Raw genomic sequence first — 109,607 nt, forward strand, 5'->3', positions numbered from 1 at the left:
CGGGGCATCGCTCTAGACTTCGGGGTCAACGTTTCGTAAAGCGCCCCGCAGGCGCGGGGGGACCCGTACACAACGATGGGATGCCAGTGGTTCTGAAAACCTTCGGCTGGTCGTTCGCCGTGACGGCGGCCGGCCTTGCCTTCGCCGCGTGGCAGTGGGGGTGGGAGGCCTTCGGGATCGTCCTGATCCTGTCGATCCTCGAAATCTCGCTGTCCTTCGACAACGCGGTCGTCAACGCCGGAATCCTGAAGAAGATGAACGCCTTCTGGCAGAAGATCTTCCTCACCATCGGCATCCTCATCGCCGTGTTCGGCATGAGGCTGGTCTTCCCGGTCGCGATCGTCGCCATCAGCGCCAAGGTCGGCCCCATCGAGGCGGTCCAGCTGGCCATGGACAACCCCGAGCGCTACGAGGCGCTGGTCACGGACGCCCACCCGGCGATCGCGGCCTTCGGCGGCATGTTCCTCCTGATGATCTTCCTCGACTTCATCTTCGAGGACCGGGACATCAAGTGGCTCGGCTGGCTGGAGCGCCCGCTGGCCAAGCTCGGCAAGGTCGACATGCTGTCGGTCTGCATCGCCCTGATCATCCTGCTCGTCACGGCGATGACCTTCGCGACCAACGCCCACACCAGCACCGGGTACGCGGACAAGTCCGCGACCGTCCTGCTCTCCGGGGTCGCCGGCCTGATCACGTACCTGATCGTCGGCGGCCTCTCCTCCTTCTTCGAGAACAAGCTCGAGGAAGAGGAGGAGCGCGAGCACGAGGCCGAGGAGAAGGCCAAGGCCGAGGGCAAGGAGGTCTCCGCGCTGGGCCTCGCCGGCAAGGCGGCCTTCTTCCTCTTCCTCTACCTGGAGGTCCTGGACGCCTCGTTCTCCTTCGACGGGGTCATCGGCGCCTTCGCGATCACCAACCACATCTTCTGGATGGCGCTCGGCCTCGGCATCGGCGCCATGTACGTCCGGTCGCTCACGGTCTACCTGGTCCGCCAGGGCACCCTGGACGACTACGTCTACCTGGAGCACGGCGCGCACTACGCCATCGGCGCCCTCGCCGTCATCCTGCTCATCACCATCGAGCACGAGATCAGCGAGATCATCACCGGCCTCATCGGCGTGGTCCTGATCGCCGCGTCCTTCCTCTCCTCGGTGCAGCGCAACCGGCGGCTGGAGGCCGCCGGGGAGAGCGCCGACGAGGGGGCCAAGGCCGGGGTGTGACCCGGCCGCGAATGCGGAACGCTTCCTCCGGGGGGCGGCCGGGCGGGTCCACGGACCCGGCGGCCGCCCCCCGGCCTTTATGCATCCATACGATCCTGGGGGGCAGGGATGGGGTTCTTCGACGGCCTGCGCGGCGCCCGCGCGGCACAGTTCCAGTCGGGCAGCGCATCGTCCAACGCGATCGAGCTGACCAAGAGGCAGCCCGCGGTCTCGCTGACCAAACAGGGGGCGGTGACCGGCAACCTCCGCGTGAACCTCTCCTGGCGGATGCGCACCTCCGACTTCGGGGGCCGCTCGGGCCAGAGCGGGCAGCTCCTCCGCCATCCGTTCAAACTCTTCAAACCCGAGATCGTGCAGGCCCACACCCAGGGCATGGTCAACGTGGACCTGGACATCGGGTGCCTGTACGAGCTCATGGACGGCAGCCGGGGCGTGGTCCAGCCGCTGGGCAACTTCCTGGGCGACCTCAACGCCCCGCCGTACGTGAAGCTCAGCGGGGACGACCGCTTCGGCGCCCCCTCCGGCGAGACCCTGTTCGTCAACCTGGACCACGCCGACAAGATCAAGCGCCTGCTGGTCTTCGTCTACATCTACGACCAGACCCCGGCCTTCGACCGCACCCACGCCCTGGTGACCCTCTACCCCAGCACGGGCCCGCGGATCGAGATCGCCCTCGACGAGCGCCAGCCGCAGGCCCGCTCCTGCGCGGTGGTCATGCTGGAGAACGTGCGGGACGAGCTGGTCGTCCGGCGCGAGGTCCGCTTCGTGTACGGCTTCCAGGCCGAGCTGGACCGGCTCTACGGGTGGGGCCTGCAGTGGGGGCGGGGCTACAAGACCACCAAGGCGTGAGCCGGCGCCCCGGCGGGCGGCTCAGTGCCGGATGAACTGCGGGCCCTGCGGCGGCAGCCGGAAGACGCCGCCCGGGGCCGGCGCCGGGGCCGGGAAGCGGACGGGCGGGCCGGCCGGCGCGGGCGGGTTCTGCGGGCCCGGGGGCAGCTGCGGGCCGCGCTGGGCGATGGCCTGGGTCGGCTGCATGGACTGGGTGTGCACCGGGGCCCCGGCGGCGCCCGCGTCCCCGGCGCCCGCCGCCGCGTCGCTTCCGCCGCCGTTCTCGTCCACCGAGATGCCGTGGTCGGTGGCGAGCCCCACCAGCCCGTCGGAGTAGCCCTCGCCGAGGGCGCGGAACTTCCACCCCTCGCCCCGGCGGTACAGCTCCCCGCAGATCAGCGCGGTCTCCGCCCCGGTCTCGGGCCGTACGTCGAAGTAGGCCAGCGGCTCCGAGCCGCCCGTACCCGTGGCGTCGTACAGCAGTACCCGCAGGTCGCGGACGTGCTCGAAGGGCACGTCCTCCGCCGAGGCCACCACGAGCACCCGGTCGACCACGGGCGGTACGGAGGCCAGGTCGGCCTGGATGGCGTCCGTGACCTCCTCGCCCAGCAGCTTCTTGCCGAGCCGCCAGACCGCGCCCGACGGGTGCCGGGGCTGGTTGTAGAAGACGAAGTCCTCGTCGGAGCGCACGCGCCCGTCCCGGCCCAGGACCAGGGCCGAGGCGTCCACGTCGGGCACCCCCGGGCCGTTGGTCCAGCGCAGCACCGCCCGGACCGCCGTGGGCGTCACGGGGATGTTGGAACCCTTCTGCATCGCGTGCGTCATGCCGGTCATCCTGCCCTCCCGGAGCGGGGCGGGACAATGCGACCCCCCTGTCCGGCCCCTTGTCCTCGGAGCGGGTCCTGGGCATGGTGCAAGAGGGTTACCCGAATTTCATTAACTTGAGGAACTCTTGACACTCATTCGTACGTACTATTACCGGCCATGCCAGTCGGGCCGCCACAGCAGTACGGGGGAAGCACATGCGTCATTTCGGGCACGTGGCGCCTGCCATCCGCAGGGAGCTCTTCCACCAGGAGCCCTGTGAGTTCACCGCCGCCTCCCCGGCCCGCATCCTGGCCGCCGCCCTCGGCGCCACGCTGTACAGCCCCGCCACCCGCCCGCAGCTCGCGGACGACGTGCGCAAGCAGGCCGCCCGCGGAGTGGTCTCGATGGTCCTCTGCCTGGAGGATTCCATCGGCGACGCCGAGGTGGCCGGGGCCGAGGAGAACCTCGTCCGGCAGTTCGCCGAGCTCGACCGGGAGGGCGGGGAACTCCCGCTGCTCTTCGTCCGGGTCCGCCGTCCCGAGCAGATCGGCGACCTCGCCGCCCGCCTGGGCCCCTCTGTCCGTCTTTTGGCCGGATTCGTACTTCCGAAGTTCACGAAGGACCGCGGCGGGCCCTTCCTGGACGCCGTGGCCGCAGCGGAGGCCGCCTGCCGGCGCCGCTTCTTCGCCATGCCCGTACTCGAGTCCCCCGAGCTGCTCCACCTGGAGACCCGGGCCGAGGCCCTCGCCGGGATCTTCCGGCTCGTGGACCGGCACCGGGACCGGGTCCTCGCCCTGCGCCTCGGCGTCACCGACTTCTGCTCCGCGTACGGGCTGCGCCGCACCCCCGACATGACCGCCTACGACGTCCGGATCGTCGCCGGGGTCATCGCCGACGTGGTGAACGTGCTCAGCAGGGCCGACGGCACCGGCTTCACCGTCACCGGACCGGTCTGGGAGTACTTCCGCAGCCAGCAGCGGATCTTCAAGCCCCAGCTGCGCCGCAGCCCCTTCCTGGACGGCCAGGCCGAGGAACTGCGCACCGCCCTCATCGAGCACGACCTCGACGGGCTCCTGCGCGAGATCGAACTCGACCGGGCGAACGGGCTGCTCGGCAAGACCTGCATCCACCCCGCACACGTCACGCCCGTGCACGCCCTGTCCGTGGTCTCCCACGAGGAGTTCAGCGACGCCCAGGACATCCTGCGGCCGGAGCGGGGCGGCGGCGGAGTGCTGAGATCGGCTTATACGAACAAGATGAACGAGGTGAAGCCGCACCGGGCCTGGGCCGAGCGCACCATGCTGCGCGCCGAGGTCTTCGGGGTGGCGAAGGAGCAGGTCGGGTTCGTGGACCTGCTCACGGCCGGGCTCTCGGTCTGAGCCCGGGGACGACGAGGGAAGAGACAGTCATCAACGACGACACGGTGTGGTCGGGCACGTGGGTCGCCCAGCGGCTCGGCGTCCGCCTGGAGCAAGCCGAACGGGACCGGGAGGGTCCGCGGCTCGCGGACCTGCTCGGGCTGGCCCTGCGCCGCAACCCCAAGCGGGCCCATCTGCTGGTCTCCCGGGTGCTCGGCAAGCACGTGCCGCAGTCCCCGGAGACGGTCTACCGGGCCGGGCACGGGCTCGGCGTCCGCGTCGCGCGGCTGCTCGGCCCCGCCGAGGCCGCGCGCGCCGTCGTCCTCGGGTACGCGGAGACGGCGACCGGGCTGGGCCACTGCGTGGCCGACGGCCTGGGCGGCCCGGCGGTCTACCTGCACTCGACCCGGCGCCCGGTCGCCGGAGTGGACCCGGCCGGCGGTTTCGAGGAGTCCCACTCCCACGCGACCTCCCACCTGCTGCTCCCCGAGGACCCGGCCCTGCTGGCCGGAGACGGCCCGCTGGTCCTCGTGGACGACGAGTTCTCCACCGGCAACACGGTCCTCAACACCGTCCGCGACCTGCACGCCCGCTACCCGCGCGAGCGGTACGTGATCGTGGCCCTGGTCGACGTCCGGGCCCCGGCCGACCGGGCCCGCCTGGACGCCTTCGCGGCGGAGCTGGGCGCCCGCATCGACCTGGTCGCCCTGGCGACGGGCACGGTCCGGCTCCCGGAGGGGGTGCTCGCGAAGGGCACGGCCCTGGTCGAGGAGTACGACGGGCACGAGGAGGCCGCGCCCGCGCCCGCGCCCGTACCCGCGCCGCAGGTCGAGCGGGTGGACCTGGGCTGGCCCGCCGGGCTGCCCGACGGCGGGCGGCACGGGTTCACCGCCGCGCACCGCGAGGCCCTGGACCGGGCCCTGCCGCAGTTGGCCGGGCGGCTCGCCGCCGCCCTCGGGCCCCGGCCCGGCCGGGTGCTCGTCCTCGGCAACGAAGAGCTCATGTACGCCCCGCTGCGCCTCGCGCAGGAGCTGGAGCGCTCCGGGGCCGCCGCCGAGGTCCGCTTCTCCACCACCACGCGCTCGCCCGTGCTGGCCGTGGACGACCCCGGCTACGCCATCCGCACCCGGCTGGTCTTCCCCGCCCACGACGACCCGGCCGACGGCCCCGGCGAGCGGTACGCCTACAACGTGGCCGGCGCCGGCTTCGACGCGGTCGTCGCCGTCGTGGACTCGGCGGGGGACACCCCGGCCCTGCACGCCCCCGACGGACTGGCCGCCCGGCTCGCCCCGCACACCGGCCGCGTGCTGCTGGCCGTCGTACCCGCGTACGCCCCGACCGGCGCCCGCGCGGGAGCGCAGCCCGCACCCGGTGCCACCGCCGGCGCCCCCTCCCACCGGCAGGAGCCGAAGATGCTGCCCGAGCCGCTCCGCGGACCCGACTTCTCCTCCTACCCCGCCGAGGACGTCGGCTGGCTGCTCCAGGACCTCTCGGCCGTCGCGCTGGAGGCCCCCACCGAGGAGCGGGAGGAGGCCATTCAGGCGGGCGGCGCCCACTACGCCGAGTCCCTGCCCGTCGAGTACCAGCCCAGCCCCCAGTACCAGGAGCTCTACCGGGCCGCCCTCGACTCCTCCGCCCGCCGCATCGCGCAGGCCGTCGGCACCGTCACCGAGACCGTCCTCGCCGAGCGCACCCCCTCCCCGGTGCTGGTCTCGCTGGCCCGCGCCGGCACCCCCGTCGGCGTGCTGATGCGCCGCTGGGCGGCGTACCGGCACGGGCTCGACCTGCCGCACTACGCCGTGTCCATCGTGCGCGGCCGCGGCATCGACGCCAACGCCCTGCGCTGGCTGGCCGCCCACCACGACCCGGCCGACGTGGTCTTCGTCGACGGCTGGACCGGCAAGGGCGCCATCACCCGCGAACTGGCCGCCGCCCTCGGGGAGTCGGAGGAGTTCGCCGCCTTCGACCCCGCGATCGTGGTCCTGGCCGACCCCGGCGGCTGCGTGGACACGTACGGCACCCGCGAGGACTTCCTCATCCCCTCCGCCTGCCTCAACTCCACCGTCTCCGGGCTCATATCGAGGACCGTGCTGCGCGCCGACCTGGTCGGCCCGCAGGACTTCCACGGGGCGAAGTTCTACCGCGAGCTCGCGGACGCCGACGTCTCCGTCGCGTTCGTGGACACCGTCGCCGCACTCTTCCCCGAGGTCGCCGACCCCGTGGCCGCCGAGGTCAAGGAGCTGCTGGCCGCGGACCGTTCGCCGACCTGGGAGGGCTGGGCGGCCGTGGAGCGCATCAGCGAGGAGTACGGCATCCACGACGTGAACCTCGTCAAGCCGGGGGTCGGCGAGACCACGCGGGTGCTGCTGCGCCGCGTCCCCTGGAAGATCCTCGCCCGCCGCGGAGCGGGCGCCGACCTGGGGCACGTACGGCTGCTCGCCGAGCAGCGCGGGGTGCCCGTCGAGGAGGTGGACGGCCTCCCCTACACCTGCGTGGGACTCATCCACCCCCGGTACACACGGGGCGCCACGGGCGCCGACGGAAAGGCGGTGGTCACGAAGTGACCGTCCTGATCGCGAGCGATCTCGACCGTACGCTCATCTACTCGACCGCGGCGCTGGCGCTCGGCATGCCCGACGCCGCCGCACCCCGGCTGCTGTGCGTGGAGGTCCACGAGAGCAAGCCGCTCTCCTACATGACCGAGACGGCCGCCGGACTGCTCGCGGAACTCGGCGCGGCGCCGGGCGTGGTGTTCGTCCCGACCACCACCCGCACCCGCAAGCAGTACCAGCGCATCCGCATCCCCGGCCCCGTCCCGCAGTACGCGATCTGCGCCAACGGCGGGCAGCTCCTCGTCGACGGGGAGCCCGACCGCGACTGGCGGCGGGCGGTCAGCGGCCGGCTCGCCAGCGAGTGCGCCCCGCTGGAGGAGGTGCGCGCCCACCTGCGCGCCACCGCCGACCCGGCCTGGCTGCGCAAGGAGCGGGTGGCCGACGACCTGTTCGCGTACCTCGTCGTCGAGCGGCCGCTGCTGCCGCCGGACTGGGTCAAGCAGCTCGCCGAATGGGCCGGGGCCCGCGGCTGGACGGTCTCCCTCCAGGGCCGCAAGATCTACGCCGTACCGCGCCCGCTCACCAAGAGCGCGGCCATGGCCGAGGTGGCCCGGCGCACCGGCGCCGCCCTCACCCTCGCCGCGGGCGACTCCCTCCTCGACGCCGACCTGCTGCTGGCCGCGGACCGGGCCTGGCGGCCGGGCCACGGGGAGCTCGCAGACGCCCACTGGAGCGCGCCGCGGGTCACGGCGCTCGCGGAGCGGGGCGTGCTCGCGGGCGAGCAAATCGTGCGCGAGTTCGCCCGTGCCGCGTACGCGGACGGGGTGTGCTCGGCAGACTGAGCCCATGACCAAGGGCAACTCTACGAAGATCACCGATGAGCTGTACGCCTACATGCTCGACCACAACCCCCCGCTGGACGAGGTCCAGCGGGGGCTCGTGGCGAAGACCTACGAGAAGTTCCCCGACGTGGCCGGGATGCAGTCCGCGGAGGAGCAGGGCCCGCTGCTGGCCTTCCTCGTCCGGCTGACGGGGGCCCGGCTGATCGTCGAGATCGGCACCTTCACCGGCTTCTCCACCCTCTCCATGGCCCAGGCCCTGCCCGCCGACGGCAGGCTGATCGCCTGCGACATCTCCGAGGAGTGGACGGCGTACGGCAGGGAGGCCTGGGAGGCCGCGGGGGTGGCCGACCGGATCGACCTGCGGATCGCCCCGGCCCTGGACACCGTCCGCGCCCTGCCGGCCGAACCGCACGTGGACATGGTCTACCTGGACGCGGACAAGGAGAACCTGACCGCGTACTGGGAGGAGCTCGTCCCGCGCCTGCGCCCCGGCGGCCTGATCGTCACCGACAACACGCTCTTCCACGGCCGCGTCCTCGACAAGGACCCGGCCCCCTCGGCGGCCGGTGTCCAGGCCTTCAACGACCACGTCCGGGCGGACCCCCGCATGGACAGCGTCCTGACCGTCATCTCGGACGGCCTGACCCTCTCCCGCAAGCGCTAGCCGCCGCTCCCGGACCCCGGCGGGGTCTCAGCAGCACCCGCCCCCGCCGCAGCAGCCCCCGCCGCCACCGGCGGGGGCCGCTGCCGCGGCGGTCCCGCCCACGGCCACGGCGGACAGCAGCTTCACGGTGTCGCCGTGCCCCTGCGGGCAGTCGGCAGGAGCCCCGGACTCGGCCATCGGCCGGCTCAGCTCAAAGGTGTCGTCACAGGTCCGGCAGCGGTACTCGTATCGAGGCATGCCCCCAGGCTACGCAGTCCCGCCCACCCCGGGATACGCCCCTGCCGGCCGGGACGCGAAAGGCCCCCCGCCATGATCGGCGAGGGGCCTTTTGCACTGGTGGGCGCGGACGGTTTCGAACCGCCGACATCTGCTTTGTAAGAGCAGCGCTCTACCCCTGAGCTACGCACCCGTGGATGAGTGGACAGCCTACATGGAGGGGCAGGTGCCGACGCAAACTCGTTCAGTTGGGGGAGAATGGAGCGGGGCATGGCGGATGCGGCGTGGCACGGGAGAGGGATTGTGACGGCTACTTCCCGGCGGTGGTTCGGTGGGCGGGACGAGAGCCGGCGGGCGGAAGCGCAGGCCGCCAAGGACGCTGCCGCCGCCGCCTTCTACGAGCTCGACACGGCCCAGCGGGACCTGCGGATCTCCATCGAGACGATCACGGCCGTGGACGGCGGCGCGGGGGCGCGGCAGGCGGTGGACGGGTTCGCGGCGCTGGGGCGGCGGATCGACGAGGTCAGCCGCGCGTACATCGAGTCGGTGGACCGCTACGACCTGGACCGCGCGGAGTTGGAGGCGTCGGTCGCGGCGCGGGCGAGGGAGGAGCTGAACCGGGCCAAGGAGGAGCTCGTACGGGTCAAGGGGGAGCTGGAGCGCTTCGAGGCCGGGCTGCGGCCGCTGCTCGACCGGGCCGAGACGGAGCTGGCGCGGCTGGCGCCGGCCCGGGAGCGGGCGAAGGCCGCGCTGCTGGCGGCGAGCGACGCGCTGGACGCGGTGCGCGCCTCGGGGATGCGGGCGGACGAGCTGGCGGCCCGGCTGGCCGCGCTGGCCCCGGAGTTGACCATGCTCAACCAGGGCGCCGGGCAGCACGGGGTGCAGGAGACGATCCAGCGGGCCGACCGGATGCTGCGCGAGGCGGAGGCGATACGCGCCGAGGCCGAGCGGCTGCCCGAGCGGGCCGCCGAGCTGGACCGCCGGCTGGTGAGCCTGCGGACCCGGACCCAGGCGCTGGAGACGCGGGCCGGGCAGGTGGAGCCGGTGCTGAGCGAGTTGCGGCGCCGGTTCAGTGCGGCCTGCTGGCAGGACCTCCAGCGGGTGCCGGACCAGGCTGCCGGCTCCGTCCGGCAGGCGGAGGACCGGCTGCGCGAGGCCGCGAAGGCCCGGGACGAGCAGCGGTGGGCGGATGCGACGGCGCTGCTGGGGACCGTACGAGCGCTGCTGGACGGGATGGACGAGGCGGTGTCGGCGGCGGGGGACCGGCTGCGGGCGCTGGAGGCGGTGGCGCGGGACCCGCAGCAGGAGGTCGAGCGCACGCGCTTCGCGATCCGGGACGCGCAGCGGCTGGCGATGGAGGGCCGCAGCGTGCCCGACCCGCGGCACGCGGGCCCGCTGGACGCGGCGGTGGCGCGGGTGGACCGGGCGGTGGCGGCCCTGGACGGCCGGCACCCGGACTACTGGAGCTTCCTCCAGGAGATGCGGGGGATCCGCGAAGCGGTGGGCCGGGTCGTGGCGGACCTGCGGGGGCGGCGCGCGGGGTCGTGACGGACCTGCGGGAGCGGCGCGCGGGTCCTGCGCCCCGTACCCCGTGCGCCCCGTACCCCGTGGGCCCCGTACCCGTGCGCCTCACCCCCCTGGCATGCGACCCGTCCGTCTCCCCGCCGGGCTTGTCCGGGGGGCGGGGCGGGCGGATGCTGGGAGGGAGCAGAGGAGGCTGGTCATGGCCGCCCATGTATCCCACCGGCCCGGGCTCTCGCGGCTCCCGCACCCCTCGCGGTTCTCCCGCTTCGCCCGGCAGGCACCGCCCGCGCCCCAGACGCCCCCGGCGACCGGTCCCCCCGCCCCGCACGCGGCCTACGGCTGCCACGAGGCCCACGACCACTACGCGCCCTACGTCCCCCACGAGCCCTACGGCCCGCCCCGGGACCCCGAGCCCTCCGTGGTCTCGCGCCTCGCCCACCGGGTCGCGAACCCCGTCCGGGCCGGTCTCGACGAGCACCTGCCCGCGGACCACCGCCTGAGCCGGGTCTACCGGATCGGCGCCGGGCTGACGGGACTCCTCCTCCTGGTCTTCGGCATCCTGGGCCTCACCGACAACATCGGCTTCTTCGACACCGGCGGCGACCAGGTCCTCGGCCTGAACACCAACGGCGCCCTGAGCGTGCTCTCCCTCTGCGTCGGCCTGCTGCTGCTCGCCTGCATGGCCGTCGGCGGCAACTTCGCCTCCACCCTCAACATCGTCCTGGGCCTGGCCTTCATCGCCAGCGGCTTCCTGAACCTCGCCCTCCTGGACACCGGCCTGAACTTCCTCGCCTTCGAGATCCAGAACGTCCTGTTCAGCTTCGTCGTCGGCGTGATGCTGATGTGGTTCGGCATGTACGGCCGCGTCGGCAGCGCCCTGCCCCACGACAACCCGTACTGGCAGGCCCGCCACCCCGACGAGGCGGCCCGCGAACACCGCACCAGAACCCGCACCCCCTCCGGCCCCCGACCCTCCACCCGCCCACGGCTCCCGTAGCGAGCGCTGCTCTTACAAAGCAGATGTCGGCGGTTCGAAGCCGTCCGCGCCGACGTCCCGCAGCGCCCGCGAAGCCGAGGTGATGAACTCCACCTGCCGCCGCCGCAGATCGCCCTCGGCCGCCTCCAGCGCCCGGCCGGCTCCTGCCGCCCCCTCCACCTGCCCGATCATCGCCCTGAACGTGGCCTCGCTCCCCTCGGCCAGGCCCATCGCGGCCGCCGCCACGTCCTGCGGGCCCCAGAACAGCAGCAGCCGGGCCTCGTAGAACAACTCGTTGACGGCCCCGCCGACCCGGACCAGGGCCTCCTCCGCACCCCCGGCCCCCGACCGGACCGCGGCCACCCCGTCCGTCACCTCGGCCATCCGCTGCAGGACCAGCGCACACACCTGGTGCCGCTGCTCGCGCACCCAGTGCCGGTGCTCGGCCGCCTCCTGCCCCCGCACCTGCGCCTGCACGCCCTGGAACGCCTTCTCGGCCCCGATCCGGGCCCCGCGCACCGCCGCGAACCCCCCGGCGGCGGCCCCGCCGAGCGCCCCCACCATCCCCGCGACCCCGGTCACCACGGCCACCACACCCGCATCCATGCGCACCTCCGCCAGCAACCCCCACCGCCGGACAAACCCCCCGCCCTGCGCACCGTACCCCCGGGCACGCCGAAGGCCCCGGACCTCGATCGGCCCGGGGCTGCCGGGGGGAGTTGGGTGAGTAGGGGAGGGGGTGGGGGGAATTCGGGGGGTGGTGGGGCGCGGGGAGGGATACTCGGGGTATGTGCCGGAGTATCAAGACCCTGAGGCCCCCGCTGCTGCCGGAGAAGGCCACCGAAGAGGAGATGAGGGCCGCCGCCCTCCAGTACGTGCGGAAGGTGTCGGGGTTCCGGGCGCCCGCCGCGCACAACCGGGAGGTGTTCGACGCCGCCGTGGAGGCGGTCACCGAGGCCACCCGGATGCTCCTGGAGGGGATCGAGGTGCGCGGCGGCGGGGCGGCCCGGAAGCCGGTTCCGGCGGAGGGCTGAGTCCTACGCCGTGGGGCCCGGGGAGCGGCGGCGGAGGGTGTAGAGGCCCGCGGCCACGGCTGTGGCCACCAGGCCGCCGCCCACCAGGATCTCCGTCGGGCTCATACCGCCGAAGCTGCCGCCCAGGCCGCCGCGGGCCGCGCCCGGGGTGACGTACAGGGAGACCGCGACCTGCCGGCCGCCGCAGTCGAAGGTGACGCGGTGGGTGCCGGGGGAGGTGTTGCGGAAGACCGTTGCGCCGCCGAAGAGGTTGCTGGCCTCCAGGTTGCCCGGGGTCAGCTGGACCTCGCCGAAGGCGTTGGACGAGGCGCGGCCCGTACGGGTGCCGCAGCCCGCGATGTTGAGGGCGACCCGGCCGCCCGGGGCCACCGTGCTCGGGGACACGCTGGCGAGGGGGGCCGGCGAGGTCTCCGGGGCGGATGCGGTGGCGAAGGCCGGGGTGGCGGCGGGCAGGAAGGCTGCGGCGGTGAGTGCGGTGGCGGCCGCGGCGCTGCTCAGGCGCATGGCGGAACTCCTCGGGCTGCTCGGGCTCGGCTCGTGCTCGACAACGGCGCGCGGACGGATCCCGGGCGGATCCGGCGGTGCGCCGTGTTCTGGACGCTAGGAGTCCGGGCTGCTTCCGGCGATCGGGGCCGGGTGAACGGGTGAGGGGTTCGTTCCTTCGGGGGAGGGGCCGCCCCTCCCCCGAAGCCGCAGGGGGCGGTTTACGTCGCCGGGGCCGGAGCCGGGCGGCGGCGGACCAGGTAGGCGGCGAGGGCGCCGGCCCCGAAGAGGGCCAGTACCGAGACGGCCGTACCGAGCCAGGGGGCGCCGAGCCACTGGGTGCCGAAGTACCCGAGCCCCACGCTGTACGCCGCCCAGGCCAGCCCCGCCAGGGCCGACCAGGGCAGGAACTCCTTGATGCGGCGCTGTGCGGCTCCCGCGCCGAGGGAGACCACCGAGCGGCCGGCCGGGGCGAAGCGGGCGATGACGACCAGGGCCCCGCCGCCGCGGCCCAGGGCCTGGCCGAGGCGCTGGTGGGCGCGGGTCAGCCGCCGGGAGCGGGCCAGGGCGCGCTGGATGCGGGTGCCGCCGCGCCGGCCCAGCCGGTACGCGGCCAGGTCCCCGAGGACGGAGGCGGTTGCCGCGCACAGGAGCAGGGCCAGGATGTCGGGGCCCGGTTCGGGCACGGTGGCGGCGGTGCCGGCGGCGGCGGTGGCCGCGGCCGCCGTGATCACCAGGACCCCGCTGGGCAGGACGGGCAGGAAGACGTCGAGCACCACGGAGAGCGCCACGACGGCGTAGATCCACGGGCTCGTGGTCAGCGAGCCCAGCGCATCCAGAGGATCGAGCAAGACGGAACCCCCCGGTCCGGTTGACGGGTGACGTGCATCGGCGGAACTCGCCGCGACGTCGCGGGGGAGCGGCAGGGGCGGCCTTGACTGCCGTACAGCGTACGCCGGGGGTTCGGGCACCCGGCCGCCGGGTCCCGCCGGTGTGTCAGGTAGTGGACAGGTAGCGGTTGGTTTGTCGTCGTCTTCCCGTGGGGGCGGGTCCCGGGAGGGCGGCGCACCGCCGTGGCCCCAGCCCGGTTCGAGCCCGATTCGAGCGGGCTTCGAGGGTGCACCGGGGGAGGGGCCGGGGGCTCAGGACAGGTCGCGTTCCTCCGCCGTGAGCAGGCGGGCGCGCTTCCGGTCGCCGCGCGGGCCGCGGTGGGCCTGGTCCAGGCGCAGCCGGGCCGTGCGGCCGTCCAGCATCAGGGTCATCAGCTGGTTGGCGAACCAGGGGCCGCCGGTGCGCCGCCAGGACAGCGGCGGCCGGCCCGTGCGGCCGTGCCCGCTGAGCACCCGGCCCAGCCACCGGCCCGCCCGGCTCCAGCCGAAGCGGAAGCCGAGCTTCACGGCCGGGTGGATGGAGTTGTGGACCGGGGAGCAGGTCAGCTGGTAGATCCGCGAGCTGGTCGCGGTCCGCGGTTCGGCCACGTACGCGTGGTGCACGTCCCCGGAGAGCACGCAGACCGTCGCCGGGGCCTTCGGGCCCGTGCCCACCTCCTCGATGAGGTCGGTGAGGGCGGCGAAGGAGGGCGGGAAGGCCGCCCAGTGCTCCAGGTCGCTGCGGCGCCGCAGGTCCTCCGCGAACCTCGCCCAGCGCTCCCCGCGCTCGCCGCGGCACAGCGCGGCGTTCCACCCCTCCGCGTCGTGGACCAGCGGCGGGAGCAGCCAGGGCAGCGAGGCGCCGATCAGGAGGTGGTCGTACGTGCCGTGGCCCGCCAGGGCGTTGTCCCGGACCCACTGCTGCTCCTCGGGGTCGAGCATGGCCCGGCTGCCCTCGTCCAGGACCCGGGCGCAGCGGGTGTCGACCACGAGCAGCCGGGTGGTGCCGAAGTCGCGCCGGTAGCTCCAGCGCACCGCGGCCGGGTCGGCGTCGGCCTCGACGGCGAAGCGGCGCAGGGCGTCGGTGCCGTCCGCGTCCCGGCTGACCAGGGCGTAGAGGGGGTCGGCGGCCAGGGCGGCGGGGGAGAGGTTGCCCAGGTGCTGGTAGACCCAGTACGACATGAGCCCGCCGAGGACCCGCTCCTGCCACCAGGGCAGGGCGCGGCGCTCCGCGACCCAGGAGGCGCTGGTGTTCCAGTCGTCGGACAGGTCGTGGTCGTCGAAGATCATGCAGCTGGGTACGGTCGACAGCAGCCAGCGGATCTCGGGGTCGAGCCAGGACTCGTCGTACAGCCGCGTGAACTCCTCGTAGTCCGCGACCTGCGCGCCCGGGGCCTCGCGCAGGTCGCGGCGGGCGGCCAGCCAGGCCTTGGTCTCCCGGGAGAGCTGGTCGGCGTACACCTGGTCCCCGAGGAGCAGCAGCAGGTCCGGGCGGTCGGCCCCCGGGTCCTCGGCCAGCCGGGCGGCGAGGGTGTCCAGGGCGTCGGGCCCGTGCGGGCCGCGGCCGTCGGCGGGCGGGGCGGCCTGGCGGCAGGAGCCGAACGAGACCCGGAGCGGGGGCGCGGCGCGCCCGGGGCCCAGGGGGACCGGGGTGCTGATGGTGCTCGCGGGGAACCGGCTGTCGGGCAGGGGCCAGACCCGCCGGCCGTCGAGCAGCACCTCGTACTCCGTGGTGCCTCCCGGGGTCAGCCCGGTGACCGGGATGACGGCGTAGTGGTGGCCGGCGATCTGGAAGGTGCGCACCGATCCGCCGGCGCCGTCGGCGCAGCGGACCTCGGCCGTGCAGGGCCGGTCGGCCTCGACCCACACGGTGGCGGTGCCGCCGGTGTCCCAGTCCACGTACCTCAGCAGTGGTCCCAGGCGCAGACCGCCCATCCGACTCCCCCTTCTCCGTGTCCCCTTCGCATCAAGGTACGACGGGGAAGGGGGAGTTGGTTCCGGAACGGCGGGGGAGATCAGCAGCCGTTCAGCACGCTGGTCAGGGCCGACTTCTCGGCGGAGTCGATGGTCAGGCCGTAGTACTGCTTCACGTTGACCCACGCGCGGGCGTACGTACAGCGGTACGAGGTGCGGGAGGGCAGCCACTCGGCGGGGTCGAGGTCGCCCTTGGCCTGGTTCACGTTGTCGGTGACGGCGATGAGCTGCGGGCGGGTGAGGTCGTTGGCGAGCTGCTGGCGCTTGGCGGTGGTCCAGGAGCTCGCGCCGGAGCGCCAGGCCTCGGAGAGGGCGACGACGTGGTCGATGTCCAGGTCGGAGGCGACGGTCCAGGTGGCGCCGTCGTACTCGGAGAACCAGCTGCCGCTCACGGAGGCGCACGCGGAGTCGGTGACGACGTTCACGCCGTCGCGCTTGAGGACGGTCTCGCGGGTGTTGCAGGTGCCGGAGACGGTGCTCCAGTGCGGGAAGAGGTCGCGGCTGTAGCCCGCGGAGGAACCTTCCGCCTGGGGGGTGACGGTCGCCAGGTAGGAGCGGGCGGCGGCCGCGCTCATGGGGGTGGGCATGGCGGCGTGGGCGGCGGGGGCGGTGGCGAGCGCGGTGGCCGCGAGGCCGGCGGATGCCGCGAGCATGCCAAATCGACGCGCGTAGACAGCAGACATGTGAACTCCTGGGTGCGGGGGGTCCGGCCTGTGCGGCCCCGGCGGGGCGCGGCCATCGTCACGGCGCCGGATGTCCCGGGGATGGGCGCCGGGTAACAGGGTGGCGACGTGGGCACGTCAGATCAACCCGTCCAACCCCTCGGCTTTAAGCGGAAGTTGAGATTCCGGGCGCGGGGCGCGGCCGCGGCTGCTGCGGCGACTGCTGCTGCGGCACGGTCGCCGCGGTGCGGTTCGGGAGGATCCGGGACCAAGGGCCCGTTCCGGCCGCGGCGGGGTGTGGCGTAACCTGTACGGAGCAGAAGGGGAGTAGCTCTTCGCCGGACCGTCGACATACTGCTGGGTCACCCAGCCGGCGCCCGGAGGCAGGCCGCGCAAGCGGTCGGCCAGCGAGACCTTCGGCCGCAGCGTCCTCGTACCCGTGTACCCACAGGGCGCCGCCGTGCCGAAGCGACCCCTGGAACAGCCCGGTCTCTCGGTTCGACGGCTCCTGCCCGACCGATTGAGGTTTCACCCCGTGATCAGCTTCACCATCATGGCCATCGCCTTCGGCGTCGTCTTCCTCGCCGAACTGCCCGACAAGACGGCGCTCGCCGGGCTCATGCTCGGCACCCGCTACCGCGCCTCGTACGTCTTCGCCGGCGTGGCCGCCGCCTTCGCCGTGCACGTCGCGCTGGCCATCGCGGCGGGCAGCGTGCTGACGCTGCTGCCGCACCGGCTGGTGCAGGCGGTCGTCGGCGTCCTCTTCCTGGTCGGGGCGGCGGTGCTGCTGCTGCGCAAGGGGGAGGACGAGGAGGAGGTCAAGGCTCCGGCGGACCAGTCCTTCTGGAAGGTCTCGGGCGCGGGCTTCATGCTGATCCTGGTCGCCGAGTTCGGCGACCTGACCCAGATCATGACCGCGAACCTGGCCGCCCGCTACGACGACCCCGTCTCGGTCGGCCTGGGCGCGGTACTGGCCCTGTGGGCCGTGGCGGGCATCGGCATCCTGGGCGGGCGGACGCTCATGAAGTACGTACCGCTGAAGCTGATCACGAAGATCGCGGCGGGCGTGATGGCGGCGCTGGCCGTCTTCAGCCTGTACGAGGCCGTCGCGGGCTGACGCCGGTGCGCGGCCGCCGGGGGCCGCGCACGCCGGAAGCCGGGCCGCCGCCGTCGGCGGGGCCCGGCTTCCGGCGTGTCCGCAGCCGCCGTCAGGCCGCGGCCGGGGTCACCGTCAGGCGGATGGCGCCCTCGGCCGTGGCCTCCACGCGGACCGAGCGCAGGTCGGGTACGTGCACCGTCGGCCCGTGCGCGCCCGCGCGCGGGCCGATGCCGACCACGCGCATCCCGGCCGCCCGGCCCGCGGCGATGCCCGCGCCGGAGTCCTCGAAGACGATGCAGTCCGCCGGGTCCACGCCCAGCTCGGCCGCGCCCTTGAGGAAGCCCTCGGGGTGCGGCTTGCTGGACTCGACGCTCTCGGCGGTCACCCGGATGCCGGGCATGGGGAGTTCGGAGGCCGTCATGCGGGCCGTGGCCAGGGCCTCGTCGGCGGAGGTCACCAGCGCGTGGGGCAGGGCGTCGAGCGCCGCCAGGAACTCGGGCGCGCCCTCGACGGGGACGACCCCCTCGACGTCCGCGGTCTCGCGGGCCAGCATCACGGCGTTGTCGGCGTGGTTGAGCTCCATGGGGCGGTCCGGGAGCAGGATGGCCATGGTCGCGTAGCCCTGGCGGCCGTGGACCACCTTGAGGGCCTCCTGCGGGTCCAGCCCGTGCTCCACGGCCCACTGCTGCCAGCAGCGCTCGACCACCGCGTCGGAGTTCACGAGGGTCCCGTCCATGTCGAGCAGGAGGGCCTTGGCGGTCAGGACGACGGGGGTGGCGGTGCTGGCCGGCATCGGCGGGGCTCCAGACGGGCGCGAGAAAGAGAACAAGTGGTTCCGTCCACCGGTCAGGGAGTGCGGACGGAACCACTTTGTTCCTTCACGATACAAAACCCGGGGCGGTCTGCGCCAGTACCGCCGTGTCCCCGAAGAGGGCGGGGTCGGTGCCCAGTGCCGGGCGCAACTCGTCGAACCAGGTCGCCGTGGGGGACCAGGCGGCGAAGAACGGGCGCCCGGAGTGCTCGGGTTCACGGGACTGGAGGAAGCTGCACACGAAGACCTTCTCGCCCGCGACCTCCGCCTCGCCGTGGACCAGGACCTTGCCCGGGGTGGCGGACATCACAGGCCCGCGGGCCGTGCGTGCCAGCCCGGAGACCTGCCGCAGGGCCTCCTGGTACACGGCCAGGGCGCGGGTCAGCGGCAGGGCGAAGTACTCGCGCGCACCCGTGTCCCGCTCCACGAAGGTGTAGTACGGCTGCACGCCCAGCCGCACCATCTCCCGCCACATCGAGGCCCAGACCTCCGGGTCGTCGTTGACGTGCCGGACCATCGGGGCCTGGGCGCGCAGGACCGCGCCGGTCCCGCGCAGCCGCCCGATCGCGCGGCGCACGGCCGGGGTGGACAGCTCCCGCCCGTGCGAGAAGTGGGCCATCACCGCCACCGAGCGCCCCGCGGCCACGCACTCGGAGAGCAGTCGCAGCAGGTCGTCGGCGTCGGGGTCGGTGAGGAAGCGGTACGGCCAGTAGCTGAGGGCCTTCGTGCCCAGGCGGATATTGCGCACGTGCCCCAGGGCGGGGGACAGCAGGGGCTCCAGGTAGGCCCGCAGGTGCTCCGCGGACATGATCATCGGGTCTCCGCCGGTGACCAGGACGTCCGTCACCTCCGGATGTGCCGCCAGGTACTCCACGGCCGGGCCCGGCCCCGCCACGTGCTGCTTGAGCTCGGGCATCCCCACGAACTGGGCCCAGCGGAAGCAGTAGCCGCAGTACGTGTGGCAGGTCTGGCCGTGCGAGGGGAACAGCAGCACCGTCTCCCGGTACTTGTGCTGGAGACCGGGCACGGACGCGCCGCCCATCCGCGGCACGTTCAGCTCCAGCTGGCCGCCCGGGTGCGGGTGCAGCAGCCGGCGCTGCCGGTCCGCCTCGGCGCGCACCACCTGCCGCGGGGCCCCGGCCGCGACCAGGTCGCTCATGACCGCGAACATCTTCTCCGGCAGCATCGCCCGGTGCGGGAACGTGAGCCGGAAGATCGGGTCCTCGGGCGCCGCACCCCAGTCGATCAGCTCGTCCAGCACGTAGTTGTTGACCTTGAACGGCAGGACGGAGGCCACCACGCGCATCTCGTGGCGGGTCGCCTCGTCCAGCCGGTCGACCTGCGGGAGGAGGGCGAGCCGCTCCCCGGGCACGGCGCGCATCACTGGCCTGTCCATGGGGTCCAGCCTGCGCCGCCCGGCCGGGCACCCTCACCCGAACGCGGCCGTTCGGGTGAACGCCGGGCCGCCTGCCTGCGGTTCCGCACCGCGGCACCGGCCGGACCCGTGAGGCCTACGGCTCGTGGGTCAGGGTCTCCAGGGCCTCGCGGGTGGCGGGGCCGTAGACCCCCTCGGGATCGTCGGTGATATTCGCCCAGCGCTGGAAGTCGGCCACCGCGCTCTCCAGGTAGCGGCCGTACCTGCCGTTGGACGGGCCCCAGTAGAACTGCATCTGGCCCAGGCGCTCCTGGAGCTCCCTGACCTCGGAACCGCTGTCCCCGCGCCGCAGGACCCCGCCCTCGGGCTCGGCCGGGCGGGTGCTCGGGGCGCGGGTGGGGACGGCGGCCGAGGGCGAGGAGACGGGATCCGTGCCGGCCGGCCGGGTCGCCCCCGCCGAAGGGGAAGCGGAACCGGAAGCGGACGCAGATGCCGAGGCCGACGGGGAGGCGGAGGGCGAGGCCGGAGCGGAGGAGGCGGGGGCGTCGGCGGAGGCGCTGGGCTCGCCGGCCTCCCCGGAGGGCGGGAGGGTGTCCGGGGCCAGGCTCACGGCGGCTGACGACAGGCGCGGATCCGGCAGGGCCCGGTCCCCGTCCCCGTCGCCGCCCGAGAGCAGCCCGGCCACCAGGGCGCCCGCGCCGATCACGGCCACCGCCGCACCCGCGGCCAGCGGCAGCCCGCGCCGCCGCGGACGCCCCGGCCCACCGCCCGCGCCCCGTCCGGAGCCGTAACCGGAACGCGGTCCGGGACCAGCCCCCGGACCCGGCCCGGCCGGTACGGCCCGCAGCTGCACCGTCTCGTCGACGATCAGCCCGCCGGGCCCGTACGCCCCCTCGTCCCAGCCCTCCGGCCCGGATATGCCCGCCGCCGCGGCCGCCGGCACCGGCGGAAGCGGCTGTGTCAGGAACCCGCCCTCCGGGCCGCCCGGTCCGGGCTGTCCCCCCGGGCCCCACATCCCGGACGCCCCGGCCGACGGCGCGACCGCACCGGGCGGCTGGACCACCCCCAGCAGCCCGTGTACCCCCGCGCCGGACGCACCGCCCCCACCCGGCCACTGCTCCCCACTCGGCCACTGCTCCCCACCCGGGTACGGGTCCGCCGCCGGGTACGGGTCCGCAGTCGGGTACGGACCCCCGCCCGGGTCCCGATTCCCAGCCGCGTGCGGATCCCCGCCCGGGTGCGGGCCGGTCGACGGGGCGGCGGTGCCGGTCGGGCGGCCCAGGTAGGGGCGGACCCGCAGGTGGTCGAAGCCGGGTGCGGACACACACCCGCAGCCGCCCGCGGCAGCACTGCATTCCGGACAGCGCTGTGCGCTCACTGATGGATCCCCTCCCTGGGCAACTGCCAGCGATTATGCAGACCTCAGCAGGTCCGCCCAACCCTCCCGAGAGGCCATATCCGGACACACCACTCAGGATGGAACCGTGAACCGGCCCCGAGGAGGAGTTCATGGCCCAGGAAGTGACCGCCACGGCCGCGGACCCGGGTCCCGGGCCCGGCGCGGAGCACACCCGGCGCAGCGTGCTGATCGCGATCGGCGCCCTGCTGCTCGGCCTGCTCCTCGCCGCCCTCGACCAGACGATCGTCTCCACCGCGCTGCCCACGATCGTCAGCGACCTCGGAGGCATGGACCACCTCTCCTGGGTGGTGACCGCCTACATGCTCGCCTCCACCGCGGCCACCCCCCTGTGGGGCAAGCTCGGTGACCAGTACGGCCGCAAGAAGCTCTTCCAGACCGCCATCGTCATCTTCCTCATCGGCTCGGCCCTCTGCGGCATCGCCCAGGACATGTCCCAGCTCATCGGCTTCCGCGCCCTCCAGGGACTGGGCGGCGGCGGCCTGATGGTGCTGTCCATGGCCATCGTCGGCGATATCGTCCCGCCCCGTGAGCGGGGCAAGTACCAGGGCCTCTTCGGCGCCGTCTTCGGGGCCACGAGCGTCCTGGGCCCGCTGCTCGGCGGCCTGTTCGTGGACCACCTCAGCTGGCGCTGGGTCTTCTACATCAACATCCCCATCGGCATCGTCGCCCTCCTGGTCATCGCCGCGGTGCTGCACATCCCGGCGCGCTCCTCGCAGCACACCATCGACTACCTCGGCACCTTCCTCATCGCGTCCGTGGCCACCTGCCTCGTCCTCGTCGCCTCCCTCGGCGGTACCTGGGGCTGGAGCTCGCCCGAGATCATCGGCCTGGCCGTCCTGGGCGCCGTCCTGCTGGTCGCCTTCGTCTTCGCCGAGAAGCGCGCCGCCGAACCCGTCCTGCCCCTCAAGCTGTTCGCGATCCGCACCTTCACCCTGTGCTCGGCCATCAGCTTCATCGTCGGCTTCGCCATGTTCGGCGCGATGGTCTACCTGCCCACCTTCCTCCAGGTCGTCCAGGGCGTGACGCCCACGATGTCCGGGGTCCACATGCTGCCGATGGTGCTCGGCATGCTGATCTCCTCCACCGGCTCGGGACAGATCGTCAGCCGCACCGGGCGGTGGAAGGTCTTCCCCATCGCCGGCACCGCCGTCACCGCCCTCGGCCTGCTCCTCCTCCACCAGCTCCACCGCACCAGCTCCACCTGGGAGATGAGCGTCTACTTCTTCGTCTTCGGCGCCGGGCTCGGCCTGGTGATGCAGGTGCTCGTCCTCGTCGTGCAGAACGCCGTCCCCTACGCCGACCTCGGCGTCGCCACCTCCGGAGCCACCTTCTTCCGGTCCATCGGCGCCTCCTTCGGCGTGGCCATCTTCGGCACCGTCTTCACCAACCGCCTGGACGACAAGCTGAACGAGACCCTCGCCGGCCGGCTGCTGCCGCCGGGCGCCGCACCGGCCCAGCTCGAAGCCGACCCGCGGGCCATCGAACTCCTGCCGCCCGCCCTGCGCCCCCGGGTGCTGGACGCCTACTCCACCGCCATCACCGACGTCTTCCTCTACGCCGTCCCCCTCGTGCTCCTCGCCTTCGTCGTCGCCTGGTTCCTCAAGGAGGACAAGCTGCGGGCCTCGGTGACCGCACCGGACGTCAGCGAGACCCTCGCCTCCAACCCCGTGCAGCGCAGCTCCCGGGAGGAGGCCGCACGGGCCCTGTCCGTCCTCGGCTCCCGCGAAGGCCGCAAGCACATCTACGAGAAGATCACCGCGAAGGCCGGGTACGACCTGCTCCCGGCCGCCAGCTGGCTGCTGCTGCGCATCAACCGGTACGGGTCCGCGGACCCCGCCGTGCTCGCCGAGCGCACGTCCGTCCCCCTCAAGGTGATCACCGACGCCGCCCGCCAGGTGGAGGGGCGCGGCCTCGCCGTGCGCGACGGGCTGCCGCTGGTGCTCACCGACACGGGCCGCGAGGCCGCCGGGCGGCTGTCCGAGGCCCGCCGGGAGTCCCTGGCGGAACTGCTCGGGGACTGGTGGGGCCCGGACCGGCCGACCGACCTCGTGGAACTGGTCGAGGAGCTGAACGCCGAACTGTGCGGATCGGACGCCGAGGAGCCGTACGACACCCTGCCCCGCCGGGACCACGCGGCCCACTGACACCGGCGGCCCCCCGCGGCCCCCGCGGTCAGGAGGCGGGCAGGCGCTTCTCGAACCAGTGCTGCGCGTACGGCCCGGCGTTGTACGCCGGTATCTCCTCGAACCCGTGCTTCGCGTAGAGCCCGCGGGCCTCCACCAGGTCCGTGCGCGTGTCCAGCCGTATCCGCTCGGCGCCCAGCTCCCTGGCCGCCGACTCCAGGGCCGCCAGCAGGGCCCCGCCGCCGCCCGTGCCCCGCCGCGCGGGGCGGACGAAGACGCGGGTCAGCTCCGCCGTGACCGGATCGAGCATCCGCAGCCCGGCGCAGGCCGCGGGCCGCCCCTCGAAGCGGCCGACGACGAAGGCCCCCGTCGGAGCGGCCAGGCCGTCCGCGGGATCGTCCGCGAGGCCCTGGTCCACTTCCGCCTCGGTCGCCGTCCGCCCCCAGTACCGGCCCGCGACCTCCGCGTAGTACTCCCTGCGCAGCGCCGTGGCCTCCGGTGTGCCGAAATGCTCCGGGACCACGCTCCAGCTGCCGGTTTCTGCTCTCGTGCTGCCGGTTTCCGTCCTCATGACGGCACCCTCCCTCCCCCTTGCCCCGCCGGTCGGGACCACTTGCGGCCATTGTGGACGGAACCGTCCGGGCCCCGCGTGGAATATCCACACTCACGGGCGGATGATGAGAAAAGGTGTAAATCCTATGAGCGAAGGGTGTGGCCGCCATGTCGCAGCATCCGGACGCAGTCCTCGTGCGCAAGGGCTACGAGGCATTCGGCAACGGGGACATGGGCGCGCTCGGCGCCATGATGACCGCCGACGTCATCCACCACGTGCCGGGCACCCATCCGCTCTCCGGGCACCACAAGGGCCGCGAGAACGTGCTCGGACTGTACGGCCGGCTGGCTGCCGAGACCCACGGGTCCCTCACGGTCGAGCTGCACTCGGTGCTCGCGGACGGCCGCGGCCACGTCATGAGCTTCCACACCTTCCGCGCCGACCGCGGTGACCGGGGCCTGGAGATCCACCAGGGCCTCTTCTTCACCATCGTCGGCGGGAAGATCACGGACATCGACGAGTGCACCGAGGACATCGACGAGGAGGACACGTTCTGGAGCGGGGCCGGGGAGGCCTGAGGGCCGGGCGTACCGGGGCAGCCCCACCGGCTGCGGGGCTACCCGTGAGCAGTGCGGGGCTGCCCGTGGGCGCGCACCGGAGCCGGGTCAGCCCTGCTTCGGCGACGCCTGCTGCACGACCTCGAAGGACCACAGCGTGGAGCCCGAGGCGGCCGGCTTCGGCCGCTCGCCGCCCCCCTCCGCCCCCGCACCGCTGCCGCCTCCGCTGCCGCCCTGGTGGGCCGCCTTCATGGGGCCCTCCATCCACGCCTGGAAGGCCGCCTCGTCACGCCAGCGGGTGTACACCAGGTAGGTGTCCGTGCCCTCGATCGGGCGCAGCAGCTCGAACCACTCGAACCCGTCCGAGTTCTCCACGGAGCCCGCGCGCGCCGCGAAGCGCTTCTCCAGCACCTCGCGCTGTTCGGCCGGGACGGTCAATGCGTTGATCTTCACGATGCTCATGCCGCCATCCTGCCAAAGCCCGGATCAAGGCCGCGTGTGAACCGGGGGTGTGATCCGCCGCACTAGGGTCGTCCGGGTCGCAACGGCGACGAATCGGTGGCAACGGGGTGAATGCGGCGGGAGGCCGGCGGCGCGTGGCGAATGCGGCGGAGCGACCTGGCGGGTTCGGCGTACCGGTCCCGGTCCCGGTCCTGGCGGTGGTGGTGTGCGGGCTGGCGGCGTGGGCCGTGTTCCGGTACGGGGACGGGGGTGCCGCGGTCGGCTCCGGTTCGTCCCTGTACGGACTGCTGCTCCGGCTCGGGCTGTCCGGTCCCGGTGGGGTGCTGCTGTACGCCGTACTCGCCGCCGTCGTCGGCGTGTTGGGGTTCCGGCGGGCCGTGGGGCGCCTGCGGGACGGGCAGGTGGTGCTGGCCTCGGGCATCGCCGGGTGCACTGTCGGCGCGGTGGCCCCGGTCGGGGGGCTGTGGCAACTGCTCTGGCTGCTCCCCACCTTGGCGGGCCGGGTCGGGGTCCGGGCCGCCGACCGGCGCGTATGGCTCTGCACCGTGGTGCTGGTGACGGCCCTGCCGGGTGAGGTGCTGCTGCCGAACCTGGCCGTGCTGGCGCCCGTACGGGAGAGCCTGCCGCTGGTCGCGGGGCTCGCTGCCGCCACCGCCGTGCCGTTCCTGCCGCGCAGTTCGCCGCACTGGGGCCGGTGCGGGTCCGGGGCCGGGTCGGGGGCCGTGCCTGCGGCCGTCCCACACCGGCCTCTGCTGCGGCGGGTGTTCAGCCGGCCGAACCTCCTGATGGAACTGCTGCTGATCCGCGTGGGCTACTCGCTCTACTCGCACATCCGGGCCGCCGCGCCGGGGGGCCGGGGGCGGGCGGAGGGGAACGCGCACCGGATCCTCTCCGTCGAGCGGACCCTCGGCATCGATATCGAGTACGCCGTCAACCAGGCGGTCGTGGGCCACCCTTGGGTGGAGGGGTTCTTCAACTTCTACTACACGTCCTTCCACTTCACCGTCCCGCTGGCGGTGCTCGGGCTGCTGTACTGGCGCCGGCCGGCGGACTACCGGTGGGCGCGGGCCGCCCTCGCCCTGGCCACCGTGCTTGCGCTGGGCGGGTTCTGGCTGTGCCCGCTCGCGCCGCCGCGGCTCATGCCGGGGCTCGGGTTCGTCGACACCGTGCACGGTCCGCAGGACCTCGCGGATCCGCAGTACGGGGCGCTGACCGCGATCTCGAACCAGTACGCGGCCATGCCCTCGCTGCACTTCGGGTGGTCGCTGTGGTGCGGGGTCGTGGTGGCCGTCCTCGCGCCGCGGGGCTGGCAGAAGCTGCTGGGGGCCCTGCATCCGCTGATCACGCTCTGCACGATCGTCGCCACCGCGAACCACTGGGTGCTGGATGCCGTCGGCGGGGCAGTTGTGGTGGGGGCCGGGTTCGGGCTGGTGCGGGTGGGGTGGGGGGCGCGGAGGGATCCGGTGGGGGTGGCGGTGGCGGTGGGTGTGGCTGGTGTGGCCGGGGTGGGGGTTCCGGAGCCTCGGGGGGTGGGTGCGGGGGCTGCCGCGATGCGGGCCGGGCGTTCGGGTGCCGGCGTCGGATCATGAGTGCGAAGCGGGCGGGGTGGGCAGCGGGGGCGGTGCGGGGGTGACCGGGGGGTGTACGGCCGGAGGGGCGCCCGGGCCTTGGCGGCTCGTGGCGCCCCTCCGGGGGATCGTCGCTGTCTGACAGGATCGCCCGGTTTGGGGGTGGGCGCCACTCGGGGGGCGGGTTGGTCCGCTGCGCGGGGCTTTTCCCCTACCCCCTCCTTCCCGAACTGGGGCTCCGCCCCAGACCCCGCGCCTCACACGCCGGCGGGGCTGGATTTGGTCGGTGTGGGTGGGTGGGGTGGGGGCGGGGATTGGGGCCGGTCAGGTGTGGGTTACCTGGAGTTCCTTGATGCCGTTGAGCCAGGCGGCGCGGAGGCGGCGGGGGGAGGGGCCGGTGAGGCGGAGGTTCGGGAGGGTGTCCGCCAGGGCGTTGAAGATGAGGTCGATCTCCATCACGGCCAGGGATTTGCCGAGGCAGAAGTGCGGGCCGCCGCCGCCGAAGCCGAGGTGGGGGTTCGGGTCGCGGGTGATGTCGAAGGTGCCCGGGTCCTCGAAGACCTCGGGGTCGTGGTTGGCGGAGGAGTAGAACATCCCGACCCGGTCGCCGGCCCGGATCTTCTGACCGCCGAGTTCGGTGTCGCGGGTCGCGGTCCGCTGGAAGGAGACCACGGGGGTGGCCCAGCGGACGATCTCCTCGGCGGCGGTGGCCGGGCGCTCGGCCTTGTACAGCTCCCACTGCTCGGGGTGGGTGAGGAAGGCGTGCATGCCGTGGCTGATGGCGTTGCGCGTGGTCTCGTTGCCCGCGACCGCGAGGACGAGTACGAAGAAGCCGAACTCGTCGGAGCTGAGGTTGCCCTGCCCCTCGGCGGCGACGAGCTGCGTGACGATGTCCTTGGCCGGGCACTGCTTGCGGTCGGCCGACATGTTCATCGCGTACGCGATCAGGTCCATGGCCGACTGGGCGCCGACCTCCTCCGTGATGGCGTACTCGGGGTCGTCGTACGCGATCATCCTGTTCGACCAGTCGAAGATCTTGGACCGGTCCTCCTGGGGGATGCCGATCAGCTCCGCGATGGCCTGGAGCGGCAGTTCGCAGGCGACCTTGGTGACGAAGTCGAAACTCCCGCCGTCCGCCCCGGCCTTGGCCTCCGCCACGATCCGCGCCGCGCGCTCGCGCAGGGCCTCCTCCAGGCTGCGGATGGCCCGCGGGGTGAAGCCGCGCTGCACGATCTGCCGTACGCGGGTGTGCTCCGGCGGATCCATGTTCAGCATGATCAGGCGCTGGGCATCTATGGCATCGCGCTCGATGTGCTCGTTGAAGCGGATGATCGCGGTGTTGGTGGTGGAGGAGAAGAGTTCGGGGTGCGTGGAGACGTACTTGACGTCCGCGTGCCGGGTGACGGCCCAGTAGCCCTCGTCGTCGAAGCCGGTGATCCCGCGCGGCTGGGGGCACCACCACACCGGGGCCGTCTGCCGCAGCTGTGCGAACTCCGGGAGCGGGACGCGGTCTTGGAGGAGGTCGGGGTCGGTGGCGTCGAACCCTTCGGGCAGCGCGGGGCAGGACATCGGCAACTCCAAGTCTGACGGCCCATCAGAAGGTGGCTTGAAGGTAGTAACGAGTTCTACAAGTGGCAAGGGTTCGCGCACCGGCTGTTGCGTGCAGGAATCGTGCAGGGCGGATGCAAGGCCCTTGCGTAGCGGGGGTTGCGGTCATAAGACTGCGGGGAGAACTAGAACGCGTACTAGTTCGGGGCGCCGCGCATCCACCCCCGGACCTGACACACCCCGCCGCGGGCCGCCGGGACGGCCCGCCGCTGTGGAGGAGAGGACGAGCTCATGGCCGCGGAACCCGTCATCGTCGAAGCCGTACGCACCCCCATCGGCAAGCGCGGGGGGGCGCTCGCCAACCTCCACCCCGCCTACCTCCTGGGCGAGACCTACCGCGAGCTGCTCGCGCGCACGGGCATGCAGCCCGACTGCGTCGAGCAGATCGTCGGCGGTACGGTCACCCACGCCGGCGAGCAGTCCATGAACCCGGCGCGCAACGCCTGGCTGGCCATGGGCCTCCCGTACGAGACCGCCGCGACCACGGTCGACTGCCAGTGCGGCTCCTCGCAGCAGGCCAACCACATGGTCGCCAACATGATCTCCGGCGGGGTGATCGACATCGGCATCGCCTGCGGGGTCGAGGCCATGAGCCGGGTGCCCCTGGGCTCGGGGTCCAAGCACGGGCCGGGCAAGCCCTTCCCGGACGAGTGGAACGTCGACCTGCCCAACCAGTTCGAGGCCGCCGAGCGCATCGCCCGCAACCGCGCACTGACCCGCGAGGACGTCGACCGGCTCGGCCTGCTCTCGCAGCAGCGGGCGGCCGCGGCCTGGGCGGAGGAGCGGTTCAAGCGGGAGACCTTCGCCGTGCAGGTGCCGACGACGGAGGAGGAGCAGGCCGCGGGGCAGGGCATGTGGCGGCTCGTCGACCGCGACGAGGGGCTGCGCGATACGTCGATGGAGGCGCTGGCCCGGCTCAAGCCGGTCATGCCGACGGCCGTGCACACCGCCGGGAACTCCTCCCAGATCTCCGACGGCGCCGCCGCCGTGATGTGGGCCTCGCGCAAGATGGCCCGGGCCCTCAAGCTCAGGCCGCGGGCCCGGATCGTGGCCCAGGCGCTCGTCGGCGCCGACCCGCACTTCCACCTCGACGGCCCCATCGACGCGACGCGGGCGGTACTGGGCAAGGCCGGGATGTCGCTGAAGGACATCGACCTGGTCGAGATCAACGAGGCCTTCGCCTCGGTGGTGCTCAGCTGGACCCGGGTCTTCGACCAGGACCTGGAGAAGGTCAACGTCAACGGCGGGGGCATCGCCCTCGGCCACCCGGTCGGCGCCACCGGCGCCCGGCTGATCACCACCGCCCTCCACGAGCTGGAGCGGCGGGACAAGGAGTTCGCGCTGGTCACGATGTGTGCGGGCGGGGCGCTGGCCACCGGCACGATCATCCAGCGGCTCTGAGCCCTTCGCAGGGGCCCCTGGGGATGGGGGAAGGCCCCGGCGGCCGGCCTGGGGAGGCCGGCCACCGGGGCCTTCGAATGCCGTGGGGGCCACTGGGGCCGCCGGTGCCGTGCGGGCTGCTGGGCCGCCGGCACCGCGTGGGTACGGGGGCCGCGGGGGCTGCGTACTGCGTGCCGCGGGTGCGGGGGCGGTGTCGCGTACTGCGTGCCGCGCCGGGCCGGCTCAGTACCAGTGGTGCTGCTGCCAGAAGTTCCAGGCGCCGACCGGGGAGCCGTAGCGGGAGTTCATGTAGTCCAGGCCCCACTTGATCTGGGTGGCCGGGTTGGTCTTCCAGTCCGATCCCGCGCTGGCCATCTTCGAGGCCGGCAGGGCCTGGACCAGGCCGTACGCACCGGAGGAGCTGTTCGTGGCGGTGTGGTCCCAGCCGCTCTCACGCGAAACGATGTTGTTGAACGCGGCGAACTGCGCGGCCGGCATCATCTGCCGGGCGATCGCCTTGGCGTCCATGGGGGCCGCCTGCGCCGGGACGGCGGCGAGCATGCTGCCGACGGCGGTGAGGCCGACGACGGTGCCGGCAAGGGCCTTCTTGGAAGCGGCGATGCGGCGGATGGCGGAGATGGTCACGGAAAGCCTTCCGTAGGGGACAGGGACGGTCGCGGTGCATGCCGGGGACATGCGTGATCCACTCACGCGGAGGAGAGGGAATCGCCGGCCGGGGCGGTGGGCCCCGCTGCCTTGCGACATCACCAGTTAGCCAGGCCGCCGCGGGGCTGGCAAAGCCCCCCTCCTACTAGGGGGGATCGCAGCGGGGGCCGGTGGGCCGGGGTTCCGGGTGCGGGGGTTTCCGTGCAGGTCGGGGATGGTGTGAGGGGTGGACAAGGGGGGTCGGGGAGGGGGCCGTGGGACTACTATCCCGGCTCGTATGTGACCTAGGTCCTGTGGGGCGCCTCACCGCCAGGAGGCCCCGATCTCACGTTCCGTGTCCGGATGTACCCCTTTTGGGGTGGTCCTCAATGCCGGATTTGCCCGCATATTCGAAGGTGGCGGGGGCGTCGAACGCCGCTTTCCGAGTCGCGCGCCGCAGCGCCCGCAGCAGCGGGGCCCCCAGCGCCGCCGTCAGTACGACGGTCAGCGCGGCCCGGCCCAGGTCCCAGCCCAGCGAGGTGGTCACGTAGAAGACCCCGAAGCGGACCAGGTTCGCGGGCAGCGGGTCCCCCGGGTGGAAGGACACCCCCTCGCCCATGCCCTGGAGCAGGGCCCAGCCCTGCAGGTTCATCACGAACCCGTACGCGAAGGAGCCCGCGAACCCGTACGCCGCCAGCAGCGCCAGCTCCGCCCGGCCCCGGATCCGCCCCGCACCCGGCAGCAGGCCCGCGCCCAGCGCGAACCAGCCGAGCGCGAGCATCTGGAACGGCATCCACGGCCCCACCCCGCCGGTCAGCAGGGCCGAGGCGAACATGGTCACCGCGCCCAGGACGAACCCGAAGCCGGGGCCGAGGACGCGGCCGCTGAGCACCATCAGGAAGAACATCGGCTCCAGGCCGCCCGTGCCCGCCCCGAGCGGGCGCAGTGCGGCGCCGACGGCGGCGAGCACGCCCAGCATGGCCACGGCCTTCGCGTCCATCCCGTCGTCCGCGATGGTCGCGACCACGACCCCGACGAGGAGGGGGAGGAGCGCGGCGAAGAGCCAGGGGGCGTCGGCGGAGTGGGTCAGGTCCGACTGGCGGTCGGCGAGGAGGGGCCAGCCGAAGGCGGCGATGCCGATGAGGGTGACGAGGGTGAGGGCCGCGGCGGCGCGGGGGCCGATGCGGAGGGGGCGGACGGGGTGGGTGGGGTGAATGGGGTGGTTGGTGGGTGTGGGGGTCATCGGGGGGCTGCTTCCAGGGCGCGGGCCACCTGGGCGACCGTGAGCCAGTGGCCGGGGGCCAGGATCTTGGCCACCTGCGGGGCGAAGGCGGGTGAGGAGACCACCACCTCGGCCGTCGGGCCGTCCGCGACGATCTCGCCGCCCGCGATGATCACCACCCGGTGGGCCAGCTCGGCGGCGAGCTCCACGTCGTGCGTGGCGAGCACGATGGCGTGGCCCTCGGCGGCGAGGGTGCGCAGGATGCCGACGAGACGGGCCTTGGCGGCGTAGTCCAGACCGCGGGTCGGCTCGTCGAGCAGCAGGAGGCCGGGGCGGCCGGTCAGGACCAGGGCGAGGGCGAGCGCGAGGCGCTGCCCCTCGGAGAGGTCGCGGGGGTGGGTGTCGTCCGGGACGTCCGGGAGCAGCTCGGAGACGAGGGCGCGGCAGGTGCCGGGGGGTGCGTCGGCGTCGGCGTCGGCGGCCTCGCACTCGGCGGCGACCGTGTCGGCGTACAGGAGGTCCCGGGGCTCCTGGGGTACGAGGCCGACGTGGCGGATCATCTCGGCGGGCGGGGTGCGGTGGGGGGTGCGGTCGGCTACGCGTACGGAACCGGCGGCCGGTTCCACCATGCCGACGAGGGCGGCGAGGAGGGTGGACTTGCCGGCGCCGTTGCGGCCCATGAGGGCGACGGTCTCGCCGGGCTGGACGCGGAGGTCCACGTGGCGGAGGACCTCTGCGCGGGTGCGGCGGACGGTGAGGTTCTTGGCTTGGGCCGCCGGGGGCCCTGCGGGGGGCTGGGGGGTGGTGTTGGGGTGGGACTCGGGTCCCGGGCCGGTTGCCGCTGCCGTTGGTGTCGCCGTGCCGCGGGTGCGGCGGAGGCGGTGGAGGGCGCGGGTCAGGGGGGTGGGGCGGGTGTTGGGCCCTGCGGGGCTTTCCCCTACCCGCCCCTTCCCGAAACCGGGGGCTCTGCCCCCGGGCCCCCGCGCCTCAAACGCCGGCGGGGCTGGATTCGGCTGGGCTGGGTGGGGAGGGGTGGGGGTGGGATGGGTGGGTGGGGGTGCCTGGGTGGTGTCGGGCGCCGGGGTCGGACGAGTGGCGGCCGTGTCGGGCGTCGGGGTGGGGGGAGTGGGGGCCGTGTCGGGTGTCGGGGTGGGGGGAGTGGGGGGTGTTGGGGGAGGGAGGGTGTTCAGGTGGGTGCGGAGGGGGGTGGCCTGGCGGCGGGCGTCTCGGATGGAGAGGGGGAGGGGGGTCCAGTCGGCCAGGCGGCCCAGGGCTACCACCGGCGGGTGGACCGGGGAGATCTCCATGATGTCCGCGGGGGTGCCGAGGACGGGCGGGGCTCCCGGGGCGGGGAGGAGGATGACGCGGTCCGCGTACTGGACCACGCGTTCCAGGCGGTGCTCGGCCAGCAGGACCGTCGTACCCAGGTCGTGGACCAGGCGCTGGAGGACGGCGAGGACCTCCTCGGCTGCGGCCGGGTCCAGGGCCGAGGTCGGTTCGTCCAGGACCAGCACCTGCGGGTGCGGGGTCAGGACGGAGCCGATGGCGACCCGCTGCTGCTGGCCGCCGGACAGGCTCGCGAGGGGGCGGTCGCGCAGTTCGTTCAGGCCGAGGAGGTCGAGGGTCTCCTCCACCCGGCGGCGCATCACGGCCGGGGGCAGGCCGAGGGACTCCATGCCGTACGCGAGCTCGTCCTCGACCGTGTCCGTGACGAAGTGGGCCAGGGGGTCCTGGCCGACCGTGCCGACCACGTCCGCGAGCTCGCGCGGCTTGTGGGTACGGGTGTCCCGGCCCGCGACGGTGACCCGGCCGGTGAGCCTGCCGCCGGTGAAGTGCGGGACCAGGCCGGACACCGCGCCGAGGAGGGTGGACTTGCCCACCCCGGAGGGGCCGACGAGGAGGACCAGCTCGCCTTCCGGGACGGTGAAGTCCGCCCCGGAGAGGGACGGGCCGGCGGCGCCCTCGTAGGTGACGGATACCTGCTCGAAGCGGATCACTGGGGGGCACCCTTCTCGGAGCGCGGTGCGGGTGGAGCGGAGGGGGAGAGGGGGATGGGGGCCACGAAGGCGGGGAGGAGGCCGATCAGGACGGCGGCGGCCGGCCAGAGCGGGAGGGACGGTGCGGTCAGGGGGAACACGCCGGGGTGGAGGGCCGCGTAGTCGGTGGTGTTCGCCCGGATCATCAGGGCCGCGACGGCCGCCCCCGAACCGGCGACCAGCCAGGCCCGCACCCCCCACCGGTCCGGCCGGTAGCGGGTGCGCAGGCTGCGCCGGCCGCCCAGCCGCAGGCCGGCCAGGGCGAGGGCGGTGCCGACGATCAGTACCGGGAGGCCGAAGCCGGCGCCCTGGGCGGCGAGCAGCCCGTACGTGCCGGCGCACACGCCGATGAGCCCGCCGAGGGTCAGGACGGCGGTGGTCCGGCGGACGGCGGGCGGGACGTGGGCGGTGCGGCCGTAGCCGCGGGCGTCCATCGCGGCGGCCATCGCCACGGAGCGTTCGAGGGCGCCCTCCAGTACGGGCAGGCCGATCTGGGCCACGGCCCGCACCCCGCCGGTGGGGCGGCCGCGCAGCCGCCGGGCGGTGCGCAGCCGCAGGACGTCGGCGACCAGGTTCGGGGCGAAGGTCATCGCCACGACCACGGCCACCCCCACCTCGTACAGCGCGGCGGGCAGGGATTTCAGCAGGCGGGAGGGGTTCGCGAGGGAGTTCGCGGCGCCGACGCAGATGAGGAGGGCGGCCAGCTTGGCGCCCTCGTAGAAGGCGAACAGCAGCTGCTCGGCGAAGACCCGGCCGCCGAAGCGGATGCCCGCGGCCCAGTCGGGGAGGGGGATCTCGGGGAGGGTGAAGAGGAGGTGCGTACCGGGTACGGCGGAGCCGAGGAGTACGGAGAACACCATGCGTACGGCGATGACGAACAGCGCGAGCTTGACGAAGGCCCCGTACGAGCGGGACCAGGGGGCGTCGGTGCGACGGGCGGCGACCACGTACCCGGCCACGCCGACGATCAGGCCGAGGAGGAGGGGGTTGGTGGTGCGGGAGGCGGCCGTGGCCAGTCCGAGCGCCCACAGCCACCAGGCCCCGGCGTGCAGCGCATTGGCCCGGGTCGCGACGGGCGCGGCCCAGCGGCTCGCCCGGCGCGCCCGGCCCGCCGGTTCCGTCCGGTCCGGCTCGTCCGCCGGGTCGGGCTGGTTCGCCTGGTTCGGCCGGTCTGACTGGCTCGCCCGGTCTGATGTGCGAGGGGGCCCGCTGGTCGGCGTGCCGGTCCCTCCGCCGGTCGGTCCGTCCGTCGACCCGTTGGCCGGGGTGTCGGCCCGGGTGTCGTCGGGGCCGTCGGTGCGGGGGTGGGGGTCCGGGGTGGGGTCCGGGTGGGCGTCCGTGCCCGGGGTCATCGGTTGCGGCGGCGGGACTGGAGGAAGGCGGCGGTGCCCAGGGCGAGGACGGCGGCTGCGCCGGCCAGGAGGCCGAGGGAGGGGCCGCCGTCCCCGGAGTCCCCGGCGGCGGCAGCAGAGGGCGTGGCCTGGGCGGACGCGGCGGGGTCCGCGTCCGGGCGGGCGGCGACCTGGTCGCCGCAGCCCTGCCGCGGGTAGCCGGAGATCGCGCACAGCAGGGCCGAGCTGTCGTAGCGGAGGGGTTTCGCCACCGCGGCCAGCGCCTGCGCGGTCGTCGCCGCCGGGTCCACCGACGCGCACAGCGTGCGCGAGGCGGGCTGCGGCGGGGCCTCGCCCTCCGGGGCGTCCTGCGGTTCGCCGAAGTCGATGACCAGGGCGATGCGCTTCTTGCCGGGCTGGGCGGGGGTGCCCCCGCAGATCTCCGTGAAGTCGGCCGCTGCCCGCGGCTTCGACGCGTCCGTCGAGTCCTCGCTGACGGCGAAGCGGAAGCCCTGCACCTCCCCGTCCGCCGGGCGGGCGAGGGAGGGGCCCTGGGTCGCGTACGTCCACGTCCCGCCGGAGCCCTCCCAGAAGGACCAGTAGCGGTAGCCGGCCGCCAGCGCCGGGCCCGCCCCGAGGAGGGTGAGCAGGGCGCCCGCCGCCAGCAGGGCGGACAGGAGCTGGGCCGCGGGGCGCGGCCGCTTCACGGGGTGGGTCACAGGTCGTTCTTCTTCTTGCGGTTGCTCATCAGGAAGCCGATGCCGATACCGGCGAAGGCGCCCGCGCCGACCATCCACCAGATGTTCTGGCCGCCGGAGTCCGCAGAGGAGTCGGACGAGGATTCGGCCTCCTTCTCCTTCTTGTCGGGGGTCGCGGGGGCAGCGGCAGCCGGGGCCGGGCCCTCGGCGTTCAGGGCGGCGACCAGGTCCGTGCCGCCGAAGGACTTCGGGTCGGCGCCGCCCGCGTGGGCGGCCAGGACCAGCTGGGCGTACGCGGCCGGGCCGGCGGTCTTCGCCCAGGCCGCGCCGTTCTTCTCCAGCCAGGCCAGCGGCTTGGCGGCCGCCGCCTTGTGGCCGCCCGCGGCGAGGGCGACGACCGCGTCGGCGGTGTTGCCGAAGTCGGGCTGGTCGGTGGCGCCCGGCATGGCGGACATCAGGTGGTCGCCGGTCTTCGCCATCGTGGCGCTGAGGTAGTCCGCCGCGCCCATCGCGGACTGCGCCGCGCCCTTCGGGGCCGCCTTGCAGGCCACCGGGTTCGCGGTGACCGGCACGTCCGCGGCCGGGGCGGCCACGACCAGGCCCTTGCCGAGGACGCCGAGCGCGGCGGCGGCCGTCGCGTCGGGGTTGGCGACGAGCTTGCCCGCCTTGTCGGGCTGGTAGGCGAAGGCGCCCATGTCCGCGGGCACCGAGAAGCCCTTCTCGGGGCAGGTCAGCTGGAGGCCGGTCAGGGCGTCGTACGCGCTCTTGCCCGCCTTCGACTTCACGGCCGCCGGCTGCCCGCCGGCCGCGGCCAGCGCGCCCGCGACGACGGCGGTCGAGTTCGCATCGCTCGCCGCGCCCGGGCCGGGGGAGTAGGCCCAGCCGCCGTCGGCGTTCTGTACGGACTTCAGCCAGCCGACGGCCTTCTGCACGGCCGCTTCGTGCCCGCCGAGGGCGGCGAGCGCCTGCACGGCGGCGGCGGTGGCGTTGGAGTCCGCCATGGTCTTGGCGTCGCAGGCCTTCGAGGCGTCGGCGCGGAAGGCGGCGAAGGAGCCGTTGGCGCACTGCTGGCCGGTCAGCCAGGCCACCGCCGGGGCCGCGGGCACCAGGCCGACGGTGTCCTGGGCGAGGAAGGCCAGCGACTGCCGCCACACGCCGTCGTACGTCGGGTCGGTCTTGCCGTACAGGCCGGACGGGACGGCCGGCGTCGGTGAGGGCGCGGAGGGCGCTGCGAGGGCGGCGGGGGCGGCGGCCACGCAGAGCACGGCGGATGCGGCGAGCGCGGCTGCGCTGCGGCGGACGTTCATGGCGGGCGGGTGCCTCTCCTGCTGGGGAGCGGAGCAGGCGCGCGCGGGCACCCGGCTCCGGCTCCGTAGACCTCGACGGTGCCGGCCGCCGGTGTTCCGGCGGCGCGAGCCGCTTACTTCCGGACCGGGCGTTCCGGCTGGCCGCGGGAGCGGCTCACGGTTGCGGGTCAGCGCCGGATTCACACCGGCTTCCCCCGGAACGGAAGGTTGACGACCGGTTCACTCTACCGGCCCGTAGGAGTCCGGTCCGGGCCCGGCGGGCCCGCCGCAGCCCCGCCCGGCCGCGTCCCGGGGCCCCGCGCGCCCCGTCCGCCGGACGCGCGCCGGCCGTCCGCGGGATTCCGGTACGGCCGCCCGTACCTCCCGCCCGCACCCCCTTCCGGCGGACCCGGAAGGGCTGCCCGGGCGCGCCCGCCGCGCCGGCTCGGACCGCCCCGTACGCCCGCCCGTACGCCCGGCTCACACCGCCCGGTACGCCACCGGTGCGCTGCCCGGGACGGCCTCGGCGCGGCCGAGTTTCACCAGGCGGCGCAGGTGCGCCTCCGCCTCCGAGACGGCGATGTTCCGGGAGCCGTACGGGATCTGCTCCCAGGGCCGGTTCCACTCCATGCGCTCGGCCAGGGCCCAGGGGGTGAGGGGTTCGGACAGCAGCTCCGTGAGGCCGCGCAGGCGGTCCTCGTGGTGGGCGAGCAGCTCGCGGACCCGGGCGGGGGCGTCGGTGAAGGCGTGCTGGTGGGCGGGGAGCACCTCGGCGGGCTCCAGCCGGCCGATCCGCTCCAGCGAGTCGAGGTAGTCGCCGAGGGGGTCGGTGACCCGGTCGTCCTCGGGGTCCTCGTACAGCCCGATGTGGGGGGTGATGCCGGGCAGGAGGTGGTCGCCGGAGAAGAGCCGCCCGTTGCCGGGGAGGTTCGCGGGGTGGGCCTCCTCCAGGTGGAGGCAGACGTGCCCGGGGGTGTGGCCGGGGGTCCAGACCGCGCGCAGCCGGCGGCCGGCCAGCGGCAGCAGTTCGCCGGGGACGATCTCCCGGTCGGGGAGGGCGGCCCGCATCCCGGGCAGGGTGCGCAGCCGGCCGGACCCGCGGGCGGCGCGCAGCGGGGCGAGGTGCTCCTCGGGGGCGCCGGCGGCGGCGAGCTTGTCGCCGAGGTAGTCGAGCCACAGGGAGGGCTCGGAGGTGCGGGTGCGGCGGACCACCTCGGCATCGGCGGCGTGCATGGCGATCCAGGCGCCGGAGGCCTCGCGGACCCGGCCGGAGAGGCCGTGGTGGTCGGGGTGGTGGTGGGTGATGACCACGCCGTGGATGTCGGAGACGTCCGCCCCGAGGGCGCCGAGGCCCGAGGTGAGGGCGTCCCAGGAGTCGGGGTCGTCCCAGCCGGTGTCCACGAGGACGGGGCCGCGGTCGGTTTCGAGGAGGTGGACGAGGGTGTGGCCGAGGGGGTTGTCGGGGATGGGGACGCGGATGCCCCAGACGCCCCCGCCGTGGTCGGTCACCTGTGACGCCTCAGACATGCGGCCCCGCTTCCGTTGGCGTGCCGGTGCCCGTTCGCTCCGGCGAGAACGTGTTCCTGGCACCAGTAGTAGCCCAAGTCGACCATGTTGCGCATCCGTTGTGTCCTCTAACTAGAACTGGTATCAGTTCTGGAACATTGCCGTGGTCGTCAGGGTGCGCGCAGCGCAGGAGGCAACAGCCATGACCGAGCTCGTGGAACACGGAAAGCTGTTCATCGGCGGCGAGTGGGTGGACCCGCTGGGCAGCGGCACCATCGACATCGTCTCGCCCCATACGGAGCAGGTCATCGGCCGGGTCCCGCACGCCTCCCGGGAGGACGTGGACCGGGCCGTGGCCGCCGCCCGCGAGGCGTTCGACCACGGGCCGTGGCCGCGGATGGCCCTCGACGAGCGGATCGCGGTCGTCGGCCGCATCAAGGACGCCATCGCCGTCCGCCACGAGGAGATCGCCCGCTCGATCAGCTCCCAGAACGGCTCCCCGTACTCCTGGAGCGTCCTCGCCCAGGCCCTCGGGCCGATGATGGTCTACGACGCCGCGATCACCGTCGCCCGCGACTACCCGTACGAGGAGCACCGGCAGGGCGCCCTCGGGCCGATCCTGGTGCGCCGCGAGCCGGTGGGCGTGGTCGCCGCCGTCATCCCGTGGAACGTGCCGCAGTTCGTGGCGGCGGCCAAGCTCGCGCCCGCCCTGCTCACCGGCTCCACGGTGATCCTCAAGCCCTCGCCCGAGTCCCCCCTCGACTCGTACATCCTGGCCGACATCGCCCGCGAGGCCGGGCTGCCGGAGGGCGTGCTGTCGATCCTGCCCGCGGACCGCGAGGTCAGCGAGTACCTGGTCGGGCACCCGGGCGTGGACAAGGTCTCCTTCACCGGTTCGGTGGCCGCGGGCCGCCGGGTCATGGAGGTCGCCGCCCGCAACCTCACCCGCGTCACCCTCGAACTGGGCGGCAAGTCCGCCGCAGTGGTCCTCCCGGACGCCGACCTCGCGACCACCATCCCCGGGCTGGTCCAGTCCGGCTGGATGAACAACGGCCAGGCCTGCGTGGCCCAGACCCGCGTCCTCGCCCCCCGCAGCCGCTACGGGGAGGTGGCCGAGGCCCTGGCCGCGGCGGCCTCGGCCCAGGTGGTCGGCGACCCGCTCGACCCGGCCACCCAGCTCGGCCCGCTGGTGGCCCGCCGCCAGCAGCAGCGCTCGCTGGACTACATCCGCATCGGACAGGAGGAGGGCGCGAAGGTCCTCGCCGGCGGCGGGGTCCCGAAGGGCCTGGAGCAGGGCTGGTACGTCGAGCCCACCCTGCTCGGCGGGGTCGACAACTCGATGCGGGTGGCCCGGGAGGAGATCTTCGGCCCGGTGGTCTGCCTGCTGCCCTACGGGGACGAGGAGGAGGCCCTGCGCATCGCGAACGATTCGGAGTTCGGGCTCAGCGGCAGCGTGTGGACCGCGGACGTCGAACACGGCATCGACTTCGCGCGCCGGGTGCGCACGGGCACGTACAACGTGAACACCTTCAGCCTCGACATGCTCGGGCCTTTCGGCGGGTACAAGAACAGCGGCGTGGGGCGGGAGTTCGGCCCCGAAGGACTGAGCGAATACCTGGAGCACAAGATGATCCACCTGCCCGCCGGCTATGAGCCCGGGACCGGTGCCTGATGGGTGACCGCTGGCACATAGAAGTGGACCGCGGGGTCTGCATCGGCTCGGGGATGTGCGTGAGCCTCGCCCCCGGGGGCTTCACCCTGGACTCGGCCCGGCAGTCCCACCCCGCCTCGGCGGACGCGGACGCCAACGAGGACGTCCTGTCGGCAGCCGAGGCCTGCCCGGTGGAGGCCATCATGATCTCCCTCCGCGACTCGGGCGAAGCGGTCTTCCCTCCGGAGGAGTAGGGGCAAAGGGGAGCAGGGGGCCGGACCTGCACCCGGGGCGCGTGCCGCACGTGCGGAACCGCCGGGCCCGACGGGCCCGGCGGTTCCACCGTCCCGGGCCGCCCCGGGCCGTCCCGGCCCGCAGGAGGCGTGTGGCACACTCCTGCGACGGTCCTCCGGCGTGCCTTGCCGGGGGTGTGGCAAAGGGTGTGGATCCGCATGTACGGGAAGAAGTGGGCGGTCGCGGCCGTCGGAGCGGTGCTGGTGGGCGGGCTTGCGGGGTGCGGGGGCGGGGGCGCCGCGCCCGGTGCCGAGAAGGGCTCCGCATCCTCCTCCGCCCCGGCCGCCTTCGGACGGGCCGAGGTGCAGGCGGAGTTGGACGCCGCCGCGCAGAAGGCCGGGCTGCCGGACTCCGGGCGCCGCTCGCCGATGCCCTCGGGCACTGCGGCCCTGCCGCCGGGCGCCACCGAGAAGCAGCAGCTGGAGGCCCGCGCCGCGTCGTGCACGGCGGTCTGGCAGTGGGTGGACCTGGGCGGCGCGTCCGCGGTGGCCGACCCCGCGGCGAAGTACGAGGCCGCCGTGGCCGCCCTGGTGGAGAAGGGCTGGGCGGACGGGGTGCGCACCGAGCAGGAGCCCGTACCGGGTCAGCGCTCGGTGTCGGCCGTGCTGAAGAAGCGGGGCTGGACGGCGTACGCGAACAGCCACACGATGAAGCCCGGCGGCATGGTGTCCTTCACGGCCACCGAGGACACCTGTATGCGGGGCTTCTCCTCGAAGGAGCTGGAGCTGCTGTTCGGCAAGGACATGCCGGGCATCGGCAGCGGGAACTCCGACTGATCCCGGCCGAATTCCGGGCGGGGATGCCGTCCGCGGGCCGTCGCCGTCAGCCCCTCGGCGCGCCCGCCGCGCCCGGCGCGGCCGGGGCCGTCAGGTCGATCAGCCGGCAGACCGTCTCGATGTCGATCTTCACCTGGGCGATCGAGGCGCGCCCCGAGAGCCAGGTGATCAGCGCCGAGTGCCAGGTGTGCTCGATCACGCGGACCGCCGAGAGCTGCTCGGCGGTCGGCGGGGCCTCCAGGCCCATCGCGTCCAGGATGATCGCCGTGGTCAGCCGGGAGACCGTGTCCACCTCGGGGCTCACGCTGCGGTCGGCGAAGGTCAGCGCGCGCACCATCGCGTCCGCGAGCTGCGGTTCCCGCTGGAGGGCGCGGAAAGCCCGCATGAGCGTCTCCGCGACCCGCTGCGCCGGGTCCTCGCCCGCCGGCGGCCGCTTCCGCAGGGTCGTGTGCATGTGCTGGAGCTGGTCCTGCATGGTCGCGACCAGCAGGTGCACCTTGGAGGGGAAGTAGCGGTACAGCGTCCCGAGCGCCACGCTCGAGGACTCCGCGACCTCGCGCATCTGCACCGCGTCGAAGCCGCCGCGGCTGGCCAGTTGGGCGCTCGCGTGCAGGATCCGCCGCCGCCGCGCCTCCTGCCGCTCGGTCAGGGGCGGGGACACGGGGACGGCGGCTGCGGTGGCGGCGGTGACGGCCTTGGCTTCCCCGGTCATGTGTCCCATCTCGTCGCGTAGTCGCGCGCGTCCTGTGGCCGCGCCTGCCCTGCCGCGCGGCTTCCCCGGGCTCCCCGGCCGCCCCGCAGGGGGCACAGCATGGCAGGAGCTGCGGTGGTGGCGCGAATCACCTGCTCCGCCTCTTACGGTGTGGTTTCCGGCCGGTAGATTCAATGCTCTTCGACGGATCAGGTCTGAAACTTGTTCTAGAATATCCGAGCGGTTACGCTCCGCCGAAAGTGCAGTGAGAAGGGGGCCGGGAGTGACCGCTGAGGCCATGGTGACGAGCCCTTTCGAGGGTTCCGCCACTGACGGCGACCGCCCGCTGCGCATCGCGCTCCTCACGTACAAAGGGAACCCGTTCTGCGGGGGCCAGGGCGTGTACGTCCGCCACCTCTCCCGCGAACTCGCCCGCCTCGGCCACACCGTCGAGGTGATCGGCGCCCAGCCCTACGCCGTACTCGACGAGGTCACCGGCGGCGCACCCGGCGGCGGCCTCAGCCTCACCGAGCTGCCCAGCCTCGACCTCTACCGCCAGCCCGACCCGTTCCGCACCCCGCGCCGCGGGGAGTACCGGGACTGGATCGACGTGCTGGAGGTCGCCACCATGTGGACCGGCGGCTTCCCCGAGCCGCTGACCTTCTCCCTGCGGGCCCGGCGCCACCTCGCCGCCCGCCGGGGCGAGTTCGACGTCGTCCACGACAACCAGACCCTCGGCTACGGGCTCCTCGGCGACCTCGGCGCCCCCCTGGTCACCACGGTCCACCACCCCATCACCGTCGACCGCCGCCTCGACCTCGCCGCCGCGAAGGACCGCAGGAAGCGCGCCTCCGTACGCCGCTGGTACGCCTTCACGCGGATGCAGAAGCGGGTCGCGGCCCGGCTGCCGTCCGTGCTGACGGTCTCCGGCTCCTCCCGGCAGGAGATCGTCGACGACCTCGGCGTCCGCCCCGACCGCATCCACGTGGTCCACATCGGCGCCGACACCGAGCTGTGGTCCCCGGACCCCGCCGTCGCCGAGGTGCCCGGCCGGATCGTCACCACCTCCAGCGCCGACGTCCCCCTCAAGGGGCTCGTCCACCTCGTCGAGGCCCTCGCCAAGGTGCGCACCGAGCGCCCCGACGCGCACCTCGTCGTGGTCGGCAAGCGCGCCGAGCGCGGCCCGGTAGCCCGCGCCATCGAGGAGTACGGGCTCCAGGACGCCGTCCGCTTCGTCAAGGGCATCAGCGACGAGGAGCTCGTGGACCTGGTCCGCAGCGCCGAGGTCTCCTGCGTGCCCTCCCTGTACGAGGGCTTCTCGCTGCCCGCCGCCGAGGCCATGGCCACCGGCACCCCGCTGGTCGCCACCACGGGCGGCGCGATCCCCGAGGTCGCCGGAGCCGACGGCGAGACCTGTCTGGCCGTGCCGCCCGGCGACGCGGGGGCCCTGGCCGCCGCCCTGGGCCGGCTGCTCGGCGACGCGGAGCTGCGGGCCCGGCTCGGCGCCGCGGGCCGCGCCCGGGTCCTGGAGCGGTTCACGTGGGCCAGGGCCGCCGAGGGGACCGTCGCGCACTACCGCGCGGCGATCGCCGCCGCGGCGGCCGGCGGACGCCGCTGAGCCCCACCGGACCGGCCCGCACGGGCCCGTCCCGGGAGCCGGTACCCCCGCCGGCGCCCCGCGCTGACGCACCACCCTCACCACCCCCTCGACCTCGGAGGCAGGCCCCCGTGCTGACCGTCGATTTCTCCCGGTTCCCGCTCGCAGCAGGCGACCGCGTGCTCGATCTGGGCTGCGGCGCAGGCCGGCACGCCTTCGAGTGCTACCGGCGGGGCGCCCAGGTCGTCGCGCTCGACCGCAACGCCGAGGAGATCCGCGAGGTCGCCAAGTGGTTCGCCGCCATGAAGGAGGCCGGCGAGGCCCCCGCGGGGGCCACCGCCACCGCCATGGAGGGCGACGCCCTGGCCCTGCCCTTCCCCGACGCGTCCTTCGACGTCGTGATCATCTCCGAGGTCATGGAGCACATCCCGGACGACAAGGGCGTGCTCGCCGAGATGGTCCGCGTCCTCAAGCCCGGCGGCCGCATCGCGATCACCGTGCCCCGCTACGGCCCCGAGAAGGTCTGCTGGGCCCTCTCGGACGCCTACCACGAGGTCGAGGGCGGCCACATCCGCATCTACAAGGCCGACGAGCTCCTCAAGAAGATGGAGGGCGCCGGCCTCAAGCCCTACGGCACCCACCACGCCCACGGGCTGCACTCCCCGTACTGGTGGCTCAAGTGCGCCTTCGGCGTGGACAACGACAAGGCCCTGCCCGTCCGCGCGTACCACAAGCTGCTGGTCTGGGACATCATGAAGAAGCCCCTCGCGACCCGCCTCGCCGAGCAGGCCCTCAACCCCGTCATCGGCAAGAGCTTCGTGGCCTACGCCACCAAGCCCCACCTCCCCTCCGGCGCGGCCCAGTGAGTACGCCCGGCCGTACGGAGCACCTGGTCCTGCCCGGGGTCCTGACCGCCGAGCAGGCCGCCGAGACCGTCGCCGGCATCCTCGCCGTACAGCGCGGGGACGGGGCCCTGCCCTGGTTCCGCGGCCACCACCTCGACCCGTGGGACCACACCGAGGCCGCCATGGCCCTCGACGCGGCCGGCGAGCACGCCGCCGCCGAGCGGGCCTACGACTGGCTCGCCCGGCACCAGAACCCCGACGGCTCCTGGTACGCCGCCTACGCCGACCGGCCCGCGGGCGTGGACACCGCCGCGCCCCAGGACGCCGGCAAGGAGAGCAACTTCACCGCCTACATCGCCGTGGGCGTCTGGCACCACTACCTCGCCACCGGCGACGACACCTTCCTCGACCGCATGTGGCCCGCCGTCTACGCCGCCGTCGAGTTCGTCCTCGGCCTCCAGCAGCCCGGCGGCCAGATCGGCTGGAAGCGCGAGGCCGACGGCACCCCCGTCACCGACGCCCTCCTCACCGGCTCCTCCTCGATCCACCAGGCACTGCGCTGCGCCCTGGCCATCGCCGCGCACCGCGAGGAGCCGCAGCCCGACTGGGAGCTGGCCGCGGGCGCCCTCGCGCACGCGATCCGCCGCCACCCCGAGCGCTTCCTCGACAAGGACCGCTACTCGATGGACTGGTACTACCCGGTCCTCGGCGGGGCGCTGACGGGCGCGGAGGCGAAGGCCCGCATCGAGGAGCGCTGGGACGAGTTCGTGGTCCCGGACCTCGGGGTGCGCTGCGTCCTGCCGAACCCGTGGGTCACCGGCGGCGAGAGCTGCGAACTCGCCCTCGCCCTCTGGGCGACGGGGGAGTCCGACCGGGCCCTGGAGGTCCTGCGCTCGATCGCCCACCTGCGGGCCGAGGGCGGCATGTACTGGACGGGCTACGTCTTCGAGGACCGGGCGGTGTGGCCGCAGGAGCTGACCACCTGGACCGCGGGCTCGCTGCTCCTGGCGGTGGCCGCGCTCGGCGGGGACCCGGCCACCACGGCCGTCTTCGGCGGCGCGGAGCTCCCGGCGGGGCTCGACCCCGACTGCTGCGGCTGAGGCCGCCGCCCCGGCGCGCCTTGCCCGTACGGGTCCTCACCCGTACGGGCTACCCGCCCCCGTCCCCCGGGTGGCGGACCGGGTGGGGCCGGGTGAGGCTGCGGGGAGTGCACCCCGTGCACCCCGCCCCGGCAGCCGCCCGGGGGGAACCGCGCCGGAGGTTTCGCCGTGCCCGTATCCCGTACCGCACCGATCCGCCGGGCCCTCACGGCCCTGCTGCTGTCCTTCGCCCTGATCGGGGGCGCGACCGCCTGCGGAGGCGACGACAAGGACACGGCCTCGGGCGCGACGCCCAGCAGTTCGGCGGAGCAGCAGAAGTTCGCGAAGACGAGGTTCGTGGCGAACGCGGGCCTCGCGGCCGGCGCCACGTACCAGTGGATCGTGAAGCCCTACCGCGACGGCAAGTTCAAGCAGGGCGCGGACGGCCGGCGGCTCGCGCTGGTCAAGGCGGGCCTCGCGGGCGCCTTCACGTACAACCGGCTCAAGGCCGCCGTGAACAACGCCAAGGGCGACGAGCTGCTGTCGAAGGCCGTGGCCCCGCTGACGGCGGGCATCGACTCCCTCAAGGACCTGGGCACGAAGCTGCGCAAGGGCGAGGCGAGCGAATCGGATGTCGGCGCCTTCGAGAAGGTCATCAACGACATCAAGAGCGCGGGCAGCAGCGCGGGCGCCGAGGTCAAGGACCAGGTGCCGAGCGCCTCCCAGCTGGGCGGCTGAGGGAGGCGGAGGCGGGTACGGGGCCGCCGGACCCGGGTGGGGGTCCGGCGGCCCCGGCGCGTGGGTCCGCGGCGGCCCGGCGGGTCCGGTGCCGTCAGGAGTTCAATTCGGCCAGGACCCTCAGCGTGTGGGGGTCCGGGGCGGTGACCAGCAGGTCGGTGACCGGCCCCTTGCGCCACAGCTCCAGCCGCTCCGCGATCCGCTCCCGCGGGCCGACCAGCGAGATCTCGTCGGCGAAGGCGTCGGGTACGGCGAGCACGGCCTCCTCCCGGCGGCCGGCGAGGAAGAGCTCCTGGATCCGTCGGGCCTCCTCCCCGAACCCCATCCGGGCCATCAGGTCCGCGTGGAAGTTGCGGGCCGCGTGGCCCATGCCGCCGATGTAGAAGCCCAGCATGGCCTTGACCGGCAGCAGCCCCTCGGCCACGTCCGCGCACACCTTCGCCCGCGCCATCGGCGCGATCATGAACCCGTCCCGGAGCCCCTCCAGGGAGGCCTGGTAGACGTCCGGGCGGAACGGCGACCAGTACAGGGGCAGCCAGCCGTCGGCGATCCGGGTGGTCTGGGCGATGTTCTTCGGGCCCTCGGCGCCCAGCAGGACCGGCAGGTCCGCGCGCAGCGGGTGGGTGATCGGCTTGAGCGGCTTGCCGAGTCCGGTGCCGTCGGCGCCCCGGTACGGGTGGCTGTGGAAGCGCCCGTCGAGGACGACCGGGCCCTCGCGCCGCAGCACCTGGCGGACCACGTCCACGTACTCGCGGGTCGCCGTCAGCGGGCTCGCCGGGAAGGGGCGCCCGTACCAGCCCTCCACCACCTGGGGGCCCGACAGCCCGAGCCCGAGCACCATCCGCCCGCCGGAGAGGTGGTCGAGGGTGAGGGCCTGCATGGCGGTGGCCGTGGGGGTGCGGGCGGCCATCTGCGCGAGGGCGGTGCCGAGCCGGATCCGCGAGGTGTGGGCGGCGATCCAGGTCAGGGTGGTGAAGGCGTCCGAGCCCCAGGCCTCGGCGGTCCACACCGAGTCGTAGCCCAGGTCCTCGGCCTCGGTGGCGAGGTCGAGGTGGTCCGCACCGGGGCCGCGGCCCCAGTAGCCGAGCGCGAGTCCGAGGCGCATGGTCCCCTCCGGTGGTCGGTCCGGCGATGGTCCGGGCGGCGGTCCCGCCGTTATCTGACGGCCCGTCAGGGGACTGTAGGGCAACGGCCCCCAGCCCGGAAGGGCGGGGGGCCGTTCGTCGTACGGGGCCCGGCCTGACCGGCCGCGCCGGATCAGCCGCGCCGGATCAGCCGCGCTGGATCTCCGAGGTGTCCTGGAGGACGCCGCGCCGCCCGTCCTGGGTCTGCGCCACCAGGCCCGCGGGCCCGTGCTGCGCCACGGCCAGGTACCAGGTGCCGGGCGCCAGCTCGGCGATCGCCGCACCGGAGCCGTCCTCCGCGTACAGGGGGCGCGCCACCGGCACCGCGAACCAGAACGCCGCGAAGTCCGCCGCGGGCTGCGCGTCCGGGTGGCCGCCCGGCTGGCCGTGCGGACCGGGCTGGCCCGCCGGGCCGCCCTGGCTCGCCTCGTAGCCGTACCCGCCGCCCGGCTGCCCGGCCTGGCCGGGACCGCCCGGGTAGCCGTAGCCGCCGGGCTGCCCCGGACCGCCCTGGCCCGGCTGTCCGCCGTACGGGGCCACGGGCTGCGGACCGGGGGCCGGCAGCAGCGCACCGGCGAGCGCGGGCACCCGCGAGCCGACCAGCGTCACGGCGGCCAGCGCCAGCGTGGCCAGGAAGGCGAGGTACGCGCCCGCGCCCAGGTCCACGCCCTCGGGGCTGAGGATCAGGGACCACAGCGAGGACCAGAAGGCGACCACGGCCAGCGCCGCGCCCCAGCCGTCCAGGCCCAGCGGGCCCAGCTTGCGGCCCTCGGGCAGGAAGCGGCCGGCGAGCAGCAGCCCGGCGCCGATCAGCCCGATGAGGAAGATCGACGGCAGGACCAGGTAGATCTTGTCCGTGTCCCAGGCGTTGGGGAGGCTGTCCTCACACGCGTCGATCCCCTTGCAATCCGCGGTGAAGTAATTGAGGAACGAGGCGATGAACAGCAGAACCGCTGCTCCGATCACCACGCCGTCGCCTCTTGTGAGGGAGCGGATGTTCACTTGGTGTCCTCTTCGGTCTCGGTCGTCGTCGTCTCGTGGTGCCTCGGGCGCGGTCGCGCGCGGACGGGCGGCACCATGGTACGGATGCCGGCCGCCGGCGGCGGCCCGGGGCACCGGGCCGCCGGGCCGCGCGCCGGGGAAGCACCCCCCGACGGGGCAGGACTACCCGCCGAGGAAGCCGACGATGCCGTCCGCGATGCCCTGCGCCGCCTTCTGCCGCCACTGCGGACTCGTCAGCAGCGCCGCGTCCTTGGCGTCACGCATGTTGCCGCATTCGACGAACACCTTGGGGCGGGTCGAGAGGTTGAGGCCGCCGAGATCGCTGCGCACGACCAGGCCCGTACCGCCGCCGACGTAGTTGGAGGGCGCCATGCCGGTGGTGCGCACGTAGTTGCCCGCGATGCGCTCGCCCAGCTCGCGCGAGGGGCCGACGATCGCGACGGTGTCCGCGGCCCCGCCCTTGACCCGGGCGGGCAGGATCACGTGGAAGCCGCGGTTGCCTGAGGAGGAGCCGTCGGCGTGGACGGAGACGACGGCGTCGGCCGCGGCCTCGTTGCCGATCCGGGCCCGCTCGTCGATGCACGGGCCGAAGGGGCGCTCGGCCTCGTGGGTGAACACCACGCGGGCGCCCTGGCGTTCCAGCTCGGCGCGCAGGCGGCGGGCCACATCGAGGGTGAACTCGGCTTCCTTGTAGCCGGAGTTGGTGGTGGTTCCGGTGGTGTCGCACTCCTTGCGGCCGGTGCCGATGTTCACGAGCGAGTTGATCTCGCGGGAGTGCTGGAAGTTCCCGGGGTTGTGCCCCGGGTCCACGACGACGGTACGGCCGGCGAGGGGGCCGGCGCCTTGGGCGGGGGCGCTGCTGCCCGAGGCGGCCGGGGTGGCGGCCGTGGCCGGTACGGATGCGGGCGCGGGTGCGGACGGGGAGGCCGCTTCCTCCGTGCCCGCCCGGGCGCTGGCCCCGGCCTTGGCGTCGGCGGTCGGCAGCGGGAGCACCGGGGGCCGGCTGCCCTCCGGTCCGGCATCGCCGAACACCGAGGCCAGCAGCCAGCCGGCGAGGCAGACGGGGGCGAGTACGGCCACGGCGACGGCGGCCGTGGAGCGGCGGCCGAAGCGGTCGCGGCCGGGGGCGATCGAGGTGGAGGACTCCGGGGGCGGGGGGCTCTCGTCGTACGGCACGACGTGATGCTAATCCTCCCGGCCCGGACCCGGGTCCCCCCGCGCCGCCCTCGGCGCGCCGCCCCCGCTCCCGCTGGCGCGGGGCCTGTTCCCCTACCCGCCCGTTCCCGTTCCTGGGGCTCCGCCCCAGACCCCGCGCCTCAAGCGCCGGCGGGCTGGGTGTCGGGGCTCCGCCCCGGACCCCGCGCCTCAAGCGCCGGCGGGGCTGGATGTGGCTGATGGGGCCGGGAGGGCTGATGGATTTGCGGAGCAAAATCCAGCCCGCGCGGCGTTTGAGCGCACCGGGCGCGGAGCGCACGGTTCGGGGGTCCGGGGGCTTGCCCCCGGTTTCGGGAAGGGGTGGGTAGGGGAACAGGCCCCGCGCAGCGGGACCCGGGGTCAGAGGCCGGGGGCCGTGCGGCGCAGGACGCGGAGGGAGTCGGTCACCGAGACCTCGGTGAAGGCGCCGGAGGCCAGCGCGCGGCAGTAGATCCGGTACGGGGCCTGCCCCCCGTCCGCCGGGTCCGGGAACACGTCGTGGATGACCAGCGCCCCGCCCACCGCAAGGTGCGGCACCCACCCCTCGTAGTCGTTCACGGCGTGCTCGTCCGTGTGCCCGCCGTCGATGAAGAGGAGCCCCAGCTCCCCGCCCCACACCCGCGCCGCCTGCGGCGACCGCCCGACCAGGGCGAGCACGTGCTCCTCCAGCCCGGCCGCGTGCAGGGTCCGCCGGAAGGTCGGCAGGGTGTCCATCAGCCCCACCTCCGGGTCCACGACGGTCGGGTCGTGGTACTCCCACCCCGGCTGCTGCTCCTCGCTCCCGCGGTGGTGGTCCACCGTGACCGCGACCAGCCCGGCCGACCGCGCGGCGTCCGCGAGCAGGATGGTGGAGCGGCCGCAGTACGTCCCGACCTCCAGCAGCGGCAGCCCGAGCGCGGCGGCCTCCACGGCGGCGGCGTACAGCGCGAGCCCCTCCCGGACCGGCATGAACCCCTTCGCCGCCTCGAATGCGGCGAGGATCTCCGGCTGGGGTGCGGCGGCCGTGGGTGCCATGGGGTGCCTCCGGGGTCAGGGGTCGGGGCCGGTCGGGGGTGACGGGGCCCTCATGCTGCCCTACCGCCCGGTAGTCCTCCACGCCGGGGCGGCGCCCGCCGGGTCGGGCCGCCGGGCGGACACCCCGTATCTGACCTTCCGTCAGAATGAAACGTGTTCTACTCTGCCGCGCATGGGCATCGGAATCACAGCGGAACAGCGGGAGTTGGCCGAAGCCGTGCGCGGCTGGACGGCGCGGACCGTGCCGCCCGAAGACGTGCGCAAGCTGCTCGACTCCCCGCCCCCGGCCGGGGGCCGGCCCGGCTGGTGGGACGCGCTGGCCGCGCAGGGCCTGCTCGCCCCGCACCTGGAGGGCGGCACCCTCCTCGATCTCGCCGTCGTCGTCGAGGAGGCCGCCGCCGGGGCCCTCCCCGGCCCGTTCCTCGGCAACGCCTGCGCCTCCGTGGTACTGGCCCGCGCCGGCCGCCCCGACCTCGCCGGCGCACTCGCCGACGGCAGCCGGATCGGGGCCCTGGCCCTCGGGCCCGGCGCCCTGACCGCCGTGGCCGTGGAGGGCGGCGGCTACCTCCTCGACGGGACCGCACCGCCCGTACTCGGCGCGGGAGAGGCGGACCTCCTGCTGCTCGCCGCCGAAGCGGCCCACGGCGCGGTCTGGCTCGCCGTGGACGCCGCCGCACTGGACGTCCGCACCCATGACAGCGCCGACCCCACCCGCCCCACCGCCGAGGTCCGGGCCCGCGGCGCCGTGGTCCCCGCCGACCGGGTCCTCGCCGTCGACACCGCCTTCGTACGGGACCTCGCCTGCGCCCTCTTCGCCGCCGACGCTTGCGGCACCGCCGCCCGCGTCCTGCACCTCGCGGTCGAACACGCCAAGGTACGCGAGCAGTTCGGCCGTCCCATCGGGCAGTTCCAGGGCGTCAAACACCTCTGCGCCGACATGCTCGTCCGCCTCGAACAGGCCCGGGCCACCGCCTGGGACGCCGTGCGCGCCGCCGACGAGCCCGCCCTCGCCCCCGAGGTCCGCGGACTCACCGCGGCCCTCGCCGCCGCCACCGCCCTCGACGCCGCGTACACCTGCGCCAAGGACTGCATCCAGATCCTCGGCGGCATCGGCTTCACCTGGGAGCACGACGCCCACGTCTTCCTGCGCCGCGCCCTGGTCGCCCGGCAGCTCCTCGGCGCCGGCGACGGGCACCGCACCCGCGCCGTCCGGCTCGCCGCCGCCGGAGCCCGGCGCGAGCTGCGCACCGAGCTCCCCGCCGAGGCCGAGGCACACCGGCAGGCCGCCCGCGGGGCCGCCGCCGACGCGGCCGGACTCGACCCGGCGGCCGCCCGCCGGGTCCTCGTCCCCACCGGGTACGCCGCCCCGCACCTGCCGCCGCCCTACGGGCTCGGCGCCGGACCCGCCCAACAGCTCGTCATCCAGCAGGAGATGGCCGCGGCAGGGGTGCGGATCGCCGAACTCGGCATCGCCACCTGGGTCGTTCCCTCCCTCATCGCCTACGGCACCCCCGCCCAGCGCGAGCGCTATCTGCTGCCCACCCTGCGCGGGGAGCTCACCTGGTGCCAGCTCTTCTCCGAACCGGAGGCCGGATCCGACCTCGCCGCCCTGCGCACCCGCGCCGAACGCACCGGTGACGGCGGCTGGAAGGTCAACGGGCAGAAGGTGTGGACGAGTTCGGCGCACACCGCCGACCACGCCATCCTGCTCGCCCGCACCGATCCCGCGGCCCCCAAGCACAAGGGGCTCGGCTACTTCCTCGTCGACATGAAGAACACCCCCGGCATCGAGGTCCGCCCGCTCAAGGAGATCACCGGCGAGGCCCTCTTCAACGAGGTCTACCTCGACGACGTGCTCCTGCCCGCCGACGCCCTGGTGGGGGAGCCGGACGGCGGCTGGCGGGTGGCCCGCAACACCCTCGGCAACGAACGCGTCCACATGGCCGACCAGATGAGCTTCGACACCGGGCTGGAGGCCCTGCTCTCCCGCTCCGCCGACCTGGACGGGGCCTGCCGGGCCAGGATCGGGCAGCTGGCCGCCGAGGCCCACGCCCTGGCCTGCATCGGCCTGCGGACCACCCTCCAGCAGGTCGGCGGGCTGGAGCCGGGCGCCGGGGCCTCCGTACGCAAGCTCGTCCAGACCCCGCACCAGCAGCGCACCGCCGAACTCGCCCTCGAACTCCTCGGCCCGGCGGGCGCGGTGTGCGAGGGGGCGGGGGAGCGGGCGGTGCACGGGATGCTCATGTCCCGCTGCCTGACCATCGCCGGGGGTACCACGCAGGTCCAGCTCAACGTCGTGGCCGAGCGGATCCTCGGCCTCCCCAGGGACTGACGCACCAGGAAGGGACGCACCGTGAAGGCGTACATCGTCGGGGTCGGGATGACGCGGTTCGAGAAGCCCGAATCACGCGACTGGCAGTACTGGGACATGGCGAAGGAGGCCGGGCAGGCGGCCCTCGCGGACGCGGGGATCGACTACGGGCTCGTGGAGCAGGTGCCCGTCGGCTACTGCTTCCAGGCCTCCACCGCCGGGCAGCGGGCCGCCTACGAGCTCGGGCTGAGCGGGGTGCCCGTCTACAACGTCAACAACAACTGCGCGACCGGCGCGACCGCCCTCATGATGGCCCGGCAGTTCGTCGAGGGCGGCATCAACGACTGCGTCCTCGCCCTCGGCTTCGAGAAGATGAAGAAGGGGGCGCTGGGCGGCGGCGCCGACGGGGGCGACTTCAAGACCTCGCCGGTGGCCCGGCACTACGGGATCATGGCCGCCGGCCACGGCTTCGAGATGTCCCCGCCCACCGCGCAGATCTTCGGCAACGCCGCCCGCGAGCACATGGAGCGGTACGGGACCACGGCCGCGCAGCTCGCGGCGGTCGGCGCCAAGAACCACCGGCACTCGGCCGCCAACCCGAACGCGCAGTTCCGGGACGTCTACACGGTCGAGGAGGTGCTGGAGGCGAAGCAGATCCACCGCCCGCTCACCAAGCTCCAGTGCTCGCCGACCTCCGACGGGGCCGCGGCGGCCCTGGTCGTCTCCGAGCGCTTCGTGGCCGAGCACGGCCTGGAGGGGCGGGCGGTGGAGATCGCCGCCCAGGCGATGACCACGGACACGGGGGAGTCCTTCTCCTCGGGCTCCTGCATCGACGTGGTCGGCAAGCCGATGACCGCGGCGGCGGCGCGGCAGGTCTACGAGCGCTCGGGGCTCGGCATCGAGGACGTCGACGTCGTCGAGCTGCACGACTGCTTCTCGGTGAACGAGCTGCTGACGTACGAGGCGCTGGGCATGTGCGCGGACGGGGCGTCCGGCGAGCTGGTCGAGAGCGGGGCCACGACGTACGGCGGGCGGTGGGTCGTCAACCCGTCCGGGGGCCTGATCTCCAAGGGGCACCCGCTGGGGGCGACGGGGCTGGCGCAGGCGGCGGAGCTGGTGTGGCAGCTGCGGGGGGAGGCGGGGGGTCGGCAGGTGCCGGGGGCGCGGGTTGCTCTCGCGCACAACATCGGTCTGGGCGGGGCCGCCGTCGTCACCCTCCTCCGCCGCTGACCCCGGGTCCCGGTGGGCGGGGGTCTGATCCCCACCCCGCCCCCAGACTCCGTCCGGGGGGACCCCCTCCTTCCCGAAACCGGGGGCAGGCCCCCGGACCCCCATACCGTGCGCTCCGCGCCCGGTGCGCTCAAACGCCGCGCGGGCTGGATTTTGCTGCGCAAATCCATCAGCCCTGCGCGGCGGTATCAGCCACATCCCAGCCCCGCCGGCGTTTGAGGCGCGGGGTCTGGGGCGGAGCCCCAGTTCGGGGAGGGGCGGGTAGGGGAAGGCCCCGCGCAGCGGACCGGGGTCCCGGGCTGGTCCGGACGGGTCCGGGTCAGGGCTGGTCCGGGTCGTGGAGGGACGGGTCGATGACCGTTTCGCCCATGGCGGCGCGCCGGATGGAGGACGCCAGGTCGTCCACCGGGACGTCCCGGAGTAGCAGCCCCGCCGCCCCCGCATCCAGCGCCGCCCGCAACAGCCCCGGATGCGCCGACCCCGTCAGCAGCAGCACCCGGCAGTCCGGCACCTCCGCCGCCAGCGCGGCCACCGCCTCCGGGTCCTCGACCAGCGCGACCTCCGGCCGCGTCGCCTGCGCGGCGGCGAGCAGGTCGTCCCCGGGGTCCAGGTGGGCCACCACCTGGATGTCGTACTGGAGCCCGAGCAGCACGGCGAGCCCGCCGTCCGGGCCGGCCAGCAGTACGCGCAGATACTTGGCAGGGCGGAGGTTCTGGGGCATTTCGGTCACCGCCCCAGGGTAGGCCGCCCGCCCCGTCCGGGCGGGCAACGCGCCTGCTTCCGGCAGAGCTGACATGGCGTCAGGAGTCTTCCCAACTCCCGGGGGGTGCGTTATACATAGGGCTCGTCGGCTTCCTAGAACGCGTTCTAGTGGGTGGCCGGCCCCGCAAACGACCTCGGTGCGGCCGACGGTGCGGACGGCCGCACCGAGGTCTTCCAGCTCGGAAACGGACCCAAGGAGCAGCCTCCAGATGCCGATCGACGCCGCCAGGGCCCTCGCCGCCGACCCCCGCCAGAGCGAGATCGGCTGGGACCACAAGGACATCCAGCTCTACCACCTCGGACTCGGCGCCGGGACCCCGGCGACCGACCCCGACGAGCTGCGCTACACCCTGGAGTCCAAGCTCCACGTCCTGCCCAGCTTCGCCACCGTCGCCGGCGCCGGCATGGCCATGCTCGGCGGCCTCGGCGCCCCCGGCATCGAGGTCAACCTCGCCCACGTCCTCCACGGCGGGCACCGGATCGAGCTGCACCGCCCCATCCCCGTCAAGGGCAGGGCCACCAGCAGCTCCAAGGTCGCCGCGGTCTGGGACAAGGGCAAGGCCGCCGTGATCGTGCTGCGCTCCGAGGTCGCCGACGACGAGGGCCCGCTGTGGACCAGCGACGCCCAGATCTTCGTCCGCGGAGAGGGCGGCTTCGGCGGGGAGCGCGGCCCCTCGGCCCGCGGCGGGGACCCGGACCGGGAGCCCGACCGGACCGTCGAGAAGACCATCCGCGAGGACCAGGCCCTGCTCTACCGGCTCTCCGGGGACTGGAACCCGCTCCACGCCGACCCCGAGTTCGCCAAGCTCGGCGGCTTCGACCGGCCGATCCTGCACGGCCTGTGCTCGTACGGCATGACCCTCAAAGCCGTCGTGGACACCGTGCTCGACGGGGACGTCTCCCGCGTCCGCGCGTACAGCACCCGCTTCGCCGGGATCGTCTTCCCCGGCGAGACCCTGCGCATCCGGATGTGGCAGGAGCCCGGATCCGTCCGGGTGTCGGTGACCGCCGTCGACAGGGACGACGCGCCGGTCCTCGCCGACACCCTGGTCGAGCACGCGTAGCCGCGGGCGGGGGCAGGCGCGTACGCCCGTACGGCCCGAGCCCGCACCCGGCACCCCGCACCCCGAGAACTGCACACCCGTACAGCGAACACGCGTCACCGCTTCAACCCACAAGGAGCCGCACCGTGCGCGCAGCACTCCAGACCGAGATAGGCCAGACGAAGCTCGAGGTAGTGGACGACATCGAGGCCGTCGGCTTCGGGCCGGGCAAGGTGAAGATCCGCATCCGGGCCACCGGACTGTGCCACTCCGACCTCTCCGCGATGAGCGGCGTGCTCCCGCAGCCCGCCCCTTTCGTCCCCGGCCACGAGGGCGCGGGCGAGGTGCTCGACGTCGGTGACGGGGTCACCCACGTCAAGCCCGGCGACCGCGTGCTCGTCTGCTGGCTGCCGCCCTGCGGGCAGTGCGCCTCCTGCAGGCGCGACCAGGGCCACCTGTGCCTGGCGAGCCTGGTCAACGCGGGGGTCGCCAACTTCAAGCGGCCCGGCGGGGACGTCTTCGGCTTCGCGGGCACCGGCACCTTCGCGGAGGAGGTCGTCGTCGCCGCGGGCTGCGCCGTCCCCATCCCGGACGACGTACCGTACGAGATCGCCGCGCTCATCGGCTGCGGGGTCACCACCGGCCTCGGCGCCGCCATCAACACCGCACGGGTCTCGGCCGGCGCCTCGGTGGCCGTGATCGGCTGCGGCGGGGTCGGGATGTCCACCATCCAGGGCGCCAAGGTGCAGGGCGCCGCCCAGATCATCGCCGTGGACCCCGTGGAGTCCCGGCGGGAGGCCGCCCTGCGTTTCGGCGCCACCGAGGCCGTCTCCCCGGAGGCCTTCGCCGACGCCAAGGCCCGGATCACCGCCAACGAGGGCTTCGACTACGTCTTCGAGGTGGTCGGCAAGTCCGCGACCGCGCGCACGGCGTACGACATGACCCGGCGCGGGGGCACGGTCTGCGTGGTCGGCGCGGGCGCCCTCGACGACAACTTCCAGATCGACATGTTCTCGCTGTTCTTCGACGAGAAGCGGATCCTGCCCTCCCTGTACGGCGGCGGGGACGTGCTGCGCTCCTACGAGCGGACCATCGCCCTGTGGCGGGCCGGCCGCGTGGACCTGGCCGGACTGATCACCCACCGGGTGCAGCTCGGCGAGATCAACGACGCCCTGGACCAGATGCGGACCGGCACGGCCCTGCGCACCTGCATCGAGATCTGAGTCAGAGACCACCTCTGATCCGAGAGGAATCAAGCCAGATGGCACTGCCACTTGAGGGACTGTCCGCCGTCGTGACGGGTGCGGGCCGCGGGCTCGGGCGCGCCGAGGCGATCGAGCTCGCCCGGCTCGGCGCGGGCGTGGTCGTCAACGACTTCGGCCAGCCCGGCCGCGACGGCTCCGGCGAGGCCTCGGCCGCGCCCGCCGAGGAGGTGGTCGCCGAGATCCGCGCGGCGGGCGGCCGGGCAGTGGCGCACCTCGGCGACGTGGCCGACTTCGGCCAGGCCCGCGAGCTCGTCGCGCTGGCCGTGGAGAGCTTCGGCAAGCTCGACATCCTCGTCAACAACGCCGGGATCCTGCGCGACCGGATGGTCTTCTCCATGTCGGAGGAGGAGTGGGACTCGGTGATCCGCGTCCACCTCAAGGGCCACTTCAACACCACGCACTTCGCCGCCGCGCACTGGCGGGAGCGGTCCAAGGCGGCGGGCGGCCCGGTCTACGGGCGGATCGTCAACACCTCCTCCGAGGCCTTCCTCGGCGGCTCGGCCGGACAGCCGAACTACGCCGCGGCCAAGGGCGGGATCGTCGGCCTCACCACCTCGACGGCCCTGGCCCTGGCGAAGTACGGGGTGACGGCCAACGCCATCTGCCCGCGGGCGCGCACCCGGATGACGGAGGACGTGTTCGCCGGCTTCCAGGTGCCGGAGGAGGGCAGGCTCGACGCGCTGGCGCCCGAGCACGTGGCCCCGCTCGTCGGCTACCTGGCCTCGCCCGCCGCGGCCGGGGTCAACGGGCAGCTGTTCGTGGTGCACGGCGGGATCGTCGTGGTGATGGACCGTCCCAGGGTCGCGGCCAAGTTCGACACCTCCAAGGAGGTGTTCTCGTACGAGGAGCTGGACGGGCTGCTGAGCCCCCACTACGCGTCCCGGCCCGCGGGCGAGACCTTCGCGGCCGCGGAGGTGCTGGGGCTCAAGCACGACGGGTGACGCGGGCGGGGTGCGCGCAGCACCCCGTGCGCGGGGCGCCTGCCGGTGCCGCGTGGGTGCCGGCGAGTTCGTCCGATGTGCGACGTGCGACGTGCAGCGGGCCCGGGACCGTCCATCGGTCCCGGGCCCGCTGTGCGCCGTAGGCCTGCGCCCGCGGCCGTGCCGGTGTGCCGGGGTCAGACGGCCGCCGGCTCCTTGGCCGCCGCGCCCGCCCCGGCCGGGACTCCGGCGGCAGCGGCCGCCGGCCGGCGGTGGCGGCCCTGGGCCGGTGCCGCGGCGTCCTCGGTCTGCGCGGCGCCCCCGCGGTGGCGGCCACCCGCCGCCTGCGCTCCGGTCGTCTCGGTCCTGCTGTCGAACATGTCAGACATGTGGGAAGTCACTCCGAATCTCATCCACCGGCAGGCCCCCCTCGGCCCTGCCGTCCCCCTGCCCGCATCCCATCACATGCGACGCACCGTCAGCAGCCCCGGGGCCGGTTACCCGCGGGTCGTCGGGCAGGTCATCCGCCGGGTCGCGGGGAGGTCCCGGCCGTCGGGCGCGGGGCCGGGCGGCGGCCCGTCAGCGGGGCCTGCTGGAGCGGCACCGGACGCGGGGTGACGGGGGCCGCCGGGGGCGCGTACGGCGCGGGCGGGGGCACCAGCCTTACGTCCGGCGGGGCCTGCGGGATCGTCACGTCCACCACTGCGCACGGCACCTCCGCCGTCGCGCACGGCAGCCTCAGCACCCCCTCCCGGGACCACAGCCCGGCCCCGCCCAGCCAGCCCGCCGGGGCCGGCAGCCGGAAGAGGTAGCGGTCCGCGGGCCGCCACAGCCCCAGCTGGTCCCCCTCCAGCCGCAGCGCCACCGCGCAGTTCTCCGGCATCAGCGCCTGCCCCGGCTGCACCGCGAACGGCACCGCCCCCGCCCCCTCCGCCCGCAGGCACTCGGGGAAGCGCACCGGCCGCTCGCTGCCCAGCACCCCCCACCCGAGCCGCTCCGTACCCGGCGCGTCCGAGCGGATCAGCAGCAGCCCGCTGTCGGGATCCGCCAGCAGCAGCCGGTCGTCGCTGTCCTCGGCGATCTGGAGCAGGGGCGAGACCTCCCCGCCCCGCCCCAGGTCCACGACCACCGCCTTGGTCCGCCCGCCCTGCTCCCGGTCCAGGGCCAGCAGCCGTCCGGTCCGGTCCAGCCACACCCCGCCCGAGCAGCGCCCCGGCACCACGGCCACCCGCCGCGGGCCCGAGCGGTCCCCGGCCACCCGCCACACCGTCGTGGAGTCTTCGCCCACCGCCAGCGCGAAGGCCTGCCGGCCGTCCGGGGCCGCGGGCAGCAGCCCCACCCGGGCCACCCCCGCCGCCTCGATCCCGCCCATGGGCAGCTCCCCGGTGCGCGGCCCGGCCGCGGCCCCCGTCGGGTACAGCAGGGTGAAGGTGTGCCGGTCCGCGACCCGCCGGTGGATCAGCACCCGCCCGTCGCCCAGGGCCAGCAGCCCGCTGTCGGCCTCCTCCGGCTGTCCCAGGGGCAGCGGTACGGCGTACGGCTCGGGCCCCGCGAGGGTCCAGCGCTCGGGGTACCGGGCCTCCCCGTCCCCGGCCAGCCGGGCGGCGTACGAACCGTCCGCGGCGATGCTGAACGCGGCCGCGGGGGCGCGCAGAGCGGTTTCGAAGGCACAGGCAGTCATCTGTGCGTCACCTCCGGTGAGGAAGCTAGTTATCGCACTTCCTGCCGAACAACACGGGCACACCCGCTTCACACATAAGGGTGGCCGCCCGGCGGTTCGCCTGTGGAACGGGAGACGGCTGTGCTGCACGGGCCGGGACCGGGCCCGACCGCCGCGCGGGCCCCGGGAACGGGCCCGCGCAGAGGGGGACGGCCCGCCCGCTTTGGCGGACGGTAGCCTTGGGGGGTGCCCCGCCTCTCTGAAGTCATCGCCGCGCTCGACGCCCTCTGGCCCCCCGAGCGGGCCGAGCAGTGGGACGCCGTCGGAACCGTCTGCGGTGACCCCGACGCCGAGGTGTCCCGCGTCCTGTTCGCCGTGGACCCCGTCCAGGAGATCGCCGACGAGGCGGTGAAGCTGGGCGCCGACCTGATCGTCACCCACCACCCCCTCTACCTCCGCGGTACGACCACGGTGGCCGCGTCCTCCTTCAAGGGCCGCGTGGTGCACACGCTGATCAGGAACGACATCGCCCTGCACGTGGCGCACACCAACGCCGACACCGCCGACCCCGGCGTCTCCGACGCCCTCGCCGGCGCCCTGGGACTGCGGATCACCGGGCCGCTCGTACCCGATCCGGCCGACCCCGCCGGCCGCCGCGGCCTCGGCCGGGTGTGCGAGCTGGACCGGCCGGAGACCCTCCGCGAGTTCGCGGCCCGCGCCGCGGCCCGGCTCCCCCGTACCGCCCAGGGCATCCGCGCGGCCGGCGACCCGGACGCGCTCATCCGCACCGTCGCGGTCAGCGGCGGCTCGGGCGACAGCCTCTTCGCGCAGGTCCGCGCGGCGGGCGTGGACGCCTTCCTCACCGCCGACCTGCGCCACCACCCGGCCTCCGAGGCCCGCGAGACCAGCCCGCTGGCCCTCGTCGACGCCGCGCACTGGGCCACCGAGTGGCCCTGGTGCGAGCAGGCCGCGGCCGAGCTCGACGCCGTGTCCGAGCGGCACGGCTGGGGCCTGCGCACGCACGTGTCGCACGCGGTCACCGACCCGTGGACGGCGCACGCACCGGCCCCCGGCGCGTAGCCCGCCCGCCCCACCCGCTTCCTTCTGTCCGTCCCCTTTTCTTCTTCTCATCTCAGGAGCCCCCAACTGAACGCCGAGCCCGCCGACCAGATCCGACTCCTCGACGTCCAGGCCCTGGACGTGCGGCTGTCGCAGCTCGCCCACAAGCGCAAGTCGCTCCCCGAGCACGCCGAGCTCGACTCCCTCACCAAGGACCTCGCGCAGCTGCGCGACCTGCTGGTCGCCGCCCAGACCGAGGAGAGCGACACCCAGCGCGAGCAGACCAAGGCGGAGCAGGACGTCGACCAGGTCCGCCAGCGCGCGGTGCGCGACCAGCAGCGCCTGGACTCCGGCGCCGTGGGCTCCCCGCGCGACCTGGAGAACCTCCAGCGCGAGATCGCCTCGCTCGCCAAGCGCCAGGCCGACCTGGAGGACGTGGTCCTGGAGGTCATGGAGCGCCGCGAGTCCGCGCAGGAGCGCGTCGGCGAGCTGACCGAGCGGGTCTCCGCGGTGGAGGCCAAGACGGCCGACGCCACGGGCCGCCGCGACGCCGCCACCGGCGAGCTCGACGCCGAGGCCGAGAAGGTCTCGGGCGACCGCACGCGGATCGTCGCCGCCATGCCGGCCGACCTGATCGCGCTGTACGAGAAGATCCGCGTCAAGCAGGGCGGGGTCGGCGCGGCCAAGCTGTACCAGCGCCGCTGCGAGGGCTGCCGCCTGGAGCTCGACATGGCCGAGATCACCGAGATCAAGTCCGCGGCCGCGAACAAGGTCGTCCGGCACGAGAGCTGCGGCCGCATCCTGGTCCGCACGGCCGACTCGGGCATCTGATGGCGGCTGCCGTCCGCTTCGTCGTCGAGGCCGACGGCGGGTCCCGGGGCAACCCGGGGCCCGCGGGCTACGGCGCGGTGGTGCTGGACCCGGCCACCGGGGAGACCCTGGCCGAGCGCGCCGAGTACATCGGCGTCGCGACCAACAACGTCGCCGAGTACAAGGGCCTGATCGCCGGGCTCAGGGCCGCCGCCGAACTGGACGCGCAGGCCTCCGTGCTCGTACGGATGGACTCCAAGCTCGTCGTCGAGCAGATGTCGGGCCGCTGGAAGATCAAGCACCCCGACATGAAGCCGCTCGCCGCCGAGGCCGCCCGGGTCCTGCCGGGCGGGCAGGTGCGGTACGAGTGGATCCCGCGCGAGCAGAACAAGCACGCCGACCGGCTCGCCAACGAGGCCATGGACGCGGGCAAGCGCGGCCGGCAGTGGGAGCCCTCCGCCTCCTCCGCCGCCCTGGACTCCGGCGCCGCCCGCGCCCTGGCCACCCCGCCCCCCGCGGGCCCCGTCGGGGACGCGGCGGCCGGCGCCGCGGCGGCCCGGGCCGCCCTGGTCCCGGCACGCGGCGCCGCGGGCCCGGCCCCGGCCGGCACGGGCACCCCCGCCGGTACGGGCACCCCGGCCGCGGCCCCCGCGGCCACGGGCGCACCCGCCGCGGCCCCCGCGCCCCCCGGCTGGTCCGCCCCCGACCTCGGCACCCCCGCGACCTTCGTCCTGCTGCGGCACGGCGAGACCGCCCTCACCCCCGAGAAGCGGTTCTCCGGCAGCGGCGGCACCGACCCGGAGCTGTCCGGGGCCGGCCGCCGCCAGGCCGAGGCCGTGGCCCGGGCGCTGGCCGCCCGCGGCACGATCCAGGCCGTCGTCAGCTCCCCGCTGCGCCGCTGCCGCCAGACCGCCCAGGCGGTCGCGGACCGGCTCGGGCTGCCGGTAGCCGTGGACGAGGGGCTGCGGGAGACGGACTTCGGGGCCTGGGAGGGGCTGACCTTCGCCGAGGTGCGCGAGCGCCACCCCGAGGACCTCGACGCCTGGCTCGCCTCGGCCAAGGCCGCCCCCACGGGCGGCGGCGAGAGCTTCGCCGCGGTCGCCCGGCGGGTCGCGGCCGCCCGGGACCGCCTGATCGCCGAGTACACCGGCCGCACGGTCCTGCTGGTCACCCACGTGACCCCGGTCAAGACCCTGGTCCGGCTGGCCCTCGGGGCCCCGCCGGAATCCCTGTTCAAGATGGAGCTGTCGGCGGCCTCGCTGTCGGCGGTGGCGTACTACGCGGACGGCAACGCCTCGCTGCGCCTCCTCAACGACACCTCCCACCTGCGCTGACCGTACGGTCGCGCCGGTCGCGTACGGGCGTCCCGGATACGCGCGAGGGCCCGCACCGTGAGGTGCGGGCCCTCGCACGTCCTGCAAGCGGATGAGCAGAACGACCGGAGCTGTACGCCGGGTTCTGTCGCCCGGTGACCTCGCGGTCGCCGGGGAGACGGCCATCCATCTAGGACCGGTGTTGCCACCGGCCTCGTGCGGTCTACCCGCGGACTCGGGCGGGCAGCCCTCGATCGTCCGCGCAGGGCCGGATCGCTCCGACCCCTCTTGACCTTGCTCCGGGTGGGGTTTACCTAGCCGCCTGGGTCACCCCAGGCGCTGGTGGTCTCTTACACCACCGTTTCACCCTTACCTGCGGCCGAAGCCGCCGGCGGTCTGTTTTCTGTGGCACTGTCCCGCGGGTCACCCCGGGTGGGCGTTACCCACCACCCTGCCCTGTGGAGCCCGGACGTTCCTCGGCGGGACCTGGGTCCCGTCGCGGCCGTCCGCTCCGGTCGTTCTGCGCCTGCCATGCTACCGGCTGACCCCCGGCCCTCCCCACCGCACCCCGACCCCGACGCGGCGCAGGGGGTTTCCACGGGAGACGGGACCGGGCGGCCCGTCGTCCCGCGACCGCCTACGCCGGGGTGAAGAGGATCTTGGAGCTGCCGGGGTCGGCGGCGGTCAGCCGGACCCGGATGCGCTCGCCGAGCGGCACGGGGGAGGCGGACTCGATCCGGCCCACCACCGCCGGGTCCTCCAGGTGCACCGTGCCCGTGTGCGGCTCCCGCTCCTTCACGTCGATGACGGTGGCCTCGAAGACCTCGCCCACCCGGTCCATCAGCAGGGCCGCCTCCACCAGGTCCACGCACTCCCGCTCGACCGTGTTGGCCAGCCGCCCGCCGTCGGCCATCTCCTTCGGCAGCGCCCCCAGGGCCGCCACCACCCAGTCCGGGGGCTCCTGCCCCGCGGCCGCCGCCACGCACAGCTCGCCCGTGTACCGGTCCACGAGCCGGCGCAGCGGGGCCGTGCAGTGGGTGTACGGGGCCGCCACCGCCGCGTGCAGCGCCGGATCGGGGAGCTCACCGCCCTCGAAGACCGTGTAGCCCGCCCCGCGCAGCAGGGCCGTGCACTCCTGGAGGAAGGCCGCGTGCCGGGGCTCGCGCGGATCGAGGGACCGGACCAGGTGGTCGTACGGCAGGTGGTGCGGCCAGTCGATGTGCAGGGCCTGCGCGGTCCGCCGCAGCCGGCCCACCGCCCCGTCGGGTGCGCTCGGCAGGGTGCGCAGCACCCCGGTGCCGGAGGCCAGCATCAGATCGGCGGCGGCCATGCCGGTCATCAGGGAGATCTGGGCGTTCCAGCCGTCCGCGGGCAGCGGGGCCCGGTACGACAGCGCGTACGAGCCGTCCTGCTGCTCGGTGACCTCCTGCTCGGGCACGTTGAGGGAGACCCCGCCGCGCTCCGCCTCCAGGGCCTCCCGCAGCAGCCCGATGTCCTTGAGCAGGGCCACGGGCTCCTCCGCGGTCCCGCCGTCGATGGCCGCCTGCACCCCCGCGTAGTCCAGCTTCGCCCGGCTGCGCACCAGGGCCCGGCGCACGTCCACCGCGACCGTGCGGCCCTCCGCGTCCAGGTCCAGCCGCCACAGCAGGGCGGGGCGGGCCCCGCCGGGCAGCAGGCTGGCCGCGTCCTCGGACAGGACGGGCGGGTGCAGCGGGACCTTGCCGTCGGGGAAGTAGAGGGTGGTGACCCGCCGGTGGGCCTCCGCGTCCACGGCCCCGCCCGGGGTGACGAAGGCGGCCACGTCGGCGATGGCGTAGTGCACCCGGAAGCCGCCGCCCGCACGGCGGGCCAGGTGCATCGCCTGGTCGAGGTCCACCGAGGCGGGCGGGTCCACGGTGAAGAAGGGCAGGGCGGTGGCGTCGTACTCCGGCAGCCGCGGGGCCGCCGCAGCCCGCTCCGCCTCCGCGGCCACGGCGGCCGGGAAGCCGTCCGGCACCTCCAGCTCCCTGCGCAGCTCCCGCAGCGCGGCCCGCAGCGGGGCGCCGGCTGCGCCGGTCATGTGCATGTGGCGGCGTGGCATGGACCGAGCCTATGGCCGCGGGGGCGGGGCGGCACGGCGAGCGGCCGCGGGCACCCGGGCCCCCGCGGCCGGGCAGCCCGCCGGAGTGGCCGGTTCACATACCCTGGCGAGGGGGCCGCACCCCCTGCTCGTACGTGATGAAGGAGAACCGCCGTGCTCGTCCTGCTGCCGCCGTCCGAAGGAAAGGCCTCCGGCGGCTCCGGAGCACCGCTCAAGGCCGAGGACCTGTCGCTGCCCGGACTGGCCGCCGCCCGGGCCGCCGTGCTCGACGAGCTCGTCGAGCTCTGCCTGACCGACGAGGACCGGGCCCGCGAGGTGCTGGGGCTCAGCGAGGGGCTGCGCGGGGAGGTCGGGAAGAACGCCGAGCTGCGCACCGCGGGGGCCCGCCCCGCCGGGGAGGTCTACACCGGGGTCCTCTACGACGCCCTCGGGCTCGCCGGCCTGGACGCGGGCGCCCGCGCGCTGGCCGAGCGCTCGCTGCTGGTGTTCTCCGGGCTGTGGGGGGCGGTGCGGATCACCGACCGGATCCCCTCGTACCGCTGTTCGATGGGCGTGAAGCTGCCGGGGCTGGGCGCGCTCGGCGCGTACTGGCGGGCGCCGATGGCGCAGGTGCTGCCCGAAGCGGCGGGGGACGGGCTGGTCCTGGACCTGCGCTCGTCCGCGTACGCCACCGCCTGGAAGCCCAAGGGGGAGACCGCCGGGCGCACGGCGACGGTCCGGGTGCTGCACGCGCAGCTCGTGGACGGGGTCGAGAAGCGGTCCGTCGTCAGCCACTTCAACAAGGCCACGAAGGGCCGCCTGGTCCGGGACCTGCTGCGCGCCGGGGCGCAGCCGCAGTCCCCCGCGGAGCTGGTCGAGGCCCTGCGGGACCTGGGCTACACGGTCGAGGGCGGGGCGCCCGCCAAGGCGGCGAAGGCCTGGTCGCTGGACGTGGTGGTCACCGAGATCCACTGAGGGGCGGTCGGGCGGGGTCCCGCACCTGGTGCGGGGCCCCGGCGGATCTGCGGCTCAGGGGCTGTGCGGCTCAGCGGCTCAGGGGCCAGGCCACCGCGTGCGGGTCGTGGCCGTCCCCGGACTCCGAGGCGTGCCGCCCGCAGGCGTCCGTGAGGATCTCCAGCAGGTTCAGGGGGTCGGGGAGGGGGTGCTCGGGTCCGCGGACCCAGGAGACCTCCAGCTCACCGGGGAGGGCCGCCGGGGGGACGAGCACGTAGCTGCCGCGGCAGTGCCAGCGCAGGCCCGGATGCTCGTCCATGGTCTCGGGGTGGCAGTCCAGCTCGCAGGGCCACCACTCGTCCTCGTCCTCGGGGGTGCCGCGCGTGGCCGTGAAGAACATCATCCGGCCGTGGCCCCCCAGGCCGCCCGACTCGGCCACCGGGCCGACCTCGACACCGGCTTCGAGGAGGCGCTGCAGGGCGCTGCGGCCGGCTTCCAGGGGTACGTCCAGGACGTCGTGGACCATGCCGGTCGCGGTGACGAAGTTCGCCTCGGGCTGGTTGCGGGCCCAGCGCTCGATCTGGGCGCGGTCCGTCGTGGACTGGGTCTGCCAGGCGAAGGAGAGCGGGTGGCGGGCCGGGGTGGGACAGCCGATGCGCTCACAGGAGCAGCGGTAGCCGACGGGATGGGCGGCGGGGGCCAGCGGCAGTCCCGCGGCTGCGGTGGCCAGGAGGAGCAACTCCCGCTCGCGGCCCGGGTCGTCGGCGGCCGGCCTGCGGCGCCTGCCCAGCCACTGGGCGAACCTGTTCTCCGCGCCGCGTTTCCAGAGTCCGGACTCAGACCCCATCGATCCCCTCACCTCACCGTTGCCCCGGCAGACCAACCCAGATCGACCCATGGTCCCACCATCCGCGGCCCCACGTGACCGCTCTCCCCGACAGGGCGGGGGAGCCGCCCCGGCACCGGGCCCGCCATTCCATCACACAGCCGGGCAAAAGGGTCGGGCGGGAGGGGGGTGCGCCCGGGAGGGCGGCGGTATGTCCGGCCGCACCCCCGCGGCCGGTGACTTTCGCCACGCGGGATGCGCACGGGAGGCACACGGCAGGAGCACGGCGGGCACACGGCAGGTGCACCGCAGGTGCGCGGCGCCGCGCACGGCCGGTACGGGCCGGTCAGCGGGCGCCGATGCCCCGCAGGACCTGGGCCACCAGCGCGTCCGCGTACGCGTGGTCGAGCGGGGCCGTGCGCAGCAGCCACCGGTACGTCATGGGGCCGACGACCATCTCCACCGCGAGCCGTACGTCGGTGTCCGGGGCCAGCTGCCCGGCCTCGCGGGCGGCCTCCAGCCGGGCCTCGTACAGGGCGAGCTGGGGGCGCAGCAGCCGGGCCGTGAAGCGGGCGCCGAGCTCGGGGTCGGTGGCCGTGGCGGCGGTCAGGGCGCGGGCGGGGGCCTCGTACCGGGGGTCGGTGAGCTCGTCCACGGTGGCGCGCACGACGCTGCGGAGGTCGGCCGCGAGGTCCCCGGTGTCGGGCAGTCCGCCCCACTCGGGAGCCGCGGACCCGGGAGCCGCGGGCCCGGGAGTACCGGCCCCCGGCGCCGGTTCGCCGGACAGGGCGAGGGAGGCGTCGAGGAGTACGTCGGCCTTGGAGTCCCACCAGCGGTAGATGGTCTGCTTGCCGACCCCGGCGCGGGCGGCGATGGCCTCGACGGTCAGCTTGTTGAAGCCGACCTCGCCGACGAGGGCGAGTGCGGCGTCGAGGATGGCGCGGCGGGCCCGCTCGCTGCGGCGGGCCGTGTCCGGGGTCTTCGGGGGCATGGCGGAAAACCTAGCGCAACGCTTCGGACAGTCCTTCGACGGGCAAACCACCCGATCAGTGCACTGCACCGCCCACCAGGAGGGGAGACGATTCTCCTCCCGGTTCGTGCTGTCCCGTGAGGAGACCCCTTTGCGCCGCGACGCCACCCCCCGCCGCTACCTGATGTGCCCACCCGTGCACTTCGGCGTCAGCTACTCCATCAACCCGTGGATGGACCCCGCCAAGCCGGTGGACCAGCGGCTCGCCCTGACCCAGTGGGAGGACCTGCGCGACCGCTACCGGTCGCTCGGCCACACCGTCGAACTGCTCGACCCGGTCCCGGGCCTGCCCGACATGGTCTTCGCCGCCAACGGCGCCACCGTGGTCGGCGGCCGGGTGCTCGGGGCCCGGTTCGCCCACCCCGAGCGCACCGCCGAGGCCGCCTGCCACCTGGAGTGGTTCCGCGCCCACGGCTACCCGGAGGTCCGCGAGCCCGTCCACGTCAACGAGGGCGAGGGGGACTTCGCCGTCACGGCCGACTACGTCCTCGCCGGCCGCGGCTTCCGCTCCAGCCCGCTCTCGCACGCCGAGGCCCAGGAGTTCTTCGGCATCCCGGTGGTCGGGCTCGACCTGGTCGACCCGCGGTACTACCACCTGGACACCGCGCTCAGCGTGCTGGACCCCGATGCGAACGACATCGTGTACTACCCGGAGGCCTTCTCCCCGGGCAGCCGGCGGGTGCTGCGCAGACTCTTCCCCGACGCCCTGATCGCCACCGCGGCCGACGCGGCGGCCTTCGGCCTCAACGCGGTCTCCGACGGGCGGCACGTACTGCTGCCGCAGCAGGCCCTCGGACTCTTCGCACCGCTGCGCGACCGCGGGTTCGAGCCGCTCGGCATGGACCTGGGCGAGCTGCTCAAGGGCGGCGGCAGCGTGAAGTGCTGCACGCAGGAGCTCAGGCCCGCCCCGGCCCCCTGACCGGCCCGGTACGGACGGCAGACCGGCCCGGCCCGCTACGGACGCGGGCCCGGCGCCCCGTACGGACGGGCGGGCCCGGCCCCCGTCAGCCCTCGCCGCCCCCGGCGGCCTCCGGCGGCGGCCAGGCCTCGCCCCACTCCACGTCCCGTGCCGCCTTGTACAGCCCGCCGTGCCGCTTGGACACGTTCTCCCGGTACAGGCCGCGCTCCTGCGGACCGCACAGTTCCAGCAGCACCAGGCCCTTGCGGATCTGCGGCCGCCGGGTCACGCGGGCCGCCGCGGGGGCCACCGGGAAGCGGGTCGCGGCCACGTAGCTGAACTTCTCGTCCTCGTAGGCGAGCGTGCCGCCCTTCACCTGCCGGTGCAGCGAGCTCCGGTTGACCCGGGCCGAGAAGTGGCACCAGTCCTCGCCCGGCACGATCGGGCAGCCCCCGCCGTGCGGGCACGGCGCCGCCACGTGCAGCCCCGCCGCGAGCAGCTGCTCGCGGGCCTCGCGGATGCGCAGGTAGCCCTCCGGGGTGCCCGGCTCGATGACCACCACCGCCTGCGCGGCGGCGGCGCTGCGCACCACGACCTCCCGCCGGGCCTCCGCCGTCAGCTCGCCCAGCACGTACGAGACCGTCACCAGGTCGGCCTCCGGCACGGCCAGCCCGGTGCCGATGACCGCCTTGCGCCAGTCCGCGCCCGCCAGCACCGGCGAACCGGACGCCTGCGCCAGCTCCCGGCCCAGCGCCAGCGCCGGGTCCGCCCAGTCCAGGACCGTGGTCGTCCGCGGGCCCTCCCAGGTGGCGTCGACCGCCCAGGTCGCCGCCCCGGTGCCGCCGCCCACGTCCGCGTGCGAGCCGGGGGCCCAGTCCGGGGCCGCGTCCGCCAGCCCGGCCAGGGCGGTCCGCACGGCCTCGAAGGTCGCCGGCATCCGGTACGCGGCGTACGCCGCCACGTCGGCGCGGTCGCGCAGCACGGGGGCGTCGGTCGGGGTGCGCCCCCGGTAGTTGGCGATCAGCCGGTCGACGGCCTGCGCGGCCTGCTTCGGCGGCAGCCCGTCGAGCAGACCGGAGAGCGCCGAGCGCAGGGCGTCGGTGGTGCGGACCTCGGCGGTACGGGCGGAGAAATTCACCCCGGAAGTTTACGGGGCCCCGGGCGCCCCCGCCGCGCCCGCTCTCACCTGGTGGAACGTCCCGGGGACGGGACACGGCTTCCCGTACATTGCGGGCCCATGGACGCAACCGTGAAGAAGATCGCCCTCGTCACCGGCGCGGGCTCCGGCATCGGGCGGTCCGTCGCCCTCGCCCTCGCCGCCGCCGGCTGGTCCCTGGCCCTCGCGGGGCGGCGGGCCGAACCGCTGGAGCGGGTGGCGCAGGAGGCGCGGGCCGCGGGCGCCCCCGACGCGCTGTGCACCCCGGCCGACGTCAGCGCCCCGGGCGAGGTCGACGCGCTCTACGCGGCCGTGCGCGAGCGGTACGGGCGGCTCGACCTGCTCTTCAACAACGCGGGCACCTTCGGCCCGGCCGGGCTGGCACTGGAGGAGATCCCGTACGAGGCCTGGAAGCAGGTCGTGGACGTCAACCTGACCGGCGCCTTCCTGTGCGCGCAGGGCGCCTTCCGGCTGATGAAGGACCAGGACCCGCAGGGCGGGCGGATCATCAACAACGGCTCCATCTCCGCCCACGTGCCGCGGCCGAACTCGGTGGCCTACACCGCCACCAAGCACGCCGTCACCGGTCTCACGAAGGCGCTGTCGCTGGACGGGCGCCCGTACGGGATCGCCTGCGGCCAGATCGACATCGGCAACGCGGCCACCGAGATGACGGAGCGGATGCAGACCGGGATCCTCCAGGCGAACGGGCAGCTGGCGGTGGAGCCGGTGATGGACGCGGCGGACGTGGCGCGGACGGTGCTCCACATGGCCTCCCTGCCGCTGGGCGCGAACGTGCAGTTCGCGACGGTGATGGCCACCGCCATGCCGTACATCGGGCGGGGCTGAGCGCCTCCCCGGGCTCCTCCCCGGCCGCGGCGCCCCGAAGCGGGAATGCCGTGCCGCGTACGGCGGTTGGGGTCGGCATGAGCCTCGACACCACCGCCGAAGTACTCCGCTACACCGCCTTCTCCGCCGACCCCGCGGGCGGGAACCCCGCCGGGGTGGTCCTCGACGCCCGGGGGCTCGGCGAGCAGGACATGCTCGCCATCGCCGCCCGGCTCGGGTACAGCGAGACCGCCTTCCTCACCGAGCCGCCCGCCGGCACCGCCGGCGAGCCCGGGCGGACCTTCGCGGTGCGGTACTTCAGCCCGCGGGCCGAGGTCCCCTTCTGCGGGCACGCGACCGTCGCCACCGCCGTGGCCCTGGCCGAGCGCATCGGCCCCGGCGAGCTGCTGTTCGCCACCGGCGCGGGCGAGGTCCCGGTATCCGTGGCCGAGCAGGACGGCACCCTGCGCGCCACGCTGACCAGCGTCGTCCCCCGCGTCGAGGAGATCGGCGCGGACGACCTCGCCGAGGCGCTGGCCGCGCTCGACTGGCCCGCCGGGGACCTCGACCCCGCCGTCCCGCCGCGGATCGCCTTCGCGGGCGCCCGCCACCTCGTGCTCGGCGCCGCCACCCGCGCCCGGCTCGCCGAGCTGGCGTACGACTTCGGGCGGCTGGAGGCGCTGATGCTGCGCCTGGACCTCACCACCGTGCAGCTCGTGTACCGGACGGGGGAGGACGCCTTCGACGTCCGCAACCCCTTCCCCGTGGGCGGGGTGGTGGAGGACCCGGCCACCGGCGCCGCCGCCGCGGCCTTCGGCGCGTACGCCCGCGAGCTGGGACTCGTCGGCGAGGACGCCGTGCTCACCCTGCACCAGGGCGCGGACATGGGCCGCCCCGGGGTCCTGACGGTGGAGCTGCGCGCGGGCGAGCCCCGGGTCCGCGTCTCGGGCGAGGGCACGGCCATCCCCGAGGCCTGAGCGGGGTCTGAGCCGGGGCCCTGGCCCGGGGGTCTGAGCCGGGGCCCGGCCCGGGGGCCTGAACCGGAAGACCCACCCGGCCCCCGGCCCCCCGGGCCCGCGATACTGCGCCCATGCGCCTGCTGAGCTTCCCCGAGACCGACACCCCCGCCGGGCTGCGCGCGCAGGTGCTCGCGCTCCAGGACGAGGCCTGGCCCCCGCGGGACGGCACGCCCTCGGCGGGGCCCGGCCACGATCCGCTGCTGCATCCGCGCTCGCTGCTGCTGGTGGACGCCTCCGGGACCGTACTGGCCGCGCTGGACCTGCTGTTCAAGGAGCTGGAGCACGCCGGGCGGAGCTTCCGGGCGGCCGGGCTGAGCACGGTGGTGACCCGCAGGGCGGTGCGCGGGCGGGGGTACGGGCTGCGGCTGGTGACCGCCGCCCGGGAGCGGCTGGCCGGGGAGCCGGGGCTCGACCTCGGCCTGTTCACCTGCGACCGGGGGCTCGTGCCCTTCTACGAGGCGGCCGGCTGGTCGGAGCTGCCGGGCGCGGTGCTGGTCGGCGGCACCCGTGAGGACCCCCTCCCCAGCGATGCGCCCGGCTTCGGCAAGGCGGTGCTGGCGGAGTTCTTCTCCCCGGCGGCCGCGGCGGCCGGGGAGTCCTTCGCGCGCAGCCGCATCGGGCTGTACCCGGGGACGGTCGACCGCCTCTGGTAGCCGCCGGAATCCGGAGGAGACGGGCTAGCTGCCCTTGGCCGCGACGATCTGGGAGGTGCGGCCGAGGAAGGTGATCCGGGCCTCCGGGTCGGTGGCCGGCGGGACCACCACGAGGCCGACGGAGATCTTCTCCCGGATCAGCGTGTCCGAGAACGAGCCCGTCATGATCGCCTTCACGGCCGGGGAGATCGGGATCTGCGCGTCCCGGTCGGCCTTGTCCAGCTTCATCTGCTGGAAGGTGCGGGAGGCGAAGAAGGCCATGGCCCGGCCGTCCGCGGTGCGCAGCGCCACCGGGGCCCAGGTCCCGCTGTCGGCGGGCTGGTCGAGCCACTGGGTCGTGTACCCGGGGCGGTAGGCGTCGCGGGCGCGCACCGCCCGGCGGCCGGTGGTGTCGGTGCCCGGGGCGAACCCGTTGGGGACCCCGTCCGTGAGGTACTGCGCGTACCGCTTGCTGAGCTGGCCCGGGGCCAGGGACAGGTCGGAGGCGTCCAGCGGGACGGCCTCGGCGTTGCCGTCCGCGTCCTTGCGGAGCTCCGGCATCGTGCCGGGCTCCAGGGTCAGGACGTACGTGACCTTCCAGGGCTTGTCGGCGCCCTGCTTGTTGAAGACCAGGGCGACGCGGCGGGCCGCGTGCTCGGTGTTCTCGTCGCGGTTGGTGTCGGTGTCCGCGAGGAACCAGCGGGGCCAGCCCGTGTTCTTGGGTATCGCGAACTTGGCGTCGGTGAGCTCCAGCGGCTTGTACGCCGGATTGCCGCCGGGCTTGAGCACCTTGCTGGAGCGCAGGCTAGCGGAGCGCGAGTGCCCGTACGGGCCGTCGGCGGCGCTCTCGATCGCACCGGCGTCGTAGGCCGCCTCGGCCTTGTTGTACGCGGCCACGAACTCCTGGAGGGCCTTCGCGGCCTCGGCGGGGCTCGCCGCCGGTACCGGGGTCCTGTCCTCGGAACCCTTCGTGCACCCGCTCGCCGCCACGGTCAGCGCGGTCACCGCGGCCGCCAGCGCGACCGACTGCCTCACCCTGCTCATGCCTGTTCTCTTGCTCCTTCGCCCCCGTAGACGTCCGAACCCTACCGGGGCCGTCCTGAGCCGTCACGGGTGGGTGCGCACGGGCACCACCAGCGGCACCCCGGTGCGCGGGTGCGCGAGCACTTCGACGGGCTGCCGGTACACCTCGGAGAGCAGTTCCTCCCCGAACACCCCGGCGGGCGGCCCGTCCGCCGCGATGCGGCCCGCGTGCAGGACGGCCACCCGGTCGGCGTGGGCCGCGGCCAGCCCCAGGTCGTGCAGGACCACGACCACCCCGTCCCCGGCGGCGGCCCGCTCCCGGCAGATCCGCAGCACCAGCTCCTGGTGGCGCAGGTCCAGCGCGGCGGTCGGCTCGTCCAGGAGCAGCAGCGGGGCCCGCTGGGCCAGTACCCGGGCGAGCGCGACCCGGGCCCGCTCCCCGCCGGACAGGGCGGCGAAGGGCCGTGCGGCGAACTCCGTGACCTCGGCCGCGGCCATGGCCGACGCCACCGCCTCGTCGTCCGCCGCCTCCTCGTGCGTACCGGCCCAGGGGGCGCGGCCCATCCGGACCACCTCGCCCGCCGGGAACGGGAAGGACAGGGCGGCGGACTGCGGCAGCACGGCCCGGCGCAGGGCCAGCGCGGCGGCCGACCAGCGGTCCGCGGGCCGGCCGCCGACGAGGACCCCGCCGCGGTCGGCGGGCAGGTCGGCGGCGAGCGCGGCCAGCAGGGTGGACTTCCCGGCGCCGTTGGGCCCGACGAGGGCGAGCACCTCGCCGGCCCGTACGGCCAGGTCGATCCCGGCGAGCACCTCCCGGCCGCCGAGCCGCACGTGCAGCCCGCGGGCCTCGGCCAGGGTGTCCCCGGGGGCCGGGCGGGCCGGTACGGGGCGCCGGCGGGCGCGCGCGAGGCGGAGGCGGCCGGCGAGGGCCCGGGCGAGGAGGGGTCCGAACCGGCGGGACGTCATGCCCAGCCTCCCTGGCGGCGGCGGGTCCTGCGCAGCAGGAGGAAGAAGAAGGGGCTGCCGAAGAGCGCGGTCAGCACCCCGAGGGGCAGTTCGGCGGGCGGCGCCAGGGTGCGGGCCGCCAGGTCCCCGGCGAGCAGGACGACCGCGCCGGCGAGGGCGCCGGCGGGGACGAGGAAGCGGTGTCCGGGGCCGTTCGCCATCCGCAGCAGGTGCGGGACGAGCAGTCCGACGAAGGAGATGATCCCGGCCACGGCCACCGCGGCGGCGGTGAGCAGGGCCACGAGCAGCACCAGGACGAGCCGCAGCCGCTCCACGTCCACGCCCAGGTGCCGGGCCGGGCGCTCACCGAGGGCGAGCAGGTCCAGGCGGCGGGCGTGGAAGGGGGCGAGGAGCAGTCCGGCGAGGGCGCAGGGCAGGACGGCGAGCACCTTGGGCCAGGTGGCCTGGGCGAGGGAGCCGAGCTGCCAGAAGGCGATCTGGGTGATCTGGGCGTTGTCCGCGAAGAAGATGAACAGGCCGATCAGGGCGCCCGCGAAGGCGTTCACGGCGATGCCGGTGAGGATGAGGGTGACCACCTCCGTCTTCCCGCCGGAGCGCGAGAGCAGGTAGACGCCGGTCACGGTCAGCAGGCCGGAGACGAACGCGCAGGCCGTCACGGTCCAGTTGCCCAGGAAGGACAGGCCGAGGGCGATCGCGGCCACCGCCCCGACGGCGGCCCCGGCCGAGATGCCGATGACGCCGGGCTCGGCGAGCGGGTTGCCGAACACCCCCTGCATCAGGGCGCCCGCGCAGCCGAGGGAGGCGCCGACCAGCAGGGCCAGCACGATCCGCGGGAAGCGGACGTCCCACAGCACGCTCTCGGCCACCCGGTCCAGCGGGGCCCCGCCCAGGCCCAGGCGGTGGGCCGCCGAGCCGAGGACGTCGCCGGTGGGGATGGCGTAGGCGCCGAGTCCGGCGGAGAGCAGCACGAGCGCGGCGAGCGCGGCGAGGAGGCCGGCGGTCAGCCAGGCGGCGGTGCGGCGGGCGACGGCGGAGTGCGGGGCGGGGGCGGGGTCCGGGCGGGGCGACCGTACGGGGCGGGGGCGGTGGTCGGGGAGGGTCATCTCAGGCCCCGCCGCCGCGGTGGAGCTGGGCGATCAGGTCCGCGAGCACCCGGTCGGTGCGCGGCCCGTAGGAGAGCAGCACGCCGTCGTCGATGCTGAGGATCCGCCGGTCCCGGCCCGCCGGGGTCTGGGCCACGCCCGGGACCTCCACCAGCCCGTCCACCCCGCCCACGGACTCGAGCCCCTTGGCCATCACGAGGATCGCGTCCGGCGCCGCAGCGGCCAGGGCCTCGCTGGTCAGCGGGGTGAAGTCCTTGGTGAGCCCGGACTCCTTGCCCGCGTCCACCGCGCCCGCGGCCTCCAGCAGCGACGCGGCCCCGGAGTCCCGGCCGCCGAGCAGGTACACGGAGGCGGTGCCGCGCAGGTAGAGGAAGGCCACCCGGGGCTTCCCGGCCGGGGCGCCGGCCGGGATCCCCTCGCGGGCGGCCGCGATGCGCTCGGCGGTACGGCGGTTGAGGCGCTCCCCGGCCTCCGCGACCCCGAGGGCCGCCGCGACGGCGGCGATCCGCTTCGGTACGTCGTCCAGCGACTTGGCCGGGGGGAGCACGAGCAGCGGGATGCCCGCGTCGCGGATCTGGCCCACCGCCTCGGCCGGCCCGGAGGTGGTCTCGGCCAGCACCAGGGTCGGGCGCAGGGAGAGCACGCTTTCGGCGGAGACGTCGTGGGCGCGGGTCACCACCGGGAGGTCCGCGGCCTGCTCGAAGGTGGCGGTGATGTCCCGGGCGACGACCCTCCCGCCCAGCCCGAGGGTGTGGACCAGCTCGTTCAGGCTGCCGGACAGCGGCACGATCCGCTCCGCCGAGGCCACCGTGACCCGGGTGCCGTCGGCGGAGGCCACGGTGGCGGGGAGGACGGGGACGGGCGCGGGGGAGAGGGGTTCGACCCGGTCGGCGGCGCCCGTGGCCTGCTGCTGCGGGGCGCCGGCGGGTGCGCCCGGACCGCCTCCGCTGCCGCAGGCGGTGGCGGCGAGCGCCAGCGCGGCCAGCGCCGCCGCGAAGCGGGGGAGGCGGGGGAGGCGGGCAGAGCGGGCAGATCGGGTGGGGCGGGGTGGGCGGGGTGAGGCCGCGGCCGTGGGCACGTGGGCACCGTCCTGTCGTCCGAGGGGGTTCCGGCCGGAGTTCCGAGCGGAGTTCCGGTTGGGCTCCCGGCCGGGCTGCGGTCCGCAACTGTGCCCGGCAGGCCGGCCGGACTGCGGGCGGGTCCCGGCGGCAGGTCCGTCCGAGGGGCCCTCCCGGCGAAGGTGAGTTTAGGTTAGCCTAACCTTACTCGCCAGACCTCGGAGGGGACTTTCCCATGCCCGCACGACCTGTCCGCGCCCTCGCCGCCGCCGTGTTCGCGGTCCTGCTGGCCGCCCCGCTGCCCGCGGCCGGCGCCCGGGCCGCGGACCGCGCGGCGCCGGCCCCGCGCGCGGTGGCGGCGGAGCGCACGGTCAAGGGCGGCCGCCTCGACTGGGGCCTGAAGTCCTCCTTCCAGTCCTACGTCACCGGACCCGTCGCCCAGGGCTCCTTCCGGCTGCGGGGCGGGGCCGCCACCGTCGGCGGCAGCCAGTTCCGCTTCCACTCGGCGAGGGGTGCGTACGACCCGGCCACCGGCGCCTTCGAGGCCGCCTTCACCGGCGGGGTGCAGTTCCGCGGCCACCGGATGCCCTCCGGCGCCCACGAGTTGGACCTGACCGTCGAGAACCCCGTCGTGCGCATCACCGGCGGCCGCGGCACCCTGTACGCCGATGTCACCAGCCGCCCCAGGGGCGGCGGCGCGCCCGCCACGAGCCGGGGCGTCCCCTTCGCCGCCCTCGGCCTCTCCGGCATCGACATGAGGGGCGGCGGCAGCCCGGTCGCCCTCGTCTCGGTCCCCGCCACGCTGACCCCGCAGGGCGCCAGGTCCTTCGCCGGGTACTACGGGGCCGGGGCCGCGCTCGACCCCGTCAGCCTCTCCGTGGACGTGGTCGACCGGGCCGGGGGCGGGCCCTCCGCCGAGCCCGCCCCCACCGGCGGGGCCGCCGCTCCCGCCGGTGCCTTCGCCGACGGCGCCGTCGACTGGGGCGTGCGCCGCACCTTCCGCGAGTACGTCGGCGGATCCGTCGGCCGGGGCCGCTGGGAGCTGGCCGAGGGGGCCCGGGACGGCGGGGCGCTGTTCCGCTTCCCCCGCGGAAAGGGCACGTACGACCCGGCCGCGGCCCGGCTGGAGGGCTCCTTCGCCGGGGTGCTCCGGTTCACCGGCGCCCACCTCGACCTGGCCTTCGCCCGCCCCTCCGTCCGGATCGCGGGCGGCAGGGGCACCCTGCTGGCCGACGTCACCGCCTCCGGTACGACGACCAGGGCGGTCCCGCTCGTCACCTTCGAGGCCGGGGGCCTGACGGCGGCGGGCGGGCTGGCCGTCCTCACGGAGGCGCCCGCCGCCCTGACCGCGGACGGCTCCCGGGTCTTCGGGTCCCTGTACAAGGCGGGCACCGAGATGGACCCCGTCTCCCTGGCCGTGGCCCTCGTACCGGGCACCGCCCTGCCCGCCCTGCCGGACCTCGGCACCGCCCCCTCCGCCCCGGCCTCCCCTTCTGCTTCCGCCTCTTCCTCCGCTCCGGCCTCCGGACCGGCCCCCTCCGCCCCCGCGGCCGAGGGCTCCGGGGGCTCCCGCGCCGGGCTGTCCGCGGGCCTGGCCCTGGGGCTCGTACTCCTCGCCGGGCCGGCCGTCCTGCTGGTCCGGCGGCGCCGCCGCGGGCCGGCCGGCACCTGAGCCCCCCGGACCCTCCCCGAGCCCGCGCACCCGCGCTGGCCCCCCCCGATCCGGTCCGCAGGCCCCCCGGCCCGCGAACCGCGCGGCCCGGTTCCCCCGGCCGGGCCGCACCCCCGCCTCCCACCTGTCCCCCCGCCCCCGTCCCGCCCCAGGAGATCCCTGTCATGCGCACCTCACGAACCCCCGGCACCGCCTCGCTGGCGGCCGCGGCCGCCGTGCTGACCGCCGCCGCCCTCGGCACCACGTCCCTCGTCGTACCCGCCCTCGCCGCCGGTCCCGGCAGCGCCGCGGCGCCCGCGGCCCGCCCCCCGATGAAGATCGCCGACGGCACTCTCGACTGGGGCGTGGTCAAGCGCTACCGCGACTACGTCACCGGCATGGCCCGCGGCACCATCACCGTCTCCGACGGCGCCGCCAAGAACGCCGACGGCACCTTCCGCTTCCACAGGGCCTCCGGCCAGTACGACCCCACCACCCACGTCCTGACCGCCGCTTTCAAGGGCAGCGTGACCTTCGCCTCCACCGCCCACGGGTTCGAGGTCAAGCTCGCAGACTTCCGCTTCGACTCGGGCAGCAAGCAGCTGACCGCCGACGTCACCAAGAACGGCGCCACCACCCAGGACGTCCCGCTCGCCACCGCCGCCGTCACCGGCCCGAGCCTGGAGAAGCTGCCCACCACCCTCACCAAGCAGGCCGCGGAGCAGCTCGGCGGCCCGTACGAGGGGATCGCCGGCGACCCGCTGACCGCCGCCGTCACCTTCGAGACCCCGAAGCCGACCCCGACGCCCACCGCGAAGCCCACGCCGACCGCGAAGCCGACCCCCACGGCGAAGCCCACCCCGACGGCCAAGCCCACGGCGACCGCCAAGCCCGCGCCCACCAAGACCCCGACCCCCGCGCCGACCGCGACCAGGCCCCCGGCCGGAGCCGCCAAGATCCTGGACGGCAAGGCGACCTGGGGCCTGAAGGAGTCCTTCCGCCGGTACGTCCAGAGCGGCGGCAAGGTCACCCCGTCCGGCGGCGCGGTCAAGAACGGCCAGGTCTTCGACTTCAAGCCCGGCGCGGGCACCCTCGACCTCGGCGCCAAGAAGCTGAAGGGCTCCTTCAAGGGCGCGCTGCGCTTCTCGTACCCGGGCCACGGCATCGACATGACCTTCGGCAACGTGCGCGTCGACACCAAGGGCGCGGCCGGGACCCTGGTCCTCGACGTGAAGACCCCCGCCGGCACCAAGAAGGACGTCCCCTTCGCCACCCTCGACCTCTCCCGGGCCGTCTACCAGACCAAGAACGGCGTCCTGACCTTCACGTCCGTCCCCGCCGCCTTCACCGCCGCAGGCGCCGCCGTCTTCGCCAACGGCACCACCGGCTCCCTGTACAAGAAGGGCGACCCGGTGGACCCGGTCACCCTCTCCGTCTCCGTGAAGAAGGACGCGGCCCTGCCCGCGGCCCCCGGCGGCACCGCGGGCGGCGGTACGGCCGGCACCTCCGGCGGCAGCGAGGGCGGCACGGCGGGCGGCTCCGCGTCCGGCGGCGGCACGGTGGGCGGCGGCTCGGCCGGCGGCAACCTCGCCGAGACCGGCGCCGAACTCCCCGCGGGCCGGCTCCTGGCCGCCGCGGCCCTGACCGTGGGCGCCGGCGCGGCCGTGGTCTTCGCCACCCGCCAGCGCCGCATCCCCGCCCCGGCCTGACCCGGCCGTGCTTCAATGCCCGCGTGAATGATCTGGACGTACTCAGGGTGTTCTGTGCGGGCGACGGCCGCCACGGCAATCTGCTGGGCGTCGTACGGGACGGGCGCGCCTGTCCCGACGAGGCCTCGCGGCAGGCGCTCACGGCCGAACTGGGCTTCAGCGAGACGGTGTTCGTCGACGACCCCGAGCGCGGGGTCGTCGACATCCGCACGCCCGGGCACCGGCTGCCCTTCGCGGGGCACCCGCTGGTCGGGGTGGCCTGGCTGCTGGACGTCGAGGAGCTCAACCCGCCCGTCGGCGGGGTCTGGGCGCGCGACGACGGCGAGTTCACCTGGATCACCGTCCGCGCCGAGTGGGCGCAGGGCAAGCGGACCCGGCAGTACGCGAGCGCGGCCGAGGTGGACGCCCTGCCCGCGCCGCCGCCCGGCGAGGGCTGGCTCTACGCCTGGGCCTGGGAGGACGAGGCCGCCGGCCGGGTGCGCGCCCGCGGCTTCCCGCGCCGCCCGCACACCTGCGGGGGCGACGGCGGCTCCTGTACGGGGGGCTGCCCCGGCGCCCTCGTCGAGGACGAGGCCACGGGCTCGGCGGCGCTGCTGCTGACCGTGGAGCTGGGCCGCGCCCTGAACATCACCCAGGGCGCGGGCTCGCAGATCCTCACGGCACCCGGCCCCGGCGGCACGGTCGAGATCGGCGGCCGGGTGCGGTTCGCCCCGGCGGCGGAGTCGGCCGCCGCGGGGCGCCGGCTGGAGGAAGGTTTCGCCGGGCGCTGAGCCTTCGGTGCCCGCCGCCCGCCGCCCGGTGCCCGGCGGGTGCGGTCCGCGCGGCTACGCGCTCAGCGGGAACTGCTCGCCCAGCTCGCGGAAGACGGCCCCGTTGAAGTCGAAGGCGCGCTTGCACTCGTCCACGATCCGCTGCTTCTCCAGGTCGTCGACCGGGATCGCGTCGAGCAGCTCGCGGTACGTGCGCTTGAAGGCGGCCGGGTTGCCCACGGCCTCGAACACGTAGAAGCGCACCCCGTCGCCCTTGCGCTCGAATCCCCAGGTCCGCTCGGCCTTGTCCCGGATGATCTGGCCGCCGGAGAGGTCGCCCAGGTACCGGGTGTAGTGGTGGGCGATGTACCCGCCGGGCCAGGTGGCCGCGCACTCGGCGACCCGCGCCGCGTACGCCTCCGTGGCCGGCAGCGGGACCAGGCCCGCGCGCCAGTCGGGGCCGCGCAGGTGCGCGAGGTCGCGCTCCAGCTCGGCGACGCGCATCAGCTCGGGCTGGATGAAGGGCCCGGCCACCGGGTCCCCGCGCAGGGCGTCCGCCGCGTCCTCCAGGGCCCGGTACACGAACCACAGCTGCTCTGTGTAGCGGGCGTACGCGTCCACGCCGAGCCGTCCGCCGAGCAGGTGGGACATGAACGGAGAGGTCTCGGCCTCGGTGTGCTGCTCGTGCGAGGCGACGCGGATGACCGTAGAGAAGGCGTCCAAGACGGACCTCCAGGGACCGGTGGGGAGGGGACGGGCGGGTCGGGCGTGACGGCAGCGCAGGGCGGGCCGCCACGCCCGATCCTCCTACTTAGGCATACCTAAGTCAATGTGTTCCCGACGTGCTGTCGGTAAAGCTGTCGGAAACCTTCCCGACGTGCTGTCGGTAAATCGTCCCTTCCTCACGCTAAGGGAGCGTGAGGACCTCCGCACCCGAGTCGGTGACGACGAGCGTGTGCTCGAACTGGGCCGTCCGCTTGCGGTCCTTGGTGACCACGGTCCAGCCGTCCTCCCACATGTCGTACTCGTGGGTGCCCAGGGTCAGCATCGGCTCGATGGTGAAGGTCATGCCGGGCTGCATGACGGTGGTCGCGTGCGGGCTGTCGTAGTGGGGGATGATCAGCCCGGAGTGGAAGGCCGTGCTGATGCCGTGCCCGGTGAAGTCCCGTACGACGCCGTAGCCGAAGCGCTTCGCGTACGACTCGATGACCCGGCCGATGACGTTGATCTGGCGGCCCGGGCGGACCGCCTTGATGGCGCGGTTGAGGGACTCGCGGGTGCGCTCGACCAGCAGGCGCGACTCCTCGTCCACGTCCCCGCACAGGTACGTGGCGTTGTTGTCCCCGTGCACCCCGCCGATGTACGCCGTGACGTCGAGGTTCACGATGTCGCCGTCGCGCAGGACGGTGGAGTCGGGGATGCCGTGGCAGATGACCTCGTTGACCGAGGCGCAGAGCGACTTCGGGAAGCCGCGGTAGCCGAGGGTGGAGGGGTAGGCACCGTGGTCGCACATGTACTCGTGCGCGACCCGGTCCAGCTCGTCGGTGGTGACCCCCGGGGCGATCAGCTTCGCGGCCTCCTCCATCGCCTGCGCGGCGATCCGGCCCGCGGTGCGCATCGCCTCGACGGTCTCGGCCGACTGCACCTCCGGTCCGGTGTAGGGAGCGGGCCCCGGCTTGCCCACGTACTCGGGGCGGCGGATCTTGGCGGGGACGGAACGGGCGGGGGAGAGCTCCCCTGGTACGAGCAGCGACTGGCCAGACATGCATGCGAGTGTATCCAGCGCGGATCGGGCAGCATGGCGGCAGAGAGACGGCCGCGGAAGGGGAAGCGCAGATGGCCCTGTTCAAGAAGCGCCAGGAGGGCAAACCGGGCGAGTGGTACTACTGCCTCGTCCACAAGAAGGTCGAGGAGGGGCCCGAATGCCCCGCCAAGGACCGCTTCGGCCCGTACGAGACCCCCGAGGAGGCCACCCGCGCCATGCAGACGGCCCAGGACCGCAACCTCGAATGGGACACGGACCCGAAGTGGCACGACAAGCGCGGCGGCGAAGGCGCCGGGGGCGGAGACGCCGGGGACACGGGTACGGCTACCTGAGCGGCCGGGCTGCCTGAGCGGTCTGGCGGCCGGACGGGCGCGCCGGACCCCGCCCCTCCCCGCCCCGCCTACCAGCGGCCGGCCGTCGGCGGGGCCGCCAGCCGGTCGGCCAGCCGGGAGAGCCGGTCCCGGAAGCGCCGCGGGGAGCGCTGCGGGGGCGGGGAGTTCTCCCCGGCGGCCGCGCTGACCAGGTGCTGCACGGTGTCGAGGTCGGGGCCGGCGTCCCCGGCCACGGACAGCGCGTCGTGCGCCAGGCCCCGCAGGTCGGGGCCCCCGCCGTCCAGGGACAGCACGGTCGCCCCGGCCCGCCGGGCGTCGTGCACCCGCTCCAGCAGCCCGCCGTCCGGCTCCCCGGGGGCCACGACGAGCAGGGTCTCCCCGCGCCGGGCCGCCTCCAGCCGCCCGAGCCCCACGGACAGGTGCGGCGGCTCCCCGGCCCGCACCCGGTGGCGCACCAGCGTCGGCGCCAGCCCGGGCAGCCCCGACCAGGCCGCCTCGTCCACCAGGTGCGCCGCCAGGTGCCAGGGCTCGTACTCCTCGGTGCCCACCAGCAGCAGCCCGCCGCCCGCGGGCGCCACGGAGGCCCGCAGCCCGCCCGCGAACCGGCGCACGGCCCCCGGCCACTCGGTCCCGGCGAGCACCTCGCGCAGCAGCGCCACCCGTACGGCATCCATGGACCGGCATCCTGCCCGCCCCGCGCCCGCCCGGGGGAACGCCCGTAGCTCCTTCACCCGTTCGGCCGCACCAGTAGGGTCGGCCCATGACATCCACTGACAGCACCGCCCCCGCGGCCCCCGCGGCCGCCCCTGCCGCTGCGCCGCAGGCCAAGGCGCCCGCACGGGACCCGTGGGACCTCCCCGACGTCTCGGGCCTGGTCGTCGGGGTCCTCGGCGGCACCGGCGACCAGGGCCGCGGCCTCGCCTACCGGCTGGCCCGGGCCGGCCAGAAGGTGGTCATCGGCTCGCGGGCCGCCGACCGCGCCCGCACCGCCGCCGAGGAGCTGGGCCTCGGCATCGAGGGCGCCGACAACGCCGCATGCGCCCGCCGCAGCGACATCGTGATCATCGCCGTCCCGTGGGAGGGCCACGCCGCCACCCTCACCGACCTGCGCGAGGACCTCGTCGGCAAGCTCGTCGTCGACTGCGTCAACCCCCTCGGCTTCGACAAGCAGGGCGCGTACGCCCTCAAGCCCGAGGAGGGCAGCGCCGCCCAGCAGGCCGCGGCCCTGCTCCCCGACTCCCGGGTCACCGCGGCCTTCCACCACCTCTCGGCGGTCCTGCTCCAGGACGCGTCGGTCGAGGAGATCGACACCGACGTCATGGTCCTGGGCGAGTCCCGCGCCGACACCGACCTGGTCCAGGCCCTGGCCCAGCGCATCCCCGGCATGCGCGGGGTCTTCGCCGGCCGCCTGCGCAACGCCCACCAGGTCGAGGCCCTGGTAGCCAACCTGATCTCCGTGAACCGCCGCTACAAGGCCCACGCGGGCCTGCGCACCACGGACGTCTGAGGCCCGGCACCCGGGCGGCCCGCCGCAGGACCCTGCCTGCGGCAGGCCGCCGACCGGGCTCAGCCCCGCCGGGCGGGCCGCCGGATCCCCGCCTCCACATGCGCCACGACGCCCTGGTAGAAGCGGTCCACCGCGTCGTCGACGCTCCGGATGAAGCCGGACTCGGACGTACCGCGGGCATTGCCCATCCCCTTGAGCAGCGTCAGCCGGAACCCGGTGATCGCAGCCCCGTCCTTCGGCAGGAGGTCGCCCGGTTCGGGGCGCAGCCGCTCGAGGGTGCCCCGCGGCCCGTTTCCGGCCTCCACCAGGCTCTGGACGTGCAGATCGGCGGGGGCGTCGGCAAGCGCCCGGACCAGCCGCTTGGCCGCGGTCAGGGGGTACGAGCCGCCGGGCGCGGGGATGTCGGTCGAGGTGCGGAGCCGGCCAGTGCGGAGGTCGGCCGTCACCGTGATCACGCTGTTCGTGCCGTCGATCCGCACCTCCGCGGACAGCCGGCCTTCCGAGCAGAGGCGCTCCGCGGCGGCGATGCGCCGGGCCGATGGGCTGCTGCCCTTCCTCGACCGCTGTACGGGCAGGGCCTTCTGGCCCAGCTCGCCGCCCAGGCGCAGGCAGACCTGGCGGATGAGCCGCTCCCAGTTCTCCACGACCTCGACCGCGCGCGGGTCGCCCTGGGCCAGGGTCTCGTCTTCGATTCCCCTGCGTACGGGGACCCAGGCGGAGCCCATGTTCTGGAAGCCGTGGCATCCCGAGTTCTCGTGCTGCAGGTAGGCGAGCAGCTCCTGGAGCAGCCAGGCGTGCGCGGCATTGCCCACGCCCTCGTGCCGGATCAGCATCTGGGCCTGGTGGGCCACCTCGGCCCAGGAGATGTGCCAGAGGCCGACCTTGTGCTTGCGCCGGCCGTCTACTTTGACGTTGACCATCGGCGCGCCCTCGAGGGCGACGTCGTTCGAGACGCTGATGACCGCCTCGTACCCGCGGCGGGCGGCTATGTCCATGTACTGCTGGAGCTGCTCCGCCTTCAGCGCGCTCCCGTTCGTCTTCGTCTCGACCAGGGCGGTCCACAGCCTGCCCGCCCGCTCGACCCGGATGACCCCGTCGGGCCGCCTGGGGCTGTCCCCGTGCGGCAGCGAGACCTCGGTGAAGGTCTGCATCCGCCCCGCCGGGGCACCGAAACCCGCGGTCAGGCGGCGGCCGAACTCCGGCACCTGGGCCATGACGGACAGGAGGACCGAGGTCGCCCGCACTTCGCGGTCCCGGTCGCTCTTGAGTGAGGGAGCGGGGAAGAGCAGGGCGTGGCGCCAGGATTCGTTCTCGGCCAGGGACTTGGGGGCAGCACGCGACAGGGTGATCTTCTTCCGGGTGGTCCGGGGATTGCGCCCCCGCGTCTGCGCGGGCACGGCCGCCGGTACGACAGCGGCAGTGTCCTTCCCCCCTACCGACACCGCCACTGCCACTGCCCCTGCCGGGGCGGGAGTCCCGGCGGGGCTGGTGGCCGCGGCGGGGGCGCCGTTCGGGCCGGAGGGCGCAGAGGTTCCCGTCTCGCCTGCCGGGGGAAGCACCGAGGTCGGCGCGCCGGCCTCGATGACCGCGTCCTCAGGCCCGTCCGAGCCGTCGGGCTCGCCCGCGTCGGCATCGTCCACGACCGTGATCCCGAAGTCGGTGGCCAGACCAGCGAGCCCGGTCTCGTAGCCCTGGCCCACGGCCCGGAACTTCCAGGTACCGCCGCGGCGGTAGAGCTCGCCGAAGATGAAGGCCGATTCCACGCTCGCATCGTGGATCGAGAAGCCGAGCAGGGCCTCACCGGACCGGTCCGCAACCGTCATGCGGAGGTCTTCGAGGTCTCCGAAGCGGGCTCCGCCGTACTGGCTGGCGGCGATCACGACCCGCTCGACATCGGGGGGCATGGCCGAGAGGTCCACACTGATGCGGTCCTCGTCGCCGTCCTCCGTCGGCGTCTTGCCGAGCAGCTGCACGCTGCCGTCGGCGGCCGCGGGGTTGTTGTAGAAGTAGAAGTCGCCTTCACTGCGCACCTTGCCGTCCGGTGCCAGGAGCAGCACCGAGACGTCGGCGTCGCCGGCCCCCGACGCGCTGGTCCAGCTCAGGCTGACGACGACCGCTTCTGCGTTGTCGCTCAGGGCGTCCAGGCTTACGTTTGCGCCCTTCGGAATTTCCTGCATGATCCCCCACTCGCGTGATTCGGGCCGCGGAGTGTGACGTGCGTTACGTCCCCGTCGGAACCGTAACGCCCAAGGGCGGAGGAGATCACCGGAACGGGATATCGGCCCGATATGTCGACAGGGGGATCCATTCGGGACGGAAGGCGGATCCCGGGGCCTTTACGGGATCCCTGCGGGGCATGGGGGACACTGGGAGGGCAGAACTGAGCCGTCCGCCCGCTAGGAGCCCTTCCCCATGCCCCGCCTCGCCGTGTTCGCCATCGTCGTCTGTGCCCTTGCCGTGGCCGCGGCGGTCGTCGCCTTCGTGGAGGGCAGCTTCCTCGGGATCGTGTGGGTGCTGCTCGCCGGCCTGTCCTCGAACATGGCCTGGTACTACCTGCGCAAGGCGAAGGCCGCGAAGGCCGCGGCCGCGGGGCCGTCCGTCACGGGCTGACGGGCCCGCGGGCCGACCGGCCGGCCGCCGGCCTCAGCGGCCGGCCAGGCAGAGTTCGTGTGCCGACTGCCAGAAGGTGTAGAGGTTGCGCCCGCAGTACGCCTCCGGCTCCGTGACCCCGAGGGCGCCCAGGATCCCGTACACCGCGTCGAAGAAGAGCGCGTTGACCTCCGGGATCAGCAGGACCACGAAGACGCCGAGCAGCCCGAAGGGCGCGTACGGCTCGACCTGGCGGCGCACGCGGTACGACAGCCAGGGCTCGATCACCCCGTAGCCGTCCAGTCCCGGAACCGGCAGGAAGTTCAGGATCGCCGCCGTGACCTGGAGCAGAGCCAGGAAGGCCAGGGCGTAGCGGAACGGCGCCGGTACGCCGTCCAGCGTGCCCAGCCAGAACGGCGCCGTGCAGACCAGGGCGAAGAGCACGTTGGTCAGCGGGCCCGCGGCCGAGATCAGGCTGTGCTTCCAGCGCCCCCGGATCCGGCCCCGCTCGATGAACACCGCCCCGCCCGGCAGGCCGATCCCGCCCATGATCACGAAGACCACGGGCAGCACGATGCTCAGCAGGGCGTGCGTGTAGGCGAGCGGATTGAGCGTCAGGTAGCCCTTCGCGCCGACCGTGATGTCCCCGCTGTGCAGGGCGGTGCGCGCGTGCGCGTACTCGTGCAGGCACAGCGAGACCACCCACGCCGAGGTGACGAAGAGGAACACGGCGAACTCCGTGCTCGACGCGAACCCCGTCCACACCGCCCAGCCGGTGACGGCCATCACCGCCACGATCCCCAGGAACACGGGGCTCACCCGCCGGTCGCTCCCGCGCCGCGCCGTCCGCCCGGCGGTCCCGCCCCTGTCATCCATGCCGCTCATGCCGCCGAATTTAACCGAGCGGCCCAGCGGCGCGCTGCGGTGACAATGGATCGGTGCGTTACGCGATCCTCGGCACCACCCACGTCACCGGAACCGACGGCAGCAGCCTGCCCGTCGGCGGGCCGCGCCTGCGCGCCCTCCTCACCGCCCTCGCGGCCCGCCCCGGCCGGGCGCTCCCCGCGGAGTCGCTCGTCGAGGAGGTCTGGGCCGGGGACCCGCCGGCCGATGCCGCGGCCGCACTGCAGGCGCTGGTCGGCCGGCTCCGGCGGGCCATCGGGCGCGGGGCGGTGGAATCCGTCGGGGGCGGCTACCGCCTCGCCGCCGACCGCGAGGACGTGGACCTCTTCCGCTTCGAGCGGCTCGCCGCCGAAGGGGCCCGGGCCCTGGCCGGGGGCCGCCCGGAGCGCGCCGCGGAGCTGTACGGGGACGCGCTCGCGCTGTGGCGCGGGCCCGCCCTCGCCGACCTGCCCGACCGGGCCGCGGCCGCGGCCCGCTGGGACGCGGTACGGCACGACGCCCGCCGGGGGCGGCTCGCGGCCCGGCTCGCGGCGGGCGAACCGGCGCGGGTGCTGCCCGAGCTGACCGCGCTGTGCGCCGAGCACCCCCTCGACGAACCCCTCCAGGTACTGCGGATCAGGGCCCTGCGGGACGCGGGCAGGCCCGCCGAGGCCCTGCACGCCTACGAGTCCGTACGGTCGGAGCTCGCCGACCGCCTCGGCACCGACCCCGGCCCGGCCCTGCGCAGCCTCCACACCGAACTGCTGAACCCCGCGGAGCCGGAGGCGGAGAGCGGGGAGGGCCGGGAGGCCGGGGACGCCCGGCGGGCCGGGCACGGCCCTGCCCCGCACCGGGGGGCCGCCGCGCCCGGGGCCGGGGCCCGGGACGGGTCTGAGGAGCCGTCCGCCGCCGTCCGCGGGTCCGCGGATCCGGCGGGCGGGGCGACGGCCGGGCGGCCCGTACCCGGCGCGGAAGCGGAGGGGGAGGCGGCCGCGCGGGGGAACCTGCGGGCCCGGCTGACCACCTTCGTCGGGCGCGAGGCCGATATCGCCGTCATCGGGGAGGACCTGCGCCGGGCCCGACTGGTGACCCTGCTCGGCCCCGGGGGTGCGGGCAAGACCCGCCTGTCCCAGGAGGCCGCCGAGGCCCTGGCCGGCACCGCGGGGATCGCCGGCCCCTTCAGCGCGGCCGGTGTCGCCCGCGCGGCCGGGACCGCGGGTGCCGCGGGGACCGCCGGCATCGCAGGCGCCGCTCACGCGGCGGCCCCGGCCGGCGCTGCGGGCACCGGCCCGTCCGCCGTCCCGGGCGGGCCCGCCGGGCCCGGCCGGGGTGCGGACGCGGTCCCGTACCCGGCCCCGCCCGCACCCCCGTCTGCCGTCCCCGCCGCCGTCGTCCCCGCCGTCCCCGCCCCCGACTGGGCCGACGGGGTCTGGCTGGCCGAGCTCGCGCCGGTGGACGATCCGCAGGACGTGCCCGAGGCCGTGATCACCGCGCTCGGCTTCCGCAGCCGCCGCGGTGCGGCGAGCGAGGAGCTGCGGGCCCTCACCGACCGGCACGGCGACGACCCCCTCGCCCGGCTGGTCGACTACTGCGCCCGCCGCCGGATGCTCCTGATCCTCGACAACTGCGAGCACGTCATCGGCGCCGCCGCCCGGCTCGCCGAGGAGCTCCTCGCCGCCTGCCCCGGCGTACAGATCCTCGCGACCAGCCGCGAACCCCTCGGCGTACCCGGTGAGACCCTGCGCCCGGTCGGCCCGCTGCCCGCCCCGATGGCCCTGCGGCTGCTCGCCGACCGCGGGGCCGCCGCCCGCCCCGGGTTCAGCGTCGACCCCGCGGCCGCCGGACCCGACGCCGCCGCCGCGGCGGCCGAGATCTGCCGACGGCTCGACGGGCTGCCCCTCGCCATCGAACTGGCCGCCGCCCGGCTGCGGCTGCTGACCCCGCGCCAGATCGCCGACCGCCTCGACGACCGGTTCCGGCTGCTCACCAGCGGCAGCCGGACCGTGCTGCCCCGCCAGCAGACCCTGCGGGCCGTCGTGGACTGGTCCTGGGACCTGCTGGACGAGTCCGAACGGGCCGTGCTCGCCCGCCTGTCGGTCTTCGCGGGCGGCTGCGACCTCGCCGCCGCCGAGGCCGTGTGCGCCGACGGGAAGCTCCTCGACCCGCTCGACGTGGCCGACGTGCTCGGTTCGCTCGTGGACAAGTCCCTGGTCGTCGCCGCGGCCGGGCCCGCCGAGTCCGACGGGATGCGCTACCGGCTCCTGGAGACCGTCGCCGAGTACGCCGCCGAGCGCCTGGCCGAATCCGCGGCGGAGGCGGGTACGGACGGCGGGGCGGAAAGCGGGGGACCCGGCGCCGCCCGGGCCGCCGCCGAGCAGCGCCACCTCGTCCACTACCGCGAACTCGCCCGCCGCAGCGAACCCCTCCTGCGCGGCCGCACCCAGCGCGCCACCACCCGCACCCTGCGCGCCGAGCACGAGAACCTGCGCACCGCCCTGCGCCGGGCCGCCGCCGCGGGCGCCGAGCAGGAGGTGATGTGCATGCTGCACGCCCTGTGCTGGTACTGGTACGTCGACGACCTCCGCTCCGAGGCCCGGCACTGGTCGAGCGTGGCCGCCGAGCTGGGCCCCGACCCCTTCGCGGCCCCGGCCGCCCCCGCGCCCCCGATCCTGGAGCGGATCGTGGACACGCCCCCGCCGTACACCGGCGAGCTGCTGACCGAGGGCCGCCGCGGGATCCGGCTGATGCAGCTGGCCTCCGTGGACCAGTCCACCGCCGAGTGGAAGACCCCCGAGTTCGACGCGCGCATCGAGGGGATGGTCGCCGCCTACCGGCCGGGCCTGCCCCAGACCTGCTCCTTCCCCGGGGGGCTGTGGATCTACGCCGTGATGATCTCGGGGCGCAGCGGGCTGCTCGCCGAACTGCTCGACGGCACCGTCGCCGCCTGCCGGGAGCTCGGCCGGACCTGGGACCTCGCCATGATCCTCCAGCTGCGGGCCAACGTCCGCGCCAACCTCCCCGAACTGGCCGGGGACGCGACCCGGGACGCCGAGGAGAGCCTCGCCCTCTTCGAGGCGCTGGGCGACGACTGGGGCTGCGCCGAGGCCCTGTCGGCCCGCGGCGAGGCCCGGGAGCGGGCGGGCGAGTACCCGGGGGCCGCCGCCGACTTCCGGGCCGCCGTCGGGTACGCCCGCAAGCTGGGCGCCGAGGCCCAGGTGACCGTGCTACGGGTCCGGCTGGCCGGGGTGCTCGCCGAGAACGGCGAGGGCGAGGAGGCGGAGGAGATCCTCTGGGAGGTCGTGAACGCCGTGAGGCAGTTCGGCAACGAGGCCATGCCGATCGCCCGGATCTTCCTCGCCGTCCGGCTGGCCCGCACCGGCCGGGTCGCCGAGGGGCGCGAGCACCTCCAGCGCCTGCGTGAGGAGTTCGCCTTCGGCGCGTACGCCATCTTCGACGGCTTCCTGCTCGGCACCCTGGCCTGGATCGACAATCTGGCCGGGAACCACGAGCAGGCCCTGGAGGCGGCGCGCGGGGCCCTGGAGAGCGCCGGGGACCCGCTGGTGTGCATCGTCGCCCCCCAGATGCCCGTCATGTGCCTGCTGAACGCGGCCGACGCGCTGGCCGGGCTCGGCGGGGAGCAGCAGGTCCGGGACGCGGCCCGGCTGCTGGGCGCCTACCGGGCCCTGCTGCCCCCGGCGCACTTCGCCGTCACCACCGAGCGGGAGGCCTACGCCCGGGCGGCGGCCCTGGCCGAGGCGGCGCTCGGGGAGGCCGCGTACCGCCAGGCGTACGCCGAGGGCGGCGGCCTCACGCTGGAGGAGGCCGCCGCCCTGGTGTGACCGGGGCGGCGGCCGCCCGTCAGGTCTTCTTGCGGAACTTGCGGATGGCGAGCGGGGCCGTCACCGCCGTGATCAGCACCGTCCAGCCGAGGGTCATCCACACGGAGTGGGCGACCGGACCGCCGTTGATGAGGTTGCGGGCCGCGTCGGCCAGGTTGGACAGCGGGTTGTAGTCCGTGAAGCTCTGGAGCCAGCCCGGCATCGAGGAGGGCGGGCTGAAGATCGAGCTGCCGAACTGGAGCGGCATCAGGACCAGCATCGCCACGCCCTGGACCGCCTGGGCGGTCTTCATCGTCAGGCCGAGCAGGATGAAGATCCACATCAGCGAGGCGCCGAACACCATGGACAGGCCGACCGCGGCGAACAGGTCCAGCACCGAGGTCTTGATCTCCAGGCCCAGCAGGAAGCCCATGCCGAGCAGGATGGCCGTGGCGATCAGCATCCGGCCGATCTCGACCACGATCTTCGCGATGAGGACCGAGGAGCGGGCGATCGGCATGGACCGGAACCGGTCCATCACGCCCTTCTGGAAGTCCTCGTTCACGCCCGTGCCCACCGCCATGGCGATGTTCAGGCCCATCATCGCCATCATGCCGGGCACGAGGTAGTTGACGTACGCGTCCTGGTTGCCCTTGCCCGCGATCGCGCCACCGAAGACGTACACGAACAGCAGGATGAAGACGATGGGCATCAGGACGACCTCGAAGATGGACTCCGGGTTCGCCTTGATCTGCAGCGCGTTGCGCCGGGACAGGGCGCCGATGTGGCGCAGGTTGGCCCGCAGGCCGATCCGGCCCTCGCCGGCCGGGGCCGGGCGGGCCGCGCCGGCGGTCGCGGCGGGGCTTCCGGCGGGCTTCGTGGTGACGGTGCTCATGCCGCGACCTCCTCGGTCTCTTCGGTGCGGGCGGTCTCCTCGGAGGCCGGCCGCTGGCCGGTGATGGAGAGGAAGACCTCGTCCAGGCTGGGCAGGTACGTGCTCACGTCGGCGATGCCGTACCCGCGGGCGGCCAGCAGGCCGACGACGGCCGTCAGCTGCTCGTCGCTGAGGATGGGGACCAGCAGCGTCCCGTCGTCCGGGACGGCCTGCGAGCCGGCGGGCCCGTCCAGGCCGGCCTCGGCGAGCGCACGGGCCATGTCCGGCAGGTCGGAGGCCGCGGCCGGGCGCACCCGCAGGGTGCGGCCGCCCACGCGGGCCTTCAGCTCGTCCACCTTGCCGCTGGCGATGACCTTGCCGCGGTCGATGACCGTCAGCTCGCTGGCGAGCTGCTCGGCCTCCTCCATGTACTGCGTGGTCAGCAGGACGGTCGCGCCCTCGGCCACCAGGCGGTGCACCTCGTCCCAGACCTCGTTGCGCGTGCGCGGGTCGAGGCCGGTGGTGGGCTCGTCCAGGTAGATCACGGCCGGGTTCCCGATCAGGGAGGCCGCGAGGTCCAGCCGGCGCCGCATGCCGCCGGAGTACATCCCGGAGACCTTCTTCGCCGCGTCGGTCAGGGAGAAGCGCTCCAGCATCTCGTCCGCGCGGCGGCGGGCGTCCTTGCGGGAGAGGTCGAGCAGCCGCCCGATCATGTACAGGTTCTCCCAGCCCGACAGCCGCTCGTCCACGGAGGCGTACTGGCCGGTCAGGCCGATGGAGCGGCGCAGCTGGCGGGGCTGGCGGACCACGTCGTACCCGGCGACGACGGCGCGCCCGGCGTCCGGGGTGATCAGCGTGGACAGGCAGCGCACCAGGGTGGTCTTGCCGGCCCCGTTGGGCCCCAGCACCCCGAGGACCGTGCCCTCGCGGACGTCGAGGTCCACTCCGTCCAGGGCCTTGGTCTCGCCGTAGTGCTTGACCAGACCCCGGACCTCCACGGCGAGGCCGCCGCCGGGGTTCTCTTCGATTCGCGTCATGCCCCCAAGGAGAGCACCCGCCACTGACAACGCCCCTACAGACTGCCGACAGCCCGCCGACAGCCCGCAGACGACCGGGCGTACGGCCTCCCGGAACGGGCCGGAGCCCGCCCCATGAGGGGACGGGCTCCGGCTGAGTCCAGCAGACCCCGGCACACTCCGAGTGCGGCTCAGTGGAAGCTGTGCTCCTCCTGCGGGAACGATCCGCCCCGCACGTCCTGCGCGAAGGCCTTCGCGGCGTCGCCCATGGTCTGGCGGAGGTTCGCGTACTGCTTCACGAAGCGCGGCAGCTTCCCGGCGGTCAGCCCCATCATGTCCGTCCACACCAGCACCTGCGCGTCGCAGTCCGCGCCCGCGCCGATGCCGACGGTCGGGATGTGCAGCGAGCGGGTCACCTCGGCGGCCAGCTCGGCCGGCACCAGCTCCAGGACCACCGCGAAGGCGCCCGCGTCCTGCGCGGCCTTCGCGTCCCGCAGCAGGCGGTGCGCGTCCTCGTCGGAGCGGCCCTGCACCCGGTAGCCCATGGCGTTCACGGACTGCGGGGTCAGGCCCAGGTGGGACATGACCGGGATCCCGGACTCGACGATCAGCTCGGTCTGGCGCAGCGAGCGCTCACCGCCCTCCAGCTTGACGGCACCCACCCCCGCCTCCTTGACCAGGCGCGTCGCACTGCGCAGGGCCTGTACGGGCCCCTCCTGGTACGAGCCGAAGGGCAGGTCCCCGACGATCAGGGAGCGCTTGGTGCCCCGGACCACGGCGGCGGACAGCAGGGTCATCTCGTCGAGCGTCACCGGGACGGTCGTGTCGTAGCCCAGGTGACAGTTGCCCATGGAGTCGCCGACCAGGATCACGGGGATCCCGGACTCGTCGAACACGGAGGCGGTCATCGCGTCGTAGGCGGTCAGCATCGCCCACTTCTCGCCGCGCTCCTTGGCGGATCCCAGGTCGCGGATCGTGAGGCGGCGGTTCGTCACCCCTCCGTAGAGGGAAGAGCCACTGGTACCGGCTTCGCGGGCAGGCGAAACGGCATGCGTCATTGCAAAGCTCCTTCGTCATCTCGAGGCACCCTGACGGCGTCCCCGGACTCACCACCCATGGTGGCACCTCGGGGGCGAAAGCGGGAAGGCGAAGGAGCGGCGGGCGGCGCGCGGGCTCGTACGCGGGGGGCACATCCGTGCGGAGCCGCTCGAATATGCGCGTTTCGTTACAAGAGGAACCGCATTCACCACATGATCCGTCCTCGTGGCCGAACGGCCGTGCAGGACGGCACGCAAGGCGCTGATCATCGCCTAGGGTCGAGGGGCGGGACGGTGCGCAGGCAAGGCAGTGAGGACAGTGGCATGGCACAGGCGTACATGACGGAGACGGGGAACGGCGGCTCGGGAGACGAGCCCACCGGATCCCGCATCCGGCGCCGGTTCGCCGAGCTGCGCCGCGACCCCGGCATCTGGCGCCGCGGGATCGTCACCGGCGCCGTGGCGGCGCTGATCGCCCTCGTGATGGTCTTCCACGCCCAGCTCCCGAACACCGTGGGCAACCTGGGCAGCCTCATCGAGACCTTCCTGCCCTGGTTCGGCCTGTTCGTGCCGGTCCTCCTCGGCATCGGTCTGCTGCGCCGCTCCGCGACCGCGGTGATCGCCGTCGGGGTGCTCGCCGCCGTGTGGGTGAGCTTCTTCGGCGGGCTGGTCACCGACAAGTCCGGAGCGGGCGGCAACCTCACCGTCGCCACGCACAACGTGGACGCCGACAACCCCGACCAGCAGGGCACCGCCGCCAGGATCGCGGAGTTCGGGGCCGACGTGCTCGCGCTCACCGAGCTGAAGGCGGGCGCCGTACCGGTCTACTCGCGGGTCCTGGGGAAGACGTACAAGTACCACTCCGTCGAGGGCACCGTCGGCGTCTGGAGCAAGTACCCGCTGCGGGCCTCCGGGCCCGTGGACATCAAGATGGGCTGGACCCGCGCCATGCGCACCACGGTCACCACCCCGGAGGGCCCGGTGGCCGTGTACGTCGCCCACCTGCCCTCCGTACGGGTCAAGCTCAACGCCGGCTTCACCGCCAACCAGCGCGACAACAGCGCCGACGCCCTCGGCCACGCCCTCGCCGCCGAGCCCCTGGAGCGGGTCGTCCTCCTCGGCGACCTCAACGGCACCATGAACGACCGCGCGCTGTCCCCGGTGACCTCCCAGATGCGCTCCACGCAGGGCGCGGCGGGCGACGGCTTCGGCTTCACCTGGCCCGCGCAGTTCCCGATGGCCCGGATCGACCAGATCATGGTCCGCGGGATCACCCCCGAGGCCTCCTGGACCCTGCCGCGCACGGGCAGCGACCACCTGCCGATCGGGGCCCTGCTGACCGTGGAGTAGCGGGCCGGGGCCGCCGGGCGGGCGCCCGCGACCCGGCCCCGCCTCCCGCCGGCTACGCCCCCTCGCGCCAGCCGTTCGTCACCGGCAGCCGGCGGTCCTTCCCGAAGCCCTTCGCGGAGATCTTCGTACCCGGCGGGTACTGGCGCCGCTTGTACTCCGCGGTGTCCACCATCCGCAGGGTCCGGGCCACCAGCTCCCGGTCGAACCCGGCCGCCACGATCTGCTCCAGCCCCTGGTCGCGGTCCACGTACAGGTCCAGTACGGCGTCCAGCACCGGGTAGTCCGGCAGCGAGTCCGTGTCCACCTGGCCCGGCCGCAGCTCGGCGCTCGGCGGCTTGGAGATCGAGTTCTCCGGGATCGGCGGGACCTCGCCGCGCTCGGCGGCGGCCCGGTTGCGCCAGCGGGCCAGCCGGAAGACGTCCGACTTGTACACGTCCTTGATCGGCCCGTACGCGCCGACGGAGTCCCCGTACAGGGTGGAGTAGCCCACCGCCAGCTCGGACTTGTTGCCCGGGGCCAGGACGAGGTGGCCCTCCTGGTTGGAGACGGCCATCAGCAGGGTGCCGCGCAGCCGGGACTGGAGGTTCTCCTCGGCGAGGCCGGTCAGGCCGAGGGCGCCCATGTACGCGTCGAACATGGGGGCGATGGGGACCGTGCGCAGGTGCAGCCCGGTGCGCCGGGCCAGTTCGGCCGCGTCCCCGCGCGAGTGCTCCGAGGAGTACTTCGAGGGCATCGAGATGCCGTGCACGTTCGCCGGGCCCAGGGCGTCGCAGGCCACGGCCGCCACGAGCGCCGAGTCGATGCCGCCGGAGAGCCCGATCAGGACGGACCGGAAGCCGTTCTTGCGGACGTACGCGCGCAGGCCCGTGACCAGCGCCTCGTACACCTCCGCATCGTCCTCCAGGCGGTCGGCGTACCCGCCGGTGACCACGGGCTCGTAGGGCGGCAGCGGATCGGCGGAGAGCACGACGCGGTCGATGCGCAGCCCGTCGTCCACCGGGCTGCCGGTGTCGTCCGGGTCCGCGGCGGCGGCGGGCAGGTCGAGGTCGACCAGGACGCAGCCCTCGGCGAACTGCGGGGCCCGGGCGATCACCCCGCCGTCCTTGTCCACGACGATCGAGTCCCCGTCGAAGACCAGCTCGTCCTGGCCGCCGGTCATCGCCACGTACGCGAGGGCGCAGCCGGCCTCCTGGGCCCGCTTGCGGACCAGTTCGAGGCGTACGTCGTCCTTGTTGCGCTCGTAAGGGGAGGCGTTGAGGGAGACCAGCAGGCCCGCACCGGCGGCGCGGGTGGCCGGGACGCGGCCGCCGTCCTGCCAGAGGTCCTCGCAGATGGCGAGGGCCACGTCCACGCCGTGCACGCGGACGACCGGCTGGGTGTCGCCCGGCACGAAGTACCGGAACTCGTCGAACACCCCGTAGTTCGGCAGGTGGTGCTTGGCGAAGCGCAGGACGACCGCGCCGCGGTGCAGGACCGCGCCCGCGTTCTGCGGGGAGCCGGCGGGGCGGCCGAGGCGGGGGCGGTCGGCGTCCGAGCGGTCGAGGTAGCCGAGGACCACGGGGACCTCCCCGAGCCCTTCGGCCGCGAGGCGGCCGGCGAGGGCGTGCAGGGCGGAGCGGGAGCCCTCGACGAAGGACGCGCGCAGTGCGAGGTCCTCGACGGGGTAGCCGGTCAGCACCATCTCGGGGAACGCCACCAGGTGGGCCCCCTGGTCGGCGGCGTGCCGGGTCCAGTGGACGACCGAGTCGCAGTTCGCGGCGATGTCGCCGACGTGGGAGTCGATCTGATTCAGCGCGAGGCGTAGTTGAGGCACGAGGCCACTCTAATCGTCTCTCTGACGCAATGTCCCCCGCCCGCCGGACTCCGTCCGCTGCGCGGGGCCTTTTCCCCCACCCCGCCCCTTCCCGAAAGCAGGGGCTCCGCCCCCACACCCCCGCGCCACAAGCGCCGGCGGGGCTGGGGGTGGCCGGGGTGGATGGGTCGGGTGCGGGTGGGTGGGCGTTTTCGGGGCTCCGCCCCGGGCCCCGCGCCTCAAGCGCCGGCGGGGCTGGTTTTCGGGGCTCCGCCCCGGACCCCGGTTCCGTGCGCTCCGCGCCCGGTGCGCTCAAACGCCGCGCGGGCTGGATTGTGCTGCGGTTCGCTGCAATGTCCCGCTCAGCGGCATTTTCCAGCCTCGCCGGCGTTTGAGGCGCGGGGTCTGGGGCGGAGCCCCAGTTCGGGAAGGGGCGGGTAGGGGAACAGGCCCCGCGCAGCGGGTGGTCGGTGGTGGAGGCAACGGAAACGGGGCGGCGTGCGTCTGCAAGGGCAGGTGGAGGCAGGGGCCCGCGGGCCGCCGCAAGGCGGTTGCGTAGGATGCGTCCCACTATGCCCACGATCGGTACGCGGCCCACCGCCGCCCTCATCGGCCTCGGCGCCGCCACGTACACCGCCTGGGTGCTCGAGGTCGTCCTCGCCACCGGCCTCAACCCCATCGAGACGTACGTCAGCGAGCTCGCCGCCCAGGACCAGCCGCTGGGCGGCCTCTTCCGGGCCACCGACTTCACCGCCGGGCTGCTCGTCCTCGCCGGGGCCGCCCTGGCCCTCGTACGGACCCTCCGCACCCCCGCCGTCCGCCGCCCGTGGGCCCTCGCCGGCTGGGGCGGGCTCGCGCTCTTCGGGGCCGCGACCGCCGCCGACGCCTGGCTGCCGCTCAGCTGCAAGCCCACCGTGGACCCGGAGTGCGCCGCCCGCGAGACGGCCGGCCTGGTCCCGGCCACGCACCAGGCGCACGCGGTCAGTTCGAGCCTCGCCATGTGCGGGGCCCTGCTCGGCATCGTCGCGCTGACGGTCGCCGCCCGCCGGTACGGCTGGTGGCCGCCGGTGGCCCGGACCGGCCCGTACCTCGTCGCCGTGGAACTCGCCGCCACCGTCTGGACCCTGGCCGCCATCGCGATGTTCAGCGCCGGCCGCGGCACCTGGGCCCTCGGCGCCGGCCAGCGCCTCCAGGTGCTCCTGGTCGCCGTCTGGCTGGGCCTCCTGTCGTACGCGATCTTCCGCGAACGCCGCACGACGTGACCGCCCCCGGGTACGGCCCCGCCCCCGGGTACGACGGCTTCCTGCGCATCGACGGCACCGCGCTGCACGTGCGCGTCGAGGGGTCGGGCCCGGTCTGCGTGCTCAGCGCCGGGCTGGGGCTGTGCTGGTTCGACTGGGACCCCGTCGCCGCCCTGCTGGCCCCGCACCGCACGGTCGTCCGCTTCGACCGCCCCGGCCACGGCCTCAGCGCCCTGCCCCCGCCCGCAGCCGCCCCGCCGCCGGGCGGCTCCGCGGCCGCCGAGGCGGACCGGATCGCAGGCGTGCTCGACGCGCTGGGGCTGACCGGCCCCGTCACCGTGGCCGGGCACTCGATCGCCGGGTTCCACGCCGAGGCCTTCGCCCGCCTCCACCCCGCGCGGACCGCGGCGCTGGTCCTCGTCGACGGCAGCATCGAGGAGGACCCCCGTACCCCGCTGCTGCCCCCCGCCGCCCGTACCGCCGCGGCCGGGGCCCTGGGCCGGCTGCTGACCGCCGCCGGGCTGCCCGCCGCCCTCGGCCCGGCCGTCCGCCGGGCCTCCGCCCGCGGATCGCGGACCACCCGGACCGGGGGAGCCGACCGCGCCCCGCGCGCGCTCGTACGCCGCTGCTACCGCACCGGCCGGGTGTGGCGCGGAGCCCTGCTGGAGAACGCCCGCTACCCCGACACCGCCGCCGGACTGCTCGCCCTGCGCACCCGGCACCCGCTGCGCGCCCCCGCCACCGTCCTCGCCGCGTACGACGCGAGCGCCCGGCCCCGCGAACTGCGCTGGCTCGCCCGCCAGGCGGGCCTCGCCGACCTGCTCGGCGCCCGCTTCGAGGTGGCCGCGCCCGCGGGTCACCTGGTCATGGCGGACCGCCCGCACGAGGTCGCACGGGCGGTCCTGACAGCGCCGCTGCCGGGTCCGGGTCCGGGAGGCATGGTCTAACCCCCGGGACCCCCGGAACCCCCGGCCCGCCGGTCAGCCGCGGGCGTAGACCGCCTCCGCCCAGCCGGCGATCTGCTCCTCGGTGAGGTGCCGGGCGAGGTCGGCCTCGCTGATCATGCCGACCAGCCGCTTGTCCCTGATCACCGGGAGCCGCCGGATCTGGTGGGTCTGCATCTCCGCCAGCACCTCTTCGACCCCCGCACCGGCGTCGATCCAGCGCGGGGTGCCCTTGGCCATGTCGCCGGCCGTCACCTTCGAAGGGTCGTGGCCCTTGGCCACGCAGCCGACCACGATGTCCCGGTCGGTGAGGATGCCGCACAGCCGCTCGTTCTCGTCGCTGATCGGCAGCGCACCCACGTTGAGCCGGGCCATCAGCTGGGCCGCCCGGTCCAGCGTCTCGCCGGCCGGGATCCACTGGGCTCCCTCGTGCATGATCTCTCCGGCTGTGGTCATCGCGCGTACCTCCTGGGGATCGGGGAATCCTGGGCGACCCTCATCGTGGTTCGCCCGTTCGGAGGGCGCGAACGCACGGGGCCGTACGGGTGAACCCGTACGGCCCCGTGCCGCCGTCGTCCTGCGCGCGTGCGCAGGAGGACCCTCAGGAGCGCGGAGCCGCCCCGCGGGCCTTCAGCATCCGGGCCATCAGGTCCAGCTCGGACTCCTGGCCCTCGACCATCCCGCGGGCCAGGTCGCGCTGGAGCGGGTCGGTGCACTGCTGCACGCAGGCCTCGGCCATCTCGACCCCGCCCTTGTGGTGGTCGGTCATGAGCTGGAGGTACATGACCTCGGCGGCCCTGCCCCCGGCCTTGCCGAGGGCGGCCAGGTCCGCCTTGGTGGCCATGCCGGGCATGAGCGCGCCGGGCTTGGTCGGCGTACGCATCCCGGAACCGCCGGCGCCGCCCGATTCACCGTGCCCGCCGGACTCCTCGTGCCCACCGGACTCACCGTGCCCACCGGACTCGCCGTGGCCGCTCCCGTGCCCGCCGCCGTCCCCGGCAGCCGCCGGGGAACCGTGGCCCATCCAGGCCATCGGCTCCCGTCCCGCGTCCACCTTCGGCAGCCCCCACACGTCCAGCCAGCCCAGCATCATGCCGCGCTGGTTGGCCTGGGTGTTGGCGATGTCGTAGGCGAGGCGCCGGACGTCCGCGTCCTGCGTGCGGTCGCGGACGATGAAGGACATCTCCACGGCCTGCTGGTGGTGCACCGACATGTCCCGGGCGAAGCCCGCGTCGGCGGACGCGGCGTCCGGATGCCGCGGCGCGGGCTCCGAACCGCTCGCCGTGACCACGGCGGTCCCGGCGAAGACCAGGGCGGTCAGGACCGCGCCGGCGGCCACTCCGTACGTGCGGTTCACTGGGGGCCCACGCCGCCCGTGCACGCCGCGCCCGGCTCGGGGGTCTGCGGGCCCTGCACGTACTTGGTGAGGAACTGCTCCACGCGCTCGTCGTCGGCGCCGTCCACCGTGACCTGCTTGCCCCAGGCGCTCAGCATGATCGCGCCCTTCTGGTCCTTGACCGGGCTGATCAGCGTGTACGGGGTCTTGGAGACCTTCTCCTCCAGCTTCTTCACCTGGTCGGCGGGGGCCTTGTCGCTGTACGTGATCCAGACCGCGCCGTGCTCCAGGGAGTGGACGGCGTTCTCGTTGGCGAGCGGCTTCTTGTAGACGTCTCCGTCGCAGTTCGCCCACACCTGGTGGTGGTCGCCGCCGACCGGGGGCTTCATCGGGTACGAGACGGGGGTCGCGACGTGGTTGCGGCCGAGCTTCTTCGCGTCCCAGACCTGCTCGTCCTTCACGGGCTGCTTCGCCAGCCGCTCCTCGGCGGCCTGCTTCGCGTTCTCCTTGTTGAGCACGTACGCGCCGAAGCCGACGAGACCGGCGACGACGGCCACGGAGGCGGTGATCGCGATGATCTTGTTGCGGCGGTCGCGCGACTGCTCGGCCCGCCGCATCTCGGCTATGCGCTCCTGACGGGAGGCGTTGGTGGTCTTGGCAGGCTTCGTGGCCATGGCTGCTGTTGTCCTTGTCCTTCTCGGATGGCGTGGGGGTGAGCGGGCGGTACGGCGCGGACCCTCAGGTCCGCAGTACTTGAAGGACATGCAGGTCGGGGGCGCGGGCGGGCGGCTGCGGGGGCAGCGGCCGGCCCTCGGGGCGGACCTGCGGAGCCGGTACGGGCAGCGCGGCCGCGGCCGCCGCGGGCGGCGGGACGGTGAGGACGGCGGGCGTGCGGTGGGAGAGCCCGGAGCAGCCGGGCAGTCCGGCGGGGCAGAGGTACGGGGGCCGGTCCGCGGCCCGGGTCCGGGCGGGGCCGTGCACGGTCCCGTGCGCCCCGGCGGCCGCCGCCGTACGGGCCCCGGCTCCTGCGGCCGTACCCGTACCCGTACCCTGCTCCGTCCCCGCACCCGTCCGCGCCTGCGCCTGCGCGCACATCAGCGCCGCCGCCAGCAGGATGCCCAGGGCGCACGCCACGGCGGCGGGCCGCATGAAACGCCCGCTTCCGAATCCGTGGTGGTGGTCCCCGCTCCCCATGGCGGGAGATGGTAGTGCGCACCCGGGCCCGGAGGTCAGAGCGGGGGTGTCACAGCTCGCAGGGGGCCCGTAATGTGGCCGAAACCGCCGGCCGCGATACTGAGGCTGCTCCCCGATGCCCGGCTGGTGGTGTTCGACCCGTCTGAACTGCGAGGATGAAGGCATGGACAAGCAGCAGGAATTCGTCCTCCGGACGCTCGAGGAGCGCGATATCCGCTTCGTGCGCCTGTGGTTCACCGACGTGCTCGGCTTCCTCAAGTCGGTCGCGGTCGCCCCCGCGGAGCTGGAGCAGGCCTTCGACGAGGGCATCGGCTTCGACGGCTCGGCGATCGAGGGCTTCGCCCGCGTGTACGAGTCCGACATGATCGCGAAGCCGGATCCGGGGACCTTCCAGATACTGCCGTGGCGCGCCGAGGCCCCGGGCACCGCCCGCATGTTCTGCGACATCCTGATGCCGGACGGCTCCCCGTCGTTCGCCGACCCCCGCTACGTCCTCAAGCGCATCCTCGCCAAGACCTCCGACCTGGGCTTCACCTTCTACACCCACCCGGAGATCGAGTTCTTCCTGCTGAAGGACAAGCCCCTCGACGGCTCCCGCCCGGTGCCCGCCGACAACTCCGGCTACTTCGACCACACCCCGCAGAACGTGGGCATGGACTTCCGCCGCCAGGCGATCACCATGCTCGAATCCATGGGCATCTCGGTCGAGTTCAGCCACCACGAGGGCGCCCCGGGCCAGCAGGAGATCGACCTCCGCTACGCCGACGCGCTCTCGACCGCCGACAACATCATGACCTTCCGCCTGGTCATGAAGCAGGTGGCCCTCGAACAGGGCGTCCAGGCCACCTTCATGCCGAAGCCGTTCTCCGAGTACCCGGGCTCCGGGATGCACACCCACCTCTCCCTCTTCGAGGGCGACCGCAACGCCTTCTACGAGTCGGGCGCCGAGTACCAGCTCTCGAAGGTCGGCCGCTCCTTCATCGCCGGCCTGCTGCGGCACGCCGCCGAGACCGCGGCCGTCACCAACCAGTGGGTCAACTCCTACAAGCGCATCTGGGGCGGCTCCTCCCGCACCGCCGGCTCAGGCGGCGAGGCCCCCTCGTACATCTGCTGGGGCCACAACAACCGCTCGGCCCTGATCCGCGTCCCGATGTACAAGCCCGGCAAGATGGGCTCGTCCCGCATCGAGGTCCGCTCGATCGACTCGGGCGCCAACCCGTACCTCACCTACGCCGTCCTCCTGGCCGCCGGCCTCAAGGGCATCGAGGAGGGCTACGAGCTCCCCGCCGGCGCCGACGACGACGTCTGGGCCCTCTCCGACGCCGAACGCCGCGCCATGGGCATCGAACCCCTCCCGCAGAACCTCGGCGAAGCCATCTCCCTCATGGAACGCAGCGAACTGGTTGCCGAAACCCTCGGCGAACACGTCTTCGACTTCTTCCTCCGCAACAAGAAGCAGGAGTGGGAGGAGTACCGCTCGGAGGTCACGGCCTTCGAACTCCGCAAGAACCTCCCGGTGCTGTAACCGCAGCTCAGCGGCACTGTCGCAATTTTCTGACACTCCGGGCCGGTGGTCATCGACCACCGGCCCGGAGCCGTCCCACCGCTCCTGGGCCGTCTGGCGAAGGCCCTGGAGACCGAGCTGCACGTGGGGTTCGGAGCGTCCCCGCGGCCGGCGGGGGCGCCCGCAGCCGTGCCGGGGGACGAGGCCGACCTCGTCGACCTGGCACGACGGTTCAGGCAGGGCCTCGAGGAGCTGGGCGCCGAGCACCTCCGCGGCCGGGGGGCCGCGACCGTCCTGCGGTCGCTGGAGCGACTCCGCACGGCCGTGGAGGAGACGGAGGACGAGGTCCGCCGGTACCGCGCGGTGCCTTGAGCCGCCGGCCCGGAGTCCTTTCCGTCGGGGGGTGTTGCGGGGGGATAGGCTCGGGGGCCGGATCTGGTGCGGGCGGCCGGCAGGGGGCGCCCGGTACGGGAAGGCGGCGGGATGACGGTCCCCGGGCGCAGGAGCAGTAACTTCATCCGGCTGCTGCGGCACGGGTTCAGCGACCCCTCCGCCGCGGGGGAGCTGCTGGACGCCCCCCAACTGGCCTCCGTGCGCGCCGACCCCGTGCTCCTCGAATCCCTCGGGGCCACCGCCGACCCCGACCTCGCGCTGCGCGCGCTGCTGCGGCTCGCCGAGGCGCAGGAGCCCGAGCAGCTGACCGCGCTGCTGTCGACGCTCGTGACCGCGAAGCCGCTGCGGGACCGGCTGCTCGGGGTGCTCGGGGCCTCCGAGGCGCTCGGGGACCACCTGGCCCGGCACCCGCAGGACTGGCAGGCCCTGGTCACGTACGAGTCCTCGGACCTGCACCCCGGCGTGGCCGAGTTCGAGGCCGGGCTCGCCGCGGCGGACGAGCCGGTCGGGCTGCGGGTGGCGTACCGGCGCTGCCTGCTGTCCATCGCCGCCCGCGACGTCTGCGGCACCTCCGACGTGGCCCAGAGCGCCGCCGAGCTGGCCGACCTCGCCACCGCCACCCTCCGCGCCGCCCTGCGCATCGCCAGCGCCGCCGCCCCCGAGGACGCCGCCCGCTGCCGGCTCGCCGTGATCGCCATGGGCAAGTGCGGGGGCCACGAGCTGAACTACGTCTCCGACGTGGACGTGATCTTCGTGGCCGAGGCCGCCCCCGGCGACGGCGCCGACGAGGGCAGGGCCCTCCAGGCCGCCACCCGGCTCGCCTCGCACCTGATGCGGATCTGCTCCGAGACCACCGTCGAGGGCACCATCTGGCCCGTCGACGCCAACCTCCGCCCCGAGGGCCGCAACGGCCCCCTCGTGCGCACCCTCTCCTCCCACCTGGCCTACTACCAGCGCTGGGCCAAGACCTGGGAGTTCCAGGCCCTGCTGAAGGCCCGCGCCGTGGCCGGGGACGAGGAGCTCGGCGCCGCGTACGTCGCCGCCATAACGCCCCTCGTCTGGCAGGCCGCCGAGCGCGACAACTTCGTCGCCGACGTACAGAAGATGCGCCGCCGCGTCGTCGACAACATCCCCGCCGCCCACGTCGACCGCGAGCTCAAGCTCGGCCCCGGCGGACTGCGCGACGTCGAGTTCGCCGTCCAGCTGCTCCAGCTCGTCCACGGCCGCAGCGACGCCACCCTGCACTCCGGCAGCACCCTCGAAGCCCTCCGCGCCCTGGCCGCCGGGGGCTACGTCGGCCGCGCCGACGCCGCCCAGCTCGGGGACGCGTACCGCTTCCTGCGCGCCATGGAGCACCACATCCAGCTCTACCGGCTGCGCCGCACCCACCTCGTCCCCGAGGACGAGGCCGACCTGCGGCGCCTCGGCCGCTCCCTGGGCCTGCGCACCGAACCCGTCGCCGAGCTCAACAAGGCCTGGCGCCGCCACGCCTCCGTGGTCCGCCGGCTGCACGAGAAGCTCTTCTACCGGCCCCTGCTCGACGCCGTCGCCCAGCTCACCCCCGGCGAGACCCGGCTCTCCCCGAAGGCCGCCGGCCAGCGCCTCGAAGCCCTCGGGTACGCCGACCCCGTCGCCGCCCTGCGGCACCTGGAGGCCCTCTCCTCCGGGGTCACCCGCAAGGCCGCCATCCAGCGCACCCTGCTGCCCGTGCTCCTCGGCTGGTTCGCGGACTCCGCCGACCCGGACGCAGGCCTCCTCGGCTTCCGCAAGGTCTCCGACGCCCTCGGCAAGACCCCCTGGTACCTGCGCCTGCTGCGCGACGAGGGCGCCGCGGCCGAGAACCTGGCCCGCGTCCTGTCCGCCGGCCGCCTCGCCCCCGACCTCCTCATGCGCGCCCCCGAGGCCGTGGCGCTGCTCGGCGACCCCGAGGGCCTGCGCCCCCGCGGCTCCGAGGCCCTCGAACAGGAGGTGCTGGCCGCCGTCGGCCGCGCCGAGACCGCCGAGGCCGCCGTCGCCGCCGCCCGCGGGGTCCGCCGCCGGGAGCTGTTCCGCACCAGCGCCGCCGACATCATCGCCTCGTACGGCACCGAGGACAGCCCCGCCGAGGAGGACCCCGGCGTGCTCGTCGACCGGGTCGGCGACGCCCTCTCGGACCTCACCGCCGCCACCATCGCCGGCGCCCTGCGCGCCGCCGTCGCCGCCCACTGGGGCGACACCCTCCCCACCCGCTTCGCCGTGATCGGCATGGGCCGCTTCGGCGGCCACGAGCTCTCCTACGGCTCCGACGCCGACGTCCTCTTCGTCCACGAGCCCCGCGAGGGCGTGGACGAGCAGGAGGCCGCCAAGGCCGCCCAGACCGTCATCGCGGAGATGCGCCGGCTGCTCCAGCTGCCCACCGCCGACCCGCCGCTGCTCATCGACGCCGACCTGCGCCCCGAGGGCCGCAGCGGCCCCCTGGTGCGCACCCTGGCCTCGTACGCCGCCTACTACCGGCGCTGGTCCCTGGTCTGGGAGAGCCAGGCCCTGCTGCGGGCGGAGCCGGTGGCCGGGGACGCGGAGCTCGGCGCCCGCTTCGTCGAGCTCGTCGACCCGCTGCGCTACCCCGCGCAGGGCCTGGGCGAGGACGCCGTCCGCGAGATCCGCAAGCTCAAGGCCCGCATGGAGTCCGAGCGGCTGCCGCGCGGAGCCGACCCCACCCTGCACACCAAGCTCGGCCGCGGCGGGCTCAGCGACGTGGAGTGGACCGTCCAGCTGATGCAGCTGCGGCACGGCTGGGAGCTGCCGGGGCTGCGCACCACCCGCACCCGCCGGGCCCTGGCGGCCGCGCACGCGGCGGGCCTGCTGGCGACGGAGGAGGCGCAGGTCCTGGACGAGGCATGGGTGCTGGCGACGCGGGTGCGCAACGCCGTGATGCTGGTCCGCGGCCGGGCCGGGGACACCTTCCCGGCGGAGGCGCGCGAGCTGGCCGCCGTAGGCCGCTACCTCGGGTACGGGGAGGGCCTGAGCGGGGAGATGCTGGACGACTACCGGCGGGTGACGCGCCGGGCCCGCGCGGTGGTGGACGAGCTGTTCTACGGGGCGTAGGGCCGGCGGGGAGGCGCGGGGGGCGGCGCGGAGGTCTCGCCCCGCCCTCAGCCCCGGGCGCCCCGGAAGCGCTTCAGGAGGCCCGCGGTGGCCGAGGGCCGGTCGTGGTCCTCGGGGATCCGCGGGAGGCCCTGGGCCAGCGATCCGTACCAGAGGTACGACACGGTGTAGCCGAAGGCCAGGCAGATCATGCCGCCCACGGCGTCCAGCCAGAAGTGGTTGGCGGTGGCGACGATCACGACGAGGGTGAGCGCCGGGTACAGCAGGCCGAGGACCCGCACCCACGGCACCGAGGCCAGGGCGAAGATCGTCAGGCCGCACCAGAGCGACCAGCCTATGTGCATGGACGGCATCGCCGCGTACTGGTTCGACATGTGCTTCAGGTCGCCGGAGGCCATGGAGCCCCAGGTGTTGTGCAGCGGCACGGTGTCGATGAAGTTCTCGCTGGTCATGAGCCGGGGCGGGGCCAGCGGGTACAGGTAGTAGCCGACCAGGGCCACACCGGTGGTCGCGAAGAGCACCAGGCGGGTGGCCGCGTACCGGCCGGGCTGCTTGCGGTAGATCCACACCAGTACGCCGATGGTCACGATGAAGTGCAGGGTGGCGTAGTAGTAGTTCATGCCCACGATCAGCCAGGTCACCGAGTCGGCGGCGTGGTTGATCGTCTTCTCGACGGCGATTCCTAGGGTGTGCTCCGCCCGCCAGATCCAGTCGGCGTTGCGCAGGGCCTCGGCCTTCTGCTCGGGCACGGCGTTGCGGATCAGCGAGTACGTCCAGTAGCTCACCGCGATCAGCAGGACCTCGAACCAGAGGCGCGGGCGCCGCGGCACCCGCATCCGCTGCAGGCGCGTGCGCTGAAGCTCCGGTCGGGCTTCGCTCACCGTGGGTGACGAGAGGTCCGTCCGGGTTTCCAGTGTCTTCACGCTCGCTTCACCCATAGGCACAGAGTCTGCCAGATGCCTTTCCTGCCCCGATCATCCCTCGGGACGGTCTTCGGCGCACCGGCTCGGACCTGAGGCGTAGCCCGCCGGTACCCCGCCCGGTATGCCCTGGTGGGTGTGTTTCCCTAGAGGCGCCCGGGACCCGAGGCGGTGGACCCGCGGACCACCAGTTCGGGGTGGAACACGAACTCGCTGTGGGGGGCCGGGGTGCCGCCGATCTCCTCCAGGAGGGTCCGTACGGCGGCCTGGCCCATGGCCAGCACGGGCTGGCGGATGGTGGTCAGCGGCGGATCCGTGAACGCTATGAGCGGGGAGTCGTCGAATCCGACCACCGAGACGTCCTGCGGCACCCGCAGGCCCTGCTGGCGGGCCGCCCGGATCGCACCGAGGGCCATCATGTCGCTCGCGCAGACCACGGCCGTGCAGCCCCGCCCGATCAGCGCCGCGGCGGCCGCCTGGCCGCCCTCCAGCGTGTACAGGGAGTGCTGGATCAGCTCCTCGGCCTCCTCGGGGGCGAGCCCGAGCTGCTGCTGCACCGCGAGCCGGAAGCCCTCGATCTTGCGCAGCACGGGCACGAACCGCTTCGGCCCGACGGCGAGCCCGATCCGGGTGTGCCCGAGGGCGGCGAGGTGGGTCACCGCCAGCTGCATCGCGGCCCGGTCGTCGGGGGAGACGAAGGGGGCCTGCACCTTGGGGGAGAAGCCGTTGATGAGGACGAAGGGGACGCCCTGGCCGCGGAGCTGGTCGTAGCGGGTCGTATCGGCCGTGGTGTCCGCGTGCAGTCCGGAGACGAAGATGATCCCGGAGACGCCGCGGTCGACGAGCATTTCGGTGAGCTCGTCCTCGGTGGACCCTCCGGGGGTCTGGGTGGCGAGCACCGGGGTGTAGCCCTGGCGGGTCAGCGCCTGCCCGATGACCTGCGCGAGCGCCGGGAAGATCGGATTGTCCAGCTCGGGCGTTATCAGGCCCACGAGGCCGGCGCTGCGCTGGCGGAGGCGGACCGGACGCTCGTAGCCGAGTACGTCGAGCGCGGCCAGCACGGACTCGCGGGTGCCCGCGGCCACGCCGGGCTTGCCGTTGAGCACGCGGCTGACTGTGGCTTCGCTGACCCCCGCCTGGGCTGCGATGTCGGCAAGCCTCGCGGTCATGGGATTGGACTGTACCGGTCGCATGTCAGATTGCCCACCACGTGCAGGAATCAGCGGGAATGAGGACGGTGCGGGCGCCGGGGTCCACCGGGGCGCTGGAGAGCACGGGGCGGCCCGGTACGGGCAGTTCGACGGCCGTGTCCAGGGTGTTGACGGTGCATACGAACCCGGGCCGCCGGAAGACCAGGGTGCCCCGGGGCCCCTCCAGCCAGCGCATCCCGGTGCCGCCCGCCGCCGCCCCCAGGCCCGGCATGGCCCGCCGCAGCTCCAGGGCGGCCCGGTAGAGCTCCAGGGTGGAGTGGGTGTCCCCGGTCTGGGCCTCGACGCTGTACGCGCCCCAGCCGGCGGGCTGCGGCAGCCAGCTGCCCCCGGCCCCGAAGCCGTACGAGGCCCCGGCCGGGTCGCCCGTGCCCGTACCCGCGCCCCTGGTCCACGGGATCGGCACCCGGCAGCCGTCGCGCAGACCGTCCTGCCCGGCGGTCCGCCGGAAGGCCGGGTCCTGCCGCACCGCGTCGGGCAGGTCCTCGACCTCCGGCAGGCCCAGCTCCTCGCCCTGGTACAGGTACGCCGAACCGGGCAGGGCCAGCATCAGCAGGGCGGCGGCGCGGGCCCGCCGCAGGCCCCGCGCGGGGTCCCCGGCGGCGTAGCGGGTGGTGTGGCGGACCACGTCGTGGTTGGACAGCACCCAGGTGGTGGGGGCGCCGACCGCCGTCGTGGCGCGCAGGGACTCCGTGATCACCGTGCGCATCGCGGCGGCGTCCCAGGGGCAGTTCAGGAAGCGGAAGTTGAAGGCCTGGTGCAGCTCGTCGGGGCGTACGTACCGGGCGAGGCGCTCCGGGTCCGGGGCCCAGGCCTCCGCGACGCCGATCCGGCCGCCCCCGTAGGAGTCGAGGAGGGTGCGCCAGTGCCGGTGGATCCCGTGCACGCCCTCCTGGTCGAAGAAGGGGAGCACCTGCTCGCCGATCAGCCGGGCCTGGCCGCTGTGCCCCACGTCCGGCAGCCCCGCCGCCTTGACCATCCCGTGCGCCACGTCGATGCGGAAGCCGTCCACGCCCAGGTCCAGCCAGAAGCGCAGCACCGAGTCGAACTCCGCGCGGACCTCCGGGTGCTCCCAGTCCAGGTCGGGCTGCTCGGG

The 109,607-nt window shown here is 74.5% G+C and carries 100 protein-coding genes, 1 tRNA gene, 1 other RNA gene and 1 riboswitch (2 of these 103 only partly in view); of the genes, 48 read left to right on the forward strand and 54 right to left on the reverse strand.

The genetic code is table 11. The annotated features are described in order from the left end of the window. From ACZ7JZ_RS03720 to ACZ7JZ_RS03730, 3 genes are all read left to right on the forward strand, one after another. A protein-coding gene (locus ACZ7JZ_RS03720; RefSeq protein ID WP_470932802.1) for a TerD family protein crosses the window boundary here: on the forward strand, nt 1–39 show its end. Its footprint begins 537 nt before the window's first position; only the last 39 of its 576 coding nucleotides appear in the window; the start codon falls outside the window, past its left edge; it ends in the stop codon at nt 37–39. A 47-nt stretch (nt 40–86) separates the two neighbouring features. Further along, on the forward strand, nt 87–1,217 hold the full coding sequence (locus tag ACZ7JZ_RS03725) for a DUF475 domain-containing protein (protein ID WP_470933382.1): 1,131 nt from the start codon (nt 87–89) through the stop codon (nt 1,215–1,217). 108 nt (nt 1,218–1,325) lie between these two features. After that, nucleotides 1,326–2,066 carry a TerD family protein gene (locus ACZ7JZ_RS03730; protein ID WP_470932804.1) on the forward strand — a complete coding sequence of 247 codons (741 nt, stop codon included), beginning with the start codon at nt 1,326–1,328 and terminating at the stop codon, nt 2,064–2,066. Nucleotides 2,067–2,087: 21 nt separating this feature from the next. Here the strand turns inward: ACZ7JZ_RS03730 and ACZ7JZ_RS03735 are convergent, their stop codons facing one another. Next, nucleotides 2,088–2,879, reverse strand: coding sequence for a TerD family protein (locus tag ACZ7JZ_RS03735; protein WP_470932806.1), 792 nt, complete (start codon nt 2,877–2,879; stop codon nt 2,088–2,090). A 188-nt stretch (nt 2,880–3,067) separates the two neighbouring features. Between ACZ7JZ_RS03735 and ACZ7JZ_RS03740 the strand changes: the two genes are divergently transcribed. Genes ACZ7JZ_RS03740 through ACZ7JZ_RS03755 form a run of 4 tightly spaced genes read left to right on the forward strand, consistent with a single transcriptional unit; the run spans nt 3,068 to nt 8,268 of the window. Beyond that, entirely contained in the window at nt 3,068–4,231 is a 1,164-nt protein-coding gene (locus ACZ7JZ_RS03740) for an HpcH/HpaI aldolase/citrate lyase family protein (protein ID WP_470932808.1), read from the forward strand. Beyond that, nucleotides 4,228–6,774 carry a phosphoribosyltransferase gene (locus tag ACZ7JZ_RS03745; protein WP_470933384.1) on the forward strand — a complete coding sequence of 849 codons (2,547 nt, stop codon included), beginning with the start codon at nt 4,228–4,230 and terminating at the stop codon, nt 6,772–6,774. Before ACZ7JZ_RS03740 ends, ACZ7JZ_RS03745 begins: the two co-directional genes overlap by 4 nt. Further along, nucleotides 6,771–7,604 carry an HAD family hydrolase gene (locus ACZ7JZ_RS03750; RefSeq protein ID WP_470932810.1) on the forward strand — a complete coding sequence of 278 codons (834 nt, stop codon included), beginning with the start codon at nt 6,771–6,773 and terminating at the stop codon, nt 7,602–7,604. Before ACZ7JZ_RS03745 ends, ACZ7JZ_RS03750 begins: the two co-directional genes overlap by 4 nt. A 4-nt stretch (nt 7,605–7,608) precedes the next feature. Further along, entirely contained in the window at nt 7,609–8,268 is a 660-nt protein-coding gene (locus ACZ7JZ_RS03755; RefSeq protein ID WP_470932812.1) for an O-methyltransferase, read from the forward strand. A gap of 27 nt (nt 8,269–8,295) precedes the next feature. Here the strand turns inward: ACZ7JZ_RS03755 and ACZ7JZ_RS03760 are convergent, their stop codons facing one another. After that, the gene (locus ACZ7JZ_RS03760; protein WP_470932814.1) at nt 8,296–8,505 is read right to left on the reverse strand and encodes an FmdB family zinc ribbon protein; all 210 of its coding nucleotides are present in this window, start codon (nt 8,503–8,505) and stop codon (nt 8,296–8,298) included. 97 nt (nt 8,506–8,602) lie between these two features. Further along, nucleotides 8,603–8,677 (reverse strand) — tRNA-Val (locus ACZ7JZ_RS03765). A gap of 65 nt (nt 8,678–8,742) precedes the next feature. Between ACZ7JZ_RS03765 and ACZ7JZ_RS03770 the strand changes: the two genes are divergently transcribed. After that, nucleotides 8,743–10,032, forward strand: a complete 1,290-nt coding sequence (locus ACZ7JZ_RS03770; protein ID WP_470932816.1) for a hypothetical protein — start codon at nt 8,743–8,745, stop codon at nt 10,030–10,032. Nucleotides 10,033–10,426: 394 nt separating this feature from the next. Continuing rightward, a complete protein-coding gene (locus ACZ7JZ_RS03775) occupies nt 10,427–11,005 on the forward strand; it encodes a DUF4383 domain-containing protein (protein ID WP_470933386.1) in 579 nt (192 codons plus the stop codon). A 12-nt stretch (nt 11,006–11,017) separates the two neighbouring features. Here the strand turns inward: ACZ7JZ_RS03775 and ACZ7JZ_RS03780 are convergent, their stop codons facing one another. Continuing rightward, entirely contained in the window at nt 11,018–11,590 is a 573-nt protein-coding gene (locus tag ACZ7JZ_RS03780) for a hypothetical protein (protein WP_470932818.1), read from the reverse strand. Between the two features lie 182 nt (nt 11,591–11,772). Here ACZ7JZ_RS03780 and ACZ7JZ_RS03785 point away from each other — a divergent pair, with 182 nt between their 5' ends. Continuing rightward, entirely contained in the window at nt 11,773–12,018 is a 246-nt protein-coding gene (locus ACZ7JZ_RS03785; RefSeq protein ID WP_470932820.1) for a DUF2277 domain-containing protein, read from the forward strand. Between the two features lie 3 nt (nt 12,019–12,021). On the opposite strand, the gene ACZ7JZ_RS03790 is transcribed toward ACZ7JZ_RS03785, so the two are convergent. The 4 genes from ACZ7JZ_RS03790 to ACZ7JZ_RS03805 form a co-directional block, all read right to left on the reverse strand. After that, a complete protein-coding gene (locus tag ACZ7JZ_RS03790; protein ID WP_470932822.1) occupies nt 12,022–12,522 on the reverse strand; it encodes a hypothetical protein in 501 nt (166 codons plus the stop codon). 200 nt (nt 12,523–12,722) lie between these two features. Beyond that, entirely contained in the window at nt 12,723–13,352 is a 630-nt protein-coding gene (locus ACZ7JZ_RS03795; RefSeq protein WP_470932824.1) for a DedA family protein, read from the reverse strand. Nucleotides 13,353–13,643: 291 nt separating this feature from the next. Beyond that, on the reverse strand, nt 13,644–15,305 hold the full coding sequence (locus ACZ7JZ_RS03800) for an alkaline phosphatase D family protein (protein ID WP_470932826.1): 1,662 nt from the start codon (nt 15,303–15,305) through the stop codon (nt 13,644–13,646). A gap of 80 nt (nt 15,306–15,385) precedes the next feature. Further along, nucleotides 15,386–16,027 carry an HNH endonuclease family protein gene (locus ACZ7JZ_RS03805; RefSeq protein ID WP_470932828.1) on the reverse strand — a complete coding sequence of 214 codons (642 nt, stop codon included), beginning with the start codon at nt 16,025–16,027 and terminating at the stop codon, nt 15,386–15,388. A 514-nt stretch (nt 16,028–16,541) separates the two neighbouring features. On the opposite strand from ACZ7JZ_RS03805, the gene ACZ7JZ_RS03810 reads away from it, so the two are divergent. Continuing rightward, nucleotides 16,542–17,123: a TMEM165/GDT1 family protein gene (locus ACZ7JZ_RS03810; RefSeq protein ID WP_470932830.1), complete on the forward strand. Its 582-nt coding sequence runs from the start codon at nt 16,542–16,544 to the stop codon at nt 17,121–17,123. Between the two features lie 91 nt (nt 17,124–17,214). On the opposite strand, the gene ACZ7JZ_RS03815 is transcribed toward ACZ7JZ_RS03810, so the two are convergent. The 3 genes from ACZ7JZ_RS03815 to ACZ7JZ_RS03825 all read right to left on the reverse strand — a co-directional run bounded on the left by ACZ7JZ_RS03815 (nt 17,215) and on the right by ACZ7JZ_RS03825 (nt 20,234). Then, nucleotides 17,215–17,898 (reverse strand): HAD-IA family hydrolase, encoded by a 684-nt coding sequence (locus ACZ7JZ_RS03815; RefSeq protein WP_470932832.1) that lies wholly within the window; start codon nt 17,896–17,898, stop codon nt 17,215–17,217. Between the two features lie 85 nt (nt 17,899–17,983). After that, nucleotides 17,984–19,312, reverse strand: a complete 1,329-nt coding sequence (locus tag ACZ7JZ_RS03820) for a KamA family radical SAM protein (protein WP_470932835.1) — start codon at nt 19,310–19,312, stop codon at nt 17,984–17,986. 115 nt (nt 19,313–19,427) lie between these two features. Further along, complete coding sequence (locus ACZ7JZ_RS03825) at nt 19,428–20,234, reverse strand: peptidoglycan-binding domain-containing protein (protein ID WP_470932837.1); 807 nt, start codon at nt 20,232–20,234, stop codon at nt 19,428–19,430. A 566-nt stretch (nt 20,235–20,800) separates the two neighbouring features. On the opposite strand from ACZ7JZ_RS03825, the gene ACZ7JZ_RS03830 reads away from it, so the two are divergent. Continuing rightward, entirely contained in the window at nt 20,801–22,855 is a 2,055-nt protein-coding gene (locus ACZ7JZ_RS03830; protein ID WP_470932839.1) for an MDR family MFS transporter, read from the forward strand. Between the two features lie 28 nt (nt 22,856–22,883). Here the strand turns inward: ACZ7JZ_RS03830 and ACZ7JZ_RS03835 are convergent, their stop codons facing one another. Beyond that, nucleotides 22,884–23,405, reverse strand: a complete 522-nt coding sequence (locus ACZ7JZ_RS03835) for a GNAT family N-acetyltransferase (protein ID WP_470932840.1) — start codon at nt 23,403–23,405, stop codon at nt 22,884–22,886. 149 nt (nt 23,406–23,554) lie between these two features. On the opposite strand from ACZ7JZ_RS03835, the gene ACZ7JZ_RS03840 reads away from it, so the two are divergent. Then, a complete protein-coding gene (locus tag ACZ7JZ_RS03840; RefSeq protein ID WP_470932841.1) occupies nt 23,555–23,965 on the forward strand; it encodes a nuclear transport factor 2 family protein in 411 nt (136 codons plus the stop codon). A gap of 87 nt (nt 23,966–24,052) precedes the next feature. Here ACZ7JZ_RS03840 and ACZ7JZ_RS03845 read toward each other — a convergent pair whose 3' ends face one another. Then, complete coding sequence (locus tag ACZ7JZ_RS03845; protein WP_470932843.1) at nt 24,053–24,406, reverse strand: antibiotic biosynthesis monooxygenase family protein; 354 nt, start codon at nt 24,404–24,406, stop codon at nt 24,053–24,055. A gap of 134 nt (nt 24,407–24,540) precedes the next feature. On the opposite strand from ACZ7JZ_RS03845, the gene ACZ7JZ_RS03850 reads away from it, so the two are divergent. Continuing rightward, nucleotides 24,541–25,995, forward strand: coding sequence for a phosphatase PAP2 family protein (locus ACZ7JZ_RS03850; protein WP_470932845.1), 1,455 nt, complete (start codon nt 24,541–24,543; stop codon nt 25,993–25,995). Between the two features lie 303 nt (nt 25,996–26,298). On the opposite strand, the gene ACZ7JZ_RS03855 is transcribed toward ACZ7JZ_RS03850, so the two are convergent. Next, nucleotides 26,299–27,543, reverse strand: coding sequence for a cytochrome P450 (locus ACZ7JZ_RS03855; RefSeq protein ID WP_470932847.1), 1,245 nt, complete (start codon nt 27,541–27,543; stop codon nt 26,299–26,301). Nucleotides 27,544–27,813: 270 nt separating this feature from the next. Here ACZ7JZ_RS03855 and ACZ7JZ_RS03860 point away from each other — a divergent pair, with 270 nt between their 5' ends. Further along, nucleotides 27,814–28,983, forward strand: a complete 1,170-nt coding sequence (locus ACZ7JZ_RS03860; RefSeq protein WP_470932849.1) for a steroid 3-ketoacyl-CoA thiolase — start codon at nt 27,814–27,816, stop codon at nt 28,981–28,983. Between the two features lie 222 nt (nt 28,984–29,205). On the opposite strand, the gene ACZ7JZ_RS03865 is transcribed toward ACZ7JZ_RS03860, so the two are convergent. The 7 genes from ACZ7JZ_RS03865 to ACZ7JZ_RS03895 form a co-directional block, all read right to left on the reverse strand. Then, on the reverse strand, nt 29,206–29,607 hold the full coding sequence (locus ACZ7JZ_RS03865; RefSeq protein ID WP_470932851.1) for an aggregation-promoting factor C-terminal-like domain-containing protein: 402 nt from the start codon (nt 29,605–29,607) through the stop codon (nt 29,206–29,208). Nucleotides 29,608–29,953: 346 nt separating this feature from the next. After that, nucleotides 29,954–30,850: an ECF transporter S component gene (locus ACZ7JZ_RS03870; RefSeq protein WP_470932853.1), complete on the reverse strand. Its 897-nt coding sequence runs from the start codon at nt 30,848–30,850 to the stop codon at nt 29,954–29,956. Beyond that, complete coding sequence (locus ACZ7JZ_RS03875) at nt 30,847–32,826, reverse strand: ABC transporter ATP-binding protein (RefSeq protein ID WP_470932855.1); 1,980 nt, start codon at nt 32,824–32,826, stop codon at nt 30,847–30,849. The genes ACZ7JZ_RS03870 and ACZ7JZ_RS03875 overlap by 4 nt, the downstream gene beginning before the upstream one ends. Then, on the reverse strand, nt 32,823–34,217 hold the full coding sequence (locus ACZ7JZ_RS03880) for an energy-coupling factor transporter transmembrane component T (protein ID WP_470932857.1): 1,395 nt from the start codon (nt 34,215–34,217) through the stop codon (nt 32,823–32,825). Before ACZ7JZ_RS03880 ends, ACZ7JZ_RS03875 begins: the two co-directional genes overlap by 4 nt. Next, nucleotides 34,214–34,915: an SCO2322 family protein gene (locus ACZ7JZ_RS03885; RefSeq protein WP_470932859.1), complete on the reverse strand. Its 702-nt coding sequence runs from the start codon at nt 34,913–34,915 to the stop codon at nt 34,214–34,216. The genes ACZ7JZ_RS03880 and ACZ7JZ_RS03885 overlap by 4 nt, the downstream gene beginning before the upstream one ends. Then, nucleotides 34,912–36,201 carry a prenyltransferase/squalene oxidase repeat-containing protein gene (locus ACZ7JZ_RS03890; protein WP_470932861.1) on the reverse strand — a complete coding sequence of 430 codons (1,290 nt, stop codon included), beginning with the start codon at nt 36,199–36,201 and terminating at the stop codon, nt 34,912–34,914. Before ACZ7JZ_RS03890 ends, ACZ7JZ_RS03885 begins: the two co-directional genes overlap by 4 nt. 126 nt (nt 36,202–36,327) lie before the next feature. After that, nucleotides 36,328–36,396: riboswitch (cobalamin riboswitch) on the reverse strand. Nucleotides 36,397–36,660: 264 nt separating this feature from the next. Further along, nucleotides 36,661–37,707, reverse strand: coding sequence for an MBL fold metallo-hydrolase (locus ACZ7JZ_RS03895; RefSeq protein ID WP_470932863.1), 1,047 nt, complete (start codon nt 37,705–37,707; stop codon nt 36,661–36,663). A gap of 181 nt (nt 37,708–37,888) precedes the next feature. On the opposite strand from ACZ7JZ_RS03895, the gene ACZ7JZ_RS03900 reads away from it, so the two are divergent. The 3 genes from ACZ7JZ_RS03900 to ACZ7JZ_RS03910 all read left to right on the forward strand — a co-directional run bounded on the left by ACZ7JZ_RS03900 (nt 37,889) and on the right by ACZ7JZ_RS03910 (nt 40,407). Further along, on the forward strand, nt 37,889–39,358 hold the full coding sequence (locus ACZ7JZ_RS03900; protein WP_470932865.1) for an aldehyde dehydrogenase: 1,470 nt from the start codon (nt 37,889–37,891) through the stop codon (nt 39,356–39,358). After that, entirely contained in the window at nt 39,358–39,591 is a 234-nt protein-coding gene (locus ACZ7JZ_RS03905; RefSeq protein WP_470932867.1) for a ferredoxin, read from the forward strand. Before ACZ7JZ_RS03900 ends, ACZ7JZ_RS03905 begins: the two co-directional genes overlap by 1 nt. Before the next feature lie 198 nt (nt 39,592–39,789). Next, nucleotides 39,790–40,407 carry a hypothetical protein gene (locus ACZ7JZ_RS03910; protein ID WP_470932869.1) on the forward strand — a complete coding sequence of 206 codons (618 nt, stop codon included), beginning with the start codon at nt 39,790–39,792 and terminating at the stop codon, nt 40,405–40,407. Nucleotides 40,408–40,453: 46 nt separating this feature from the next. Here the strand turns inward: ACZ7JZ_RS03910 and ACZ7JZ_RS03915 are convergent, their stop codons facing one another. Next, on the reverse strand, nt 40,454–41,119 hold the full coding sequence (locus ACZ7JZ_RS03915) for a TetR family transcriptional regulator (protein ID WP_470932870.1): 666 nt from the start codon (nt 41,117–41,119) through the stop codon (nt 40,454–40,456). 262 nt (nt 41,120–41,381) lie between these two features. On the opposite strand from ACZ7JZ_RS03915, the gene ACZ7JZ_RS03920 reads away from it, so the two are divergent. From ACZ7JZ_RS03920 to ACZ7JZ_RS03935, 4 genes are all read left to right on the forward strand, one after another. Further along, nucleotides 41,382–42,716, forward strand: a complete 1,335-nt coding sequence (locus ACZ7JZ_RS03920; protein ID WP_470932872.1) for a glycosyltransferase family 4 protein — start codon at nt 41,382–41,384, stop codon at nt 42,714–42,716. A gap of 110 nt (nt 42,717–42,826) precedes the next feature. Continuing rightward, nucleotides 42,827–43,561: a class I SAM-dependent methyltransferase gene (locus ACZ7JZ_RS03925; protein ID WP_470932874.1), complete on the forward strand. Its 735-nt coding sequence runs from the start codon at nt 42,827–42,829 to the stop codon at nt 43,559–43,561. Beyond that, nucleotides 43,558–44,640 (forward strand): prenyltransferase, encoded by a 1,083-nt coding sequence (locus ACZ7JZ_RS03930; RefSeq protein ID WP_470932876.1) that lies wholly within the window; start codon nt 43,558–43,560, stop codon nt 44,638–44,640. Before ACZ7JZ_RS03925 ends, ACZ7JZ_RS03930 begins: the two co-directional genes overlap by 4 nt. Before the next feature lie 168 nt (nt 44,641–44,808). Next, nucleotides 44,809–45,357 carry a hypothetical protein gene (locus ACZ7JZ_RS03935; protein WP_470932878.1) on the forward strand — a complete coding sequence of 183 codons (549 nt, stop codon included), beginning with the start codon at nt 44,809–44,811 and terminating at the stop codon, nt 45,355–45,357. Nucleotides 45,358–45,451: 94 nt separating this feature from the next. Here ACZ7JZ_RS03935 and ACZ7JZ_RS03940 read toward each other — a convergent pair whose 3' ends face one another. The 4 genes from ACZ7JZ_RS03940 to ACZ7JZ_RS03955 all read right to left on the reverse strand — a co-directional run bounded on the left by ACZ7JZ_RS03940 (nt 45,452) and on the right by ACZ7JZ_RS03955 (nt 49,691). Then, nucleotides 45,452–46,462 carry an LLM class F420-dependent oxidoreductase gene (locus ACZ7JZ_RS03940; RefSeq protein WP_470932880.1) on the reverse strand — a complete coding sequence of 337 codons (1,011 nt, stop codon included), beginning with the start codon at nt 46,460–46,462 and terminating at the stop codon, nt 45,452–45,454. A 166-nt stretch (nt 46,463–46,628) separates the two neighbouring features. After that, nucleotides 46,629–47,483: a hypothetical protein gene (locus tag ACZ7JZ_RS03945; protein WP_470932882.1), complete on the reverse strand. Its 855-nt coding sequence runs from the start codon at nt 47,481–47,483 to the stop codon at nt 46,629–46,631. Nucleotides 47,484–47,645: 162 nt separating this feature from the next. Next, the gene (locus ACZ7JZ_RS03950) at nt 47,646–48,659 is read right to left on the reverse strand and encodes an N-acetylmuramoyl-L-alanine amidase (protein ID WP_470932884.1); all 1,014 of its coding nucleotides are present in this window, start codon (nt 48,657–48,659) and stop codon (nt 47,646–47,648) included. Nucleotides 48,660–49,037: 378 nt separating this feature from the next. Then, nucleotides 49,038–49,691, reverse strand: coding sequence for a class I SAM-dependent methyltransferase (locus tag ACZ7JZ_RS03955; RefSeq protein WP_470932886.1), 654 nt, complete (start codon nt 49,689–49,691; stop codon nt 49,038–49,040). Nucleotides 49,692–49,863: 172 nt separating this feature from the next. Here ACZ7JZ_RS03955 and ACZ7JZ_RS03960 point away from each other — a divergent pair, with 172 nt between their 5' ends. Then, nucleotides 49,864–52,023: an acyl-CoA dehydrogenase gene (locus ACZ7JZ_RS03960; RefSeq protein ID WP_470932888.1), complete on the forward strand. Its 2,160-nt coding sequence runs from the start codon at nt 49,864–49,866 to the stop codon at nt 52,021–52,023. 21 nt (nt 52,024–52,044) lie between these two features. Further along, on the forward strand, nt 52,045–53,232 hold the full coding sequence (locus ACZ7JZ_RS03965; protein ID WP_470932890.1) for a lipid-transfer protein: 1,188 nt from the start codon (nt 52,045–52,047) through the stop codon (nt 53,230–53,232). A gap of 319 nt (nt 53,233–53,551) precedes the next feature. Here ACZ7JZ_RS03965 and ACZ7JZ_RS03970 read toward each other — a convergent pair whose 3' ends face one another. Next, a complete protein-coding gene (locus ACZ7JZ_RS03970) occupies nt 53,552–53,953 on the reverse strand; it encodes a response regulator (RefSeq protein ID WP_470933387.1) in 402 nt (133 codons plus the stop codon). 250 nt (nt 53,954–54,203) lie between these two features. Between ACZ7JZ_RS03970 and ACZ7JZ_RS03975 the strand changes: the two genes are divergently transcribed. The 3 genes from ACZ7JZ_RS03975 to ACZ7JZ_RS03985 all read left to right on the forward strand — a co-directional run bounded on the left by ACZ7JZ_RS03975 (nt 54,204) and on the right by ACZ7JZ_RS03985 (nt 57,243). Next, on the forward strand, nt 54,204–55,058 hold the full coding sequence (locus ACZ7JZ_RS03975; protein ID WP_470932892.1) for a MaoC/PaaZ C-terminal domain-containing protein: 855 nt from the start codon (nt 54,204–54,206) through the stop codon (nt 55,056–55,058). A gap of 125 nt (nt 55,059–55,183) precedes the next feature. Next, nucleotides 55,184–56,260 (forward strand): Zn-dependent alcohol dehydrogenase, encoded by a 1,077-nt coding sequence (locus ACZ7JZ_RS03980; protein ID WP_470932894.1) that lies wholly within the window; start codon nt 55,184–55,186, stop codon nt 56,258–56,260. 38 nt (nt 56,261–56,298) lie between these two features. After that, nucleotides 56,299–57,243 (forward strand): 3-oxoacyl-ACP reductase, encoded by a 945-nt coding sequence (locus ACZ7JZ_RS03985; RefSeq protein ID WP_470932896.1) that lies wholly within the window; start codon nt 56,299–56,301, stop codon nt 57,241–57,243. 176 nt (nt 57,244–57,419) lie between these two features. Here the strand turns inward: ACZ7JZ_RS03985 and ACZ7JZ_RS03990 are convergent, their stop codons facing one another. After that, a complete protein-coding gene (locus ACZ7JZ_RS03990; RefSeq protein ID WP_470932898.1) occupies nt 57,420–57,611 on the reverse strand; it encodes a hypothetical protein in 192 nt (63 codons plus the stop codon). 131 nt (nt 57,612–57,742) lie between these two features. After that, the gene (locus ACZ7JZ_RS03995) at nt 57,743–58,903 is read right to left on the reverse strand and encodes a hypothetical protein (RefSeq protein WP_470932900.1); all 1,161 of its coding nucleotides are present in this window, start codon (nt 58,901–58,903) and stop codon (nt 57,743–57,745) included. A gap of 225 nt (nt 58,904–59,128) precedes the next feature. On the opposite strand from ACZ7JZ_RS03995, the gene ACZ7JZ_RS04000 reads away from it, so the two are divergent. The 3 genes from ACZ7JZ_RS04000 to ACZ7JZ_RS04010 all read left to right on the forward strand — a co-directional run bounded on the left by ACZ7JZ_RS04000 (nt 59,129) and on the right by ACZ7JZ_RS04010 (nt 62,085). After that, nucleotides 59,129–59,962, forward strand: a complete 834-nt coding sequence (locus ACZ7JZ_RS04000; RefSeq protein ID WP_470932902.1) for a Nif3-like dinuclear metal center hexameric protein — start codon at nt 59,129–59,131, stop codon at nt 59,960–59,962. 66 nt (nt 59,963–60,028) lie between these two features. Beyond that, a complete protein-coding gene (locus ACZ7JZ_RS04005; protein WP_470933389.1) occupies nt 60,029–60,772 on the forward strand; it encodes a zinc ribbon domain-containing protein in 744 nt (247 codons plus the stop codon). Then, nucleotides 60,772–62,085: a bifunctional RNase H/acid phosphatase gene (locus tag ACZ7JZ_RS04010; protein ID WP_470932904.1), complete on the forward strand. Its 1,314-nt coding sequence runs from the start codon at nt 60,772–60,774 to the stop codon at nt 62,083–62,085. Before ACZ7JZ_RS04005 ends, ACZ7JZ_RS04010 begins: the two co-directional genes overlap by 1 nt. A gap of 97 nt (nt 62,086–62,182) precedes the next feature. Here the strand turns inward: ACZ7JZ_RS04010 and rnpB are convergent. Continuing rightward, nucleotides 62,183–62,582, reverse strand: an RNA gene (rnpB, locus tag ACZ7JZ_RS04015) — RNase P RNA component class A. Between the two features lie 119 nt (nt 62,583–62,701). Beyond that, nucleotides 62,702–64,144 (reverse strand): RNB domain-containing ribonuclease, encoded by a 1,443-nt coding sequence (locus ACZ7JZ_RS04020; protein ID WP_470932906.1) that lies wholly within the window; start codon nt 64,142–64,144, stop codon nt 62,702–62,704. A gap of 153 nt (nt 64,145–64,297) precedes the next feature. Here ACZ7JZ_RS04020 and yaaA point away from each other — a divergent pair, with 153 nt between their 5' ends. Further along, nucleotides 64,298–65,098, forward strand: a complete 801-nt coding sequence (gene yaaA, locus ACZ7JZ_RS04025; RefSeq protein WP_470932908.1) for a peroxide stress protein YaaA — start codon at nt 64,298–64,300, stop codon at nt 65,096–65,098. 70 nt (nt 65,099–65,168) lie between these two features. Here yaaA and ACZ7JZ_RS04030 read toward each other — a convergent pair whose 3' ends face one another. Together ACZ7JZ_RS04030 and ACZ7JZ_RS04035 are read right to left on the reverse strand one after the other, a co-directional pair. Then, nucleotides 65,169–65,924 (reverse strand): bifunctional DNA primase/polymerase, encoded by a 756-nt coding sequence (locus ACZ7JZ_RS04030; RefSeq protein ID WP_470932910.1) that lies wholly within the window; start codon nt 65,922–65,924, stop codon nt 65,169–65,171. 325 nt (nt 65,925–66,249) lie between these two features. Next, nucleotides 66,250–66,894: a TetR/AcrR family transcriptional regulator gene (locus ACZ7JZ_RS04035; RefSeq protein WP_470932912.1), complete on the reverse strand. Its 645-nt coding sequence runs from the start codon at nt 66,892–66,894 to the stop codon at nt 66,250–66,252. A 130-nt stretch (nt 66,895–67,024) separates the two neighbouring features. Between ACZ7JZ_RS04035 and ddaH the strand changes: the two genes are divergently transcribed. Next, entirely contained in the window at nt 67,025–67,852 is an 828-nt protein-coding gene (ddaH, locus tag ACZ7JZ_RS04040) for a dimethylargininase (protein ID WP_470932914.1), read from the forward strand. Between the two features lie 85 nt (nt 67,853–67,937). Here ddaH and ACZ7JZ_RS04045 read toward each other — a convergent pair whose 3' ends face one another. Next, nucleotides 67,938–68,969, reverse strand: coding sequence for a small ribosomal subunit Rsm22 family protein (locus ACZ7JZ_RS04045; RefSeq protein ID WP_470932916.1), 1,032 nt, complete (start codon nt 68,967–68,969; stop codon nt 67,938–67,940). Between the two features lie 99 nt (nt 68,970–69,068). On the opposite strand from ACZ7JZ_RS04045, the gene ACZ7JZ_RS04050 reads away from it, so the two are divergent. The 3 genes from ACZ7JZ_RS04050 (at nt 69,069) to ACZ7JZ_RS04060 (ending at nt 71,487) form a co-directional block, all read left to right on the forward strand. Then, nucleotides 69,069–69,836, forward strand: a complete 768-nt coding sequence (locus ACZ7JZ_RS04050; protein ID WP_470932918.1) for an SDR family oxidoreductase — start codon at nt 69,069–69,071, stop codon at nt 69,834–69,836. Between the two features lie 77 nt (nt 69,837–69,913). Next, nucleotides 69,914–70,792: a PhzF family phenazine biosynthesis protein gene (locus ACZ7JZ_RS04055; protein WP_470932919.1), complete on the forward strand. Its 879-nt coding sequence runs from the start codon at nt 69,914–69,916 to the stop codon at nt 70,790–70,792. Between the two features lie 113 nt (nt 70,793–70,905). After that, complete coding sequence (locus ACZ7JZ_RS04060) at nt 70,906–71,487, forward strand: GNAT family N-acetyltransferase (protein WP_470932921.1); 582 nt, start codon at nt 70,906–70,908, stop codon at nt 71,485–71,487. Nucleotides 71,488–71,511: 24 nt separating this feature from the next. Here ACZ7JZ_RS04060 and ACZ7JZ_RS04065 read toward each other — a convergent pair whose 3' ends face one another. The 4 genes from ACZ7JZ_RS04065 to ACZ7JZ_RS04080 form a co-directional block, all read right to left on the reverse strand. After that, entirely contained in the window at nt 71,512–72,510 is a 999-nt protein-coding gene (locus ACZ7JZ_RS04065; protein WP_470932923.1) for an SCO2278 family lipoprotein, read from the reverse strand. 63 nt (nt 72,511–72,573) lie between these two features. Then, entirely contained in the window at nt 72,574–73,455 is an 882-nt protein-coding gene (locus ACZ7JZ_RS04070; protein ID WP_470932925.1) for a heme ABC transporter ATP-binding protein, read from the reverse strand. Then, entirely contained in the window at nt 73,452–74,558 is a 1,107-nt protein-coding gene (locus ACZ7JZ_RS04075) for a FecCD family ABC transporter permease (RefSeq protein ID WP_470932926.1), read from the reverse strand. Before ACZ7JZ_RS04075 ends, ACZ7JZ_RS04070 begins: the two co-directional genes overlap by 4 nt. Before the next feature lies 1 nt (nt 74,559). After that, nucleotides 74,560–75,636, reverse strand: a complete 1,077-nt coding sequence (locus ACZ7JZ_RS04080; protein ID WP_470932928.1) for a heme/hemin ABC transporter substrate-binding protein — start codon at nt 75,634–75,636, stop codon at nt 74,560–74,562. 215 nt (nt 75,637–75,851) lie between these two features. On the opposite strand from ACZ7JZ_RS04080, the gene ACZ7JZ_RS04085 reads away from it, so the two are divergent. From ACZ7JZ_RS04085 to ACZ7JZ_RS04095, 3 genes are all read left to right on the forward strand, one after another. Then, nucleotides 75,852–77,288, forward strand: coding sequence for an HtaA domain-containing protein (locus tag ACZ7JZ_RS04085; protein ID WP_470932930.1), 1,437 nt, complete (start codon nt 75,852–75,854; stop codon nt 77,286–77,288). Between the two features lie 164 nt (nt 77,289–77,452). After that, nucleotides 77,453–78,976 (forward strand): HtaA domain-containing protein, encoded by a 1,524-nt coding sequence (locus ACZ7JZ_RS04090; protein WP_470932932.1) that lies wholly within the window; start codon nt 77,453–77,455, stop codon nt 78,974–78,976. A 23-nt stretch (nt 78,977–78,999) separates the two neighbouring features. Next, the gene (locus ACZ7JZ_RS04095) at nt 79,000–79,746 is read left to right on the forward strand and encodes a PhzF family phenazine biosynthesis protein (protein WP_470932934.1); all 747 of its coding nucleotides are present in this window, start codon (nt 79,000–79,002) and stop codon (nt 79,744–79,746) included. Nucleotides 79,747–79,800: 54 nt separating this feature from the next. On the opposite strand, the gene ACZ7JZ_RS04100 is transcribed toward ACZ7JZ_RS04095, so the two are convergent. Together ACZ7JZ_RS04100 and map are read right to left on the reverse strand one after the other, a co-directional pair. Beyond that, a complete protein-coding gene (locus ACZ7JZ_RS04100; RefSeq protein ID WP_470932936.1) occupies nt 79,801–80,448 on the reverse strand; it encodes a biliverdin-producing heme oxygenase in 648 nt (215 codons plus the stop codon). 184 nt (nt 80,449–80,632) lie between these two features. Then, nucleotides 80,633–81,490 carry a type I methionyl aminopeptidase gene (gene map / locus ACZ7JZ_RS04105; RefSeq protein ID WP_470932938.1) on the reverse strand — a complete coding sequence of 286 codons (858 nt, stop codon included), beginning with the start codon at nt 81,488–81,490 and terminating at the stop codon, nt 80,633–80,635. A 71-nt stretch (nt 81,491–81,561) separates the two neighbouring features. On the opposite strand from map, the gene ACZ7JZ_RS04110 reads away from it, so the two are divergent. Continuing rightward, the gene (locus tag ACZ7JZ_RS04110; protein ID WP_470932940.1) at nt 81,562–81,822 is read left to right on the forward strand and encodes a hypothetical protein; all 261 of its coding nucleotides are present in this window, start codon (nt 81,562–81,564) and stop codon (nt 81,820–81,822) included. A 68-nt stretch (nt 81,823–81,890) separates the two neighbouring features. On the opposite strand, the gene ACZ7JZ_RS04115 is transcribed toward ACZ7JZ_RS04110, so the two are convergent. Next, the gene (locus ACZ7JZ_RS04115; RefSeq protein WP_470932942.1) at nt 81,891–82,496 is read right to left on the reverse strand and encodes a hypothetical protein; all 606 of its coding nucleotides are present in this window, start codon (nt 82,494–82,496) and stop codon (nt 81,891–81,893) included. 86 nt (nt 82,497–82,582) lie between these two features. On the opposite strand from ACZ7JZ_RS04115, the gene npdG reads away from it, so the two are divergent. Next, nucleotides 82,583–83,329, forward strand: a complete 747-nt coding sequence (gene npdG, locus ACZ7JZ_RS04120; RefSeq protein ID WP_470932943.1) for an NADPH-dependent F420 reductase — start codon at nt 82,583–82,585, stop codon at nt 83,327–83,329. A gap of 59 nt (nt 83,330–83,388) precedes the next feature. Here npdG and ACZ7JZ_RS04125 read toward each other — a convergent pair whose 3' ends face one another. Continuing rightward, nucleotides 83,389–85,506: a TerD family protein gene (locus ACZ7JZ_RS04125; protein ID WP_470932945.1), complete on the reverse strand. Its 2,118-nt coding sequence runs from the start codon at nt 85,504–85,506 to the stop codon at nt 83,389–83,391. Nucleotides 85,507–85,741: 235 nt separating this feature from the next. On the opposite strand from ACZ7JZ_RS04125, the gene ACZ7JZ_RS04130 reads away from it, so the two are divergent. After that, a complete protein-coding gene (locus ACZ7JZ_RS04130) occupies nt 85,742–85,939 on the forward strand; it encodes a hypothetical protein (RefSeq protein ID WP_470932947.1) in 198 nt (65 codons plus the stop codon). A gap of 33 nt (nt 85,940–85,972) precedes the next feature. On the opposite strand, the gene ACZ7JZ_RS04135 is transcribed toward ACZ7JZ_RS04130, so the two are convergent. Then, nucleotides 85,973–86,794 carry a site-2 protease family protein gene (locus ACZ7JZ_RS04135; protein ID WP_470933391.1) on the reverse strand — a complete coding sequence of 274 codons (822 nt, stop codon included), beginning with the start codon at nt 86,792–86,794 and terminating at the stop codon, nt 85,973–85,975. Between the two features lie 62 nt (nt 86,795–86,856). Between ACZ7JZ_RS04135 and ACZ7JZ_RS04140 the strand changes: the two genes are divergently transcribed. Continuing rightward, a complete protein-coding gene (locus ACZ7JZ_RS04140) occupies nt 86,857–90,639 on the forward strand; it encodes an AfsR/SARP family transcriptional regulator (protein WP_470932949.1) in 3,783 nt (1,260 codons plus the stop codon). A gap of 19 nt (nt 90,640–90,658) precedes the next feature. On the opposite strand, the gene ACZ7JZ_RS04145 is transcribed toward ACZ7JZ_RS04140, so the two are convergent. From ACZ7JZ_RS04145 to panB, 3 genes are all read right to left on the reverse strand, one after another. Further along, on the reverse strand, nt 90,659–91,513 hold the full coding sequence (locus ACZ7JZ_RS04145; protein WP_470932951.1) for an ABC transporter permease: 855 nt from the start codon (nt 91,511–91,513) through the stop codon (nt 90,659–90,661). Beyond that, nucleotides 91,510–92,529 (reverse strand): ATP-binding cassette domain-containing protein, encoded by a 1,020-nt coding sequence (locus ACZ7JZ_RS04150; RefSeq protein ID WP_470932953.1) that lies wholly within the window; start codon nt 92,527–92,529, stop codon nt 91,510–91,512. Before ACZ7JZ_RS04150 ends, ACZ7JZ_RS04145 begins: the two co-directional genes overlap by 4 nt. A 170-nt stretch (nt 92,530–92,699) precedes the next feature. Beyond that, complete coding sequence (gene panB, locus ACZ7JZ_RS04155; protein ID WP_470932955.1) at nt 92,700–93,566, reverse strand: 3-methyl-2-oxobutanoate hydroxymethyltransferase; 867 nt, start codon at nt 93,564–93,566, stop codon at nt 92,700–92,702. 303 nt (nt 93,567–93,869) lie between these two features. On the opposite strand from panB, the gene ACZ7JZ_RS04160 reads away from it, so the two are divergent. After that, on the forward strand, nt 93,870–94,895 hold the full coding sequence (locus ACZ7JZ_RS04160; RefSeq protein ID WP_470932957.1) for an endonuclease/exonuclease/phosphatase family protein: 1,026 nt from the start codon (nt 93,870–93,872) through the stop codon (nt 94,893–94,895). A 52-nt stretch (nt 94,896–94,947) separates the two neighbouring features. Here ACZ7JZ_RS04160 and ACZ7JZ_RS04165 read toward each other — a convergent pair whose 3' ends face one another. Next, on the reverse strand, nt 94,948–96,708 hold the full coding sequence (locus ACZ7JZ_RS04165) for an NAD+ synthase (RefSeq protein WP_470932959.1): 1,761 nt from the start codon (nt 96,706–96,708) through the stop codon (nt 94,948–94,950). A gap of 551 nt (nt 96,709–97,259) precedes the next feature. Between ACZ7JZ_RS04165 and ACZ7JZ_RS04170 the strand changes: the two genes are divergently transcribed. Beyond that, the gene (locus ACZ7JZ_RS04170) at nt 97,260–97,949 is read left to right on the forward strand and encodes a DUF998 domain-containing protein (protein WP_470932961.1); all 690 of its coding nucleotides are present in this window, start codon (nt 97,260–97,262) and stop codon (nt 97,947–97,949) included. Further along, a complete protein-coding gene (locus ACZ7JZ_RS04175; RefSeq protein WP_470932963.1) occupies nt 97,946–98,875 on the forward strand; it encodes an alpha/beta fold hydrolase in 930 nt (309 codons plus the stop codon). The genes ACZ7JZ_RS04170 and ACZ7JZ_RS04175 overlap by 4 nt, the downstream gene beginning before the upstream one ends. A 33-nt stretch (nt 98,876–98,908) precedes the next feature. On the opposite strand, the gene ACZ7JZ_RS04180 is transcribed toward ACZ7JZ_RS04175, so the two are convergent. The 4 genes from ACZ7JZ_RS04180 to ACZ7JZ_RS04195 all read right to left on the reverse strand — a co-directional run bounded on the left by ACZ7JZ_RS04180 (nt 98,909) and on the right by ACZ7JZ_RS04195 (nt 101,402). Further along, the gene (locus tag ACZ7JZ_RS04180) at nt 98,909–99,328 is read right to left on the reverse strand and encodes a CBS domain-containing protein (protein WP_470932965.1); all 420 of its coding nucleotides are present in this window, start codon (nt 99,326–99,328) and stop codon (nt 98,909–98,911) included. 145 nt (nt 99,329–99,473) lie between these two features. Next, nucleotides 99,474–100,229: a DUF305 domain-containing protein gene (locus ACZ7JZ_RS04185; protein ID WP_470932967.1), complete on the reverse strand. Its 756-nt coding sequence runs from the start codon at nt 100,227–100,229 to the stop codon at nt 99,474–99,476. Beyond that, on the reverse strand, nt 100,226–100,882 hold the full coding sequence (locus ACZ7JZ_RS04190) for a DUF3105 domain-containing protein (RefSeq protein WP_470932969.1): 657 nt from the start codon (nt 100,880–100,882) through the stop codon (nt 100,226–100,228). Before ACZ7JZ_RS04190 ends, ACZ7JZ_RS04185 begins: the two co-directional genes overlap by 4 nt. A 64-nt stretch (nt 100,883–100,946) precedes the next feature. Beyond that, nucleotides 100,947–101,402 carry a hypothetical protein gene (locus ACZ7JZ_RS04195; protein WP_470932971.1) on the reverse strand — a complete coding sequence of 152 codons (456 nt, stop codon included), beginning with the start codon at nt 101,400–101,402 and terminating at the stop codon, nt 100,947–100,949. A gap of 163 nt (nt 101,403–101,565) precedes the next feature. Here ACZ7JZ_RS04195 and ACZ7JZ_RS04200 point away from each other — a divergent pair, with 163 nt between their 5' ends. From ACZ7JZ_RS04200 to ACZ7JZ_RS04210, 3 genes are all read left to right on the forward strand, one after another. Beyond that, nucleotides 101,566–102,927, forward strand: coding sequence for a glutamine synthetase family protein (locus tag ACZ7JZ_RS04200; protein ID WP_470932973.1), 1,362 nt, complete (start codon nt 101,566–101,568; stop codon nt 102,925–102,927). Between the two features lie 45 nt (nt 102,928–102,972). Further along, complete coding sequence (locus ACZ7JZ_RS04205) at nt 102,973–103,278, forward strand: hypothetical protein (protein WP_470932975.1); 306 nt, start codon at nt 102,973–102,975, stop codon at nt 103,276–103,278. Between the two features lie 111 nt (nt 103,279–103,389). Continuing rightward, nucleotides 103,390–106,383 (forward strand): bifunctional [glutamine synthetase] adenylyltransferase/[glutamine synthetase]-adenylyl-L-tyrosine phosphorylase, encoded by a 2,994-nt coding sequence (locus ACZ7JZ_RS04210; RefSeq protein WP_470932977.1) that lies wholly within the window; start codon nt 103,390–103,392, stop codon nt 106,381–106,383. Between the two features lie 47 nt (nt 106,384–106,430). On the opposite strand, the gene ACZ7JZ_RS04215 is transcribed toward ACZ7JZ_RS04210, so the two are convergent. The 3 genes from ACZ7JZ_RS04215 to ACZ7JZ_RS04225 all read right to left on the reverse strand — a co-directional run. Beyond that, entirely contained in the window at nt 106,431–107,321 is an 891-nt protein-coding gene (locus tag ACZ7JZ_RS04215) for a phosphatase PAP2 family protein (protein WP_470932979.1), read from the reverse strand. A 128-nt stretch (nt 107,322–107,449) separates the two neighbouring features. Continuing rightward, nucleotides 107,450–108,472 (reverse strand): LacI family DNA-binding transcriptional regulator, encoded by a 1,023-nt coding sequence (locus ACZ7JZ_RS04220; protein ID WP_470932981.1) that lies wholly within the window; start codon nt 108,470–108,472, stop codon nt 107,450–107,452. 25 nt (nt 108,473–108,497) lie between these two features. Then, nucleotides 108,498–109,607 carry the 3' portion of a glycoside hydrolase family 13 protein gene (locus ACZ7JZ_RS04225; protein ID WP_470932983.1) on the reverse strand. 549 nt of this gene lie beyond the right edge of the window, so 1,110 of the gene's 1,659 nt are visible here — the last part of the coding sequence; its start codon lies beyond the right edge, outside the window; the stop codon is at nt 108,498–108,500.

Source organism: Streptomyces sp. NPDC038213 (assembly GCF_055600495.1).

What these genes read in the sequence shown, in the direction of transcription:
- ACZ7JZ_RS03730 (WP_470932804.1), top strand. Translation starts at nt 1,326, where the DNA reads ATGGGGTTCTTCGACGGCCTGCGCGGCGCCCGCGCGGCACAGTTCCAG.
- ACZ7JZ_RS03735 (WP_470932806.1), bottom strand. Translation starts at nt 2,879, where the DNA reads ATGACCGGCATGACGCACGCGATGCAGAAGGGTTCCAACATCCCCGTG.
- ACZ7JZ_RS03740 (WP_470932808.1), top strand. Translation starts at nt 3,068, where the DNA reads ATGCGTCATTTCGGGCACGTGGCGCCTGCCATCCGCAGGGAGCTCTTC.
- ACZ7JZ_RS03755 (WP_470932812.1), top strand. Translation starts at nt 7,609, where the DNA reads ATGACCAAGGGCAACTCTACGAAGATCACCGATGAGCTGTACGCCTAC.
- ACZ7JZ_RS03760 (WP_470932814.1), bottom strand. Translation starts at nt 8,505, where the DNA reads ATGCCTCGATACGAGTACCGCTGCCGGACCTGTGACGACACCTTTGAG.
- ACZ7JZ_RS03770 (WP_470932816.1), top strand. Translation starts at nt 8,743, where the DNA reads ATGGAGCGGGGCATGGCGGATGCGGCGTGGCACGGGAGAGGGATTGTG.
- ACZ7JZ_RS03780 (WP_470932818.1), bottom strand. Translation starts at nt 11,590, where the DNA reads ATGGATGCGGGTGTGGTGGCCGTGGTGACCGGGGTCGCGGGGATGGTG.
- ACZ7JZ_RS03785 (WP_470932820.1), top strand. Translation starts at nt 11,773, where the DNA reads ATGTGCCGGAGTATCAAGACCCTGAGGCCCCCGCTGCTGCCGGAGAAG.
- ACZ7JZ_RS03790 (WP_470932822.1), bottom strand. Translation starts at nt 12,522, where the DNA reads ATGCGCCTGAGCAGCGCCGCGGCCGCCACCGCACTCACCGCCGCAGCC.
- ACZ7JZ_RS03800 (WP_470932826.1), bottom strand. Translation starts at nt 15,305, where the DNA reads ATGGGCGGTCTGCGCCTGGGACCACTGCTGAGGTACGTGGACTGGGAC.
- ACZ7JZ_RS03805 (WP_470932828.1), bottom strand. Translation starts at nt 16,027, where the DNA reads ATGTCTGCTGTCTACGCGCGTCGATTTGGCATGCTCGCGGCATCCGCC.
- ACZ7JZ_RS03815 (WP_470932832.1), bottom strand. Translation starts at nt 17,898, where the DNA reads ATGCCGGCCAGCACCGCCACCCCCGTCGTCCTGACCGCCAAGGCCCTC.
- ACZ7JZ_RS03820 (WP_470932835.1), bottom strand. Translation starts at nt 19,312, where the DNA reads ATGGACAGGCCAGTGATGCGCGCCGTGCCCGGGGAGCGGCTCGCCCTC.
- ACZ7JZ_RS03830 (WP_470932839.1), top strand. Translation starts at nt 20,801, where the DNA reads ATGGCCCAGGAAGTGACCGCCACGGCCGCGGACCCGGGTCCCGGGCCC.
- ACZ7JZ_RS03835 (WP_470932840.1), bottom strand. Translation starts at nt 23,405, where the DNA reads ATGAGGACGGAAACCGGCAGCACGAGAGCAGAAACCGGCAGCTGGAGC.
- ACZ7JZ_RS03840 (WP_470932841.1), top strand. Translation starts at nt 23,555, where the DNA reads ATGTCGCAGCATCCGGACGCAGTCCTCGTGCGCAAGGGCTACGAGGCA.
- ACZ7JZ_RS03845 (WP_470932843.1), bottom strand. Translation starts at nt 24,406, where the DNA reads ATGAGCATCGTGAAGATCAACGCATTGACCGTCCCGGCCGAACAGCGC.
- ACZ7JZ_RS03855 (WP_470932847.1), bottom strand. Translation starts at nt 27,543, where the DNA reads ATGTCCTGCCCCGCGCTGCCCGAAGGGTTCGACGCCACCGACCCCGAC.
- ACZ7JZ_RS03860 (WP_470932849.1), top strand. Translation starts at nt 27,814, where the DNA reads ATGGCCGCGGAACCCGTCATCGTCGAAGCCGTACGCACCCCCATCGGC.
- ACZ7JZ_RS03870 (WP_470932853.1), bottom strand. Translation starts at nt 30,850, where the DNA reads ATGACCCCCACACCCACCAACCACCCCATTCACCCCACCCACCCCGTC.
- ACZ7JZ_RS03880 (WP_470932857.1), bottom strand. Translation starts at nt 34,217, where the DNA reads ATGACCCCGGGCACGGACGCCCACCCGGACCCCACCCCGGACCCCCAC.
- ACZ7JZ_RS03890 (WP_470932861.1), bottom strand. Translation starts at nt 36,201, where the DNA reads ATGAACGTCCGCCGCAGCGCAGCCGCGCTCGCCGCATCCGCCGTGCTC.
- ACZ7JZ_RS03895 (WP_470932863.1), bottom strand. Translation starts at nt 37,707, where the DNA reads ATGTCTGAGGCGTCACAGGTGACCGACCACGGCGGGGGCGTCTGGGGC.
- ACZ7JZ_RS03900 (WP_470932865.1), top strand. Translation starts at nt 37,889, where the DNA reads ATGACCGAGCTCGTGGAACACGGAAAGCTGTTCATCGGCGGCGAGTGG.
- ACZ7JZ_RS03905 (WP_470932867.1), top strand. Translation starts at nt 39,358, where the DNA reads ATGGGTGACCGCTGGCACATAGAAGTGGACCGCGGGGTCTGCATCGGC.
- ACZ7JZ_RS03910 (WP_470932869.1), top strand. Translation starts at nt 39,790, where the DNA reads ATGTACGGGAAGAAGTGGGCGGTCGCGGCCGTCGGAGCGGTGCTGGTG.
- ACZ7JZ_RS03915 (WP_470932870.1), bottom strand. Translation starts at nt 41,119, where the DNA reads ATGACCGGGGAAGCCAAGGCCGTCACCGCCGCCACCGCAGCCGCCGTC.
- ACZ7JZ_RS03940 (WP_470932880.1), bottom strand. Translation starts at nt 46,462, where the DNA reads ATGCGCCTCGGACTCGCGCTCGGCTACTGGGGCCGCGGCCCCGGTGCG.
- ACZ7JZ_RS03955 (WP_470932886.1), bottom strand. Translation starts at nt 49,691, where the DNA reads ATGGCACCCACGGCCGCCGCACCCCAGCCGGAGATCCTCGCCGCATTC.
- ACZ7JZ_RS03960 (WP_470932888.1), top strand. Translation starts at nt 49,864, where the DNA reads ATGGGCATCGGAATCACAGCGGAACAGCGGGAGTTGGCCGAAGCCGTG.
- ACZ7JZ_RS03970 (WP_470933387.1), bottom strand. Translation starts at nt 53,953, where the DNA reads ATGCCCCAGAACCTCCGCCCTGCCAAGTATCTGCGCGTACTGCTGGCC.
- ACZ7JZ_RS03975 (WP_470932892.1), top strand. Translation starts at nt 54,204, where the DNA reads ATGCCGATCGACGCCGCCAGGGCCCTCGCCGCCGACCCCCGCCAGAGC.
- ACZ7JZ_RS03985 (WP_470932896.1), top strand. Translation starts at nt 56,299, where the DNA reads ATGGCACTGCCACTTGAGGGACTGTCCGCCGTCGTGACGGGTGCGGGC.
- ACZ7JZ_RS03990 (WP_470932898.1), bottom strand. Translation starts at nt 57,611, where the DNA reads ATGTCTGACATGTTCGACAGCAGGACCGAGACGACCGGAGCGCAGGCG.
- ACZ7JZ_RS03995 (WP_470932900.1), bottom strand. Translation starts at nt 58,903, where the DNA reads ATGACTGCCTGTGCCTTCGAAACCGCTCTGCGCGCCCCCGCGGCCGCG.
- ACZ7JZ_RS04010 (WP_470932904.1), top strand. Translation starts at nt 60,772, where the DNA reads ATGGCGGCTGCCGTCCGCTTCGTCGTCGAGGCCGACGGCGGGTCCCGG.
- ACZ7JZ_RS04020 (WP_470932906.1), bottom strand. Translation starts at nt 64,144, where the DNA reads ATGCCACGCCGCCACATGCACATGACCGGCGCAGCCGGCGCCCCGCTG.
- ACZ7JZ_RS04030 (WP_470932910.1), bottom strand. Translation starts at nt 65,924, where the DNA reads ATGGGGTCTGAGTCCGGACTCTGGAAACGCGGCGCGGAGAACAGGTTC.
- ACZ7JZ_RS04035 (WP_470932912.1), bottom strand. Translation starts at nt 66,894, where the DNA reads ATGCCCCCGAAGACCCCGGACACGGCCCGCCGCAGCGAGCGGGCCCGC.
- ACZ7JZ_RS04050 (WP_470932918.1), top strand. Translation starts at nt 69,069, where the DNA reads ATGGACGCAACCGTGAAGAAGATCGCCCTCGTCACCGGCGCGGGCTCC.
- ACZ7JZ_RS04055 (WP_470932919.1), top strand. Translation starts at nt 69,914, where the DNA reads ATGAGCCTCGACACCACCGCCGAAGTACTCCGCTACACCGCCTTCTCC.
- ACZ7JZ_RS04060 (WP_470932921.1), top strand. Translation starts at nt 70,906, where the DNA reads ATGCGCCTGCTGAGCTTCCCCGAGACCGACACCCCCGCCGGGCTGCGC.
- ACZ7JZ_RS04065 (WP_470932923.1), bottom strand. Translation starts at nt 72,510, where the DNA reads ATGAGCAGGGTGAGGCAGTCGGTCGCGCTGGCGGCCGCGGTGACCGCG.
- ACZ7JZ_RS04070 (WP_470932925.1), bottom strand. Translation starts at nt 73,455, where the DNA reads ATGACGTCCCGCCGGTTCGGACCCCTCCTCGCCCGGGCCCTCGCCGGC.
- ACZ7JZ_RS04075 (WP_470932926.1), bottom strand. Translation starts at nt 74,558, where the DNA reads ATGACCCTCCCCGACCACCGCCCCCGCCCCGTACGGTCGCCCCGCCCG.
- ACZ7JZ_RS04085 (WP_470932930.1), top strand. Translation starts at nt 75,852, where the DNA reads ATGCCCGCACGACCTGTCCGCGCCCTCGCCGCCGCCGTGTTCGCGGTC.
- ACZ7JZ_RS04090 (WP_470932932.1), top strand. Translation starts at nt 77,453, where the DNA reads ATGCGCACCTCACGAACCCCCGGCACCGCCTCGCTGGCGGCCGCGGCC.
- map (WP_470932938.1), bottom strand. Translation starts at nt 81,490, where the DNA reads ATGTCTGGCCAGTCGCTGCTCGTACCAGGGGAGCTCTCCCCCGCCCGT.
- ACZ7JZ_RS04110 (WP_470932940.1), top strand. Translation starts at nt 81,562, where the DNA reads ATGGCCCTGTTCAAGAAGCGCCAGGAGGGCAAACCGGGCGAGTGGTAC.
- ACZ7JZ_RS04115 (WP_470932942.1), bottom strand. Translation starts at nt 82,496, where the DNA reads ATGGATGCCGTACGGGTGGCGCTGCTGCGCGAGGTGCTCGCCGGGACC.
- npdG (WP_470932943.1), top strand. Translation starts at nt 82,583, where the DNA reads ATGACATCCACTGACAGCACCGCCCCCGCGGCCCCCGCGGCCGCCCCT.
- ACZ7JZ_RS04125 (WP_470932945.1), bottom strand. Translation starts at nt 85,506, where the DNA reads ATGCAGGAAATTCCGAAGGGCGCAAACGTAAGCCTGGACGCCCTGAGC.
- ACZ7JZ_RS04130 (WP_470932947.1), top strand. Translation starts at nt 85,742, where the DNA reads ATGCCCCGCCTCGCCGTGTTCGCCATCGTCGTCTGTGCCCTTGCCGTG.
- ACZ7JZ_RS04135 (WP_470933391.1), bottom strand. Translation starts at nt 86,794, where the DNA reads ATGGATGACAGGGGCGGGACCGCCGGGCGGACGGCGCGGCGCGGGAGC.
- ACZ7JZ_RS04145 (WP_470932951.1), bottom strand. Translation starts at nt 91,513, where the DNA reads ATGAGCACCGTCACCACGAAGCCCGCCGGAAGCCCCGCCGCGACCGCC.
- ACZ7JZ_RS04150 (WP_470932953.1), bottom strand. Translation starts at nt 92,529, where the DNA reads ATGACGCGAATCGAAGAGAACCCCGGCGGCGGCCTCGCCGTGGAGGTC.
- panB (WP_470932955.1), bottom strand. Translation starts at nt 93,566, where the DNA reads ATGACGCATGCCGTTTCGCCTGCCCGCGAAGCCGGTACCAGTGGCTCT.
- ACZ7JZ_RS04160 (WP_470932957.1), top strand. Translation starts at nt 93,870, where the DNA reads ATGGCACAGGCGTACATGACGGAGACGGGGAACGGCGGCTCGGGAGAC.
- ACZ7JZ_RS04170 (WP_470932961.1), top strand. Translation starts at nt 97,260, where the DNA reads ATGCCCACGATCGGTACGCGGCCCACCGCCGCCCTCATCGGCCTCGGC.
- ACZ7JZ_RS04180 (WP_470932965.1), bottom strand. Translation starts at nt 99,328, where the DNA reads ATGACCACAGCCGGAGAGATCATGCACGAGGGAGCCCAGTGGATCCCG.
- ACZ7JZ_RS04190 (WP_470932969.1), bottom strand. Translation starts at nt 100,882, where the DNA reads ATGGCCACGAAGCCTGCCAAGACCACCAACGCCTCCCGTCAGGAGCGC.
- ACZ7JZ_RS04195 (WP_470932971.1), bottom strand. Translation starts at nt 101,402, where the DNA reads ATGGGGAGCGGGGACCACCACCACGGATTCGGAAGCGGGCGTTTCATG.
- ACZ7JZ_RS04200 (WP_470932973.1), top strand. Translation starts at nt 101,566, where the DNA reads ATGGACAAGCAGCAGGAATTCGTCCTCCGGACGCTCGAGGAGCGCGAT.
- ACZ7JZ_RS04210 (WP_470932977.1), top strand. Translation starts at nt 103,390, where the DNA reads ATGACGGTCCCCGGGCGCAGGAGCAGTAACTTCATCCGGCTGCTGCGG.
- ACZ7JZ_RS04215 (WP_470932979.1), bottom strand. Translation starts at nt 107,321, where the DNA reads ATGGGTGAAGCGAGCGTGAAGACACTGGAAACCCGGACGGACCTCTCG.
- ACZ7JZ_RS04220 (WP_470932981.1), bottom strand. Translation starts at nt 108,472, where the DNA reads ATGACCGCGAGGCTTGCCGACATCGCAGCCCAGGCGGGGGTCAGCGAA.